The organism is Streptomyces sp. DH37 (assembly GCF_029813835.1).
GTDB lineage: Bacteria > Actinomycetota > Actinomycetes > Streptomycetales > Streptomycetaceae > Streptomyces.
In genome coordinates this window covers 1-85,901 of sequence record NZ_JARVKV010000020.1, presented here as the reverse complement: position 1 = coordinate 85,901, position 85,901 = coordinate 1, and the positions used below count along the sequence as shown (strand labels likewise).

Genomic DNA, 85,901 nt, shown 5'->3' with positions numbered 1-85,901 from the left:
GGGGGGGGGGGGGGGGGCGGGGGGGGGGGGGGGCGCGGGGGGGGGCGGGGGGGCGCGGGAACGGGGGAGGCGGCCCGGGCATCCGCCCCGGGCCGCCTCCCGTACCGCTCGCGCTCGCGCGTACAGCCGTCCGGCTCGCCGCTCAGAGGGGTCCGGCGACGGCCTTCTCCGCGTCCGCCCGGTATATGTCCGGCTCCAGGTAGATCACGCGGGCGATCGGGACCGCCTCGCGGATGCGGCCCTCGGCCTCGTCGATCGCCCGGGCGACCTCGGCGGCCGACTCGTGGCTCTCCACCGCGATCTTGGCGGCGACCAGCAGCTCCTCCGGGCCGAGGTGGAGCGTGCGCATGTGGATGATCCGGGTGACCCGCTCGCCGTCGACGACCGCCTCGCGGATCCTCGTGAGCGCCTCGGGGTCGGCCGACTCGCCCAGCAGCAGGGACTTGGTCTCCACGGCCAGGACGACCGCGATGACGACGAGCAGCACGCCGATGCAGATGGTGCCGATGCCGTCCCACACCGGGTCGCCGGTCAGGACCGCCAGCCCGACGCCGCCCAGGGCCAGGATGAGGCCGACCAGGGCGCCGAGGTCCTCCAGCAGCACGACCGGCAGCTCGGGCGCCTTGGCCCGCCGGACGAACGCCGTCCACGACTGCGTGCCGCGGATCTCGTTGGACTCCCTGATCGCGGTGCGGAAGGAGAAGATCTCGGCGATGATCGCGAAGACCAGGACGCCCACCGGCCAGTACCAGTGCGAGAGTTCGTGCGGGTGCTTGATCTTCTCGTAGCCCTCGTAGAGGGCGAAGAGGCCACCGACCGAGAACAGCACGATGGCCACGAGGAAGGAGTAGATGTAGCGCTCGCGCCCGTATCCGAAGGGGTGCTCCTCGCTCGCCTTCCTCTTCGCCTTCTTGTGGCCGAGCAGCAGCAGCGCCTGGTTGCCCGAGTCGGCGAGGGAGTGCACGCCCTCCGCGAGCATCGACGAGGATCCGCTGAAGGCGAACGCCACGAACTTGGCCGCGGCGATGGACAGGTTGGCGCCCAGTGCGGCGACGATCGCCTTGTTTCCGCCTGATGCACTCATGGAAGGCTGACTCTCCTGGGAAGACGGCGGGGCTGGTTCCGGTGTCCGGCTCGGGGCTCTTTCCCCCACCGGGCGCCGGTACTCACGGCGCGGTGGTGCGGCTGTGCGATCACACGGCCACGGTCGCGCGGAAGAGCGTACCGCCGCCGGAGATCGTCACGCGCTCACCCGCCCGCACGAAGGCCGACCGGCCGCCGGTGAGGACGAGTCGGCCGCCGTCGCCGTCTCCGCCGGCCGTCTCGCGCAGGGTGACCTCCCCCTCGGTGCACAGGAGGATCTGCGGTGCGCGGTCGTCCAGGCCGTGCGGCTCGGAGCCCGGCGCCAGGACGTACCGGGAGAGCCGGAACTCGTCGACGGGCGCCGCGTACACCTCCTCGCCGCCCGACGTGGTGCGCGGCCGCAGCACCTCCGGCTCGGCCGGCTCGAAGCGGACGACGCGCAGCAGTTCGGGGACGTCGACGTGCTTGGGGGTCAGACCGCAGCGCAGCACGTTGTCGGAGTTGGCCATCAGTTCCACGCCCAGACCGCCCAGGTAGGCGTGCGGGACGCCGGCGCCGAGGTAGAGGGCCTCGCCGGGCTCCAGGTGCACGACGTTGAGCAGCATCGCGGCCAGTACGCCCGGGTCGCCGGGGTAGTGGCCCGCGATGCCGGCGTAGGCGGCGCACTCCCGGGCGTACGGCCCGTCCCCGGCCGCGAGCCGGCGTGCCGCGGCGGCCGTCGCGTCCACGGTCTCGGCCACCGCCTCCCGGTCGGCGGAGAGGACGGCGGTCAGCACCTCGCTCAGCGCCTCGTCCTCGGGCCGGGCGCGCAGGATGTCCGCGTACGGCTTGAGCCCGCCGACGTCCAGGGCGTCCAGCAGGGCCGCGGTCCCGGCAGGGCGGCGGAAGCCGCACAGGCCGGTGAAGGGGGTGAGGGCGCAGATGAGTTCGGGCTTGTGGTTGGCGTCCTTGTAGTTGCGGTGCGGGGCGTCCACGGGGACGCCGCGCTCCTCCTCGTCGGCGAAGCCCTCCTTGGCCTGGACGAGGTCGGGGTGCACTTGGAGGGAGAGCGGCGAGGCGGCGGCCAGCACCTTGAGCAGGAACGGCAGCCGGGGTCCGAACGCCTCCACGACCGCCGGGCCCAGTTCGCCCTCGGGGTCGGCCGCGATCACCTCCGACAGGGGCGTCCCGCCTCCCCCGCGGTCGATCCGCGACGGCGCGCCGGGGTGGGCCCCCATCCACAGCTCGGCCTGCGGCTCGCCGGTGGGCTCGGTGCCGAGCAGTTCGGGGATGGCGGTGGTGGAGCCCCAGGCGTAGGGGCGCACGGTGTTCGCGAGCAGGTCCATGCGGGGTGGTGTCCTCGGATCCTTGTTTCCGGTCCCGAACCTCGTCGTTCGGGGTCGTTCGGGGTCGTTCGGGATTGTTCGGGGTCGCTCGGGTTCGCTCGGGTTCGTCCGGGGTCGCTCGGGCTCCGACTGCTCCGGGGCGCGGGATCCGGGTCCCGGGCCGGTGCTCCGGCGTCCCGGTCAGCGTCGGTCGCCGCCGGCGAGCGCGAGGTAGACGGCGGCGAAGTCCACGGTGGCCAGCAGTTCGGCGGCGGCCTCCAGGGGGGTGCTGCCCTCGGCCGGTTCCAGCTCGCTGACCGGGGTCCCGTTCCCGTACGCCAGGTCGCGGGCGGCGACGGCGGCGGAGTCGGCCGCCGGGGAGCCCTCGCGCAGCAGGACGATCCGGGCGCGCAGCGCCTCGGGCTCGTCCACCCGGTCCCGGAAGAAGTCCTCGGTGTCCTCGGCGCCCGCGAAGACGCCGGTCAGCAGGGCGCCGTGCGAGGTGAGCGCCTCGGGCAGGAGGGCGGCCAGCGCCGGACGGCCGGCGAGCGCGGTGAGGGTGGTGGCGAAGTGGCGGGCGGCGGCGGCCGCGACGGTGCCCTCGCTCCACAACAGCGGCAGCGCGCCGGAGAGTTCGGCGGCCAGGGTCTTGGCAGGGTTGCCGTAGGTGGCCACGGCGGGGCCGCAGCGCTCGGCGACCCGGTCGAGCCGGTCCGCGAGGGCGCCGAGCCCCTCGGGTTCGGCGGCGGCCAGGCCGAGCCGGCCGGCCAGGGCGAGGAGCGGGGTGAGCAGCGCCCACAGGACGCCGGGGGCGGCGGGCGGGGCCGGGGTCTGCCGCTCGTAGGCGTCGCGCGGGTCCGGTCCCTCGTAGCGCTCGCCGGGCGCCTCGGCGAGGGGGACGGCCAGGCCGCGGGCCTGGATGGTCGCCTCGGCCAGCGGGGCCGGGGCGGGACTGACGGAGACCACGGTGCAGCCGCGGCGGTACGCCTGCTCGACGAGTCCGGTCAGGCCTCCCTCGTGGCCGTCGGGGGTGGCCAGCAGCATCAGGTCCAGCGGCCCGGCCCAGCCCGGCAGCGTCCAGCGCAGCGCGCCGGGGGCGGCGAGGGGGCCGGTGGGGTGGAGCAGGGTGACGGGGACGGCGCCGTTGCCGAAGGCCGCGAGGAGGTCGGCGACGCAGGCGACGACGGGCCCGGTGCCCGCGACGAGGATGGAGCGGGGGCGGCCGTCGGGACGCAGGTCGGTCAGGCCCGCCTCGGTGGCGTGCCGCAGGGCCGTGCGGGCGCGGGCGCCGGATGCGGCGGCTCCGCGCAGCAGGCCGTGGGTGTCGGCGCCGGCCAGGGCGTCGGGGGCGTCGAGCAGGGTCTCGTCCAGCATGTGCGGCCTCTCCGGTCGCCGGGGGCGGTCTCGTGCTCAGGCGGGGCGGCGTGCCTCGTCGACGAGGAGGACGGGGATGCCGTCGCGGACGGGGTACGCGAGTCCGCACTCGCTGCCGCCGCAGACCAGTTCGCCGCCCTCCTCGCGGAGGGGGGAGTGGCACGCCGGGCAGGCGAGGATCTCCAGGAGACCGGCTTCGAGCGGCATGGGGTGTCGTCCCTTCGGGGGCGTGTGCGGTTGTGCGGTCAGCGTACCGCCGGGGGGCGGTGCGCCGTGGGCGGGTGCCGCGGAGCGGTGCCGGGCCCGGTGGCCGGGCCCGGCACCGCGGGAGGGCGTTCGCGGGGCCCGGCCGTCAGCCGCGGACGACGGCCAGCACCTCGTCGCGGACCCGGGCGGCCGTCTCCGCGTCGCGCGCCTCGACGTTCAGGCGCAGCAGCGGCTCGGTGTTGGAGGGGCGGAGGTTGAACCACCAGTCGGACGCCGTGACCGTCAGGCCGTCCAGCTCGTCCAGCGTCACGCCCTCGCGGCCCTCGTAGGCGGCCCGCACCGCGGCGGCCCGTCCGGCCTGGTCGTCGACGGTGCTGTTGATCTCGCCGGAGGCGGCGTAGCGGTCGTACTGGGCGACCAGTTCCGACAGGGTGCCCTCCTGGCCGCCGAGCGCGGCCAGGACGTGGAGGGCGGCGAGCATGCCGGTGTCGGCGTTCCAGAAGTCGCGGAAGTAGTAGTGCGCCGAGTGCTCGCCGCCGAAGATCGCGCCGGTGCGCGCCATCTCCTCCTTGATGAACGAGTGGCCCACCCGGGTGCGCACCGGGGTGCCGCCCGCCTCCCTGACGACCTCGGGGACGGACCAGGAGGTGATGCAGTTGTGGATGACGGTGGAGCCGGGGTGCTTGGCCAGTTCGCGGGCCGCGACCAGGGCGGTGATCGCCGACGGGGAGACGGGTTCGCCGCGCTCGTCGACCACGAAGCAGCGGTCGGCGTCGCCGTCGAAGGCGAGGCCGATGTCGGCGCCGGTCTCCCGCACGCGGGCCTGGAGGTCGACGATGTTGGCCGGATCCAGCGGGTTGGCCTCGTGGTTGGGGAAGGTGCCGTCGAGCTCGAAGTACATCGCGTCCAGCTCGACGGGCAGGCCCTCGAGGACGGTCGGGACGGTGTGGCCGCCCATGCCGTTGCCCGCGTCGACGACGACCTTCAGGGGGCGGATGGCGGTGAGGTCGACCAGCGAGCGCAGATGGGCGGCGTAGTCGGCCAGGACGTCCCGCCGGCCGATCGTCCCCTGCTTCTCCACGGGCTCGGGGGCGCCAGCCACGGCCCACTCCTCCACCAGGGCGCGGATGTCGGCCAGACCGGTGTCCCGGCCGACGGGGGCCGCGCCCGCCCGGCACATCTTGATGCCGTTGTACCGGGCGGGGTTGTGGCTGGCGGTGAACATCGCGCCGGGCAGGTCGAGCCGGCCGCTGGCGAAGTAGAGCTGGTCGGTGGAGCACAGGCCGATCTCGGTGACGTCGGCGCCGCGGGCGGCGGCTCCCCGGGCGAAGGCCCGCGACAGGCCCGGCGAGGAGGGGCGCATGTCGTGTCCGACCACGATCGCGCTCGCGCCCGTGACCGTCGCGAACGCCGCGCCGAACAGTTCGGCGAGGGACTCGTCCCACTGGTCGGGCACCACACCACGTACGTCGTACGCCTTCACGATGTGTGACAGGTCAGGCACGGTCCACCCCTTCTGGAGTATCTGGCGACGCCCCAAATGTAACGGGGGCGATCAGTTCTCGGGTGAACGCAGTACCCGCAGGTGGCCGCGTCGAGCCACCTCCATCAGATCCGTCTCGCGCACGCCGCCGGGCCCGGACTGCTCGACCGGGGCGGGCCGCTTGCGCGGGGGGGTGCGGGCGGCCTCGCGCACGGCGTTGGCCAGGGCTTCGAGGTCATCGCCGCTGGGGCGGGCGGGGCCGGGGTCCACGGCGAGGCGTACGACCTCCCAGCCGCGCGGGGCGGTCAGCCGCTCCGAGTGCTCCGAGCACAGGTCGTAGCAGTGGGGCTCGGCGTAGGTCGCGAGGGGGCCGAGGACGGCGGTCGAGTCCGCGTAGACGTACGTCAGCGTCGCCACGGCAGGGCGGCCGCACGCGGTGCGCGAACAGCGACGTACAGGGCTCACGACGTTGGACGGTACCGCACTCTTGAGCGGGCCGCGACGACTCTCCGGGAGGTCACCCTCCTGTGTCGTGCCGGTCCACCGGGACCGCGCGTCGCGGCGGCGGCCCGGCTGACCTGGCACGGGCCGGAAAAGTCCGGTTGGGAGCGGGGCGGAAGCCGGGCATACCGTCCATAGAGCCCGTTATCTCTTCGTTCGGATCCTGTCACCAGGGAGCGATCATCGATCAGGGAGTTGACCGAAACGACACCTGAGAAAAAGTAATCGATCAGTCTCAGACATTCGGTCGTGTGCGCCGTTCCGTGCGCGGGCGGCGCGCGGAACGGCGCGGGGCAGTGCCTCGCGTCACCCCCGCTCCCCGGCCTCCTCCGGACGGCTACTCTCAAGGTGATGAGCAACCCCGTACCGCCCCGCCGGCCCGATCCGCGACCGCGTCGCCGGGATCGTCATGGACGCGGCATGCGCGGACCCATCGCGCCGCCCCAGGTTCCGCTCGCCATGAGCCGCGCCGACGCCTTCGACGACCTGGTGCGCGACTCCGCGGACCGGCTGGAGAGGCAGTGGCCGCAGCTGGCCGGGGTGGAGTTCGTGGTGCAGGAGGTGCCGCCCGCCGGCCCTCCGGGGGGCGGGAGCGGACCCGACGGCTGGGTCGACGGCTGGCTCGACGGCCCGGACAGCGTGCCGCTGGGCCGGTACGCCGCCGCGCGGGACGGCCGCCCCGACCGCATCGTCGTCTACCGGCGCCCCATCGAGCTGCGCGCCAAGACGCGCGACGACCGGGCGCTGCTCGTCCACGAGGTGGTCGTCGAGCAGGTCGCCGAGCTCCTCGGACTGGCGCCGGAGTCGATCGACCCGCGTTACGGCCAGGACTGAGCCGGAGCTGGGCCGGAACCGGGGCGGGACCCCGGCCGGGGCGGGGTCAGGACGGGGCCGGGCCCGTCCGCGCCGTGGCCCCGTCCGCACGCCCGTCTCAGTCGACCAGCACGGACAGGTCCTGCTCGGCCCGCGGCACCGCCACCGTCCCCCGGTCGTCGGGGAGCGTCTGCACCGTGAACATCGGGATGCCGTCCTCCACCAGCGACAGCGTCCGGGCCGCGTACACCGTCCCGCCCGACAGCCGCTCGACGGTGAGCGCGTAGCGGCCCTCGGCGCCCTCCGGCCGCAGGTCGCCGACGGCCGTCGTGGTGCCCGCCTTCAGGTCGTACGTCCTGCTGACCGGCTCGCCGCCGCCGCTGCCCGCCGAGGCCGTCACCCGCACCTTCGCGGCCTTCTCCGGCGCCACCAGCGACAGGATCGTCCCGCCGTCCCTGCTGTTGGTCGCCGCGGCGTCGCTTCCGGCGGCGGAGGCCCGCTCCCGCACCGGCGCGGTGGCGGGGACGAACGCCGTCTCCTGCCGCCCCTCCTTGCCGCGCAGCACGCGCAGCGCGGCCACGACCCGGGCGCCGCGGCTCCCGTCGGCCGGGGAGAGCACCAGCGAGCCCGGCTCGCCCCTGGTCACGTCGCCGAGGTCCACGGCGACGGTCGTCCCGCTCTTGACGTGCAGGGTCTCCTGCCCGGCCGGGGTGATGGCGCCGGTGGGCGTGGCCAGCCGCACCTTCAGGTCGGCGTCCTCCTCGCCGGGCGCGAAGACGACCAGGCGCACGGCGGTGGCGTCGGCCGGGATGCCCGGCAGGACCAGGGAGCCGCGGGAGTCGGCGGAGGCGGGCAGCCAGTCGCCGCCGAGCCTGTCGTCGAGCGACTGCACCTGGGCCCCGATCCGGCCGCTGCGCGCCACCACGTGCAGGACCACGTTCTCCACCGGCTCGCGCGAGAGCGTGGAGAGCAGCACGGGGACCGTGGAGCGGCCGGGGACGTTGAGGCCCTCGCCGCTCTCGGTCTTCACCGAGCCGTCCTGGCCGTACAGCTCCAGGTCGACCACGGCCGGGGCGTCGTCGGGGTTGGTGAGGTGGATGTAGTCGTGGCGCGAGGCGGCGGTGCTCGCGCCGGGGAACCAGAACTCGGTGTCGGGCGCCGTGCAGGACACGCCCAGCAGCCCGCGGCCGGTGCCCGCCGTCACCAGGGTCGTCTGCTGGACCGTCCAGCCGGGGGCGAGGCTGCCGTCGGCCGAGCCGGTCAGCGCGGGCGAGCCGCTGCTGTCGGCCTCGGCGGAGACCGGGACGCCCGGCTGCTTCAGCGGTACGACGGGCTCGGGCCCGTCGGCCCTCCGCCCGTCCTCACCGCCCCGGCCGCCGCCCTCCAGGGTGCTCCCGGCCGGCAGCAGCCCGGCCCCGCTCCCGGCCCCCTCCCGCGCGGTGCCGCCCCTGGGCGTGTAGGCGGTGTACGTCGTCTCGCCCACCTCGGAGGAGGCGGGCTGCGGGCACACCAGCGTGGAGCGCTCCACGGGGAGCCGGGTCGCGGCCGCGGGGCCGGCGGCGGGCTCGCCGGACGGGGTGGTCAGGGTGGCGACCCCGGTGACGGCCGCCAGCGCGGCGGCCACGCCGATCAGGGAGTAGGCGGTGCGGTTCATGCGCGGTCGCTCCTGTCGCCGTACGTCGTGCCGTCCTGGGTGCCGTAGCCGCCACCGTGGCCGCTGTCGTAGCCGCCGCCGTAGCCACCGCCGCCGTGACCACCGCCGTAGCCGCCGTAGCCGCCGTACGGGGGCCGGGGCTGCCCGCCCTGGGCGTAGGGGTCGCCCTGGCCGGGGTACTGCTGTCCGTCCCAGTCCCCGTAGCCCTGCCGCGGGGGCGCGTACGAGGGCCCCGGCCCGGGCTCCGGCTGCCACCGGGGTTCGTCGGCTCCGGGCTCCGCGGCGGCCTCCGGCTGCGCAGCGCCCGCCGCCTCCTGCGCCGCGCGCAGCCTGCGGGCCCGGCGGCCCTCGCCCTCCACCGGCTGGGCCGGTACGGCCTCGGCCGCCTCGGGCAGGTCGTCGTCGATCTCGCGGCGTCGTCCCGGCAGCGCCATGACCAGCACCACCAGCACCAGGAAGCCCTGCGCCCACACCCACGCGGTGTGCGTGGCGGGGGCCTCGTGGACCAGGTCCAGCCGGCCGCCCTCCGCGGGCAGTTCGAAGCCCTGCGCCCAGCCGTCCACGGTGACGGGCTTGAGCGGGCGCCCGTCCAGCGTGGCCCGCCAGCCGGGGTCGGCCGCGTCGGCGATGCGCAGCACCCGTCCCGCGGGTCCCGCGGGCACGTCGGTGTGCGCCTCGACCGGTCCGGCCGCGACGGTCACCGGCTCGGCCGCGGCGCCGCCGCCCGCCGCACCGCCCTCCGCCTGCGGGGGGACGACGGTGATCCGGGCGACCTGGGCGTCCACCCGCCACAGCGCGCTGCCGTCCTCCTGGCTGAGCCGGGTCAGGCCCGGCGTCGCGTCCAGCACCCGGCTCATCTCGCGGGGGGCGCCGTCGCGCACCAGGACGTAGCGGACGGCATAGCCGCTCAACTGGTCGGCCTGGTCGGCGCCGGAGCCCGCGACCAGGTTGCCGACGACCTCGGCCAGCCGCCGGTCGCCTCCGGCCGCGCGGGCCACGTCGCCGTCGCCCAGCCGGGCGCCGGAGCCGCGGACGAGGGTGTACGAGACCCGGGCCGCGGCGGAGGACACGGTGTTCCCGGTGCCGGTGTCGCCGTCGAGGACGAGGGTGCGCGGCCGGTCCCGGGTGGCGCTCTCCTCGGCGACGAACGCCGGGACCTGCACCGGGCTGCGCCGCGACAGCGGCCCGTCCGCGCCGCCCGCCGTCCAGACGGCGGCGGCCACCAGCGGCGCCACGGCGGCCGCGAGCCCGATGAGCGCGGCGACCGGCTGCCGCCAGCCGAAGCTCTGGGCCGCGACCCGGCCGCGCGCGCCCTCGGCGCCGAGCACGGCCGCGGCCAGCAGGGCCAGGCCGTAGACGAGGGTGGCGGGGCCGGCCCAGCCGGAGTCGCCGGCGAGCGCGGCGAAGAGCAGGCCGGTCAGGGCGGTGGTCCAGGCGGCGAGGATCGCGGTCCGCCGCTCGGAGCGCAGCAGCGCGGCGAGCGCGGCGAGCACGACGCCGGCGAACAGCGGTCCGCCCACGGTCCCGGGCCCGCCCGGGTCGAGGGTCAGCAGGCCGGTGGCGGAGGCGGCGCCCTCGCCGTACGGCAGCCCGGCCTCGCGCAGGAAGGCCGAGGGGCTGGTGAGCAGTTCCAGCGACCACGGCGCCAGCAGCGCCATCGGGACCGTCAGCAGCACGGCGGCGCGGACCGCGTACGCCCCGGCGTGGTCGCGCCGCCGCACCCGCAGGCCCAGCACGGCCAGCGCGAGCACGGCGGTGACCGGCCAGACCACCGGGGTGAAGGCGGTGGTGAGGGTGAGCAGCAGCGCCAGCGCCCACACGGGCCGCCATCCGGGCTTCGCGCCGCCCGTCGGCCGCAGCCCGGAGGCGGCGACCGCGGCACGGGCCATCAGCGGCAGGACGACGGCGAGCACGGCGGTGCCGATCCGGCCGCCCGCCAGGGCGCCGGTGACGGCGGGCAGGAAGGCGTAGGCGACCGCGCCCCAGGCGCGCAGCAGCCGGGAGCCGACCAGCGGCCGGGAGGCGAAGTAGGCGGTGAGTCCGGCCAGCGGCACCGAGCAGACCAGCAGCAGGGTGAGGGTGAAGCCGGTGCTGCCGAGGAAGACGGTGGCCAGCGCGGCGAGGACCGCCAGGTACGGCGGCGCCGACCCGGCGGCGCCGGTGCCGACCGGCTGCCAGGCCTCCAGGTGGCGCGACCACAGGTCGGCGGCCTCGGCCGGTGCGGGCAGCAGGGCGCCGCCCGCCAGCGCGCCGCCGCCCAGCAGGTTGCGGCAGGCGACCAGGGAGGCGAGGAGGAGGACGGCGAAGAGCACGGGCGCCGGCTTGCGGGCGATCCGCTTCAGCCGGGCGAACTGCTCGACCTCCAGGAAGTCGGCGTCGTCGTCGCCGGGACCGGTCTCGACGGCGCCGTGCCGCCCCCCGGAGGAGAGGTCGGGGTCGGAGCGTCCGGCGAAGTTGCCCGCCACCTGCTCGACGGTGGCGCGCACGGTCGCGCCCGGGGGCGGGAAGAGGGGGCGCAGCTCGGAGGGGGCGACCGCGGGTCTGCCGCGTCTGCGCCGGGCGGCGAGGATGCGTTCGGGGCGCAGCAGGGTGCCCGCGAGCCCTCTGAACTCGTCGAGCGCCTGTCCGGGCGCCTTGCCGACCAGATAGGCGAGCATCCTCAGCAGGGTGCCGAGGACCAGGCGCAGCAGGACCCAGGGCAGCTTCCCGCCGGGGGTGTTGACGAGCAGCGTGTAGGCCGCGCCCGCCTTGTCCACGCGGTGCGGACTGGCGGTCGAGCGTCCCACGCAGTCGATGGGCCGCCTCTCGCGGGAGGACGCCTCGGCGTGCCGGACGACGGCCTCGGGCGCGACGAGCACCCGGTACCCGGCGGCCTGCACCCGCCAGCACAGGTCCACGTCGTCGCGCATCAGCGGCAGGTAGCGGTCGAAGCCGCCGAGCTGCTCGAAGACGTCGCGGCGGATCAGCATGCCCGCGGTGGAGACGGACAGCACCTGCCGTACCTGGTCGTACTGGCCCTGGTCCTGCTCGCGCCGGTCCAGGCCGGTCCAGCGGCGGCCGCTGTGGGCGATGGAGACGCCGACCTCCAGCAGCTGGCGGCGGTTGTACCAGCTGCGCAGCTTGGGGCCGACGACGGCGGCCGAGTCGCTGGAGTCGGCGACCCGCAGCAGCTCGGCGAGGGCGTCGGGCTCGGGCGCGCAGTCGTCGTGCAGCAGCCACAGCCACTGGACGGGTTCGCCGTGCGGCAGTTCGGGCATGTCGTACGCGTCGTCGCGCCAGGTCCGGGTGACCGGGTCCCAGCCGCTGGGCCGCCTGAGGTACGGCAGGTCGTCGGGGCCGAGGACGGGCGCGGTGCGGGCCGCCTCGTCGACGGCCGCGCCGAAGCCGGTGCGGCGGGCGAGGTGCAGTACGCGGTCGGGGCCGAGCGCCTCGGTGACCAGCCGCGCGGAGTCGTCGGCGCTGCCGGTGTCGGCGGCGACGACGTTCTGCACCGGCCGCTCCTGGCCGGTGATCCCGGCCAGGACGTCGGGCAGCCAGCGCTCGCCGTCGTGGGAGACGAGCACGGCGGTGACGACGTGCTTCGGGAACTCCGGCGGCCGGCTGGGGTCGGCCGCCGGCCGCGGGGAGGCGAACGCTGCTGTGGCCGCCTCGTACTGGGCCGCCGGGTGGCTGTGCACGGACATCGGGGTAGGGGCCCTCCGGCCGGGGTCCGGGGGTCGCCCCCCGGAAGGCTGCTGCGTCGGACTGCTGTGACTGGGCTGGACGCGGGTACCGCACGGTCGGCGGCCGCGTCGTGGACGGCCCCCCACACTAATGGCTGAACCCGTCCCGCCGTTCGGGGTCCCGGGGACCGCGGCCGCACAGCGGTCCGCCCCCCGCGCGGGGCGCGGGGGGCGGACCGGGTGCTGTGCGAGCCGTGCGGCGTCTTGTACCGCTTCGTCGGCCGGGCCGTCTGCCGCTTCGTCAGACGGCCGCGCGGCCGGAAGGCTGTGCGGGAGGCCGGGGGGCGGGCGGGGGCCGTTCCGTCAGACGGCGGCCTTCTTCAGGCGGCGGCGCTCACGCTCCGACAGGCCGCCCCAGATGCCGAAGCGTTCGTCGTTGGCGAGGGCGTACTCCAGGCACTCGGAGCGGACCTCGCAGGCGAGGCAGACCTTCTTGGCCTCTCTCGTGGAACCGCCCTTCTCGGGGAAGAAGGACTCGGGGTCGGTCTGGGCGCACAACGCGCGCTCCTGCCAGCCGAGCTCCTCATCCGCCTCTTCGACCAGCAGTTGTTCGAACAGCTCGGTCATGCGCGCGCCCCTCGTCTGTCTTTGCGTCCCCGTGATGCTGTCGTTATCGATCCCGGCCGAACGACACGAGTGAAATTACAAGTGTGTGCATCCACGCGAGTCAAGCCGAGATCTGCTATTGGGCCCGTTATTCACTCTGCGGAACCAAGGCCTTGCATTAAGTGTTTAAATCACCACAAACTACGACAGGCAGATCGGACATCCCGCCCACTCACCCCTCCCTGCCCAGAGGGACGCATCCGGGCCCGACCGCGTTGCCCCCCGCGCTCCGAAGCGATCTCGATCACAGTTGGATCACAGATCGACAACGGCGTTCGCGTGCGCGGATGTTGCGCCACATGTCCGCTCCCGGTGCGCATAAACCTTTCCCCTGCCCCGGCCACCGGATGCGGTGAAACACGCCCGCCAAACGGGCCATCCGGTTGACAGCGGTACGGGGTACCCGTTCTTCTTGGTGTCATGCCAGCGATTCGCGCGTTCAGCCCGGCCCGCCACCGCGGGGCCCTTCGCGCTGCCCGGATCAGCTGCCGCTGTTGCTGTTGTTGAGGCCCTGAGACCCCGAGGCTCTGAGATCACGGGGTGCCGGCCGGACCGTCGGGGCCGGCCGGGAACGCCGACGCGGGCGCCGAGGTGCTCCCTCCCGCTCCGTCTCGCTCCGTCCCGCCCCCTCGCCTCGCCCCCTCGTCTCCGCCTCGCCCTCCCCCGCCTCGTCCCCTCCCCTCCCGGGCTCCGCCCTTCCCTGCTCCACCCGCGCATCCAGAGGAACCCCTGAACGTGAACAGCGACGTCGAGATCGCCGGCGACCCGCTCGCCATCCCGCACCTCCTGCCGCCCGCCCCCGAACACCCCTCCACCGTCGCCGGTTTCGCCGGCCTGGCCCGTACGATCGCCGCGGACCGCTCCGGCTGGGCCCCGCTCGTCCGGTACGACGCCGCCACCCGCTGGTACCACCGCCTGCGCACCGGCCCCGGCTACGAGGTCTGGCTGCTGAGCTGGGTGCCCGGCCAGGGCAGCGGACCGCACGACCACGGCCCCTCCTCCGGGGTGCTCACCGTCCTCGACGGCGCGCTGACCGAGCGGACCGCGGGCGGGGACCGCGTGCTCGGCGCCGGGGCACAGCGGGTGTTCGCTCCCGGTTACGTCCACGAGGTCGTCAACGATGCCCTCGAACCGGCCGTCAGCCTGCACGTCTACTTCCCCGGCCTCACCGAGATGCCGATGCGCGCGCCGCACGCCGTCTCGTGCTCCCCGGCGGAGCGGACCGCGGACGCGCCCCTGGGCTCGCCTGTCGGCTGACGGCCCTCCCGTCGCCCGACCACCACCCCCAGAAGACGGCCTCCGGCCGACAGCCCACCCGTCGCCCGACCACCACCCCCAGAAGACGGCCTCCGGCCGACAGCCCACCCGTCGCCCGACCACCACCCCCGGAAGACGGCCTCCGGCTGAGAGACTGTCCGCATGCAGCGCATTGTGGTTCTGGCCGGGGGCATCGGTGGTGCCCGCTTTCTGCGTGGACTCAAGTCGGCCGCGCCCGACGCCGAGATCACGGTCGTCGGCAACACCGGCGACGACATCCACCTCTTCGGCCTCAAGGTCTGCCCGGACCTCGACACGGTGATGTACACCCTCGGGGGCGGCATCCACGAGGAGCAGGGCTGGGGCCGCGCGGACGAGACCTTCACGGTGAAGGAGGAGCTGGCGGCGTACGGCGTCGGACCGGAGTGGTTCGGCCTGGGCGACCGCGACTTCGCCACCCACATCGTCCGCACCCAGATGCTCGGCGCGGGCTACCCGCTCAGCGCCGTCACCGAGGCGCTGTGCGCCCGCTGGCAGCCGGGCGTGCGGCTCCTGCCGATGACCGACGACCGGGTCGAGACCCATGTGGTGATCGAGACCGAGGACGGCGGACGCAAGGCCGTGCACTTCCAGGAGTACTGGGTGCGGCTGCGGGCGTCGGTGCCCGCGCAGGCGGTGGCGCCGGTGGGCGCCGAGCAGGCCAAGCCGGCGCCGGGCGTGCTGGACGCCATCGCCGAGGCGGACACCGTGCTCTTCCCGCCGTCCAACCCGGTGGTCAGCATCGGCACGATCCTCGCCGTGCCCGGCATCCGCGAGGCGATCGCCGACGCCGGGGTGCCGGTGGTCGGCCTGTCCCCCGTCATCGGTGGCGCCCCGGTGCGCGGAATGGCCGACAAGGTGCTGGCCGCCGTCGGCGTGGAGACCACGGCCGCGGCGGTGGCGAAGCACTACGGGTCGGGCCTGCTGGACGGCTGGCTGGTGGACACCGCGGACTCCGGCGCGGTGGCGGAGGTCGAGGACGCGGGCATCCACTGCCGGGCCGTGCCCCTGCTGATGACGGACGTCGACGCCGCGGCGCGGATGGCGCGCGAGGCGCTCGCCCTCGCCGAGGAGGTGCGGGTGTGACCGGCGCGGACGGGACGCCGGCGTACCGGGTGTGGGCGCTGCCCGGGATACCCGAGGTGCGGCCCGGCGACGACCTGGTGAAGCTGATCGCGGACGCGGCCACCGCGCCGGGCCTGCCCGGTCTGGCCCACGGCGACGTGCTGGTGGTCACGTCGAAGATCGTCAGCAAGGCCGAGGGCCGGGTGGTCGAGGCCGCCGACCGGGAGGCCGCGATCGACGCCGAGACCGTACGGGTGGTCGCCCGCCGCGGGCCGGCGCGGATCGTGGAGAGCCGGCACGGCTTCGTGATGGCCGCGGCCGGGGTGGACGCCTCCAACACCCCCGCCGGGACGGTGCTGCTGCTGCCCGAGGACCCGGACGCCTCCGCGCGCCGGATCCGCGAGGGCCTGCGGGAGCTGCTGGGCGTGACGGTCGGGGTCGTCGTCACCGACACCTTCGGGCGGCCGTGGCGCGTGGGGCAGACCGACGTCGCGATCGGGGCCGCCGGGGTCCGGGTCCTGGAGGACCTGCGCGGCGGCACGGACATGTACGGCAACCCGCTGGGCGTGACGGTCACGGCCGTCGGCGACGAACTGGCCGGGGCCGGGGAGCTGGTGAAGGGCAAGGCCGACGGACTGCCGGTCGCGGTGGTGCGGGGCCTGCCCCAGCACGTGCTGTGGGACGCCCCCGAGGACACCGGTGGCGCACGCCCCGGTGAGGCCGGGGAGACCGGTGATGCCGGGGCGCGGGCGCTGGTCCGCGGGGCGGCCGACGACATGTTCCGCCTGGGCACCTCCGAGGCCGTGCGGGAGGCGGTGACGCTGCGGCGCACCGTACGGGAGTTCACGGACGAGCCGGTGGACGGCGCGGCGGTGCGGCGGGCGGTGGCCGCGGCGGTCACGGCCCCGGCGCCGCACCACACGACGCCGTGGCGCTTCGTCCTGCTGGAGTCGGCCGGATCGCGCGTCCGGCTGCTGGACGCCATGCGGGAGGCGTGGATCGCCGACCTGCGCGCGGACGGGAGGAGCGAGGAGAGCATCGCGCGGCGGATCCGGCGCGGGGACGTGCTGCGGAACGCGCCGTACCTGGTGGTGCCGTGCCTGGTGGCCGAGGGGGCGCACGACTATCCGGACGCGCGGCGTTCGGCCGCCGAGCGCGAGATGTTCGTGGTCGCGGCCGGGGCCGGGGTGCAGAACCTGCTGGTCGCCCTGGCCGGCGAGGGGCTGGGGTCGGCGTGGGTGTCGTCCACCATGTTCTGCCGCGACGTGGTGCGCGAGGTGCTGGACCTGCCCGGCGACTGGGACCCGATGGGCGCGGTGGCCGTGGGCCGGGCCGCGGCCCCGCCGAAGGCCCGTCCCCCCCGGTCGGCCGGGGACTTCACCGTCGTCCTCTGACGCGGGGCGGCGGGGCCCCGCCGCCCCGCGTCAGCGTCAGAGGCGTGCGATGTCGCCGCGCGGGAAGCGCGGCGCGCGGCGGGGCGGGGTGCGGCCGGTGGCCAGGATCAGCCGTGTGGCGCGGTGGCGCTGGCCCGCGTACGGGGCGAGCAGTTCCAGCATCCGCGCGTCGTCACCGCCGCGCGCGCCGGTGAGCGCGTAGACCACGATGCCCGGCAGGTGCAGGTCGCCGACCGTCACCGCGTCCGCCGCGCCGCTGACGCGCTGGAGCGTCTCGGCCGCCGTCCACGGGCCGATGCCCGGGATCGCCGTCAGGCGGGCCACCGCCGCGGCCGGGTCCATGCGCGCGGCCTCCTCCATGCGCCGGGCGCGCGAGACCGCGCGCAGGATCGTCGAGGAGCGCTTGTTGTCCACCCCGGCCCGGTGCCACTCCCAGGAGGGGATCAGGGCCCAGGTGCGCGGCTCGGGCATCACGTACATGTGCTCCGGCAGCAGGCCGGCCGGTCCGGGCGCGGGCTCGCCGTGGCGCCGCAGCAGCAGCCGCCAGGCGCGGTACGCCTCGTCGGTGGTGACCTTCTGCTCCAGGACGGAGGGGATCAGCGACTCCAGCACCAGCCCGGTGCGCACCAGCCGCAGCCCGGGGTGGCGGCGGTGCGCCTCGGCCACGAGCCGGTGGCGGGGGACGAGGGCCGACGGATCGTCGTCCGCGCCGAGCAGGGCGGGGAGGCGGTCGAGGACCCACTCGGCGCCCGGCCCCCAGGCCTCGGCCACCACCTCGCCCGCGCCCGCGTCCGGCGCCACGCGGAGCGTGGCCGGGCCGCAGGGGGTGCGGGTGGCGCGCCAGACCGCGCCGCCGGCCACCCGGTAGGCGGGGTCGTACGGGCCGCGCTGGAGCACGCGCAGGTTGCGGCGCAGGTCGTGCGGTCCGAACGGCTGCGGCGGGGTCCAGCGGCGGACGGCGGCGGCGGTGGTGGTCACGGGTCGGCGCTCCGGGTCAGCAGTCGGAGGAGAAGCGGACCGAGCCCGCCTCCAGCCGGGCGCCGCACCACACCCGGATGCCGTCGCGCAGCTCGTTGTCCTCGCCGACGACCGCACCGTCTCCGATGACCGCGCCCTCCAACACCGTACGCGCCCCTATGCGCGCGCCCGTGCCGACGAGCGAGTCGCGTACGACGGCGCCCGGTCCGACGACCGCGCCGCCCAGCACCGTGCTGCCGTGCACGCGCGCCCCCGCGCTGATCACCGCGCCCGCACCGACCGCCGTACCACCGGTCAGCTTGGCGTCGGGGGCGACCTCGGCGCCGTCCAGCACCAGCCGCTCGCCGCGGCGGCCGGGCACGGCCGGGGAGGGGGCGCGGCCGAGCACCAGGTCGGCCGAGCCGCGGACGAACGCCTGCGGGGTCCCCAGGTCGAGCCAGTAGGTGGAGTCGACCATGCCCTGGAGGTGGGCGCCGTCGGCGAGCAGCCCGGGGAAGGTCTCGCGCTCGACGGAGACCGGGCGGTCGTGCGGGATGGCGTCGATCACGGACCGGTCGAAGACGTACGCGCCCGCGTTGATCTGGTCGGTGACGATCTCCTCGGGGGTCTGCGGCTTCTCCAGGAAGGCCGTGACCCGGCCGCCGGCGTCGGTGGGCACCAGGCCGAAGGCGCGCGGGTCCGCCACCCGGGTCAGGTGGAGGGAGACGTCGGCGCCGGTGGAGGTGTGGGTCCGGAGCAGGGCGCGGATGTCCAGGCCGGTGAGGATGTCGCCGTTGAAGACCAGCACCGGGTCGCCGGGGGCGGAGTGGAGCCGGGAGGCGACGTTGCGGATGGCGCCGCCGGTGCCCAGCGGCTCCTCCTCGGTGACGTACTCCAGGTGGAGTCCCAGGTCCGCGCCGTCGCCGAAGTACGGCTCGAAGACCTCCGCGAGGTAGGAGGTGGCCAGGACGACGTGCTCGACGCCGGCCGCGCGGGCGCGGGCCAACTGGTGGGTCAGGAAGGGGACTCCTGCCGCCGGGACCATGGGCTTGGGCGTGTGGACCGTCAGCGGCCGCAGCCGTGTTCCCCTGCCCCCGACGAGGAGGATCGCTTCTGTCACCGGTTCTTCTCTGCTTTCCTGCTGGGTACCGTGCCGGGTGGCCGGGCCAGTGTAGGCGGCCCGGCCGGCACGGTCCCGGCGCGGCGGGGGTCCGGGGCCGCGCCGGGGCCGGTGCTACCTGCCCTGGAGCCGGGCCGCGGTGGACCGGATGGTGCCCAGCTTGGCGTAGAGCCGGTTGCCCGGGCAGCCGGTGACGTAGCCGTCCCGGTGCCCGGAGACGGTGCGGAGCCTGACCGTGGTGCCCTTGGGGTACTTGCCGCCGCCGGACGTCATGGCGGCGGTGCCGCGCGGGTCGACGCCGTGCAGGCCCAGCTTCCAGGCGACGAGCCGGGAGACGGCGTTCACCGCGGCCCCGGAGGGGTTGGTGCTGTCGTAGGAGCCGAGGACGGCGATGCCCGTGCTGTCGTGGTTGAAGCCGTAGGTGTGGGCGCCCATCACCGCCCTGGCCACTCCGCCGGCGCGGCCCTCGTAGATCTTTCCGCACTTGTCGACGAAGAAGTTGTAGCCGACGTCCCGCCAGCCGTTGCTCTGGACGTGGTAGCGGTAGATGCTCCGGATGATGGCGGCGGACTGGCCGCAGGCGTAGTCGTTGCTCATCGCCGTGTGGTGGACGAAGGCGACCTTGACCGTCCTGGTGTAGAGGAACGATCCGCGCAGCCGCTCGTCCGCTCCCCAGCCCCTACGGGTGACGATGGCCGGCCGGGGCCCGATGGGGGCGTTGGCCGGGGCCTTCAGCTGCTCGTCCTGTCCGGGGACGCGCACGGCCGCCAGGTCCTTGTGGGACGCCTGCCTGTCCAGGGCCGGGATCTCCAGGGCGTCGGCCGGGGCGAGGGCGGCGTTGGCCTCGCCGCTGGCGCGGTCCTGGGAGACGGGCGCGGCGGCGGGTTCGTCGGCGGGTTCATCGCCGGGTTCATCGCCGGGTTCATCGCCGGGGTGGACCAGGTCCAGGCGCAGGCCCTCCGGCAGGTGGTGGCCGCCGGAGCCGCCGGCCTCCTCCGGCAGGACGCGGGCCTGCACGCCGTCGGAGTCCCCGACCCACAGCGGCGCCGTGCCGCCGCGCACCGTGCCGCCGTGGGACTCGGCCGAACCGGGGTCGGGTCTGTCGGCGTGGGCCTCCAGTTCCTGCCAGGACGACCACTTGCCGGTGGACGCGGACTTGGTGCGTACCTGGATCCGGCCGTGCAGTTCCTCCTCGGGGTCGTCCCAGACCACGCCGAGCAGCGCGAAGGGCTCGACCTCGCGCGCCGGGAGGCCCAGGGGCACCGGGCCGGGCTGGCCGGGCGGAGTGGTCGTGGGTGGCGGGGCGAGGGGCACGAGCGGCAGCGACTGGGTGCTGCCCGGCAACCGGGGGGCCGCCACGGGGTTGGGAGCGGGCACGGGGGCTGCGGAGGCGCTGTTCGCCATGTCGCCGGGCACGGCCAGCGGCAGCACCGCGGCCGCCGCGCACGCGACGCCGATCGAGGACGCAATGAATGCACGCATGATTCCGATAGTGGACAAAGGGGATATTGCTGTCTAACGGGGAGCTGACGGCCGGTCGCCCCGGACCGTCCCCGCCGGGAGCCGCCGGCATCCCGCCGCGGCGCCCTCCGAAGCGGCGGCCCGCGTACCCTGGCGCCGATGAACACCACCGATCGCACCCCCGCCGACCTGCTGCGATCCGCGCTCGCCGCGGACGCCGCCCGCCCGCTGGTGACCTTCTACGACGACGCCACCGGCGAGCGCGTCGAACTCTCCGCCGCCACCCTCGCCAATTGGGTGGCGAAGACGGCCAACCTCCTGCAGGGCGAGCTGTCCGCCGAGCCCGGCGACCGCCTCGCGCTGCTGCTGCCCGCCCACTGGCAGACCGCGGTCTGGCTGCTGGCCTGCTCCGCCACCGGAGTCGTCGCCGAACTGCCCGCCGACCCCGCCGACTCCGGCTCGGCCGCGTCCGCCGCCTCCGCCGCCGACCTCGTCGTCAGCGGCCCGGACTCCCTGGAGGCGGCCCGCGCCTGCGGCGGCGAGCGCGTCGCGCTCAGCCTGCGCCCCCTGGGCGGCCGCTTCCCCCGGCCGCCGGAGGGCTTCACCGACTACGCCGTCGAGGTGCCGGGCCAGGGCGACCACTTCGCCCCGTACTCCCCCGTCGACCCGGACGCGCCCGCGCTGGTCGTCGGCGGCGAGGAGCTGACCGGGGCACAGGTCGTCGCGCGCGCCCGCGCCGACGCCGCCGCGCGCGGGCTCGGCCCCGGCTCGCGGCTGCTGTCGGGCCTGCCGTACGGCACCTGGGAGGGGGTCTCGGCCGGACTGCTCGCCCCGCTGGCCGCCGGCGGCTCGGTCGTGCTGTGCCGCCACCTCGACCGGCTGGGCGCGGCGGGGCTGGAGGAGCGGACGCGGAGCGAGCGCGTCACCCACACGGCCGACTGACGCGCCGTCGGGCGGGCCGCCTCCGCACCCGTGGACATCCCCCTCGATTCCGGGCGCATACCCCCGGCTTCCGGGCGAGCGGGCGGGTTTCCGCGCCGCCGGTACAACCACGGCCCCCTCTCGGGTGTCTGTATGGAAGACCGGCGACCGCACATCTGTGCGCGTACACGCCGCCGACCGCGTGAGGGATGAACGCAGACGTGACCGAACCCGAGAGTGCGCAGCGGACCGGCCTCCGGCCCCGCCGCCGCTGGCTGCGCTGGGCGGCGCTGGGCGCGTCGCTCGCCGTGCTCGCGGCGGGCGGGGCGGCCTGGGTCCTCTACACCAAGCTCGACGGCAACATCCGCACGGACGTCGACGCCGTCAACCAGCTGCGGCGCTTCGACGCGGAGCGCCCCGAGCAGGTCGTGCACGAGGCGAAGAACATCCTGCTCATCGGCTCCGACGACCGCAGCGGCGACAACGGGAAGTACGGGCGGGACAGCGGCACCCAGCGCTCGGACACCACGATCCTGCTCCACCTGTCCGCCGACCGCTCCAGCGCCACCGGGGTGTCGATACCGCGCGACCTGATGGTGGAGATACCCGAGTGCTCCCGGCCGGACGGCACGGCCACCAGCCCCCTGTTCGCGCAGTTCAACTGGGCCTACGAGTTCGGCGGGGCGGCCTGCACGATCCGCACGGTCGAGAGGCTGACCGGCATCCGCGTGGACCACCACCTGGTCGTGGACTTCACCGGGTTCGAGCGGCTGGTGGACGCGGTCGGCGGCGTCGAGGTGTGCCTGGCCGAGCCCGTGGACGACCCCGACGCGCACCTCGTCCTGGACGCCGGCCCCCAGACGCTCGACGGCGAGCAGGCGCTCGGCTACGTCCGCACCCGCAAGGGCATCGGCGACGGCAGCGACACCCAGCGCATGGCGCGGCAGCAGGAGTTCCTCACCGCGCTGCTGGACCAGGTGCGCGACGACGGGGTCCTGACCGACCCGGCCGAGCTGTACCGGGTGCTGGACGCGGTGACGTCGTCGCTCACGGCCGACCCCGGGCTGGACTCCCTCACCGAGCTGTACGACCTGGCGAGGAGCGTGCGCGACATGCCCGAGGAGCGGGTGCGGTTCATGACCGCGCCCCGGCAGCCGTACGTCCACGACCCCAACCGCGACGAGCTGGTGCAGCCGGACGCGGACCGGCTGTTCACGGCCCTGCGCGAGGACCGGCCGGTGCCCGAGCACGATCCGGGGGACGCCTCCGGATCCCCCTCCCCCGGCTCGTCGTCCGGCCCGGACTCCGGCCCGGACTCCGGCGCCTGGGAACCCGGGTCCGGAGTCCGGGCGTCGAGGACCGGGGTCACCGTGCCGGACGCCGGAGCCGCGACGCCGGAGCCGACCGGCTCGCCCACCGGTCCGCCGCCCGCGGGGGAGCCGGCGGACGACACGGCCGGAAGCCTGTGCGGGTGAGCGCGGACAGGAGAGAAACAGCACAGGGGCCGGCTTGAGGGATTGGAATGGAATGTCTGTTTGAGGAAGAAAGTAACCTGCTTGCAGGGGTGCTTGACACCGGGCTGCGGCAGATAGTGTGAGCAATCCGGTGCGTTCGCCCAGGACCGCTGCGCACCGCTGGATGACCGACCGAGCGCCTTGATGCCTGAACGGGAAGGCGCTGCGTGGCACGACGGAGGATTCAGGCAACCGTGGACGCGCAAAGCCGTGGGCGGGCGGGCGACATCGACCCCGCAGACCAGTGGGTGTTCGACCCCGAGACCGGCGACTACAAGCTGCTGCCGCCGTCTCCCACGACGCGGCCGTCCCCCTCCCCGCGTTCGTCCGCCCCGTCCGGCACTCCGGCGTCCCGTTCCGCGGGCCGCCGCGCCGCCTCTCCGCACGGCGAGGTGCCCCGGCAGCGCAGGCGGCGCACAGAGGACGGCGGCGCGGCGGAGGGCGGTGCCGCGAAAGGCGGCGCGGCGAAGGACGGTGCGGCCGACGGCGGGAAGCCGGCCGGCCGGGCCGCGGCACGCCAGGCCGCGGGAGCGGCGGGAGGACGCGCGGCGGCGCGGCAGGCCGCGGGCGGCCGGGCCGCGGCCCGGCGCAAGGCCAGGCCGAAGAAGTCCGTGAAGAAGAAGGTGCTGCTGTGGACCGGCGGTGTGACGGCCTTCGCCGTCACCGGCACCGCGATCGCCACCTACCTCGTCTACGAGCACTTCAACGGCAACATCGACACCGTCGACGTCGGCAGCGCGAGCGAGGGCGGCTTCGGCAGCGACGGTCCCCTCAACATCCTGCTGATCGGCACCGACAAGCGCACCGGCAAGGGCAACGAGGGCTACGGCGACAAGGACAGCCCCGGTCACGCCGACACCACGTTCCTCTTCCACGTCTCGGCGGACCGCACCAACGCGACCGTGATGAGCATCCCCCGGGACCTGAAGACCGACATCCCGGACTGCCCCACCAGGCAGGAGGACGGCTCCACCCGGGTCATCCCGGGTTCGCAGGACGTCCGCTTCAACACCAGCCTCGGCCAGGAGGGCCGCGACCCGGGCTGCACCATGCGCACCGTCAGCGAACTGACGGGGCTGGACATCCACCACTTCATGATGGCGGACTTCAACGCGGTCAAGACGCTGACCAGCGCGGTCGGCGGCGTCCCGGTCTGCCTGGAGAAACCGGTCGACGACCCCAAGTCCAAGCTGAAGCTCCCCGCCGGGGAGAGCATCGTCGAGGGCGAGCAGGCCCTGGCCTTCGTCCGCACCCGGCACGCCTTCGGGAACGAGAGCGATCTGGACCGCATCAAGGTCCAGCAGCAGTTCCTGAGTTCGATGATCCGCCAGTTCAAGTCGAACGACACCCTCACCGACCCCGGCAAGCTGTGGGACCTGGCGGAGGCCGCCACCAGCGCGCTCACCGTCGACACCGGGATAGGCACCATCAAGAAGCTGAGCGACCTGGGCAAGGAACTCAGCGGCATCAAGACCAAGAACATCTCCTTCCTGACGCTCCCGGTGATCGACAATCCCGCGGAGGAGGTCAAGGCCACGGTCGTGCCCGACCCGTCCAAGGCCCCCCAGCTCTTCGCGATGCTGCGGGAGGACGTCTCCCTCACCGAGGTGGAGAAGAAGGAGAAGGCCGCCAAGGACAAGGCCAAGAAGGAGCAGGAGGCCCTGCTCAAGGGCGAGCGGGCCGCGGCCTCCGACGTACGCGTGGAGGTCCTCAACGGCGGGGAGATCGCCGGGGCCGCGCAGACGACGCTCACCTGGTTGCAGAACACGCAGAACGTGCTGAAGTCCAGCAACGGCGGCAACGCGCCGCGCCGGCTCGCCAGGACGACCCTGGAGTACGCGCCCAACCAGGCCGACCAGGCCCGCAAGCTCGCGGACATCATGGGGCTGCCCGCCTCGGCCCTGAAGCCCGGCACCGAGGACGCCCAGGCCCTGGAGCCGATGGTCCTGACGCTCGGTGCCGACTTCGACGAGGCCGGCGTGCCCATCGCCGCTCCGTCGAAGGCGCCGGAGGACCTGGTCAAGGTCGAGGCAGACAAGAAGATATGCGCCAAGTGAGGTCGGCGCGCCGCGTCCGTGCGCGGGCCGAGTGACAGGGGAGGGCCCGTTGGGGCAGCGCACCGTACGGGGGGAAGGTGCACACGAACGCGCCCCTCGGGCAGGGGACTTCGGCTGGAACGACAGCCTGTACGAGGAAGGAGGGCCGCAGGGTCCCGGGAAGGACGGGGAGAGCGGGACGGGCGGCTCCGGCCGGAGGGCGCCCGCGTCCGGGGGAGGCCACCGGGCGGGCGGTCCGCGCCGCGGCGCACAGGGCGGCCCGGGCCGCGGCAGGAAGGCGCTGCGCTGGACCGCGCTCTCCCTTTCGGTGCTGATCCTCGGCACGGCCGGCGCCGGCTACCTCTACTACGAGCACCTCAACGGCAACCTCGCCAAGGAGCCCCTCACGCTCGGCGACAAACGGCTCAGCCACCGGCAGAACGCCCACGGCCAGACCCCGGTCAACATCCTGCTGATCGGCTCCGACAGCCGTAACTCGGCGCGGAACGTCGAACTCGGCGGCGCTCGGGACGAGGTCGGCCGCAAGCCGCTCGCCGACGTGCAGATGCTGCTGCACCTCTCCGCCGACCGCAGCAGCATGTCGGTGGTCAGCGTCCCCCGGGACACCAAGGTCACCATCCCCGAGTGCACCGACCCCGAGGACGGCACGGTCTACCAGCAGACCACCGGGAAGATCAACTCCAGTCTCCAGCGCGGCGGTCCGGGCTGTACGGTCGCCACCTGGATGGAGTTGACCGGCGTCCCGATCGACCACTTCATGATGATCGACTTCGCGGGTGTGGTGGACATGGCCGACGCCGTCGGCGGCGTCCCGGTCTGCGTGCGCGCCAACATCCACGACAAGAACTCCGGGCTGCGCCTGGAGGCGGGGGACAACATCGTCAGGGGCGAGCAGGCCCTGCAGTGGCTGCGCACCCGCTACGGCTTCGGCGACGGCACCGACATAGGCCGGGCCAAGGCCCAGCACATGTACATGACTTCGATGGTCCGGCAGCTCAAGGCGGGCACGAAGCTCACCGACCCGGGCAAGCTCCAGTCGCTGGCCGAGGCCGCGACCAGGGCGCTCACCGTCGACGAGGGCATCGGCACCGTCAAGGACCTCTACGACCTGGGCGACGAACTCAAGCAGGTGCCCACCCGGCGGATCACCATGGCCACCATGCCGTGGGAGTACTCCGACGGCGGCGCGTACGTGGTGCCCAAGCCGGGCGACGCCGAGAAGGTCTTCTCGCTCATCCGCGACGACGTGGCGCTCGACGGCAGGGACAAGCCGAAGAAGGACGCCGGGAAGAAGACCGCCGACCCGGCCGCGCCCAGCGACCGGATCACGGTGCGGGTGCGCAACGGCACCCGCACCGTCACCCTGGGCCCGGTCAACGGCCGCGCGGGGGCCGTCGCCGGTGAACTGAACCGGCTCGGCTTCGCCCTGGCCGCCGCCGACCCGACGGAGGCGCCGCAGGCCGACACCACCCTGGTCTACCCGCAGGAGGACCTGCACGGTGACGCCCTGGCCGTGGCCAAGGCCATCGGCCTGCCGGAGCGGGCCGTACGCCAGTCGGCCGGCGTCGAGGAGATCACCCTGGTGGTCGGCGCCGACTGGCGCGAGGGGAGCGCCTACCCGCAGCAGGCCGCGAACCGGGAGGACGAGAAGCTCGAGGCCCCCGAGAGCGCGGACGCGCTGGGCGGCGAGGAGAAGGACTGCATGAGCGTCAATCCCCGGTACACCTGGTGAGGCATCCGGTGGGCCGCCGGGAGCGGCGGTCCACCGGACGGGCGGCGGTCAGCCGCCGGCGGCCACCGGCTCCCGGCGGCTGGCCTTCACCTTCTCCGCGAGTCCGCGCGGGCTGGTCAGGAAGCCCCAGCCCCACGACATGTGCATGGTGGCCAGCGCCAGCGGGATCCGTACCCGCGCCCCCGGCGGGAGTCCCCGGCCCGCCGGGACCGAGCCCGCGGTGATCGCCGCCAGATAGCCGGCCGGGACGACCAGGGCCCACGGCGTGAGCAGCGCGCCCGCCACCAGGCCCGCCCCGATGGCCAGTACGGCGGCCGGCGGGGCCAGGTAGCGCAGGTTGATCGAGCCCGAGTGGTAGCGGGCCACCACGTGCCGCCAGCGCCCGTAGTTGCGGTACTGCTTGGCCAGCGCGCGGACGTTCGGCCGCGGGCGGTAGGAGACCAGCAGCTCCGGCGAGAACCAGATCAGCCCGCCCGCCTGGCGGATGCGGAAGTTCAGCTCCCAGTCCTGCGCCCGGATGAACTCCTCGTTGTAACCGCCCTGCTGCTCCAGCACCTCGCGGCGGAAGACGCCCAGGTAGACGGTCTCGGCCTCGCCCGCCTCGCCACCGGTGTGGAACGCCGCGTTCCCCACCCCGATCCTGGAGGTCATGGCGGCGGCGACCGCGCGCTCCCAGTCGTTCTCGCCCTCGGCGTGCATGATGCCGCCGACGTTGGCCGCGCCGGTCTCCTCCAGCAGCCGCACGGCGGTCGCGATGTAGTTCGGCGAGAGCATCCCGTGTCCGTCCACCCGTACCACGATCGGGTGGCGGGAGGCGGCGATGGCCGCGTTGAGTCCCGCGGGGGTGCGGCCGGTGGGGTTGGGCACGGTGCGCACCCGCGGGTCCTCGCGGACCAGCTCGGCGGCGATCTCGTCGGTGCGGTCCTCCGAGGGACCGAGCGCGATCACGACCTCCAGCTCGCCGGCGTAGTCCTGCTCCAGGATGTGCCGCACGGAGCTGCGCAGATACCGCTCCTCGTTGAGCACCGGCATGATCACGGAGACCGCGGGCGGCGCCGCGGCCGGGGAGGGGGGTTCGACAGGAGAGCTCACCGGGTCACGGTACCGCGATCGGGTGACCCGCTCACACGGCAGCCGGGTGGCCGCGGGCGGCGGGCGGCGTGGGACGCCCGGTCCGTAGATCGTATGGGCCTATGTTGGCCGCTTCCTGGCCCCCACCGCCACGGAGGTGCTTCTCCGATGCCCGCACGGTCCCGTCAGCGCGGTCGCCACGCCCGTCCCCGGCCGAAGCGCCGGGGTCTGTCCCGCTGGGGCACGCGGACGGCGACGGCCGTCTCGGCGATGGTGCTGGTGGCCAGCGGCATCGGCCACGCGGTGGTCTCCGGGCTGGACGGCCGGCTGGAACGGGTGGACCCCTTCCACGGGCTCAGCCACCGCCCTCAGAACGGCGACGGCACCAACTTCCTGGTCGTGGGCACCGACGACCGCGACACCGTCACCGAGGAGGAGCGGCAGCGGTACTCCCTCGGCGGCGCCCCCTGCAACTGCACCGACACGATCATGCTGGTGCACCTCTCCGCCGACCGCGACCGGGCCAGCGTGGTGAGCATCCCCCGCGACTCGTACACCGAGTTCCCCGAGCACACCGATCCCCTCACCGGCGAGCGCCGCACGGACCGCACCGGGAAGATCAACGCCGCCTACTCCCTGGGCGGTCCGCACCTGACCGTCCGCACCGTCGAGAAGATGACGGGGGTGCGCGTCGACCACTACCTGGAGGTCGACTTCACCAGCTTCATGCGGACCGTCGACGCCCTGGGCGGCGTCCCGGTGTGCACCACCCGGCCGCTCCGCGACAGCCGCAGCGGCCTCGACCTGCCCGCCGGCACCACCCGGCTCGACGGCGGCCGGGCCCTGCAGTACGTCCGCGCCCGGCACGTCGACGCCGAGGGCGACCTCGGCCGCATCAAGCGCCAGCAGCGCTTCCTGGCCTCCGTGATCGACGAGGTGACCGAGAGCGGGGCGCTGATGAACCCCGCCCGGCTCAGCCGGGTCGCCTCGGCGCTGCTCGGCTCGGTCCGCGCCGACCGGGACTTCGGCACCCACGAACTGCTCACCCTGGGGCGGGCGATGCGCGGATTCACGGCGGCCTCCTCGGAGTTCGCCTCGGTGCCCATCGACGACCCCGACCACAGCGTGCCCGGCGTCGGCTCGACCGTGACCTGGGACGAGGAGGGGGCCGGGAAGCTGTTCGGGGCGCTGCGCCAGGACCGGCCGCTGTCGCCCGGCACCGCGGCGGGCGCGGGGCACGGCGGGGGACACGACGGGAAGGACGGCGGGAAGGGCGGCGGGGAGCACGGTGGGGAGCACGGTGGGAAGAACCTGGACGAGGAGCCGGGCGCGGCGGAGCGGCGGCGCGGAGCCGGGCCGTCCGGTCCCCTGCCGGTCGAGGTGGCCCCGGGGAGGATCCGGGTGCAGGTCGAGAACGGCACACCGGTCGCCGCCCTCGGCGCGCGCGTGGACCGCGAGCTGCGCGCCACCGGCTTCGACACCACCGGCGCCCCGCGCGGATCGAAGCGCCAGGACGTACGGCGGACGGTCATCCGCCACGACCCCGAATGGGACCGCTCGGCGCGCGCCCTGGCCGCCGCGCTGCCCGGCGCGCGGCTGAAAGCCGTGAAGGGCCAGGGGCGGGTGATGGAGGTCGTCCTCGGCTCCGACCACCGCGAGGTGCTGCGGGTGCGTCACGCGCCCGAGCCCAGCCCGACGCCGGAGGCGGAGGAGTCCGGGAAGCCCGCGAAGCCCGAGGGGCCCGGGAGGTCCGAGGGGGCCGGGAAGCCCGGGAAGCCCGGGGAGGGGGTCCCGGGAGCGGTCACGGGCGACGAGGTCGCCTGCCCGTGACCGCGGGCCCGGAGCCGTACGCGGCGCCGGGCCCGCGGTCACCGGGCGGCGGGTCGTCAGTCGTCGGTCATGCCCTCGGCCGCCCGCCGGTCGCGCAGCTCCTTGATGGCGCGGCGCCGGGCGAGCCGGTGCGTGCGCCGGATCTGCGCCTCCTGCCAGCGGCGCTTGTCGCGCTCGGACTCGGGGACCACCTGCGGCACGGGCCGCGGCCGGCCGTTCTCGTCGACCGCCGTGAAGACCAGGTAGGCGGAGGCGACCTGGGTGGCGGGCGCGGACTCGTTCCAGCGCTCGGCCAGCACGCGCACGCCGACCTCCATCGACGACCGTCCGGTCCAGTTGACCTGGGCCTTCACATGGACCAGATCGCCCACCCGGACCGGCTCCAGGAAGACCATCTCGTCCATCGAGGCCGTGACCGCCGGCCCCTCCGAGTGCCGCCCGGCGACCGCGCCCGCCGCGTCGTCGACCAGTTTCATGATCACGCCGCCGTGGACGGTGCCGAGGAGGTTGGTGTCGTTCCCCGTCATGATGTGGGACAGGGTGGTGCGGGACGCAGCGGTGGGCTTGCCCGGCAGTTCGTGCTGGGGGGCCTGGGCCTGAGTGGTCATGCTTCCACCCTAAGCGGCCCGTCCCGGGCGGAACCGGGTGGCCCGGTGTGATCCTCCGCGGTACCGGCCGGGCCGCCCGCGGTCCGGCCGGTACCGCAATGCATCAGCTCTGCAACAGCCGCGCTCCTGTTTCGCCCCCCTGTCTATGGCGCACCCGCCCGGAGAAGGCACACTGCCTCCCATGACTGACTGGCCCAACAGCGGCGGCGTCGGCCCGCGCCCGGACCCCACCCGCGCCATGCCGACGCCCAGACGCGGTGACGACTACGGCGGCGGCGGATACGGCGGCGGCCACGCGAGCTACGACTCCGGCTACAACACGGGCCAGGTCTACGCCGGTTCCGGTTACGGAGGCGGCGGCCAGGGCGTCCCCGGCCACGCGGGGCCCGGCCCCGCCGGCGCGCGTCCCGCACCGGACTGGGGCCGCCGGGTCAAGGTGGGGCTCGTCACGCTGCTCGTCGTGCTCCTGGTGTGGTCGGTCGGCACGTACTTCTGGGCCGACTCCAAGCTGCGCCGGGAGGTCGACCTGAGCACGGTGATGGACCGCCCGGAGAAGGGCGAGGGCACCACGTACCTCATCGTCGGCTCCGACAGCCGGGAGGGCCTGTCGGAGGAGGACAGGAAGAACCTCCACACCGGCTCGGCGGAGGGCAAGCGCACCGACTCCATGATCCTGCTGCACGTGGGCCCCGAGGGGAACACGATGGTCTCCCTGCCCCGCGACTCCTGGGTCACCATCCCGGAGTTCAAGGGCTCCGAGAGCGGCAAGACCTTCCCCTCCCCCGGCGCGCGCAAGCTCAACGCGTCCTACTCCATGGACGGCGCCACGCTGCTGGTCCGCACCGTCGAGTACAACACCGGCCTGCGCATCGACCACTACGCGGAGATAGGCTTCGGCGGCTTCGCCGAGATCGTGGACGCGCTCGGCGGCGTGGAGATGGACATCCCGCGCGACATCAAGGACAAGAACTCCGGCGCCGACTTCAAGAAGGGCCGTCAGACCCTCGACGGCGCCCAGGCCCTGGCCTTCGTCCGCAACCGCTACGAGGCGGGCAGCGACCTGGAGCGGACCAAGAACCAGCAGAAGTTCCTCTCGGCCCTGGCCGACCAGGCCGCCACCCCCTCCACGATCATCAACCCCTTCACGCTCTACCCGACGCTGGGCGCGGGCCTGGACACCCTGATCGTGGACGAGGACATGGGCCTGTTCGACCTCGCCTCGATGTTCTGGGCGATGAAGGGCGTCTCGGGCGGCGAGGGCGTCTCGATGAACATGCCGATAGCGGGCTCCGCCCCGCAGGGCTCGCTCAGGTGGGACATGGCGAGGGTCAAGCAGCTCGTCGGTCAGCTGAAGAACGGCGAGAAGGTCACGGTCAGGGCCGACTGAATCCCGCCCCGCGGGGAAGGCCGACACCATGGCCATGTGACGCGGAGGCCCCGGACCCCCGGTCCGGGGCCTCCGTGCGTCCCCCGCGCGCCGTGCGTCCCCCGCGCGCCGGGAGGAGACGGGGCGGGGGGAAGCGGGACCGGGGGAATCGAGGCCGGGGAAGCGGCGAGCCGCGCGGGGGCGGAAAGGGCCGGGGGCACCCCGGAGGGTGCCCCTGGCTGCGGACGCGGTGCGGAAGGCGCCTTACGGCAGGTTGCGGGCCATGACGATCCGCTGGACCTGGTTGGTGCCCTCGTAGATCTGGGTGATCTTGGCGTCGCGCATCATGCGCTCGACCGGGTAGTCGCGGGTGTAGCCGTAGCCGCCCAGGAGCTGCACCGCGTCCGTGGTGATCTCCATGGCGGCGTCCGAGGCGTAGCACTTGGCGGCGGCGCCGTAGAAGGTGAGGTCCTCGGCCCGGCCGTCGGCGCCGAGGGTGACGCGCTCGGAGCGGGCGGCGGCGGCGTAGGTGAGCTGGCGGGCGGCCTCCAGCTTCATCGCCATGTCGGCGAGCATGAACTGCACGCCCTGGAAGTCGCCGATAGGCTTGCCGAACTGCTTGCGCTCGGCGACGTAGCCCTTGGCGTAGTCCAGCGCGCCCTGGGCGATGCCGAGCGCCTGGGCGGCGATGGTGATGCGGGTGTGGTCCAGGGTCTTCATCGCGGTGGCGAAGCCGGTGCCCTCCTCGCCGATCATGCGGTCGGCGGGGATGCGGACGTTGTCGAAGTAGACCTCGCGGGTCGGGGAGCCCTTGATGCCGAGCTTCTTCTCCGGGGCGCCGAAGGAGACGCCCTCGTCGCCCTTCTCCACGACGAAGGCGGAGATGCCCTTGGAGCGCTTCTCGGGGTCGGTGACGGCCATCACCGTGTAGTACTCGCTGACGCCGGCGTTGGTGATCCAGCGCTTGACGCCGTTGAGGACCCAGGAGTCGCCGTCGCGCACGGCGCGGGTCTTCATGCCCGCGGCGTCCGAGCCGGCGTCCGGCTCGGAGAGGCAGTAGGAGAACATCGCGTCGCCCTTGGCCAGGGGCGCGAGGTACTTCCGCTTCAGCTCCTCGGAGCCGGAGAGGACCACCGGGAGGGAGCCGAGCTTGTTGACGGCCGGGATCAGGGAGGACGAGGCGCAGACGCGGGCGACCTCCTCGATCACGATGACGGTCGCCAGCGCGTCGGCGCCCGCGCCGCCGTAGGACTCGGGCACGTGGATGGCGTGCAGGTCGTTGGCGACCAGCGCGTCCAGGGCCTCCTGGGGGAAGCGGCCCTGCTCGTCCACCTCGGCGGCGAAGGGCGCGATCTTCGCCTCGGCGAGCGAGCGCACCGATTCGCGGAGCATCTCGTGCTCCTCCGACGGCCGGTAGAGGTCGAAGTCGGTCGATCCCGCCACGGTGTCTCACTCCCTGGGTGCGCTGCTGCTAACTACCGTTAAGTAACACAATTCTAGTGGTCCGCCCTCGTCAGGGGTACATGAGTTTGCCGACACCTCCCGCGCACTGCCCCCGGTCAGCCCCGACGGCGGCCGGATATGCTCGCGGACAGCAGCTCGCCCGCATCCCAGGAGCAGTCCATGGCCCTCAGAATCACCGTGATCGGCACCGGCTACCTCGGCGCGACGCACGCCGCCGCCATGGCCGAGCTGGGGTTCGAGGTGCTGGGCCTGGACGTGGTGCCCGAGAAGGTCGAGACGCTGTCCGCCGGGCGGGTGCCGTTCTACGAGCCGGGTCTGGAGGAGCTGCTGCGCCGCCATGTCGCCGGGGTGGAGGGCTCGACGGGGCGGCTGCGCTTCACCACCTCCTGGGAGGAGGTGGGCGCGTTCGGCGACGTCCACTTCGTCTGCGTGAACACCCCCCAGAAGCAGGGCGAGTACGCGTGTGACATGTCCTACGTGGACAGCGCCGTCGACTCGCTGGCCCCGCACCTGGCCCGGCCCGCCCTGGTGGTGGGCAAGTCCACGGTGCCCGTGGGCAGCGCGGACCGGCTGGCCCGGCGGCTGGCGGAGCTGGCCCCGGCGGGCGGGGCCGCGGAGCTGGCGTGGAACCCGGAGTTCCTGCGCGAGGGCTTCGCCGTCGAGGACACCCTGCGCCCGGACCGCATCGTGGTGGGGGTGCGCTCCGAGCGCGCCGAGGAGCTGCTGCGCGAGGTGTACGCGAAGCCGGTGGCGGACGGCTCGCCGTTCGTCGTCACCGACTTCCCGACGGCCGAGCTGGTGAAGACCGCCGCCAACTCCTTCCTGGCCACCAAGATCTCGTTCATCAACGCCATGGCCGAGGTCTGCGAGGCGGCCGGCGGCGACGTGGTGAAGCTGGCGGAGGCGATCGGGCACGACGACCGGATCGGCCGGAAGTTCCTGCGCGCCGGGATCGGCTTCGGCGGCGGCTGCCTGCCCAAGGACATCCGCGCGTTCATGGCGCGGGCGGGCGAGCTGGGCGCCGACCAGGCGCTGACCTTCCTGCGCGAGGTGGACTCGATCAACATGCGCCGCCGCTCCCACATGGTGGAGCTGGCCCGCGAGACGGTCGGCGGCGCCTTCCTGGGACGGCGTGTGGCGGTGCTGGGCGCGACCTTCAAGCCGGACTCCGACGACGTACGGGACTCGCCGGCGCTGAACGTCGCCGGGCAGGTCCACCTCCAGGGCGGACAGGTCATGGTCTACGACCCCAAGGGGATGGAGAACGCCCGGCGCGTCTTCCCCACCCTGGGGTACGCCGGCAGCGCGCTGGAGGCGGTGCGCGGGGCGGACGTGGTGCTGCACCTGACGGAGTGGCGCGAGTTCCGGGAGCTGGATCCGGAGGTGCTGGGCGAGGCCGCCGCGCACAAGCGCATCCTGGACGGCCGCAACACCCTGGACCCGGCCCTGTGGCGCAAGGCGGGCTGGTCCTTCCGCGCGCTGGGCCGCCCGACGGCGTAGCCCCCGCCGGATCCCGGAGCCCGCCGGATCCCGGTCCTCCCGGCGCCGGGCCGCTTCCGGGCCGCTTCCAGGCCACTTCCGTGCCTGGGTCCCTCAGCTCGTGGACGACCGCCGTGCGCGGTACGTCCGCATCTTCGCCCGGCTGCCGCAGACGGCCATGGTGCACCAGCGCCTGCGGCCGGCCGGGCTCCTGTCGTAGTACGCCCAGCGGCAGTCGGGCGCCTCGCACACCTTGAGGCGGGGCCAGGTGCCGTCGGCCGCCGCGAGGGCGACGGCCGCGGCCACCCGGGCGGTGAGCGCGGCGGCGCCGGCGAGGTCCCCGGCCGGCCGGAGCGTCGCCGCCCCCTCCCCGTCGAGGACGAGGGCCAGGTGGGCGCGGCGCAGCAGCGCGGCCAGTCCGGCCGCCGTCTCCTCGGGCACCCGTGCGCCGGTGTTGTGCGCCAGGCAGACGGCGCGCAGGCCCTCGCGCAGCCCGATGACGTCCGGCAGGTCCTGTTTGGCGGGCACCGGTCCGGTCAACCCGTGGTCGTGCGCGAACGCGGCGAGACCGGCCGTGGTGGCGAGGGCGTCGGTGCCCTCCTCCACGTCCAGGGTGTTGATCAGATCCCGTACCAGGCGGAGTCCCGGCGGTGTGGGATCCCGCTCCTCGGGCTGTTCCACCTCTGCCACGTTACCGGTCTTGCCCCGTTACCGGCAGAGCGCCATGATGAGGTAACTCGTTACCGGTTGGAGCCCTTAACAGGTAACGAGCCGGGAAGGCACGGCACAGGGAGGAAGCACCATGGCCATCACCACGCTGCGGGACGTCGTCGTACTGGACTGCCCGGACGCCGGGAAGCTCGCCGACTTCTACGCGCGGATGCTGGGCGGGAAGGTCGAGGGCGAGGGCGAGTGGGTGGAGGTGACGTTCGAGTCGGGCGCCCTGAGCGGCCGGACCCTGGCCTTCCAGGAGGCCCCCGGGCACGTGCCGCCGGAGTGGCCGAGCGCCGAGCACTCGCAGCAGTTCCACCTCGACCTCTACGTGCCCCGCGAGGAGATGGACGCGGCCGGGCGCGAGGTGCTGGAACTGGGGGCGGAACTCCTCCGGGGCGACGAGGACGGAAGCGACTTCCGCGTCTACCGGGACCCGGCGGGACACCCCTTCTGCCTCTGCGCCGGCTGATCGGACCGCGCGGACACGGGGGAACAGCGGAAGAGACGGGCGGGGCAGGAGGTGTGTGAACACCCCTGCCCCGCCCGCCTCACGGCTGACGTCGGGCTCCGTCCGGCCCGCCGGCCGGACGGGAGACCCGGTCAGGTCCTCAGATGCTGACGCCGTGGGCCCGCAGGTAGGCCAGCGGGTCGATGTCCGAGCCGTAGCCGGGGGCGGTACGGATCTCGAAGTGCAGGTGCGGACCGGTGCTGTTGCCGGTGGAGCCGACGGCGCCGATCTGCTGGCCGGTGCTGACCTGCTGGCCGGCGCTGACCGACAGCGAGGACAGGTGGCCGTACTGGCTGTACCTGCCGTCCTCGTGGCGGATGACGACCTGGTTGCCGTACGCGCCGCCCCAGCCGGCGGAGACCACGGTGCCGTTGGTGACGGCCTTCACCGGGGTGCCGGAGGCGGCGGCGAAGTCCTCACCGGTGTGGCCGTTGGACCAGCGGGCGCCCGAGGCCTTGTAGGAGCCGGACGGGGAGGCGTTCACCGGAGCGGTGTAGCCGGTGACCGAGCCCCGGTCGCTGCGGTCGGCGCGCTCGGCCGACTGCTGCACGGTCTTCTCGGCCTTCGGAGCCGGCTTGGCCTCGGCCTTCGGGGCGGCCTCGGGCTTCGGGGCGGCCTCGGGCTTGGCGGCGGCCTTCTGCTGGGTGGCGGCGCCGCCCAGGGTGAGCTCCTGACCCGGGAAGATCAGGTTCGGGTTGCCGCCGATGACCTGGCGGTTGTCCTCGTAGACGCGCTCCCAGCCGCCCTCGACGCCCTGGGCGTCGGCGATCTTGAAGAGGGTGTCGCCGCTGACGACCTCGTAGGAGGTGGTCTTGCCGGCGGCGGGGCTCTGGGCGCGCTCACCGCGGTCCGCGCGCTGCGGCGCGGCCTTCGGCTCGCTCTTCTGCTGCTCCGGCTGGGCCTCGGCCTTCGGAGCGGCGGCCGGGGCCTGCTCCTTCTGCTCGGTCGGGTTGCTCGAGCCGTCGGGGGAGACGGCCGGGGCGGGACCGCCCTTGGTCAGGCCGGCCTTGACCGAGCACACCGGCCAGGCGCCCGGACCCTGCCCCGCCAGCACCTTCTCGGCGATGGCTATCTGCTGGTCCTTGGTGGCGAGGTCGGCACGCGGCGCGTACTCGGTGCCGCCGAAGGCGGCCCAGGTGCTCTGCGTGAACTGCAGGCCGCCGTAGAAGCCGTTACCGGTGTTGATGCTCCAGTTGCCCGTGCTCTCGCACTGGGCGACCTTGTCCCAGGTGTCGACGGAGGCGGCGTTGGCCCCGCCGGCGGCGACCAGGGGAAGGGCCATGCCGGCGCCGCCCACGGAGATGGCCAGCGACAGGCGGGTGAGGCGGCTGTTACGGATACGACGGTGACGTCCGCGTGCGGACATAGGTGTGCTCCTCTCCTACGCCTGCGAGGTGAGCTGTCGGGTTCGGGCTGGAGTTGCCCGGCCATGTGAGCCACGGCACTCGGCCGTGGCATGGCTTCACCCCAAGCCGTCCCGCGTGGATCCGGGACGGCGACTTACCTTGGGTCCCCCGCTCCTGCCATCGGGTGGTGTGGATGGTCCAGCCCGCCGCCGTTGACAGGATTCGGCGTTCGACAGCGGGCCGCCGCACGTTCGTGCGGCGCGACCAGAACGGTAGACATATCGTTTCCGCCGAAACAAGCCGATGGGTCACAGGACGCCCGTTTCGAAGGCTTTGATGATCGGCTGATTGTCACCGTCTGCTGCGTTCACCTCTCGAACAGTGGCGGATTCTCCCCCTGACGGCTGCTCAGTTCCGCCCGCTGCCAGGGGCGATGACGCAGAAGGCCCTCCGCCGGTACGGAGCGCGACGCACCGGGGAGGGCCGACTCGTGAGTTGTGTCACGAGGAGGTGAAGGAGGCTATCCGTCGAGCTGCTCGATGGTGGCGATGGACGGACCGCGCCGGGTCTGCTCGTGGCGGGCGACCGCCTCCGCGTCGCGGAGCACGCGCACCGCGTTCTTCCAGGTGAGCTTGGCGATGTCGGCCTCGGACCAGCGACGGTCGAGCAACTCGGCCACCAGGTTGGGATATCCGGACACATCGCTCAGATCGGACGGGGTGAAGGCCGTTCCGTCGAAGTCGCCGCCGATGCCGACGTGGTCGATGCCGGCGACCTCGCGCATGTGGTCCAGATGGTCGGCCACCGTCGCCGCCGTCGCCTCGGGGCGCGGGTTGGCCTCCTCGTACGCGCGCTGGACCGCCAGGCCCTTCTCGCTTCCGTCCAGGGGGTGAAGGCCGTGTGCACGCATGTTCTCGTCGGCGGCCTCGGTCCAGGCGACGGCGGCGGGCAGGACGAACTTCGGCACGAATGTGGCCATCGCCACACCGCCGTTGACCGGAAGCCGCTCCAGCACGTCGTCGGGGATGTTGCGCGGGTGGTCGCACACCGCGCGGGCGGAGGAGTGCGAGAAGACCACGGGCGCCGTCGTCACGCGCAGGGCGTCGCGCATGGTGGCGGGCGCCACATGGGAGAGGTCCACCAGCATCCCCAGCCGGTTCATCTCCCGTACGACCTCCTCGCCGAAGCGGGTCAGCCCGTCGTGGCGGGGGGCGTCGGTGGCCGAGTCCGCCCAGTCGATGGTGTCGTTGTGGGTGAGGGTCATGTAGCGCACGCCCAGGCGGTGGAGGGCCCGCAGGGTGGCGAGGGAGTTGTTGATGGAGTGGCCGCCCTCGGCGCCCATCAGCGAGGCGATGCGGCCCTCGGCGCGGGCGGCCTCCATGTCGTCGGCGGTGAAGGCGAGCCGGAGGTCGGCCGGGTGGCGGTCGGCCAGCCGCCGCACCACGTCGATCTGCTCCAGACAGGCGCTGACGGCGGCGTCGCCGGTCAGGTCGGTGCGCACGTAGACCGACCAGAACTGCGCGCCCACCCCGCCCGCGCGCAGCCGCGGGATGTCGGTGTGCAGATGGGCCGACTGGTCGCCGGCGATGTCGCGCCGGTCGATGTCGTACGCCACCTGCTCGCGCAGCGCCCACGGCAGGTCGTTGTGGCCGTCGGCGACGGGGTGGGTCTCCAGCAGCGCCCGGGCCCGCTCCAGCAGCTCGGCGGTGTGGCCCATCTCACCTTCCCCCGAAGCCGAAGCCCGCGCGGCCCGCGGCGACCTTCCCGCGCAGCCGCCGGCCCTTCTCCTGGGCCTGCTCCCTCAGCTCCGCCTGGAAGTGCTCCATGCGCTCCCGCAGCTCCTCGTCGTGGACCGCCAGGATCCGCACCGCCAGCAGCCCGGCGTTGCGCGCGCCGCCGACCGAGACGGTGGCGACCGGAACCCCGGCGGGCATCTGGACGATGGACAGCAGGGAGTCCATGCCGTCCAGGTGCCGCAGCGGCACGGGGACGCCGATCACCGGCAGCGGGGTGACGGAGGCGAGCATGCCCGGCAGGTGGGCCGCTCCCCCGGCGCCCGCGATGACCGCCTTCAGACCGCGTCCGGCCGCCTCGTCGCCGTAGGCGATCATCTCGTGCGGCATGCGGTGGGCGGAGACGACGTCGACCTCGTAGGGGACCTCGAACTCGTCCAGGGCCTCGGCCGCGGCCTCCATGACGGGCCAGTCGGAGTCGGAGCCCATCACGATGCCCACGGCGGGGCGGGAGCCCCCGGCGGGGGCGGCGGACTGGGGGGAGCTGCTCATTCGGTGATGGTCCCTCGCAGATAGCCGGCGGCGTGGGCGGCGCGCTCACGGACGTCCGCCAGGTCGTCGCCGTAGGTGTTGACGTGGCCGACCTTGCGGCCGGGCTTCACGTCCTTGCCGTACATGTGGATCTTCAGCCGCGGATCGCGGGCCATGCAGTGCAGGTAGCCCTGGTACATGTCGGGGTAGTCGCCGCCGAGCACGTTGGCCATCACCGTCCACGGCGCGCGCGGGCGCGGGTCGCCGAGCGGGAGGTCGAGCACGGCCCGCAGGTGGTTGGCGAACTGGGAGGTGACCGCGCCGTCCTGGGTCCAGTGGCCGCTGTTGTGGGGGCGCATGGCCAGCTCGTTGACCAGGACGCGGCCGTCGCGGGTCTCGAACAGCTCCACCGCCAGGTGCCCGACGACCCCGAGCTCCCCCGCGATCGTCAGCGCCATCTCCTGGGCGTGCGCCGACAGCTCCGGCGACAGGCCGGGCGCCGGGGCGATCACGGTGTCGCAGACGCCGTTCACCTGGATCGACTCCACCACCGGGTACGCCACGGCCTGGCCGTGCGGGGAGCGCACCACGTTGGCCGCCAGCTCGCGGACGTAGTCGACCTTCTCCTCGGCCAGCACCGGGACGCCCGCGCGGAAGGGGTCGGCGGCCTCGGCCTCGGAGGCCACGACCCACACGCCCTTGCCGTCGTAGCCGCCGCGGACGGTCTTGAGGACGACCGGCCAGCCGTCCCCCTCCCGTGCGGCTCCGTCCCGCGCCGCCCCTTCCCGCGCGAACCGGGTGACGTCCGCCGGATCCGTCACGATGCGGTGGCGGGGGCACGGCACGCCGATCTCGGTGAGACGCGCCCGCATCACCCCCTTGTCCTGTGCGTGCACCAGCGCGTCGGGGCCGGGCCGCACCGGGATGCCCTCCGCCTCCAGGACGCGCAGGTGCTCGGTGGGCACGTGCTCGTGGTCGAAGGTGATCACGTCGCACCCGCGGGCGAAGTCACGCAGGGTGTCCAGATCGCGGTAGTCGCCCACGACGACGTCGCGGACCACCTGGGCCGCCGAGTCCTGCGGGGTGTCACTGAGCAGCTTGAACCTGATGCCGAGGGGGATGCCCGCCTCGTGCGTCATCCGCGCGAGCTGACCCCCGCCCACCATGCCGATCACAGGAAATGTCACGTCCGTAGCCTATCGGCCGGACGGCGGGTACCCGGCGCGGTGCGGGGCCGTGGTTAGCATGGCGGACCAGGACGCGACGGCGGGCCCCGCGGGGCCGCGCGAGAGCCGAGAGAACGGGGCGAGTGGATCACTATGGGTGAACGGCACGCACTGCGCTCCCGGCTGCTGCGGCTGCGGCGCGAGCTGGCCAAGTTCGGGACGGTGGGCGCCTTCGGCTTCCTCGTCAACGTGGCCGTCTTCAACCTCTGCATCCACGGCCTGGGCCTGGCCCCGGTGCGGTCGGGGGTGATAGCCACCGCGGTCGCCATCGGGACCAACTACCTGGGCAACCGCTACTGGACCTACCGGCACACCGACAAGAGCCGGATGCACCGCGAGGCCGGCCTGTTCATGCTGTTCAGCGGCATCGGCCTGGTGATCGAGAACGGCGCCCTGGCGATCTCGCACTACGGGTTGGGCCTCGACTCGCCGCTGGCCGACAACATCGCCAAGAACGTCGTCGGCCTCGGTGCCGCCACCGTCTTCCGCTTCTGGGCGTACCGCACCTGGGTCTTCCGCGGGGAGGTGCGGGCGCGCGAGGGGGCCGGGACGCGCGCCGCCTCAATCCCCCGCCGCCGGCTCGTCGGCCTCGCGGCTGAGGAAGAGCGCGAAGACCGGCGGGCGCTGCTGAAGTAGCTCCAGCCGCCCCCCGTCGGCCTCCGCCAGGTCGCGGGCGACGGCCAGTCCCAGACCCGTGGAGTTGCGCCCGCTGACCGTGCGCTCGAAGACCCGCGCCCCCAGTTCCGGATCGACGCCCGGCCCCTCGTCCGTCACCTCGACCACGACCTGGTTCCCGGCGATGCGGGTGCGCAGGGCGACCGCGCCGTCACCGTGCATCAGGGCGTTCTCGATGAGCGTGGCCAGCACCTGCGCCACCGCGCCCGGAGTCCCCACCGCCCGCAGGCCCTGGCGGCCGGAGCGGACGATGGCCCGGCCCGCCTTGCGGTACGCCGGACGCCACTCCTCGATCTGCTGCTTGACCACCTCGTCCAGGTCGAAGCCCACGGCCGAGCCCGAACGCGGGTCGCGCGAGTTCGTCAGCAGCCGCTGCACCACGTCGGTCAGCCGCTCCACCTGCGCGAGCCCGATCAGCGCCTCCTCCCTGATGGTGGAGGCGGCGGTCCTGTCGGTGGCCGAGGAGGCGCCGGAGGCGCCGGCGGTGCCGGCCGAATCGGCGGGGTCGACGGAATCAGCCGCCGCGACGATCTCCTCCAGCCGCATGGACAGCGCGGTCAGCGGGGTGCGGAGCTGGTGGGAGGCGTCCGCGGCCAGCCGCCGCTCGGCGGTGAGCATCCGGGCGATCCGCTCGGCGCTGGCGTCCAGCACGTCCGCCACCCGGTCGAGCTCGGGCACTCCGTAGCGCCGGTGGCGGGGGCGCGGGTCGCCGGAGCCGAGCCGCTCGGCGGTCTCGGCGAGGTCGGTGAGAGGGGCCGCGACGCGGCGGGCCTGCCGCACGGCCAGGAGCACCGCCGCTATCACCGCCAGCAGCGCCACGGCCAGGATGATCGCCAGGGTCCGGCCCACCTCCTCGCGGACCCGGTCGTCGTCCTGCTGGACGGTGACGGCGACCTTGCCCGGCTCGCGCGCGCGTCCCTCGATGGCGCCCGCGCCGGGGCGCTCGCCCAGCTCGATGGGGGGCCGTCCGGGCAGCTCGATGCGGACGTAGCGGTCCTGCGGGACCTGGGAGCGCATGGACGCCGCGGTCACGCTCTCCTCCGCGACCAGGCGGCTCTCGACGACCGAGACCAGCCGTGCGGCGTCGGAGCGGACGCTCTCGTGGGCGCTCTCCTCGATGGTGCGGGTCTCGACGATGACCAGGGAGACCCCGAAGACCGCGATCACGACGAGGACCACGGCCAGCGTGGAGTTGATCAGACGTCTGCGCATGGCCGGCGCCAGCCCTTCGGGATCTCGCGGTGCTCGGTGCTTCGGTGCTCGGTGCTTCGGTGCTCGGTGCTTCGGTGCTTCCGTGCGGACCCGCGCGGGGCCCGCGGCCGTCAGTCCTTCTCGAAGCGGAAGCCGACGCCGCGGACCGTGGCGATGTAGCGGGGGTTGGCCGCGTCGTCGCCGAGCTTCTTGCGCAGCCAGGAGATGTGCATGTCGAGGGTCTTGGTCGACGACCACCAGGTGGTGTCCCAGACCTCGCGCATGAGCTGGTCGCGGGTGACGACGCGGCCGGCGTCGCGCACCAGCACCCGCAGCAGGTCGAACTCCTTCGCCGTGAGCTGGAGCTCCTCGTCCCCCATCCACGCCCGGTGGGACTCGACGTCGATGCGCACGCCGTGGGTGGCGGCGGGCTGGACGGGCTCGACGGCGCCGCGCCGCAGCAGGGCCCGCACCCGGGCGAGCAGCTCGGCCAGCCGGAACGGCTTGGTGACGTAGTCGTCGGCGCCCGCGTCCAGGCCGACGACCGTGTCCACCTCGTCGGCGCGCGCGGTCAGCACCAGGACGGGGAAGGTGTGCCCCTCGGTGCGCAGCCGGCGGCAGACCTCCAGTCCGTCCATGCCGGGCAGGCCGAGGTCGAGCACGACCAGGTCGATGTCCCCGTGCTGTCCGGCGTCGAGCGCGCTGGGGCCGTCCTCGCGCACCTCGACCTCGTACCCTTCGCGGCGCAGGGCTCGGGCCAGCGGCTCCGAGATGGAGGCGTCATCCTCGGCGAGCAGTACTCGGGTCATGGCCCGATGGTAGACCTCGCGGCGGCGGCCCCGGCGGTCCGCGCGGAACCGGAGCGAACCCCGCCGCGGTTCCCGGCGACCCGTGTGACATGCGCCTCTTCCCCCCTGTCGTCCGCCGGGAGCACGAGGTGCGGTGGCGTACCCTGACCGAGGCGTTGTCCGGAATCGGCGGCTCCGGGCGCAGTCGGGCGCCGGGGCCTCTTCGCCGAGGAGCCCCGTACGGAGGCTGTCCCGGAAGCCGGCCCGTCCGGCCCCACCCCGGGCCCGGACGTACGACGGCGCCGCAGGAACTGTCGGCCAGGACCGGGCACGCGCGGACGGGGGCGCGGAGCACGGAGCCGACCACCCGCCCGGGCGCGTACCCACCACATCGTGCGCGTCCCGACCGAGCAAGGAACCATCACCATGGCGTCCAGCCTGACGAAGGACTCCGTCGGCACCACCGACAAGACCTTCTTCGGCCACCCCCGCGGTCTGGCCACTCTCTTCATGACGGAGATGTGGGAGCGCTTCTCCTGGTACGGAATGCGCGCCATCCTCGTCCTCTACCTGATCGCGGGCGTCCTCGAGGGTCCCCTCGCGGGCCGTGAGGCCCTCGCCGCGGCGATCTACGGCGTCTACAACGCCGTCGTCTACATGGCCGCCATGCCCGGCGGCTGGGTCGCCGACCGCCTGTGGGGCGCCCGCAAGGCGGTCCTGGTCGGCGGCATCGTCATCGCCCTGGGCCACTACACGCTGGCGATCCCGTCCGACGTGGCGTTCTTCGTCGGCCTCGGCCTGATCGCGGTCGGCACCGGCCTGCTCAAGCCGAACATCTCGGCGATGGTCGGCGGCCTCTACGAGGGCCAGTCCGGCGCCCGCCGCGACGCCGGCTTCACGATCTTCTACATGTCGATCAACATCGGCGCCATGTTCGCGCCGCTGGTGGTCGGCTACCTGGGCGAGAACGTCAACTGGCACCTGGGCTTCGCCGTCGCCGGCGTCGGCATGACCATGGCCGTGATCCAGTACGTGCTGGGCGGCCGCTACCTCGGCGACGTCGGCCGCCACCCCGGCACCCCGGCCTCGCCGGAGGAGAAGCGCGCCGTGCTGCGCAAGGTCGGCCTGTGGACCGGCCTGGCCGTCGCCGCGCTGGCCCTGGACCTGGCGATGGGCACGTACGACATCGAGCACATCGTCAACTTCCTGGCCGTCCTCGGCGTCGTCGTCCCCGTCCTGTACTTCGCCTCGATGTACCGGAACCCGGAGCTGACCGAGGGGGACCGCCCCCGCGTCAAGGCGTTCGTGTGGTTCTTCGTCACCGCCGTGCTGTTCTGGATGATCTACGACCAGTCCGGCTCGCTGCTGACGATCTTCGCGAACAACGACACCGACCGCATGATCGGCGGCTGGGAGTTCCCGGCCTCGTGGTTCCAGTCGGTCAACCCGGTCATGATCATCGTCCTGGCGCCGCTCTTCGCGAGCCTGTGGGTGTGGCTGGCCAGGCGCAACAGCGAGCCCAGCGCCCCGATGAAGTTCGCCCTGGCCATGCTGCTCATCGGCGGTTCCTTCGGCCTGATGGGCCTGGCGGGCGCCGCCGCGGCGAACAGCGAGACCGGCAAGGTCACCGTCTTCTGGCTGCTGGGCGTGTACCTGCTGCAGACCCTCGGCGAGCTGTGCCTGTCCCCGGTCGGCCTGTCGCTGTCGACGAAGCTGGCCCCCAAGCAGTTCGTCGGCCAGATCATGGGCCTGTGGTTCCTCGCCACCGCCACCGGCAACGCCCTCAACGGCTGGGCGACCCAGCTCAACGAGCCGATGGGCGACGCCGCGTACTACACCATGTGGGGCGTGGTCGCCGTGGCCGCGGGCTTCGCCTTCATGACGGCCGGCAAGCGGATCCGCGCCCTGATGAGCGGCGTGAAGTAACGCTCCGGGCGTCAAGGCCCCACCGCACGGCGGGCCGGGCCCCGGTCCTGTCACAGGACCGGGGCCCGGCCCGTTCCGCCGCCGGATCCCGGTCCGCCGCGAAGCCGCCGACGCGGGCGGTGCCCGCCCGCCGCGGCGCCGTCACCCGGACCCGTCCCCGGGCGTACGAGCGGTGCCGTGCGCCCGTGCCGGGGCGGGGGCGGGGGCGGGAGGCGGGGGCCGGGATCGTCGCCGCCGAGCCGCACGGCGCCGGCTGACCTCGGCGGTGGGACCGTCGCCGGTGGCGCCCGGCGAGACCGGCCGACACCCGGCACCCGGTGCGGTCGGCGCGGTGCTCGACGAAGTCCCCGGACGGCGCCTCCGGCAGCGGGACGGAGATCCCGTACGCGCCGCCGTCGCCGGTCCGGGTGCCCACCGACGGCCGCCGCCTCCCCTGCACGTCCCGCCCCCGCCGTACCCGCTCCGGGCGCGGGCGCCCGGACACGAGTGCGCCGAGTCCCGAGGGGGACCCGGCGGTGGGGGTCGTACTCCTGGTGAGGAAGGGCGGCTCAGTCCGCGTCCGGTCCGGCCAGTTCGGCCCAGACCGTCTTCCCGGCCGTTCCGTCGGGGTGGCGCACCACGCCCCAGTCCAGGCAGAGCCGCTGGACGATGAACATGCCGTGCCCGCCCGGCCGCCCGGGACGGTGCGGGGTGCGGGGCGAGGGGAGGCCGGCGCCGCGGTCGGCCACCTCGATCCTCAGCAGTTTGGGACCGAAGCCTATGCGCACCTCTTCGGGACCGTCGGCGTGCAGGCAGGCGTTCGTCACCAGCTCGGAGACCACGAGCAGGGCGTCTTCGGCCGCGGCGCGCTGCTCGGGGCTGGCCGCGGGCAGCCAGCCCCAGTCGTGAAGCGCCTGGCGGGTGAAGTCACGGGCACGGGGCACGGCACCGCTCGCCCCCATGAGCCGCAGCCGCCGTACCTGGCGCATCTCGCGCACCTGACCGACCGGTGCGGCTGCGGTCGCGGCGGTGCCCTCCGGCTCCGGGCCGCGATCGCCCGCCGGTTGCGGCCGGGTGGTGCTCATCAGTGCTTCACCTCACCGGTTGACCAATTCGTCGGTCTTCGCTTGGTCTGCGGACAACTGAGTTTCGGAGGGATTTCAGGGAGTCTCCTGCCCTGCGCAGGCGGGAGAACACCCATCTCTTTCGCCGGAGTCGTGTTCCGGGCGTAACACTCTGGTCACGGGCCGGCTCACGACGGGCACGGAACCCTAGGACTGCGCGGTCTCCTTCAGCGCGTCGGCCAGGGTCTCGTGGAGGGCGAACACGCCGTCGGCGCCGGTGATCTCAAACACGCGCGCGACGACCGGACGCATTCCGGCCAGGTGGATCCCGCCTCCGGCCGCCTCCGCCTTCAGCCTGGCCCCCAGGAGGACGTTGAGCCCGGTGGAGTCGCAGAACTCCAGCTTCGAGCAGTCCACGACGAGCAGCTTCTCCCCGTCTTCCAGCGAGCGCTCCAGCGGTTCCCGCAGCAGATCGGCGGTGTGGTGGTCGAGTTCGCCGTCAGGCGTCACCACCAGACTTGCGCCGTGGCGCTGTACGTCGACCGTCAGTCGACCCCGGTGGCTGGTGCTGCCGGGCACCCCGCGGTCCATGTACACCCCTTCAACATTCCTAGTGGCCGATCACTGCTGTCCGGAGATGGACGTTCGAACCCTACGCCCTTACAGCCGCAACCGGTAGCCGCACAACCAGCACATTGGGTCATATTCGGACAACCAGCACTTGCCATCGCCCCGCAGGAGCAGGTAGGCGTAGGAGGAACCACTAAAACACGTCGGCTTGGAGGCGCCGCACCCCGTAGTGCAGGAACGGCTCCGGCAGCCATATGCCGAGAATGATGGAGGCACCATGTCACCCCGGCTCGACGCATCGCCCGCCGCGTCGTCGATCGTCTCGCCCGAGCAGCTCGGGAGCGGGTTCCCGGAGGTGGGCCCGGAGCAGGCCGAGGCCCTGTCCTGGCGGCTCGGGCTTCCCGAGATCCCGCCGTACGGCGAGGTGGGGCCGCTGGACGCGCGAGCCCTGTCCAAGACCCTCTTCGAGCGTCTGCAGACGCTGCGGGAGGGCACGCACGAGTACGCGTACGTCCGCAACACGCTGGTCGAGCTCAACCTCGCGCTGGTGAAGTTCGCCGCCGCCCGGTTCCGTTCCCGCAGCGAGCCCATGGAGGACATCGTCCAGGTCGGCACCATCGGCCTGATCAAGGCGATCGACCGGTTCGAGATCGGCCGCGGGGTCGAGTTCCCGACCTTCGCCATGCCGACGATCGTGGGCGAGATCAAGCGCTTCTTCCGCGACACCTCCTGGTCGGTGCGCGTACCCCGGCGTCTCCAGGAGCTCCGTCTGGACCTGGCCAAGGCCGGGGACGAGCTCGCCCAGCAGCTCGACCGCTCCCCGACCGTCGGCGAGCTGGCCGACCGCCTGGGTCTGAGCCGGGAGGAGGTGGTCGAGGGCATGGCCGCGAGCAACGCGTACACCGCCAGCTCCCTCGACGCCCAGCCCGAGGAGGACGAGACGGAGGGCGCGCTCGCCGACCGCATCGGCTACGAGGACCACGGGCTGGAGGGCATCGAGTACGTGGAGTCCCTCAAGCCGCTGATCGCCGAGCTCTCACCTCGTGATCGCAGAATTCTCTCCCTCCGCTTCGTGGCGAACATGACCCAGTCCGAGATCGGCGAGGAGCTGGGCATCTCGCAGATGCACGTCTCCCGGCTGCTCTCGCGGACGCTGGGCAGGCTCCGGAAGGGGCTGCTGGTCGAGGAGTGATCCACTCCCCCCTTCCGACCGGAGCGTGCCCCTTCTCGCTCCCGTCACTCCTGCGGCCCACGGAAATCACCCCTCTGGTCCCCTGACCTCCGTCTGACTTCCGTCCGGCCTTCGAGGGCGCCGAGGCCGCCCCGGCGAACCGCCGGGGCGGCCTCGGCCGTTCCCGGAACGGCCCGCGGCCCACAGCGGCCCACAGCGGCTCACAGCACGCGCGCACCGCGCTGCCAGACCGCCGCCACCAGCGGGACTCCGGGCCGGTAGGCCAGGTGGACGTGCGAGGGCGCGTCCAGGAGCACGAGGTCGGCGCGGGCGCCGGGGGTGATCCGGCCGATGTCGATGCGGCGCAGCGCGGCGGCGCCGCCCGCGGTGGCGGACCAGACGGCCTCGTCGGGCGTCATGCCCATCTCGCGGACGGCGACGGCCACGCAGAAGGGCATGGAGCTGGTGTACGACGAGCCCGGGTTGCAGTCGGTGGACAGCGCGACGGTGACGCCGGCGTCCAGCAGGCGGCGGGCGTCGGGGTAGGGCGAGCGGGTGGAGAACTCGCAGCCGGGCAGCAGCGTGGCGACGGTGCGGCTGTTCGCCAGGGCGTCGACGTCGGCGTCGGACAGATGGGTGCAGTGGTCGGCGGAGGCGGCGTCGAGCTCCACGGCGAGCCGCACGCCGGGGCCGGGGCCGAGCTGGTTCGCGTGGACGCGCGGGACCAGGCCGTGGGCGATCCCGGCGGTGAGGACGGCGCGGGCCTGGTCGCCGTCGAAGGCCCCCCGCTCGCAGAAGACGTCCACCCAGCGGGCGTAGCGGGCGCAGGCGGCGAGCATGGGGCCGGTGACGAGGTCGACGTAGCCGTCCGGGTCGCCGGCGTACTCGGGGGGCACGACGTGGGCGCCGAGGTAGGTGGCCTCGTCCACGTGGCTGTCGGCGATGCGCAGGGCGCGGGCCTCGTCCTCGACGGTGAGGCCGTAGCCGGACTTGGTCTCCAGGGTGGTGGTGCCCTGGCGCAGCGCCTCGCGGACGTGGCGCGCGAGGGTGGCGGCGAGCTGCTCGTCGGTGGCGGCGCGAGTGGCCTCCACGGTGGTGCGGATGCCGCCCGCGGAGTAGGGGCGGCCGGACATGCGCGCGCTGAACTCCTCGGTGCGGTCGCCGCCGAAGAGCAGGTGGGAGTGGGAGTCGACGAAGCCCGGCAGCAGCGCCCGGCCGCCCGCGTCGACGCGACCGTCGGTGGCAGGTGCTTCGCTTTCCGTGCCGACCCAGGCGATGCGGTCGCCCTCGATGACGACGGCCGCGTCCCGGACCAGGCCGAGGGGGGTGTCCTCGGCCGCCGCGCAGGAGTGGTGGTCGTTGGTGACCAGGGTAGCGATGCTGGTGACGAGGGTGCTGGTGGTGGGGGTGGTGCCGAGGGGGTTGATCGGGGTGCTCATCAGCGGGCTGCTCCTTGCTGGATGGCGTCCGCCAGGGCCGCGGGGACGTCCGGCACGCTCCGGTGTACCCCGTCGCGCACCACGTGGCGACCACCGACGACGGTGTGGCGCACGTCGGCGCCGGTCGCCGCGTACACGGCCGTCTCGGCCGCCAGCCGGGGCGGGGGCCCGGCGGTGCGCACCGTGTCCAGCGCGACGGTGGCGAAGTCGGCGAGCCAGCCGGCCTCCAGCCGCCCCGCCTCCGGCCAGCCGAGCGCCGCCTGGCCGAACTCGGTCGCGGAGCGCAGCAGTTGGGACGCCGTCCAGTGGCCGCGGGTACGGGTGCGCAGCCGCTCGTCCAGCTCCATGGCGCGGGCCTCCTCCAGCAGGTCGATCACCGCGTGGCTGTCGCTGCCCAGGCACAGCGGCGAGCCCGCGCGCATCAGCGCGGCGGCGGGGCCGATGCCGTCGGCGAGGTCGCGTTCGGTGGTGGGGCACATGCAGACCCGGGTGCCCGAGTCCCCGAGGAGGGCGATGTCGGCGTCGGTGAGGTGGGTGGCGTGGACGGCGGTGGTACGGCGGCCGAGCACGCCGTGGTCGGCCAGCAGCCGGGTGGGGGTGCGGTCGTGGACGGCCAGGCAGGCGTCGTTCTCGGCGGGTTGCTCGGAGAGGTGGACGTGCAGGGGCGCGTCCCGCTGCCGGGCCCAGTCGGCGACGGTGGCCAGCTCGGCGGCGGGCACGGCGCGCACCGAGTGGATCGCGGCGCCCACGCGGGCGTGGTCGCCCGACGGCCGCAGGGCGGCGGCCCGCTCGGCCCAGGCGTCGGCGCTGCCGTCGCTGAAGCGGAGCTGGTGGCGGTCGGGCGCCTTGCCGCGGCGCGCGCTGAGGATGCCGGAGGCCAGGTAGCAGGTGTCGAGGAGGGTGATGCGGATGCCGGCCTCGGCGGCGGCCGCGATCAGGGCGTGCCCCATGGCGTTGGGGTCGTCGTAGGGGGTGCCGCCGGGGGCGTGGTGGAGGTAGTGGAACTCGCCGACGCCGGTGATGCCGGCCAGCGCCATCTCGGCGTACACCGCCCGGGCCAGGGCGAAGTAGCTCTCGGGGGTGAGGCGGTCGGCGACGGAGTACATCACCCTGCGCCATGTCCAGAACGTGCCGGAGCCGACCTGGACGGTGCCGCGCAGGGCCCGGTGGAAGGCGTGCGAGTGGGCGTTGGCCAGCCCGGGGACGGTCAGGCCGCGCAGCGGCTCGGCGCCGGGCGGCGGGGCGGGCACCCCGGTGCGCACGGCGGTGATCCGGCCGCCGGCCGTCTCGATCACCGCGCCGGGCTCGACGGTGCCGCCGATCCAGGCGTGCTCGGCCCAGTACACGGCCTCGGGGGCCGCCGGACCGCCGGGGGCGGCGCGGGCGGCGGGGTCGTTCGGGGTCACGGGCACGCCAGGTCCTCCAGTACGTCGGCGAGTGCCCGCACCCCGGCGACGCAGTCGTCCTCCCGGGCCGACTCGGCGGGCGAGTGCGAGACGCCGGTGGGGTTGCGCACGAAGAGCATGGCGGTGGGGATCTCGGCGGAGAGGATGCCCGCGTCGTGCCCCGCGCCGGTGGGCAGCACGGGTGCGCCGCCGAGCCGGGCGGCGATGCGGTCGCGCAGGTCGTGGGCGAACTCCACCACGGGCGTGGCGGACTCCCGCACGACCGCCACCCGCACCCCGTCGCGGGCGCCGCGCTCGGTGGCCGAGCGTTCGATCTCGGCGACGACGGCGGCGAGGGTCTCCTCGTCGGGGGCGCGGGAGTCGAGCCAGCCGCGGACCAGGGAGGCGATGGCGTTGACGCCGTTCGGCTCCACGGCGACCTTGCCGAAGGTGGCCAGCGCCCCGGCCAGCCGGGCCTTCTTGCGGGCGGCCAGAACGGTGGTGGCGTACGTCAGCATCGGGTCGCGGCGGTCCTCCAGGCGGGTGGTCCCGGCGTGGTTGGCCTCGCCGTGGAAGTCGAACCGCCAGCGGCCGTGCGGCCAGATCGCGGAGGCGACGCCCACCGCGCGCCCGCCGGCGGTGGCGGGAGCGTCGGCGGCGCCGGTGGCGAGGTTGCGGCCCTGCTCGATGTGGAGTTCGACGAACGCGCCGACGCGGGCGAGCCGTTCGGGGTCGGGACCGATCGCGTCGGGGTCGTGCCCGGCGCGCTCCATGGCCCGGGCCAGCGAGGTCCCCTCGTCGTCGCGCAGCTCCCGGGCCTGCTCGGCCGTGAGCTGCCCGGCGGCCAGCCGGGAGCCGACGCAGGCGAGGCCGAAGCGGGCGCCCTCCTCGTCGGTGAAGTTGACCACGCCCAGCGGCCTGGCCGGGCGTACGCCCCGCCCGTGCAGCTCGTCGAGGGCGGCGAAGGCCGACACCACGCCCAGCGGGCCGTCGAAGGCGCCTCCGTCGGGCACGGAGTCCAGGTGCGAGCCGGTGACCACGGCGTCCCCGGCGGCGGCGTTCCGGAAGTCCCCCAGCCAGGCCCACTGGTTGCCGTTGCGGTCCACCTCGTACGCCAGTCCGCGCGCCTCGGCCTGCTCGCGGAACCACGCCCGGCAGTCGGCGTCCGCGCCGGTCCAGGCGTGGCGCCGGTAGCCGCCGGTGGCCGCCGACCGCCCGACGGGCAGCAGTTCCCGCCACATCGCGTGGAAGGACGCGCCCCGCCTCACGCGGCGCCTCCCCCGCCCGTGCCGCCTCCGTCCGCGCCGCCCCCGTCCGCGCCGCCCTCGCGCATCGGGACGCGCACCCCGCGCTCGGCGGCGACCTCCCCGGCCCGCTCGTACCCGGCGTCGACGTGGCGGATGACGCCCGTGCCCGGGTCGTTGGTGAGCACCCGGCGGATCTTCTCCCCGGCCAGCGGGGTGCCGTCGGCGACGGTGACCTGCCCGGCGTGGATCGAGCGGCCCATGCCGACGCCGCCGCCGTGGTGGATGGAGACCCAGGAGGCGCCGGAGGCCACGTTGACCATGGCGTTGAGCAGCGGCCAGTCGGCGATGGCGTCGGAGCCGTCGAGCATCGCCTCGGTCTCGCGGTACGGGGAGGCCACCGATCCGCAGTCCAGGTGGTCGCGGCCGATGGCCAGCGGGGCGGAGATCTCGCCGGAGGCCACCATGTCGTTGAAGCGCTCCCCGGCCCGGTCCCGCTCCCCGTAGCCGAGCCAGCAGATGCGGGCGGGCAGGCCCTGGAAGTGCACGCGCTCCCCGGCCATGCGGATCCAGCGGGCCAGGGACTCGTTCTCGGGGAAGAGGTCGAGGACGGCGCGGTCGGTGGCCGCGATGTCCTTCGGGTCGCCCGAGAGCGCGGCCCAGCGGAAGGGGCCCTTGCCCTCGCAGAACAGCGGCCGGATGTAGGCGGGTACGAAGCCGGGGAAGGCGAACGCCCGCTCGTAGCCGGCCAGCCGGGCCTCGCCGCGGATGGAGTTGCCGTAGTCGAAGACCTCGGCGCCGGCGTCCATGAAGCCGACCATGGCCTCCACGTGCCGGGCCATCGACTCCCGGGCCCGCGCGGTGAAGTCGGCGGGCTTCTCGGCGGCGTAGGAGGCCATGTCCGCGAGGTCGACGCCCAGCGGCAGGTACGCGAGGGGGTCGTGGGCGGAGGTCTGGTCGGTGACGATGTCGATCGGCGCGCCCATCTCCAGCAGGCGCGGCACCACGTCGGCGGCGTTGCCCAGCACGCCGATCGACAGCGGGCGCCGCGCGTCGCGGGCCTCGGTGGCCAGCGCCAGGGCGTGGTCGAGGGAGTCGGCGCGCACGTCGAGGTAGCGGTGCTCGATGCGGCGTTCGACGGCGCGGGGGTCGCAGTCGACGCAGAGGGCGACGCCGCCGTTCATGGTGACCGCCAGCGGCTGGGCGCCGCCCATCCCGCCGAGCCCGGCGGTGAGGGTGATCGTCCCGGCCAGCGAGCCACCGAAGCGCTTGGCGGCGACGGCGGCGAAGGTCTCGTAGGTGCCCTGGAGGATGCCCTGGGTGCCGATGTAGATCCACGAGCCGGCCGTCATCTGGCCGTACATGGTGAGGCCGAGGGCCTCCAGGCGGCGGAACTCCTCCCAGGTGGCCCAGTCGCCCACCAGGTTGGAGTTGGCGATCAGCACGCGCGGCGCCCACTCGTGGGTGGTCAGCACGCCGACCGGGCGGCCCGACTGCACGAGCATCGTCTCGTCCGGCCCCAGGGTGGTGAGGGTGCGGACCATGGCGTCGAAGGAGCGCCAGTCGCGGGCCGCCTTGCCGGTGCCGCCGTAGACGACGAGCTTCTCGGGGTGCTCGGCGACCTCGGGGTCGAGGTTGTTCCGGAGCATCCGCAGCGCGGCCTCCTGCTGCCAGCCCCGGGCGGTGAGCCCGGTGCCGCGCGGGGCCCGTACCGGTCGCGGACCCGAGGGCCCTGAGAGATCTGCCATGGTCCCCTGCCTCCGATTGAATCGGTTACTACAGACACTCTATGCAGTGAATAGAGCTAGTCAACGGGTGGTGTCGTCCGCGCGCGCCGGTCGTGTTTGTCTTGTGCACATGGTTGATACGCACCACGCCGCCGTACCGCCGGAGTCTCCCGGAGCCCCGCCGGCCGCGACCGCCGCCGACCGGTCCCCGGGCGCAGGCCGGTCCCCGGGCGCCGCCGCGGCCGTCGCCCGCCGCGAGGCCGCCGTACGGGCGGCCGTCGCCCGCGGGCTGCTGTCCGACGAGCACCCGGTCGCGGCCCTGCTGGACGTGGCGTCCGTGCGGGAGACGGCGGCGGCCCTGCACGCGGCCTTCGACGAGGTGACCGCCCCCGGCCGGCCCGTGCTGCACTCCTTCGCGGTCAAGGCGTCCTCCCTCGTCCCCGTGCTGCGGCTGCTCGCCGACTGCGGGCTGGGCTGCGAGGTCGCCAGCCCCGGCGAGCTGGCCCTGGCCCGGGCCGCCGGCGTCGGCCCGGAGCGCATCGTCCTGGACTCCCCCGCCAAGACCGTCGGCGAACTGCGCGAGGCCCTGGAGCTGGGCATCGCGCTCAACGCGGACAACCGCCAGGAGCTGGAGCGCCTGGACGCCCTGATGGCGCCCGGCGCCCTGCCCTCCCCCTCCGGCGGCCGGTCCGCCTCACCGGTCGGCCTGCGCGTCAACCCGCAGCTCGGGGGCGGCAGCATCGGCGCGATGAGCACCGCGACGGCCACCTCGAAGTTCGGGTTCGCGCTCCGGGACGAGGGGGCGCGCGAGTTTGTCGTACGCGCCTGTGTGGAGCGCCCCTGGATCACCCGGCTGCACTGCCACGTCGGCTCCCAGGGCATGGCGCTGGAGATGATGGCGGCGGGCGTGGCGGCCACCTACGAGCTGGCCGAGGAGATCAACCGGGCCGCCGGGGAGCGCCGGATCGACACCCTCGACATCGGCGGCGGCCTCCCGGTCAACTTCGGCTCCGACGAGACCGCCCCGACCTTCGCCGAGTACGCCCGGCTGCTGCGCCGGACCGTCCCCGGCCTGTTCGACGGCCGGTACGGGCTGGTCACCGAGTTCGGGCGGTCGGTGCTGGCCAAGTGCGGGCTGGTGCTGGCCCGGGTGGAGTACGCCAAGAGCTCCGGGGGCCGCCCGATAGCGGTCACCCACGCGGGCGCCCAGGTCGCCGTGCGGACGGTCTTCGCGCCGGAGGCGTGGCCGCTGCGGGTCGCCGCCTACGACGGCCTGGGCCGCCCCAAGCGGGGCCCCCGCGTGGTGCAGGACGTCGCCGGGCCCTGCTGCTTCGCCGGCGACCTCGTGGCGCGCGGCCGGGAGCTGCCGGAGCTGGAGGCCGGCGACCTGGTGGCGCTGCTGGACACGGGCGCGTACTACTTCTCCACCCCGTTCGACTACAACAGCCTGCCGAGGCCGGGCGTGTACGGCTTCACCGTCGCGGGGGACGGGGACGGCGGCGGCCGTACGGACGGCGCGGGCCCGGACGGCGTGCGCTTCGCGACCGTACGGCCGCCCCAGACGCTCGACGACCTCGTCGCCGCGTCCGGCGGGGCTCAGCGCGACGCGCTCACCGCGCCGCGGCCGTGACCCGCGCCCGGGGGCGGCGCTCCCGGACCCCGCCCGGCGCGGGGCGGCGGCGGGCGCCGCCCGGCGCGGCGTCCCCGGCCAGCGGGCCGGTGGTCATCCAGCCGCGCACGCCCCCGCGGGCCGGGCTGCGCCCGTCCGCCCACTCCGGGCGCACCCACAGCAGCTTCTCGTTGCGCCGCTCCCAGCGGCCCAGCCACACCGCCTTGGCCCACAGGCCCGCGCCGGTTCCGGCCAGCAGCATGCCGCCCGCGGCCGGCGCGGCCAGGGAGGAGGCCACCGCGGCCAGGAAGGCGGCGGCCAGCCACCAGCGGCGCCTGCGCAGCCAGGCGCGCACGGTCACCGCGCGGTCGTGGAGCACCACCCACTTGCCCGCCGCCGACGCCGACCCGGCCAGCCCGGTGCAGCGGCGGCGGCGCGCCAGGAAGGCGACGGCCGCGGCGACGAGGAAGAGCGCGGCCCCGCCCAGGAGCCCGACGCGCCGCCCGGTCAGCCCCGGTACGGCCAGGCCGGTGCCCGCGGCCACCACGCCGGTCCACCACAGCGCGGTGCCCGCCGTCCGCACGTACACCGCGACCCTCGCCAGTGCGTACGCTCCCCGTCCCACGGCAGTCCTCCTCTGTTCTCCGGTGTTCTCCGGTCTCCGTCTCCGTTCGGCTGCGTGCCGTGCGTGCCCGTGCGTGCCCGTGCGTGCCGTCACGGCGCCACGGCGTCACGGCTCGTCGGTGCGGAAGCGTAGTGAGGGAGGATGAGATTCTCCTGAGAGACCGGCGGGAACCGCCCGGACGGCCGCCCGGTCACTCGGCGAACAGGCCCCGCTCGGCGGCGCGCGTGTCGAACTCCTCCAAGCGGGCCTGCGCGTCGGGCAGTTCGTCGCACATCGCCTCCAGCAGCACCCGTCCCAGCATCATGGGCGCGCAGGCGGTGTCGAAGGACAGCGCGGTCCCGACGGCGGCCGGCAGCAGCAGGTCGCCGGGGCGGACGACGGGTGCGAAGGCGCTGTCGGCGACGGTGACGATCCGCAGCCCGGCCGCCCGCGCGCGCTCCAGCGCCGCCACCGCCTCGCGCGGATGGCGGGGCAGCGCGAAGCACAGCAGCGTGCTCGCCCCCGCCCGCACGGCGGCGTCGAGGCGGTCGTCCAGCATCGAGCCGCCCTCGTCCAGCAGCCGTACGTCCGGGTGCACCTTGGCGGCGAAGTACGCGAAGCCGCGGGCCTGCGCGGCGGCGGCCCTCAGACCCAGGACGGGCAGCGGCCGGGAGGCGGCCAGCAGGCGCCCGGCCTCGGCGACGGGGGCGGGGTCGGCGAGCTGCGCGGCGAGCCGGCGCAGGTTGTCGATCTCGGCCTGCACGGCCTGCTGGTACGCGTTGCGGCCCCCGTCGCCGTCCGCCGTGCCCGGCCCGGCGTCGGGGGTACCGTCCGCCGACGGCAGGGGGCGGGCCTCGCGCAGGTGCCTGCGCAGCGCCGGGTAGCCGTCGAAGCCCAGCGCCACGGCGAAGCGGGTCACCGACGGCTGGCTCACCCCGGCCAGCTCCGCCAGTTCCACGCTGGACAGGAACGGGGCGTCGTCCGCGCGCCGCACCATGCAGTGGGCGATCCGGCGCTGGGTGGGGGTCAGCCGGTGCCCCTCGAACAGCTTCAGCAGCCGCGCGCCCGCACCGCTCACCGTGCCCACCTGCCCCTCTTCAGCGCTCCCCTGCCCGCATGACCCTATTCAGTATCGGCGCGGACCGGCACGGCGCGCTCCCGGACCCCGCCTTCCGGACCGCTCCTTCCGGGCCCGCCCCGGCCCCCGCCGCCCCTGGAGGACCCCCCGGCGGATCCGGGGGCTAGCCCCACCGACCCGGCGCGTCCGCGCCCGTAGCGTGAGGTCCATGGATGCCCACGGCCCTGATCCCGAGTTGAGGAAAGAGCTCGACGCGACCCTGCAGACGCGCGGGGAGCTCGGGCCGGAGTACGAGTCGGAGCTGATCGACTCCTTCCTGGAGAAGGTCGACCGGCGCCTGGACTCCGTCATCGACCGCCGGGTGCGGCGCCGGATGGCCGAACGGCAGATGGCCGAGGCCCGCGACGCCCCGGCCTCCCCGGGCGGGTCCGCCCCGGAGGAGCCGGGCGCCACCTTCGGTCTCGCCGCGATCTCGCTGGTCCTGGCCATCCCGCTGTCGGCGATCGCCGTGGTGAACGCGGACCTGCCGGGGCTGCTGGTCTGCTGGGCCGGGATCGTCGGCGTCAACGCCGTGCACTCCTCGGGGCGCTTCCCGTGGTCCCGCTCCCGCCGCGAGGAGCGCCACCGGGCGGCCGGCGACTGGGACGACTGACCGGCCGGGACGACCGGCGACGGCCGCCCCCGCGGACCCGGGGCCCGCGGGGGCGGCGCGTACGGGGTCGCGCGCACGGGTGCCGTACGGGGGGCGCCGTGCGGGAGGAGGGGTTGCGCGGGGACCGCCGCACCCCGGTGCGGACACCAGGGGCGGGACGACGGCGGTCCCCGCGGGGACGCGTGGCCGGGTCGGGCCCGCGTCCAGGGCGCTCGAGGGAGTCCGGGAGCCGCTCCGGAGTTCCCCGCGCCGTTGGACACCACAGTGCCCGACGGTTGTTAACCGCGTTTTGCGGAGCCGTGACGGCTGGGTACTACTGCGCGCCGCCGTCCTTCGAGCCGGTGCCCCGGGCGAGGAACGCCAGCAGGTCCTGGCGGCTGACCACACCGGTCGGCTTCCCCTCGACCAGCACGATCGCCGCGTCGGCCCGCTCCAGCACCGTCATCAGGTCGGCGACCGGCTCGCCCGAGCCGACCTGCGGCAGCGGCGCGCTCATGTGCGGCTCCAGCGGGTCGTCCAGCTTCGCGCGCCCGGTGAACAGCGCGTCCAGCAGGTCGCGTTCGACGATCGAGCCGACGACCTCGGCCGCCATCACGTCCGGGTGCCCGGCGCCGGGCTTGACGACGGGCATCTGCGAGACGCCGTACTCGCGCAGCACCTCGACGGCCTCGCCGACCGTCTCCTCCGGGTGCATGTGCACCAGCGACGGCAGCCCGCCCTCCTTGCGGCGCAGCACGTCGCCGACGCGGGCCTGGGTGGGCTCGCCCTCCTCCAGGAAGCCGTAGTCCGCCATCCACTCGTCGTTGAAGATCTTCGAGAGGTAGCCGCGCCCGCCGTCCGGCAGCAGCACGACGACCGTGTCGTCCGGGCCGAGGCGCTCGGCCACGCGCAGCGCCGCGACCACCGCCATGCCGCAGGAGCCGCCCACCAGCAGGCCCTCCTCGCGCGCCAGCCGCCGCGTCATCTGGAAGGAGTCCTTGTCGGAGACGGCGATGATCTCGTCCGTCACCTCGCGGTCGTAGGCGCTGGGCCAGAAGTCCTCGCCGACGCCCTCCACCAGGTAGGGGCGCCCCGAGCCGCCGGAGTACACCGAGCCCTCCGGGTCGGCGCCGACGATCCGCACCGTCCCGCCGGAGACCTCCTTGAGGTAGCGGCCGGTGCCGGTGATCGTGCCGCCGGTGCCGATGCCGGCCACGAAGTGGGTGATCCCGCCGCCCGTCTGCTCCCACAGCTCGGGGCCGGTGGTCTCGTAGTGGGAGCGCGGGTTGTTCGGGTTGCTGTACTGGTCCGGCTTCCAGGCACCCGGCGTCTCGCGCACCAGCCGGTCGGAGACGTTGTAGTACGAGTCGGGGTGCTCGGGGTCGACCGCGGTGGGGCAGACCACGACCTCGGCCCCGTAGGCGCGCAGTACGTTGATCTTGTCCGTGGACACCTTGTCCGGGCAGACGAAGATGCAGCGGTAGCCCTTCTGCTGGGCCACGATCGCCAGCCCGACCCCGGTGTTGCCGGAGGTGGGCTCGACGATGACGCCGCCCGGCTTCAGTTCGCCGGAGCGCTCGGCGGCCTCGATCATCCGGATCGCGATCCGGTCCTTCACCGAACCGCCGGGGTTGAAGTACTCGACCTTCGCCAGGACGGTGGCCTGGATTCCCGCCGTCACGTTGTTCAGCCTGACCAGCGGGGTGTTGCCGACAAGCTCGATCATCGACTCGTGAAACTGCACCTGGTTCTCCGCATTCGGGGGCAGTCGCCGTCGCCTGCCCGTACAGCCAGCCTAGGGGGGCGCTGGAGGTCCGTTGACGCGCGTTGCGCGGCGGCCTGTACTGGGCAGGACACCGGTAGTGACGTGTGGGTGTCGCACGGGCCGCGTGCCGGGCGCGCGGGCCACGCGTACGGGGTGCGGAAGGGCTGCGGGGGCGCGGCGGATCGGAGGTCCCGGTGTCAAGGGTGTCCAGGGTGTCCAGAGGTGGATCCGGAACGGTGTCCACGGCGCGCGTGGCGCGCAGGATCGCGACCGCGGCGGCGTACGGGGGCGGGGGCGCGGGGCTGCTCGGCGGGGCCGCCGTGGGGCTGCTGCTGGCCGAGGCGCGGCTGGCCAGGCGCCGGGTGGGCGGCTCGGAGGACGTACCGCCGGCGGCGGACGGGGTGTACGGATCGGCTCTCGCCCACTGCGGCCCCGGGGCGCAGGCCACGCCGCTGCGGCTGGCGCTGCTCGGCGACTCCACCGCCGCCGGGCAGGGCGTCCACCGGCCGCGGCAGACCCCGGGCGCGCTGCTGGCCTCGGGGCTGGCGGCGGTGGCGGAGCGGCCGGTGCGGCTGCGCAACGTGGCGCTGTCGGGGGCGCGTTCGGACGACCTGGAACGCCAGGTGACGCGGTTGCTGGCGGAGGGCGGGGCCGACGGGGGCGGCGCCCCGGACGTGTGCGTGATCATGATCGGCGCGAACGACGTCACCCACCGCGTGCCGCCGGCCGTCTCGGTGCGGCTGCTGGGGGACGCGGTGGCGCGGCTCCGGGGAGCCGGGAGCGAGGTCGTGGTGGGCACCTGCCCGGACCTGGGGACGGTCGAGCCGGTCGCGCAGCCGCTGCGCTGGCTGGCCCGCCGGATGAGCCGCCGGCTCGCGGCGGCGCAGACGATCGCGGTGGTGGAACGGGGCGGCCGCACCGTCTCGCTGGGCGACCTGCTGGGCCCGGAGTTCGAGGCGAACCCCAGGGAGCTGTTCGGTCCCGACAACTACCACCCCTCGGCGGAGGGCTACGCGACCGCCGCCATGGCCTTCCTGCCCACGCTCTGCGCCGCGCTGGGCCTGTGGCCGGAGGACGAGCGCCCCGACGCCGCCCGCCGCGAGGGCATCCTCCCGGTCGAACGCGCCGCGGCCGTGGCGGCGGACGAGGCCGGTACGGAGGTCACGGCGGCGCGCGGCCCCCTGGCGCTGCTGAAGCACCGCCGCCGGCGGCGGCTGCCGGTGGCCGGGGTGATCGCGGTGGCCGAGAGACCGGGGGCGCCCGAGCCGGCGGGCGCCGTCGCTCCGGGCGCCCGCCCGCCCCGCTGAGGGCGCCGCGGGGGCCCGGGACGGCACGGGGATCCGGCGCGGACTGAGCAAGCGCTTAGAAAAGAGGCCCGGATCACACGTGGCGAGTCGTGACCGCCGCCTTACGGACCGGTAGTTTCCAAGCATCCACAGCCCTCCGCCCTCGTTCCCTGGAGCCGTGATGCCCGAAGCCGTGATCGTCTCAGCCGCCCGTTCGCCGATCGGACGCGCCTTCAAGGGCTCGCTCAAAGACGTCCGCCCGGACGACCTGACCGCCGGGATCGTCAGGGCCGCGCTCGACAAGGTGCCGCAGCTGGACCCGACCGAGATCGACGACCTGATGCTGGGCTGCGGTCTGCCCGGCGGCGAGCAGGGCCACAACCTCGGCCGGGTCGTCGCCGTGCAGCTGGGGATGGACCACCTGCCGGGCTGCACCGTCACCCGCTACTGCTCGTCCTCGCTGCAGACCACGCGCATGGCGCTGCACGCCATCAAGGCCGGCGAGGGCGACGTGTTCGTCTCGGCCGGCGTCGAGACGGTCTCCCGCTCGGTCAAGGGCACCTCCGACGGCATGCCCGACACCCACAACCCGATCTTCGCCGACGCCGAGGCCCGTACCGCCGCCCGCGCCGAGAAGGGCGGCGAGGGCTGGCACGACCCGCGCGAGGACGGCGAGCTGCCGGACGTCTACATCGCCATGGGCCAGACCGCCGAGAACCTCGCCCGCCTCAAGGGCGTGACCCGCCAGGACATGGACGAGTTCGGCGTGCGCTCGCAGAACCTCGCCGAGAAGGCCATCGCCTCCGGCTTCTGGGAGCGCGAGATCACCCCGGTCACCCTGCCCGACGGCACGGTGGTCTCCGCGGACGACGGCCCGCGCGCGGGCGTGACCCTGGAGGGCGTGCAGGGCCTCAAGCCCGTCTTCCGCCCCGACGGCATGGTCACCGCGGGCAACTGCTGCCCGCTCAACGACGGCGCCGCCGCGCTGGTGATCATGTCCGACACCAAGGCGCGCGAGCTGGGCATCACCCCGCTGGCCCGGATCGTCTCCACCGGCGTCTCCGGCCTGTCCCCCGAGATCATGGGTCTGGGCCCGGTCGAGGCGTCCAGGCGGGCGCTGAAGCTGGCCGGCCTGACCATCGACGACATCGACCTGGTGGAGATCAACGAGGCGTTCGCCGCCCAGGTGATCCCCTCCTACCGGGACCTGGGCATCGACCTGGACCGGCTCAACGTCAACGGCGGCGCCATCGCCGTCGGCCACCCCTTCGGCATGACCGGCGCCCGCATCACCACCACGCTGATCAACTCCCTCCAGTGGCACGACAAGCAGTTCGGCCTGGAGACGATGTGCGTCGGCGGCGGCCAGGGCATGGCCATGGTCATCGAGCGCCTGAGCTGATCCGGCCGCCCGGGTGTGATCTGACTCACCGTCGATACGCCGACGAGACCGAAGAGCCCCCAGGATGTGATCTATGTCCTGGGGGCTCGCCGTCTTCCCTGCTCACAGGGGTTCCGTTGGTCCGCACGGAGGTGCTCGCACGCCCTTTTGGGGGTGCCCGGCGCACCGTTCGACAGGAGATTCCCGGCGGGCTGCGGTAGGAATTCAGGGATCGGAGTTCCAATCGGGAGTACGTCAGTGAGCGCCATATCCCTCATCCTGCTGCTGGCCGCCGCCGTCGCCGCGGCTCTGGGCGGCGCCGCCCTGCACACCGCCCGGGGGCTGAGCCGCCGGCTCACCGAGCTGCGCGTGCAGCTCGCCGCGGCCGAGGCGCGCGGAGCCCTGGCCCGCGCCGCCGTCCCCCCGGCGCGTACGTCCCCGGACGTCGAGGAGATCCGGTCCGCCGTCGCCGACGCCCTCGCCGAGGAGCGCGAGCGCGAGCTGGCCGAGGCCCGCGCCTTCTGGGCGGCCCAGGAGGCGCGCGACGCGCGCGCCGAGAGCGTGCTGCCGGACGGGCGCGGTACGGAGTACGAGGGCGCCGCCCTGGACTCGGCGCTGCTCGACGCGCTGCTGGAGCACGCCCTGGGCGGCGGTACGCACGAGGGCGAGGCGTTCGTACCGCGCCAGACGGACCGGGAGGGCGCCGAGCCCGGGCCGAACGCCCTGCGGCCGCCCGCGCCCGCCTCCGAGGGCCGGGGCGAGGGGAGCGGGACCGGAACCGAGTCCGCGGAGCTGGCCGCCGCCCGCCGCCGCCACCCCTCGCACCCCGGCTACGACCTCGGCGGCGAACCCGTCGTCCCCGAACCCGCCGGCCCCTCCTCCGAGCACCTCTCCGACCACTCCTCGGACCACTCCTCGGACCACTCCTCGGACCACGAGGACACCCGCCGGCGGCTGGCGGACCTGGCCGGGCGCCGTACGCCGCTGACCGACGTGCGGCCCGGCCCGCTGGGCACGCTGGACGTCTACGTCTTCGCCGACGGCACCACCGTCTGCATGACGCCGGGTCACCGCGAGACCGCCGAGCGGCTCGCCGCCGCGCTGCGCGAGGGCGTCGCGCCGGTGCTGCTGGGCGGCTCGGGGGTCTCCGGCGCGTACGCCCTGACCTTCGCCTGCGGCGAGGAGAGCGTCTACGTCCTGGCGGACCGGGTCATCGCCTCGCTCTGAGCGCGGCGGACTCGGCGGCCTCCACCAGCGCCACGGCCTCGGCCAGCTCCCGCGTCCCGGCGCCGGCTCCCCCGCCGGCCGTGCGCAGCGCCTCCGCCAGGTCGTGCCCGGCCACCGCGAGCTGGTCGCCGACGGCGAAGAGGCCGGCGTCGGGCAGCCGGCGGGGGGTGCGGCCGGGGAACTCCAGGCGCTGGGCGCGGGCGGCCAGCTCCCCGGCCAGGGCCAGTCCCTCGGCCGCCGCGCCCCGGGCCAGGGCGCTCTGCGGCATGGCCCGCAGCCGGTCGGCGAAGCGGTCCACGGCGGTCAGCAGGGGGGTCACGTCGAGCACGGCGCAACCCTATGCGCCGTGCGCGCACCGCCGCCAACGGGCGGGCGCCGCGGGCCCCGGGGGCGCGGCGCGGACGCGGAGGGCGCGCGATGACCTGTGGACGGCACACGAACGGCAAGCGGACGGCGTACGGACGGCATACGGAGGGGCCCCGGGGCGGGATGCCCCGGGGCCCCTCACAGGTCCCTCCCGGTCCGGCCGGCGGCCGGGCCGCCGGGATCAGTCGCTGCTCTGCAGGATGGCGATCAGCCGCAGGAACTCCAGGTAGATCCAGACCAGGGTCAGGGTCAGACCGAAGGCGGCCAGCCAGGACTCCTCGCGGGGGGCGCCGTAGGCGACGCCGTCCTCGACCTGCTTGAAGTCCAGGGCGAGGAACGCGGCGCCGAGCACGATGCCGATGACGCCGAACAGGATGCCCAGGCCGCCGCTGCGGAAGCCGAGGCCGTCACCGCCGCCGAAGACGGCGAACAGCAGGTTGATCCCCATCAGCAGGACGAAGCCGATGGCGGCCGCCATCACGAAGCGGTAGAAGCGCCGTGTGACGCGGATGATGCGGGCCTTGTACATGAACAGCACGGCGGCGAAGACCGCCATGGTGCCCAGCACCGCCTGCATCGCCGCGCCGCTGGCGATCCGGCTGTCGACGAAGTTGCTGATGGCCCCGAGGAACAGGCCCTCGAAGGCGGCGTAGGCCAGGATCAGCGGGGGCGACGCCTTGCGCTTGAAGGACTGCACCAGGCCCAGGACCAGCGCGATCAGCATCGCGCCGAGGGCCAGGCCGAGCGACAGGTCGGTGACCCACGCCACGGTCGCCATGGCGACGACCAGGCCCACCGTCATGGCCGTACGGGCGACGACGTCGTCCATCGTCATCCGGCCGGCCTGCGGCGGGGCGGCCGGCGGGAAGCCCGGCCGCCCGTCCGTCTGGGGCTGCTGGGCGTACGGGTTGGTGGCGTAGGGGTTGGCGGACTGGGGGCCGGTCGCGTACGGGTTGGCGGCGTACGGGTTCCCGGCCTGCGGCTGCTGCGTGGCGTCGAAACCGGCGTAGCCGTTGTCTCGGCTGAATCCCCGTCGCGAGAAGACCGGGTTACTGCTCCTCATCTCACTCCTCCATGGCCGCACCGCGCGGCCCTTCCTCAAGAGTAATGCTTTAGCAAAGACCGCACGGTAGTGCACTGGCAAGAACGAAGGAAGGAGTCGTGATTGTTCCGGTACCCGGCGTCGCGCCGGTGATGCCCCGCGAGGGGGGCCGCGAGGGGGCCGCGGGGGTCCGGTGTGCCCGGAGCCGGATTCGAACCGGCACGGCCTGTAGGCCAACGAGGTTTAAGCTCGTCGTGTCTGCATTCCACCATCCGGGCACCGGCTCATGGACCGTACGGCTGGCTACGGCCCTCCCCTGGACGCTCAACGAGCCTATCTGTGGCACTCGCCCGGACAACGGGGCTTCGAACTCAGGTTGTCTGATTTTATTGGCAACTGATGGCGCATCAGCGGCGCGCGCCCCTCTTCACAGAGGATCACATACCTCCACGGCGTCTCCAGGAATGACGGAAAGTCGCTGCCCAGCCACAGGAAGGCGTCAGGGTGCCCTCTCCTCCTCAGGGATGACCCGGCCCTCCGCGGTCCCCCCGAAGACTCCCTCCGAGACCGGTTCGGGGACGGATGCGGGTGGCCGGTTTCGCACGGACGATGGAGGGGATCCGTCAAGCCGCTGTGACAGGAGTCCCTCCCCGTGACCACCAGCACCCCCTCCGACGCCCTCTCCGCGCCCCCCGCCCCCGCCGGCGCCGCGGCCGCCCGCGCCGTGGACCTGAGCAAGGTCTACGGCCAGGGCGAGACGAAGGTGGTGGCCCTGGACTCCGTCTCCGTGGAGTTCCGGCAGGGGCAGTTCACCGCGATCATGGGCCCGTCGGGCTCGGGCAAGTCCACGCTGATGCACTGCATGGCCGGCCTGGACTCGTTCTCCGGCGGCTCGGCCTGGATCGGCGGCACTGAGCTGTCCTCCCTCAAGGAGAAGAAGCTCACCCGGTTGCGCCGCGACAAGATCGGCTTCATCTTCCAGGCCTTCAACCTCCTCCCGACGCTCAACGCGCTGGAGAACATCACGCTCCCGCTGGACATCGCGGGCCGGAGGCCCGACCAGGGCTGGCTGGAGCGCGTCGTGGAGACCGTGGGCCTGTCCGGGCGGCTCAAGCACCGCCCCAACCAGCTCTCCGGCGGCCAGCAGCAGCGCGTCGCGGTGGCCCGCGCGCTCGTCTCCAAGCCCGACATCGTCTTCGGCGACGAGCCGACCGGCAACCTCGACTCGCGCTCCGGCGCCGAGGTGCTGGGCTTCCTGCGCAACTCGGTGCGGGAACTGGGCCAGACCGTCGTCATGGTGACCCACGACCCGGTGGCCGCCTCGTACGCGGACCGGGTGGTCTTCCTCGCCGACGGCCGGATCGTCGACGACATGGCCGACCCCACCGCCGAGAGCGTCCTCGACCGCATGAAGGCGTTCGACGCCCGGGGCCGCACCAGCTGACCCGCCCCGCCAGGCGCCTCCTCCCGCCGCGTTCCCGCGGCGCCCCCACGGCGTGTTCGCCGCGCCGAACCCCTATCCCAGGATCACGAGACCCCATGTTCCGTACCGCCCTGCGCAACGTGCTGGCGCACAAGGCCAGACTGCTGATGACCACGCTCGCCGTCATGCTCGGCGTGGCGTTCGTCGCCGGCACCCTGGTCTTCACCTCCACCCTCTCCGCCGCCTTCGAGAAGAGTTCCGCCAAGGGCTTCGAGGGCGTCGACGTGGTCGTCCGCCCCGGCTCCTCCGGCGACGGCCCCGACGCCGACCCCGGCGGCCCCTCCGACCTCCCCCGCGAACTGCTGGAGCGGACGCGGGAACTGCCGGGCGTCGAGCACGCCACCGGAGCCGTCTCCGGCTTCGCCGCCCTCGCCGGCAAGGACGGCGGGCTGGTCGGCCAGGGCTGGTCGACCCGGGGCGGCAACTACTACACCGGCCCGGACGGATCGGGCGAGGACCCCCGCTACGACCTGCGCGACGGCCGGGCCCCCCGCGGCTCCGGCGAGGTCGCGCTGGACTCCAGGACCGCCGAGCGCACCGGCTACGGAGTCGGCGACACGGTACGGCTGTCCGTCAGCGGCCCGGTCCGCGAGGAGAAGGTCACCGGCGTCTTCGACACCGACGACGGCGACGTCGCCGCCGGCGGCACCCTGGTGCTGTTCGACACCGCCACCGCGCAGGAGCTGTTCTCCCAGCCCGGCCGGTACAGCGAGATCGTCCTGACGGCCTCCGGCGGCGTGGACCAGCGGGAGCTGAAGAGGAGCGTCGAGGGGATCCTGCCCGAGCAGGCCGAGGCCGTCACCGGGCAGACGCTCGCCGACGACCAGGCGAGGATGATCGAGGCGGAGATGGAGGGCATGCGCACCGGGCTGCTGGTGTTCGCCGGGATCTCGCTCTTCGTCGGCGTCTTCATCATCGCCAACACCTTCACCATGCTGGTCGCCCAGCGCACCAGGGAGCTGGCGCTGCTGCGCGCGGTCGGCGCCGGCCGCCGCCAGGTGACCCGCTCGGTGCTGGTGGAGGCCCTGGTCGTCGGCGCGATCGCCGCGGGCATCGGCCTGCTGGCGGGCATCGGGATCGGCGCGGGGCTGCGCTCGATGATGGGGACCTTCGGCGCCACCGTGCCGGACGGCCCGCTGGTGGTCACCCCGGCCGCCGTCGCCGCCTCGCTGGTCGTGGGCGTCGTCGTCACCGTGCTCGCGGCCTGGCTGCCCGCCCGTCGCGCCGCGAAGGTGCCGCCGGTCGCCGCGATGGGCAGCGTGCACGCGCCCGCCACCGTCCGCGGCCTGGTCGTGCGCAACACCATCGGCGCGGTCCTGGCCGGCGCCGGGGCCGCGCTGGTGCTGGCCGCCACCGGCATGGACGACGGCAAGCTGCCGATGAGCGCGGGCGCCGGGCTGCTGGTGATCGGCGTGTTCGTGCTGACGCCGCTGCTGTCGCGCCCGGTGATCGCGCTGGCCTCGCCCGTGATGCGCGCGTTCGGCGTGTCGGGGAAGCTGGCGCGCCTCAACGCCGTGCGCAATCCGCGCCGCACCGCCGCCACCGCCGCCGCGCTGATGATCGGCCTCACCCTGATCACCGGCCTGACCGTGATAGCGAGCAGCGTCCAGAAGGGCATCGACAAGATGGCCACGGAGTCGCTCAGGGCCGACTACGTGGTCTCGATGGCCAACTACCTCCCCCTGTCGCCGGAGATCGAGCGGACGCTGGCCGAGCAGGACGGGGTCACGGCCGTCAGCCCGATGCGCCACTCCCCCTCCCGCGTCGGCGGCGACTACATGCCCCTGACCGGCGTCGACGGCGAGGACTTCGGCAAGCTGGTCGAACTCGACTTCGTCCAGGGCTCCTTCGCGGACCTGGGCGGCGAGAGCGTCATCGTGGACACCGGCACCGCGAAGGCGCACGGCTGGAGGACCGGCTCGGTCCTCGAGGTGCTCTACGAGGACGGCGAGCGCGGCGAGCTGACCGTCGGGGGCCTGTACCGGGACAACGAGATGATGACCGGCGTCATGCTCGACACCGCCGTCCTCGACCCGCACCTGGAGAAGGCCACCAGCATGCAGGTGATGGTGGCCACCGAGGGCGGGCCGAGCGAGTCGACGAAGTCCGCCCTGGAGGACGCCCTCGGCAACAACCCGGCCGTCCTCGTCCAGGACAAGGAGGACGTCTCCGAGTCCGTCGCCCAGATGATCACGCTGATGCTGAACATGCTCTACGGGCTGCTGGCCATGGCCGTGGTCGTCGCGGTGCTCGGGGTGGTCAACACCCTGGCCATGTCGGTCTTCGAGCGGTCGCAGGAGATAGGGATGCTGCGGGCGATCGGCCTGGACCGGCGCGGCACCAAGCGGATGATCCGCCTGGAGTCCCTGGTGATCTCCCTGTTCGGCGGAGTGCTCGGCGTCGGCCTGGGCGTCTTCTTCGGCTGGGCGGCCGGCGAACTGATCTCCGCGTCGCTGTCCACCTACGAACTGGTGCTGCCCTGGGGCCGGATGGGCGTCTTCCTCGCCCTGGCCGCGCTGGTGGGCGTGCTGGCGGCGCTGTGGCCGGCGCGGCGGGCCGCGAGGCTGAACATGCTGGAGGCGATCAAGACCGAGTGACCCGGCACGCCCCCGCGGGACGGGGCCCAGGCCGCCGAGCGGTCCGGGCCCCGTCCCGTCCCCGGGCGCGTCCGCTCAGCGCCAGTCGCGGGTGCGCAGCGGGAGCCCGGAGGCCCCGCTGTCCGGCGTGCGCACCGCCAGGACCTGGTTGACGCCGATGCGGTTGCGCTCGAAGGCCAGCGCGCTGGCCGCCATGTACAGCCGCCACACCCGGGCCCGTCCCGGCCCGGCCAGCCGGGCGGCCCGCGCGGGGTCGGCCTCCAGGTTGGCCACCCAGCGGCGCAGCGTCAGCGCGTAGTGCTCCCGGAGCGACTCCAGGTCGCGCACCTCGAACCCGGCCTCCTCCAGGATCGTGACGGTGCGGCCGACCGGGGCCAGCTCGCCGTCGGGGAAGACGTAGGCGTCGATGAAGGGGTCGGTCTCGTACGCCTCCTCGTCCGGCTCGGGGCGCCGGGCGATCTGGTGGTTGAGCAGCCGGCCGCCGGGCCGCAGCAGGGTGTACAGGGAGTCGGCGTACCGCCGGTAGCGCGCCGCGCCGACGTGCTCGGCCATGCCGACCGAGGCGATCGCGTCGTAGGGGCCGTCGTCGACGCGGCGGTAGTCCTGGACGCGGATGTCGATCCGGTCGGCGAGCCCGGCCTCGGCGACGCGCTTGCGGGCGTACGTGGCCTGCTCGCGCGAGAGCGTGACGCCGACCGCCCGGACCCCGTACTCGCGGGCCGCGTGCAGCACCAGCGAGCCCCAGCCGCAGCCGACGTCCAGCAGCCGCATGCCGGGCCGCAGCGCCAGCTTGCGGCAGACCAGGTCGAGTTTGGCCTCCTGGGCCTCCTCCAGGGTGGTGGTCGCGCCGCCGTCACCGTCGCTGCCGCCGCCGTCCCAGTAGGCGCACGAGTAGACCATGGACGGGCCCAGCACCAGGGCGTAGAAGTCGTTGCCGACGTCGTAGTGGTGGCTGATGGCGCGCCGGTCGCGGTGGAGGGTGTGGCGCAGCCCGGTGCGGCCGCGCACCTCCTCGCGCGGCGGGGGCGGCGGGGGCAGCGGGCCGGCCAGGGCGAGGAGTTCGCGGCCGAGCCGGAGCCGGTCGGCGAGGGCGGGGGCGGGGGTGTCGGCGTCCCGCTCCCACACCGGCCCGGCGAGCCGCTCCAGGGCCGCGTACAGGTCCCCCTCGATGTCGAGCTCCCCGGCCACCCAGGCGCGGGCCAGCCCCAGTTCGCCCGGCTTCCACAGCAGCCGCCGCAGCGCGCGCCGGTGGCGTACGACGACGGTGGGCGCCCCGGGCGGTCCGGCCTCGCTGCCGTCCCACGCCCGCACCCTCACGGGCAGGGGTGTTCCCAGTGCTCTCTCCACAGATCTGACGAGTCGTGCTGCGGCTTGTGCCATGGCGCCCGCCTTCCGCTGAGCCGATGGGCCGTCTGCTGTTCTCCGACACCAGAGCTACCCCCGTCCGCCCCGTCCGCCACACCCGTCGCGCCGCCGCGCCTCCGGCACGCCCCGCGCGGGACGGCGCACGGGGGGCCGCACGGGGCGGGAACGCCGAAGGGGCGCCCGCGACCGGCGTGCGGTCAGGAGGCCTTGGCCTTCGGCCTGGACTCCCCGGCCGCCGCCGCGACCGGAGCCGCCGCCTCGTAGAACTCCTCGCGGGGGTTCTCCACCGCGCCGAGCGAGACGACCTCGCGCTTGAGGAACATCGCGAGCGTCCAGTCCGCGAAGACCCGGATCTTGCGGTTCCAGGTCGGCACCGCCAGGCCGTGGTAGCCGCGGTGCATGTACCAGGCGAGCCGGCCCTTGAGCTTCAGCTTCACCTTCTTGCCGAGGACGATCATCGCGACGCCCTTGTGGAGGCCGAGGCCGGCGACGGCGCCCTTGTTGGCGTGCTTGTACTCGGACTGCGGGAAGCCCCGCATGCCCGACACCACGTTGTCGCCGAGCACCTTGGCCTGGCGCAGCGCGTGCTGGGCGTTCGGCGGGCACCAGGCGTTCTCGTTGCCCGCGGCGCGGCCGACGAGGTCCGGGACCTGGGCGTTGTCGCCCGCGGCCCAGACGTAGTCGGTGCCCTTGACCTGGAGCGTCGCCTCGGTGTCCACGTGGCCGCGGGGGCCCAGCGGCAGGCCGTAGCGGGCCAGCGCCGGGTTCGGCTTCACGCCGGCGGTCCACACGATGGTGTCGGAGTCCACCTCGAGGCCGTTCTTGAGCACCACGTGGCCGTCGACGCAGGAGTCCATCGACGTGGACAGGTAGACCTCCACGCCGCGCTTCTGGAGGTGTTCCAGACCCCACTTGCCGAGCTCGGGGCCGACCTCGGGGAGGATCTTGTCCGCGGCGTCGACGAGGATGAAGCGCATGTCCTCGCGGCGGACGTTGGAGTAGTACCTGGCCGCGTCGCGCGCCATGTCCTCGACCTCGCCGATGGTCTCGGCGCCGGCGAAGCCGCCGCCGACGAAGACGAAGGTGAGCGCCCGGCGGCGGACCTCCTCGTCGTTCGTGGAGTCGGCCTTGTCGAGCTGCTCCAGGACGTGGTTGCGCAGGCCGATGGCCTCCTCGACGCCCTTCATGCCGATGCCGTTCTCGGCCAGGCCGGGGATCGGGAAGGTCCTGGAGACGGCGCCGAGGGCGACGACTAGGTAGTCGAAGGGCAGCTCGTAGGCGTCGCCGACCAGCGGCGAGACCGTGGCGACCTTCCGATCCTGGTCGATGCCGGTGACGCGCCCGGTCAGTACCTCCGCCTTGGGCAGCACGCGTCGCAGCGGGACGACGACGTGGCGCGGGGAGATGGAGCCGGCGGCTGCTTCCGGCAGGAAGGGCTGGTACGTCATGTACGAGCGCGGGTCGACGACGGTGACGGTCGCCTCGCCGTACCGCATCTTCTTCAGGATGCGGCGCGCTGCGTACATACCGACGTACCCGCCACCCACTACGAGGATTCGCGGACGCTCCGTGGTGCTCATGCCATCGAGTATCCCCCGCCGTTCGGGTGGGGGCTCGTGAGGGTCTTCACAAGCACCTTACGGGTCTCTGCTACACTCCGCCGCCCCGTGATCGTCACCGCGTCCGGGATCGGGGACAGCCGCAGCTCACAGTGCGCTGCGCACCTGCTGTGAGCTGCGGCGTCGCTTCCCGGGGGCATCGGCCGGAAACACCGCGGACACGGCGGGGGGCGGCGCCCCGACACCCCCGAAACGGGCCCTTCCGGGCGGTGGAGCCCCGGAATCGCCGCTACTGACACGTAACATGGCCCTCTCTCGGGCTTTTCCTTGTGAAGAACTTCACGAACTTTTCCGGCGGGGTCCCGGCAGGGCCCCGGCGGAGCGCCTCGCCGCGGCTTCTGCGCCCGTTCGGCCGCTCTCCTGACGGCCCCGCCCGGACACCCCGCGGACGCGACTCACCGGCACCCGTGCGGACACGGCCGAGGGCGGCCCCACCGTGACGATGGCCGGACTGCCGGCGGACCTGTTCACGGAGCGGGGCGGCGACGCGGCGTGAAGTACGCCTTCCGGTTCACCCGGCGGCGCAGCGGCAGCTCCGGGCCGTCAGCCGACCCGACGCCATGCGCGTCCTGACCGCACTGACCGCACTGACCGCACCGACCGTGCCCGGGGACGACCCGTACCGCGAGGGCGCCGACGTCGGGAAGCTCGCCGCCCGCCGGGTCCCCACCGTCTCCGGGTCGGAAGCCACCGGGTCGCCTGCCGGATCGACGGCGGCGAACTCGTCGTCCCCGTCGTCGAGGTGGGCGGCCGGCGGAACGTCCACCGCACTCCGCAGCGCCCCGCCCCGGCGCCCCGCCACCGGCGCGCGTTCCCGGATCCGCCCGTCAGCGCGGGGCGGACACCACGCTCCAGGCGATCCCGCCGAGGATCGCGCACGAACGCGATTCCTCCTGAACACGCGTTGTGTACACGCAGGTGCGTACACTGGCTCCATGACTGAGAACACCGTGACCGTACGGGAAGCCCGCGCGCACCTCGCCGATCACATCAACCGGGCCGAGGAAGGTGTCCCGACCGTCATCACGCGCAACGGCGCCCCGGTGGCGGCCGTGGTCCCGATCGCAGACTTCGAAGCCCTGGAGGAAGCGGCCGACGTCATGCTGGCGCGCGAAGCCGAAGCGGTCCTGGCCGAGGGCGGCCCCACCGTGACGATGGCGGAACTGCTGGCGGACCTGTTCACCGAACAGAACGGCGACGCGGCGTGAAGTACGCCTTCCGGTTCACCACGGCGGCGCAGCGGCAGCTCCGGGCCGTCAGCCGACCCGACGCCATGCGCATCCTGACCGCGCTGACCGCGCTCGGCGACGACCCGTACCGCCAGGACGCCGACGTCAAGAAGCTCACCGGCCCGTCGGGCCTCTACCGGCTCCGGGTCGGAAGCTACAGAGTCGCCTATCAGATCAACGATGGTGAACTCGTCGTCCTCGTTGTCAAGGTGGGCGACCGGCGGGACGTCCACCGCAACCTCTGACGCCCCGCCCGGTGCCGGCATCGCCTGACAGTGCCCCTCAGCGCGCCTCAGCGCCCCTCAGCGGCGCAGCTGTGAGCGATCCCGTCCAGGATGTCGTGCTCGCTGACCACGACCTCCCGGGCCCCGGTGCGCTCCATGACCGCCTGGAGGACGAGGGCGCCCGCGCCGATCACGTCCACCCGGCCCGGGTGCATCACGGGGATCGCGGCCCGCTCGTCGTGGGTGGCGGCCAGCAGGCGCCCGGTGATCTCCGCGACCCGCTCGGCGGTGATCCGGGAGTGGTGGATGGCGGCCGAGTCGTACTCGGGCAGCCCCAGCGCGATGGCGCCGACGGTGGTGACCGAGCCCGCCAGGCCCACCAGCGTCCGCGCCTCGGACAGCGGGACGGTCTCCTCCGCGAGGTCCAGGGCGGCCTCGACGTCGGCCCTCATCGCGGCGACCTGCTCGGCGGCGGGGGGATCGGCGATGGCGCCGTCGCGCAGGAGGTGACGCTCGGTCAGGCGTACGCAGCCGATGTCCACGCTGCGGGCGGCCCGCACCCCGTCCTCGCCCACCACGAACTCCGTGGAGCCGCCGCCGATGTCCACCACCAGGTACGGCCCCGGCAGGTGCTCTCGCCCGGCCAGCTCCTTCGTGGCGCCGGTGAAGGAGAACGCCGCCTCCTGGTCGCCGGTGATCACCTCGGGCTCGACGCCCAGGATGTCCACGACCCCCCGCACGAAGTCGTCCCGGTTCTCGGCGTCGCGCGAGGCGGAGGTGGCGACGAAGCGGATGCGCTCGGGGGTGACGCCGTGCTCGCGGACGACGGCGGCGTACTCGCGGCAGGCCGCGAAGGTGCGCTCCAGCGCCTCGGGGGCCAGCCGCCCGGTGCGGTCCACGCCCTGGCCGAGGCGGACGATGGTCATGCGGCGGTCCAGGTCGGTCAGCTCGCCGGTGGCCGGGTCGAGGTCGGCGACGAGCAGCCGGATGGAGTTCGTCCCGCAGTCGATGGCGGCGACCCTGGTCATTCCGCGTCCCCCTCGCCGGCGCTCCCGGCGCCCTCGGCGCTCACGCACGCTCCCTTGCGCCACCACTCCGGCAGCATGGCGATCGCCTCGTCGCCCAGCGGGTTGACGCCGGGTCCGGCGGCCAGGGAGTGGGCCACCAGGACGTGCAGGCACTTCACGCGGTCGGGCATCCCGCCCGCGCTGGGGAAGCCCTCCAGCACCTCGATGGCGTCGCGGCGCGCGATGTAGTCCTCGTGCGCCCGGCGGTACGCGGCGGCCAGCTCCGGGTCGGTCCCCAGCCGCTCGGTCATCTCCCTCATCACGCCCTCGGCCTCCAGCGTGCCGATCGCGGAGGCCGCGCGGGGGCAGGTGAGGTAGTACGTGGTCGGGAAGGGCGTGCCGTCCTCCAGCCGCGGCGCCGTCTCCACCACGTCGGGCTGTCCGCAGGGGCAGCGGTGCGCGATGGCGCGCAGACCGCGCGGCGGGCGGCCGAGCTGCTGCCTGAAGGCCTCGACGTCGGCTTCGGTGGGTGCGGTGGGCTCGGTGCGGGGCGGGGGCGTTTCCATGGGCCCAGGATGCCTCAGGGGTGTCGGGGCCGGGCGCGGGGGCCCGGCGGGCGGTTCAGGGGCGCCGGCCGGCGGGGCCGGCGGCGTCCGCGGCGTCCACGCCGTCCCACAGGTGCCGGTACCAGGCCCGGTCGGCGGGGGCGGTGGTGCGCCGGGAGCGGGACGCGCCGTCGGCGGTCCGGTCGGCCGTGTCGGCCGTGCCGTCGGGGAGCGTGTAGCCGGTCTCGCCGGGGCGCACGTAGAGCAGGTGCTCGCGGATCATCCGCTCGACGTAGGCCGGGTCCTGCCAGCGGGCCTTCTGGTCGCGCCTGTCCTCGACACGGCCGCGCAGCTCCTCGACCAGGCGCCGCTGCTCGTCGATCTCCGCGCGCTGCGAGACGTACTGCCGCATCGGGTAGGCGAGGGCCACGACGAGGGAGCACAGCACCAGGACGAGCAGCGCGGCGCGGCCGGTCAGCCGGCTGCGGCGGGGAGCGCGCATCCGGCGGTTCTGGGCGCGGTAGACGCGCTCGGCCGCCTGTGTGCCCAGCGCCCTGAGCCTGGTCGCGGTGGAGAACCGGTCCCGGTCCGCGGCCACCTCGCCTCCCTGTCGCCCTGTCGTCACCCTGCCGGCGCCGTCATCACCGTCATCACCGTCGGCACCGCCGTGCGCCGCCGTCACCGCCGCCGTGCGCCGACGCGTCCCCGCCACCGTACGGGACGGCGACGGGGACGCGGGTACGGCGGGTGCCGGCGGGTCCGCCTCGGCGGCTCCGCCGGCACCCGCCGCGGAGCGGCTGTGCCTACTGGTCCGCGGAGCGGAAGCGCGGGAACGCCGAGCGGCCGGCGTACACCGCGGCGTCGTCGAGGATCTCCTCGATGCGCAGCAGCTGGTTGTACTTGGCGACGCGCTCGGAGCGGGCCGGGGCGCCGGTCTTGATCTGGCCGCAGTTGGTGGCGACGGCCAGGTCGGCGATGGTGACGTCCTCGGTCTCGCCGGAGCGGTGGGACATCATGCACTTGAAGCCGTTGCGCTGGGCCAGCTCGACGGCGTCCAGGGTCTCGGTCAGGGAGCCGATCTGGTTGACCTTGACCAGCAGGGCGTTGCCGGCGCCCTCCTCGATGCCGCGGGCCAGGCGCTCGGGGTTGGTGACGAACAGGTCGTCGCCGACGAGCTGGACCTTGTCGCCGAGGCGCTCGGTGATGGTCTTCCAGCCCTCCCAGTCGTCCTCGAACAGCGGGTCCTCGATGGAGACCAGCGGGTACGCCTCGACCAGCTCGGCGTAGTAGTCGGTCATCTGGGCGGCGGTGCGCTCCTGGCCCTCGAAGACGTAGCGGCCGTCCTTGTGGAACTCGGAGGCGGCGACGTCCAGGGCGAGGGCGATGTCCTGGCCGGGGGTGTAGCCGGCCTGCCTGATCGCCTCCAGGATGAGGTCGAGCGCCTCGCGGTTGGAGCCGAGGTTCGGGGCGAAGCCGCCCTCGTCGCCCAGACCGGTGGAGAGCTCGCGCTCCTTCAGCACCTTCTTGAGGGTGTGGTAGACCTCGGTGCCCCAGCGCAGGGCCTCGGAGAAGGACTCGGCGCCGATCGGCGCGATCATGAACTCCTGGATGTCCACGTTGGAGTCGGCGTGCGAGCCGCCGTTGAGGATGTTCATCATCGGGACCGGCAGCAGGTGCGCGTTCGGTCCGCCGAGGTAGCGGAAGAGCGGCAGGTCGGACGCCTCGGAGGCGGCGTGCGCGACGGCCAGCGAGACGCCGAGGATGGCGTTGGCGCCGAGGGAGGACTTGTCCGGGGTGGCGTCCAGGTCGAACATCGCCTGGTCGATCAGGCGCTGCTCGGTGGCGTCGTACCCGACCAGCTCCGGGCCGATCTGCTCGATGACGGCGAGGACGGCCTTCTCGACGCCCTTGCCGCCGTAGCGGCTCTTGTCTCCGTCACGCAGCTCAAGGGCCTCGAAGGCGCCGGTCGAGGCGCCGGACGGAACGGCCGCACGGCCGGTGCTGCCGTCGTCGAGGCCGACCTCGACCTCGACCGTGGGGTTGCCTCGCGAGTCGAGGATCTCGCGGGCCACTACGACGTCGATGGACGGCACGAGGGTCTCCTTCGTGTGTGTCGGGCGTGTGTGTCGGGTCTCAGTGCCCTGAGCCTATCCGGCCCGCGCACGCCACCTCGCCGAGAGCCCGTGCCATACGGCGGAACGGGTGGTGAAATCCCAGTTCAGAGGGGGCGGAAGCGGTTTGTTTCCAAATTGAATAAACCCGGTGCGGCGCGCCCTCCGCCGAGGGAGGTGACACACCGCACCGGGTCGGCGCCGCCGGGTGACGATCCGGGCGGGCCGGGACGGGCGCAGCGGGGGATCAGACCCTGAGCTGCTGGCCGGGGAAGATCAGGTTGGGGTCGTCGCCGATGACGTCCGCGTTGTCCTCGTAGACCTGCTGCCAGGTGGTGCCGTGGGCGGCGGCGATGGCGCGGAGCGTGTCGCCGGACTTGACGGTGTAGCCGGTCTCGGCGCCGTCCCGGCTGTCGCCGCCCTCCCGGCCGGAGACGTCCGGGGACGCCGACCGCCCCTGCGACTGGGCCTGGGACTGCTCCTGGGACTGCTCCTGGGACTGGGATCGGGGCTGGGACTGGGGCTGGGGGGAGTGCTTCCGCCCGGCGCCGGGGCCGGCGGTGGCGCCGGAGCCGCCGTCCGGGTCCACCTGCGCCGGGGGGCCGCCGGCGGTGAGGCCGCCCTCGTCCGCGCAGGCCCAGGCGCGCGGGCCCTGCATGGCCAGCAGGCGCTCGGCCACGGCGATCTGCTGCTCCCTGGTGGCGAGGTCGGCGCGCGGTGCGTACCGGGTGCCGCCGGCGGCCTCCCAGCTCGACTGCGAGAACTGCAGACCGCCGTAGTAGCCGTTGCCGGTGTTGATGGACCAGTCACCGCCGGACTCGCACCGGGCCACCCGCTCCCAGGTCTCCACGGAGGCGGCCGACGCGTCCGGCGCGCCCGCCACCGGAACGGCGATGGCGGCGCCCGCGGCGCCCGTCAGGGCGGCCGCGCGAACGGCTCTGGCGGTACGGCTGTCGTGACCCTTGCCGGTGAACAGCATGGACGTCCCTCTCACCGACGCCTGCGAGGTGAGCTGTCGGGTTCGGGCAGTGAGCAAGCCCGGCCGTCCGGGACTCGGAGTCCCGGGCGACTTCACCCCAAGCCGTTCCGGACCCTGCGGTCCGGAGCGGCGCCTACCTGGTTCCCCCGCTCCTGCCATCGGCGCTGGCGCGACGACTACCCACCGGCCGCCGGCAGGATTCGGCGCTGCGGTCGGTGGCACTCGCGGTCGCGAGCGACACGACGGTAAGCACACCAGGGCATACACCTCAAAGCATGTCAGAAACCGCCCATTCACCCTTCCTGACGCCTGGAAGGGTGGAACCGCCCAGGTCAGGCGAGTGGCGTTAGGCCGGATAGGAAGGACACGCCGCAGTAGCCCGGGAGGGTCATCCCGCAGAGCCGTCCGCACTCATCCGAGGGTGAGCTCCTGTCCCGGCAGGATCAGGTCCGGATCCTCGCCCACGACGTCCTTGTTGCTCTCGTACAACCCGCTCCAGCCGCCCCGCACCTCGTTCTCCCGGGCGATCGTCACGAGCGAGTCCCCGGGCCGCACGAGGTAGCCCTCGTCCGCCGCACGGACCCCCAGTCCGCTCACGGACCTCGCCAGCGCGGAGCGGCCGGCCCGGCCGGCACGGTCGGCGGCCTCCTCGGACCGCTCGCCGCCGACGGCTTCCTGACCCTCCGACGGCTGACCCCCCGTCCGCTCCTCCGGCGCCAGCTCGCGCGGGTCGCGCTCGCCGCGGTGCTTTCCGGTGCCCTCCGGCACCTCGGCGCCGGAGGCGTCGTCCCCGCCGTCCTCCGCGCGGACGTCCTCCCCGCGGGCGTCCTCCGAGGCCCTCTCCCCGCCGCCGGTCCCGGCCTTCGGGGCGGCGCCGGCGCCCGGTTCGGCGTCCGCGCCGCCGGCCTCCGCGTCGCCGCCGGTCCCGCCGTCCTTCCCCGCGGCCGGGGAGTCCCGGCCGTCGTCGTCCGGCACGTCGCCGGTCGGCGCGCCGTCGGTCGGCAGGAGGCCGTCCCCGACGCTCCGGTCGCCCTCGCCGCCCTGCGCGTCCTCCTCCGGCAGGAGGTTGTCCGGGTCGATGGCCGGGGCCTCGCCGGTGGTGTCGTGGCGCAGCCCGGCGTTGACGCCGCAGGAGGGCCAGGCGTCCGGCCCCTGGTCGGCGAGGATCTTCTCGGCTACCGCGATCTGCTGGCTGCGGCTGGCGAGGTCGGGGCGCTTGGCGTACGCCGTGCCGCCGTACCGCTCCCAGGTCTCCTGGGTGAGCTGGAGGCCGCCGTAGTAGCCGTTGCCGGTGTCGGCGCTCCACAGGCCGCCGCTCTCGCACTGCGCGACCCGGTCCCAGGTGTCGAGGTCGGCCGCCTGCGCGCCCGAGGCCCCGAGGAGGGGCATGGCGATTCCCGCACCGGTGACTCCGGCCGTGACGAAGATGGCGGGAGCCTGGCGGGGGCGGCGGTGTCTACCGTTCCCGGAGAGCATGTGTGGGGCCTCTCGTACGTGGAAAGCCAACAGGGTTGAGCGGTTGACGGCTGAACGTAGCGTCACCGGCCCGATCATCACAAGCCAGTGTCGCGTAGATCACGTGTAGATCACATAAGTGACTGTGTGTCACCCGCGTACCGGTTCGAACTCCACCGGGAGCTCCCGCAGTCCGCGCATGATGAGGCCGCCCCGCCAGCGCAAATCGGCAGGTTCCGCCGCGAGCCGCAGGTCAGGGAGGCGGCCCAGCAGGGTCTCCAGGGCGGTCCGCCCCTCCAGCCGGGCCAGCGGCGCTCCCAGGCAGTAGTGGATGCCGTGGCCGTAGCCGAGGTGCTGGTTGTCACTCCGCGTGAGGTCCAGTGTGTCCGGGTCGTCGAACCTCGAGGGATCGCGGTCGGCGGCGGCCAGCACCACCAGCACCGGGTCCCCGGTCCCGATCCGCTGCCCGCCGATCTCCAGCGGCTCGGTGGCGAACCGCCAGGTCGCCAGCTCCACCGGACCGTCGTAGCGCAGCAGTTCCTCCACCCCGGTCCGCAGCAGACCGGTGTCGCCCGCCGCCAGCGCGTCCTGGAGCAGCCGCCGCTGCCCGGGGTCGCGCAGCAGCGCGTACACGCCGTTGCCGATGAGGTTGACGGTGGTCTCGAAACCGGCGAACAGGAGGATGAACGCCATCGCCGCGGCCTCGTTCTCCGTCAGGTGCTCGCCGTGGTCGCTCGCCCGGATCAGTCCGGAGATCAGGTCGTCGCCCAGGTCGCCGCGCTTGCGGTGGATCAGCTCGGCCAGGTACGCGCGCATCCGCTTCACCGCCCGGCCCACCCCTCCCCTCGGGCCGCCGCCGTGGCGGATCATCATGCCCGCCCAGTCGCGGAAGTCGTCCTGGTCCTCGGCCGGGACGCCGAGCATGTCGCAGATGGCGTAGATGGGCAGCGGAAACGCGAACTCGTGGATGAGGTCGGCGCTCCCGCGCTCCGCGAAGCCGTCGATGAGCCGGTCGGCCAGCTCGCGCACACGCGGCTCGAAGGCCGCCACGCGGCGCGGCGTGAACGCCTTGGACACCAGCCGGCGCAGCCGGGTGTGGTCGGGCGGGTCGATGTTGAGCAGGTGCGTCATCAGGTTCGCGCTGCGCTCCCCCGGGATCCCCACCTTGCCCTTGCCGTGCGCGGCCTCGCTGTGGTGGACGGGGTTCTTGCTCAGCCGGGGGTCGGCCAGCGTCTCGCGCGCGTCGGCGTACCGCGTCACCAGCCACGCCTCGACCCCGCTGGGCAGCACGGTCCGGTGCACGGGCGCGTGCTCGCGCAGCCAGGCGTACGCCGGGTAGGGGTCGGTGGCGAATTCGTGGGTGAACAGGGCGGGCATGGGTGGGGGAGGCGCGGCGGGCATGGGTGGGGGAGACACAGCGGGCATGGGTGGGGGAGACACAGCGGGCATGGGTGGGGGAGACACAGCGGGCGCGGGTGGGCGAGACGCGGCGGGCGCGGGTGGGAGGGACCCGGCGGGCTGGGGCGGGGTGCGGTCGGCGTCGGCGTTCTCGTGGTCCACGCTCCCGACGCTAACGCGCCCGCCGGCCGCCCGTGGCGGGGGCCCGGGGAGCCCTGCGCGGCGGCCGGTGACGGCCGGTCCCGCACGGGCGGGGACCGCGGTCGCGCCTGCCCGGCGCTCACCGCCCGGCCGGTCCGCACAGGGTCCACCGGCTCCGTTCCGGCCCCGGCATGGGCCGTCGGCCGGAGGGGTACAGCGGAAGGACGTATACGGCCATACCTCCGGAAGGAGGGCAAAGTGCCTTCATACTCCTCTCCCCCTCCACAGGACTGGGGCTACCACGGGGACTACCACGGGGAGCCGGAGCCCGAACCGCCGCCTCCCGAGCCCCCCGCCGCGCGGCCCCGCGACGGGATGGGGGTCGCCGCCCTCGTGCTCGGGCTGATCGCCCTGGTGATGTTCTGGACCGCCCTCCTCGGCGTGATCGCGGGAGTGCTGGCGGTCGTGTTCGGCGTCGTCGGCTACCGCCGCGCCGGGCGGGGCGAGGCGACCAACGGCTGGATGGCCCTCACCGGGGCGATCACGGGCTTCGTCGGCCTGGTGCTCGCCGCCGCCGTCATCGCCGCGGGCGTGGCCTTCCTCAACTCCGACGAGGTGGACGACTTCCGCGCCTGCATGCGGAACGCGGACACCTCCTCCGAGCGCCAGGACTGCGTGGAGGACCTGCGCGACCGGTACTGGTGAGGCGGTACCGGTGAGGCGCCACCGGTGGCGGCGCGCCCCCGTGAACGGACCGGGCCCGCCGTCTCACCCGCCGCGGCGGCCCTCCCCCGGCAGCGTCAGCGCGATCAGCGGCAGGCAGCACGCCAGGACCGCCGCGCCGGTGCGGAAGGCCAGGGCGTAGCCCGGGGCGAGGGTGTCCGGGACGTCGCCGGCGATGCGGGAGGCGGCGACGGTGGAGAGCACCGCCAGGCCCAGGGAGCCGCCCATGGTGCGGGAGGTGTTCACCATCGCCGAGACCACGCCCGCGTCCCGGTGCGGGGCGCCGGAGGTGGCCAGGGAGGCCAGCGGGGTGGCCAGCAGGCCGGTGCCGAGCATCGTGACGACCCCGGGCCCCATGACCGTGGCCGCGTAGCCGCCGTCGGCGGACATCACGGCGCTGAACCAGAGGAACCCGCCCGTCGCCAGCGCCACGCCCGCCAGGGCGGTGTTCCTGGCCCCGGCCCGGTGCATCAGCCGGGGCGCGAACTTGGATCCGGCGACGACGCTGAGCGAGTGCGGCAGGAAGCCCAGGCCCGCCTGGAGGGGCGTGAGGAGCAGCACGTTCTGCATGTACAACGACATGAAGTACCAGGAGGAGACCAGCGCGGCGCCGCAGACGAACATCGCGGCGTTGGCGGCCGACACCGACGGCAGCCGGAACAGGCGCAGCGGCATCAGCGGCGCCCCGGCACGGGCCTCGACCGCGACGAAGGCCCCCAGCAGCGCCAGCCCGCCCAGCAGGGGCACGAGCGTGGCCGGCTCCGTCCAGCCGGCGGCCTCCGTCTGCACGATCCCGTACGCCACCGCGCCGAGCCCGCCCGTGACCAGCACCGCGCCGGGCACGTCGAGGCGGCTGCCGCCCCCGGCGGGGTGGTCGGGCGACAGCCGGAGGGCCACCGCGAGGAGGACGAGCACGCCGATCGGCACGTTGACCAGCAGCACCCAGCGCCAGGAGAGCGCGTCGGTGAGCACGCCGCCGACGAACCCGCCGGCCGCGCCGCCCCCGGCGCCCACCGCCGTCCAGGTGCCGACGGCCCGGGCGCGGGCCGGTCCCTCGGGGACGGAGGTGGTGAGCAGGGTGAGGGTGGACGGGGCGAGGACGGCGGCCCCCGTCCCCTGCACGGCCCGCGCGGCCAGCAGCTGCCAGGGCTCCTGGGCGAGGCCGCCCGCGAGGCTGGCGGCCGTGAACAGGCCGAGTCCGGCCAGGAACACGCGCTTGCGCCCGAAGAGGTCACCGGCCCGCCCGCCCAGCAGCATGAACCCGGCGAACGTCAGGGTGTAGGTGTTGACGACCCACTGCAGCCCCTCGGCGTCCATCTCCAGGCCGGCGCGTATGGACGGCAGCGCGACGTTGACGACGGAGACGTCGAGGACGACGAGGAACTGGCCCGCGCACGCGGCGAGCACGACCAGCCACGGCGACCGGGCCGGGCCCGCCGCGGATATCCCCTGGGTACCGGCTTCGGCCGGGCGCTTGGCCATGACGTCCATGCTAGGGAGCCGCGGCTCTCCGCCCGGCCGCCCGGCTCAGCCCGGTGGCCGGATTCCGGAGGCGGGCGTGCGGACGAGGTCCCCGACCGGCAGGCAGTCGCCCGCCAGGGAGATCTCCCCCGGCCCGCACGTCCGCGCCGGAAGGGGCGCGAGGGTCGGCAGGCCGGTGGGGAGCGGCGGCGGGTACGCCGGCCGCGACGGGTACGAGGGGGACGTCGGGTACGAGGGGTACGGCGGGTACGGGGTGAGCCGGGTGACCGGGGTGCCGGGGTAGGAGGGCCGCTCCGTCCCGTCGTCGCCGGTGAACATGCTCCACACGAACACCGTCGCGACCACCCCCAGGACGACCCTCGCCCCCACGTCGCCGGCCCGTCCCCCGGGCTCCGCGCCGCCGGGCCCGGCGGACGGGTCGGGCCCGCCGGGCGGCCGGGCCAGCGGGCCGGTGCGGTCCAGCGCCGCCGCCGTGTTGACGCCGCACAGGACGAGCCGGGCGCGCAGCAGCGGCACGGCGCCGGGGTCGGCCGCCGCCGCCCGTGCCAGCTCCACCGCCTCCCGGGCCTCGTCGTCGTAGGCGACCAGGGCGCTCGGCGCCGTCCAGCGCGGACTCCACCCCGCCCGCCCGGCGGCGGACAGCCCCTGGCCGGTCAGGGTCTCCAGCGCCTGCGCCGGCGATCCCGGCAGCCCCCACTGGGCCGTGCCCCAGTCCGCGTCGTGCAGCGCTCCGGCCAGCTCCTCGCCGCGCCCGGCCTCCAGCAGGTCCAGGACGGCGTCCAGGGTGGGGTCCGGCGGGCCGCCGAGCCGGGCGAGGGGGCCGCGCAGGTCCTCGACGGCCTGGACCATCTGCGCCTCGGCGGCGTCGTCCAGCCAGTCCTGCCACGGCTGCCCGAGCCTGCGGGGCCCGGAGGCCGGGAGGAGCGGACGCAGCAGGGAGCCCCAGACGCCCTCGGGAAGCCGGAGGTACGCCTCCACCGCCGTCCGTCCCCGGCCGGGGACGGACGGCGGGAATCCTGCCGGGGCGTCCGGGCGGCGGGCGAGGACGGCCAGGCGGCGGCTCAGCGGCGGGTGGGAGTCCAGGCGGGAGCGCGGCGGCTCCGGCATCCGCCGCCGCCACTCCTCCAGCGCCTCGGCGTAGTCGGGGTCGGCCAGCATCAGGGCGAAGGGGCGCAGCGGGTCGTCGGGCGTCCGGCCGCGTCCGACCATGGGGTCCAGCAGCCTGGTCCGGTAGTCGTCCCAGGCCGCGCCGACGGCGTGGACGGCGGTCAGGGCGGACGCCGTGGCCTCGCGCCCCGCGACGGCCGCCGCGGCGGCGTCCGCCTGGAACTCCTGGCGCCGCCGCACGCCGAAGGTGACGGCGTCGAACAGCCACGCGTACGCCCCCAGCAGCCGGGCCTGGAGCCCGGAGTAGAGCGCCACCATGACGTTGCGTCCCGCCGCCTCCGCGATGCCCGTCCGCGCCGCGCGCAGGGCGGCCGAGCCCCGGTGGGCGGTCGCCGCGAACCGGGTGTGCCGCCGCGCGTAGTGGCCCAGCTCGTGGCAGAGGACCGCCCGCAGCTCGTCCTCGCGCAGCCCCGCCAGCAGCGGGACGCCGATCTCCATGCGCCGCGCGGAGACCCCCAGTCCGAGGCGGGTCTCCTCGCTGACCGACGCGTTGGCCTCCAGCGTCAGCCGGATCTCGGTCGGCTCGGGCGCGCCCACCGCCCGGGCCAGGCCGGTGACCGCCTCCCACAGCTCCGGCGCCTGCCCGCGGGTGACCGCCCGGCCCCGGCGGTCGACCGGGGCGCGCCCGCCGGAGAACAGACCGCGCAGCACCGCCAGCACGGCCGGCAGGCCGAAGGCGATGGCGTACAGCGGCGCCGGCGTGGTCAGCCGCGTGCCGTCGACCACCACCACCCACACCACCCCGGCCGACAGGACGGCGTAGAGCAGCACGAGCGTCCACGACACCGCGTAGAAGCCGCCCACCAGGACCAGTGCGAGCGCGGTCCGCAGCAGGGCACCCAACGTCGCCGTCATCCCCTCCCCCTCCGGCACGGTCCTCCGCTGTCATCGTCCCCGGCGGCGGCGCGGCGGAAGCGGTTTTTCCACCACCGCGGGCGGAAGACGGCGGAGCGCGGGGTTCCGGGAAGGTTTTCGGTCACGTACGCCTCCGGCGGCCGGGGTCCCGTCCCCGCTCGCGGCGCATCGCCGCCGCCCGGCCGCGCGCCGACGCCGCGCGGGATTGTCCGGAACCGGTCCCCTGGATCGCCCCGCTCGGCGCACGCCGGAGGTGAGCGCCCGGCCGCCTCCGCCCCGGGGTGCTCCCCGTGCCCCGGGGCCGCGGGCGGGCCGTCCTGTGCGCCGCCGCGGGCGGGAGGGGGCGAGGCCGGCGCCGCGCGGGCCCGACCAGGGATCCGTTTGCGGTGGCCGTCGCCGGGAAGCCGGTCCTCGGATCAACACATTTTGCACACAAGGCTGTTGACACGTTCCCACATGAGCACAGGAGAGCGGGTTTCTCCACCGATGCCCCGTTCGGGCAGGGCGGTCGGAGGCCCGTGGCGGAACCGACGCGTTCGTCTCCCCGCTCATCCGACCGAAAGGACGCCGCAGTGGCTTCGTACTCCTCGCCGCAGGGCTACCCCGGCACCCCGGGGCCGGCCGGACGACCGCCCCGCAACGGGCTGGGCATCGCCGCCCTCGTGGTCGGTGTGATCGGCCTGCTGCTGTTCTGGACCGTCCTCGGCGGCATACTGCTGGGCATCGTGGCCGTCGTCCTGGGCATCATCGGCTTCCGCCGCGCGAAGAAGGGCGAGGCGACCAACGGCGCGATGGCGCTGATCGGCGCCATCGCGGGCGGTCTCGCGCTGGTGGCGTCCGTCGTCATCATCGCCGCCGGGGTCTCCCTGCTGAACTCCGAGGAGTTCGACAACCTCGAGGAGTGCCTGCGGAACGCCAACAGCACCGCCGAGGAGCAGCAGTGCGAGCGGGACTTCCGCGACGAGGTCGAGCAGCGCTGAGCCGGGCGCGCACGACGCGCGACGCGCACCGTGGCCCCTGCGGCGTCCGTGGACGCCGCAGGGGCCACGTACGTCCCGGACGCTCCGGCGCGGTCGGGCGGCCGGCCCGGACGGCCGTGAACGGAACGACGGCCAGGCCCCGGACGGGCACGGCGCCCGGCGGCACGGCAGCCCGTCGGCTCCTTCGACGCACTCGCCGCACTTGACGCAACTGCCGGCCTCACCGTCGCGGTGCGGCGGCGGACGCCGCCGC

70 protein-coding genes, 1 tRNA gene, 2 pseudogenes and 2 riboswitches are annotated in these 85,901 nt (G+C 74.3%); of the genes and pseudogenes, 28 read left to right on the top strand and 45 right to left on the bottom strand.

The features are described 5' to 3' along the window. Positions 1 to 142: 142 nt before the first annotated feature. From QC029_RS13180 to QC029_RS13155, 6 genes are all read right to left on the bottom strand, one after another. Positions 143 to 1,084, bottom strand: coding sequence for a cation diffusion facilitator family transporter (locus QC029_RS13180; RefSeq protein WP_279555813.1), 942 nt, complete (start codon positions 1,082 to 1,084; stop codon positions 143 to 145). Positions 1,085 to 1,193: 109 nt separating this feature from the next. After that, positions 1,194 to 2,408, bottom strand: a complete 1,215-nt coding sequence (gene manA / locus QC029_RS13175) for a mannose-6-phosphate isomerase, class I (RefSeq protein WP_279555812.1) — start codon at positions 2,406 to 2,408, stop codon at positions 1,194 to 1,196. A gap of 180 nt (positions 2,409 to 2,588) precedes the next feature. After that, entirely contained in the window at positions 2,589 to 3,761 is a 1,173-nt protein-coding gene (locus QC029_RS13170; RefSeq protein WP_279555811.1) for an SIS domain-containing protein, read from the bottom strand. Positions 3,762 to 3,797: 36 nt separating this feature from the next. After that, positions 3,798 to 3,968 carry a Trm112 family protein gene (locus QC029_RS13165; RefSeq protein ID WP_279555810.1) on the bottom strand — a complete coding sequence of 57 codons (171 nt, stop codon included), beginning with the start codon at positions 3,966 to 3,968 and terminating at the stop codon, positions 3,798 to 3,800. A 145-nt stretch (positions 3,969 to 4,113) separates the two neighbouring features. Next, positions 4,114 to 5,472, bottom strand: coding sequence for a phosphomannomutase/phosphoglucomutase (locus tag QC029_RS13160; RefSeq protein ID WP_279555809.1), 1,359 nt, complete (start codon positions 5,470 to 5,472; stop codon positions 4,114 to 4,116). Positions 5,473 to 5,523: 51 nt separating this feature from the next. Beyond that, a complete protein-coding gene (locus tag QC029_RS13155; RefSeq protein ID WP_279555808.1) occupies positions 5,524 to 5,916 on the bottom strand; it encodes a DUF3499 domain-containing protein in 393 nt (130 codons plus the stop codon). A 387-nt stretch (positions 5,917 to 6,303) separates the two neighbouring features. On the opposite strand from QC029_RS13155, the gene QC029_RS13150 reads away from it, so the two are divergent. Continuing rightward, positions 6,304 to 6,786 carry a metallopeptidase family protein gene (locus QC029_RS13150; protein WP_279555807.1) on the top strand — a complete coding sequence of 161 codons (483 nt, stop codon included), beginning with the start codon at positions 6,304 to 6,306 and terminating at the stop codon, positions 6,784 to 6,786. A gap of 97 nt (positions 6,787 to 6,883) precedes the next feature. Here the strand turns inward: QC029_RS13150 and QC029_RS13145 are convergent, their stop codons facing one another. The 3 genes from QC029_RS13145 to QC029_RS13135 form a co-directional block, all read right to left on the bottom strand. Then, a complete protein-coding gene (locus QC029_RS13145; protein WP_279555806.1) occupies positions 6,884 to 8,419 on the bottom strand; it encodes a DUF5719 family protein in 1,536 nt (511 codons plus the stop codon). Further along, a complete protein-coding gene (locus QC029_RS13140; RefSeq protein WP_279555805.1) occupies positions 8,416 to 12,102 on the bottom strand; it encodes a glycosyltransferase family 2 protein in 3,687 nt (1,228 codons plus the stop codon). The genes QC029_RS13145 and QC029_RS13140 overlap by 4 nt, the downstream gene beginning before the upstream one ends. Before the next feature lie 342 nt (positions 12,103 to 12,444). Next, complete coding sequence (locus QC029_RS13135) at positions 12,445 to 12,708, bottom strand: WhiB family transcriptional regulator (RefSeq protein WP_003950432.1); 264 nt, start codon at positions 12,706 to 12,708, stop codon at positions 12,445 to 12,447. 774 nt (positions 12,709 to 13,482) lie between these two features. Between QC029_RS13135 and QC029_RS13130 the strand changes: the two genes are divergently transcribed. From QC029_RS13130 to QC029_RS13120, 3 genes are all read left to right on the top strand, one after another. Further along, a complete protein-coding gene (locus QC029_RS13130) occupies positions 13,483 to 14,004 on the top strand; it encodes a cysteine dioxygenase family protein (protein ID WP_279555804.1) in 522 nt (173 codons plus the stop codon). Between the two features lie 162 nt (positions 14,005 to 14,166). Further along, positions 14,167 to 15,129 carry a 2-phospho-L-lactate transferase gene (gene cofD, locus QC029_RS13125; protein ID WP_279555803.1) on the top strand — a complete coding sequence of 321 codons (963 nt, stop codon included), beginning with the start codon at positions 14,167 to 14,169 and terminating at the stop codon, positions 15,127 to 15,129. Continuing rightward, positions 15,126 to 16,502 carry a coenzyme F420-0:L-glutamate ligase gene (locus QC029_RS13120; RefSeq protein WP_279555802.1) on the top strand — a complete coding sequence of 459 codons (1,377 nt, stop codon included), beginning with the start codon at positions 15,126 to 15,128 and terminating at the stop codon, positions 16,500 to 16,502. The genes cofD and QC029_RS13120 overlap by 4 nt, the downstream gene beginning before the upstream one ends. Before the next feature lie 36 nt (positions 16,503 to 16,538). Here QC029_RS13120 and QC029_RS13115 read toward each other — a convergent pair whose 3' ends face one another. The 3 genes from QC029_RS13115 to QC029_RS13105 form a co-directional block, all read right to left on the bottom strand. Further along, the gene (locus QC029_RS13115; protein WP_279555801.1) at positions 16,539 to 17,480 is read right to left on the bottom strand and encodes a DNA-3-methyladenine glycosylase; all 942 of its coding nucleotides are present in this window, start codon (positions 17,478 to 17,480) and stop codon (positions 16,539 to 16,541) included. A 16-nt stretch (positions 17,481 to 17,496) separates the two neighbouring features. After that, on the bottom strand, positions 17,497 to 18,579 hold the full coding sequence (locus QC029_RS13110; protein ID WP_279555800.1) for an NDP-sugar synthase: 1,083 nt from the start codon (positions 18,577 to 18,579) through the stop codon (positions 17,497 to 17,499). 114 nt (positions 18,580 to 18,693) lie between these two features. Beyond that, on the bottom strand, positions 18,694 to 20,061 hold the full coding sequence (locus tag QC029_RS13105) for a peptidoglycan recognition protein (RefSeq protein WP_279555799.1): 1,368 nt from the start codon (positions 20,059 to 20,061) through the stop codon (positions 18,694 to 18,696). Positions 20,062 to 20,199: 138 nt separating this feature from the next. Between QC029_RS13105 and QC029_RS13100 the strand changes: the two genes are divergently transcribed. The 4 genes from QC029_RS13100 (at position 20,200) to QC029_RS13085 (ending at position 26,264) form a co-directional block, all read left to right on the top strand. After that, positions 20,200 to 20,982 (top strand): TIGR03089 family protein, encoded by a 783-nt coding sequence (locus QC029_RS13100; RefSeq protein ID WP_279555798.1) that lies wholly within the window; start codon positions 20,200 to 20,202, stop codon positions 20,980 to 20,982. Between the two features lie 200 nt (positions 20,983 to 21,182). Next, complete coding sequence (locus tag QC029_RS13095) at positions 21,183 to 22,436, top strand: LCP family protein (RefSeq protein WP_279555797.1); 1,254 nt, start codon at positions 21,183 to 21,185, stop codon at positions 22,434 to 22,436. Between the two features lie 233 nt (positions 22,437 to 22,669). Next, positions 22,670 to 24,532 (top strand): LCP family protein, encoded by a 1,863-nt coding sequence (locus QC029_RS13090; protein WP_279555796.1) that lies wholly within the window; start codon positions 22,670 to 22,672, stop codon positions 24,530 to 24,532. 49 nt (positions 24,533 to 24,581) lie between these two features. Further along, a complete protein-coding gene (locus QC029_RS13085; RefSeq protein ID WP_279555795.1) occupies positions 24,582 to 26,264 on the top strand; it encodes an LCP family protein in 1,683 nt (560 codons plus the stop codon). A gap of 48 nt (positions 26,265 to 26,312) precedes the next feature. Here QC029_RS13085 and QC029_RS13080 read toward each other — a convergent pair whose 3' ends face one another. Next, entirely contained in the window at positions 26,313 to 27,356 is a 1,044-nt protein-coding gene (locus QC029_RS13080; RefSeq protein ID WP_279555794.1) for a glycosyltransferase family 2 protein, read from the bottom strand. A gap of 147 nt (positions 27,357 to 27,503) precedes the next feature. Between QC029_RS13080 and QC029_RS13075 the strand changes: the two genes are divergently transcribed. After that, entirely contained in the window at positions 27,504 to 29,165 is a 1,662-nt protein-coding gene (locus QC029_RS13075; RefSeq protein WP_279555793.1) for an LCP family protein, read from the top strand. A 56-nt stretch (positions 29,166 to 29,221) separates the two neighbouring features. Here QC029_RS13075 and QC029_RS13070 read toward each other — a convergent pair whose 3' ends face one another. Further along, the gene (locus QC029_RS13070) at positions 29,222 to 29,773 is read right to left on the bottom strand and encodes an acyl-CoA thioesterase (protein WP_279555792.1); all 552 of its coding nucleotides are present in this window, start codon (positions 29,771 to 29,773) and stop codon (positions 29,222 to 29,224) included. Between the two features lie 238 nt (positions 29,774 to 30,011). Between QC029_RS13070 and QC029_RS13065 the strand changes: the two genes are divergently transcribed. Further along, positions 30,012 to 31,160 (top strand): LCP family protein, encoded by a 1,149-nt coding sequence (locus QC029_RS13065; RefSeq protein WP_279555816.1) that lies wholly within the window; start codon positions 30,012 to 30,014, stop codon positions 31,158 to 31,160. A gap of 243 nt (positions 31,161 to 31,403) precedes the next feature. Here QC029_RS13065 and QC029_RS13060 read toward each other — a convergent pair whose 3' ends face one another. Continuing rightward, on the bottom strand, positions 31,404 to 32,582 hold the full coding sequence (locus tag QC029_RS13060) for an acyl-CoA dehydrogenase (RefSeq protein WP_279555791.1): 1,179 nt from the start codon (positions 32,580 to 32,582) through the stop codon (positions 31,404 to 31,406). A gap of 180 nt (positions 32,583 to 32,762) precedes the next feature. Between QC029_RS13060 and QC029_RS13055 the strand changes: the two genes are divergently transcribed. After that, entirely contained in the window at positions 32,763 to 34,103 is a 1,341-nt protein-coding gene (locus tag QC029_RS13055; protein ID WP_279555790.1) for a UDP-glucose/GDP-mannose dehydrogenase family protein, read from the top strand. Between the two features lie 93 nt (positions 34,104 to 34,196). Here the strand turns inward: QC029_RS13055 and QC029_RS13050 are convergent, their stop codons facing one another. Next, positions 34,197 to 34,763: a CGNR zinc finger domain-containing protein gene (locus QC029_RS13050; protein WP_279555789.1), complete on the bottom strand. Its 567-nt coding sequence runs from the start codon at positions 34,761 to 34,763 to the stop codon at positions 34,197 to 34,199. A 121-nt stretch (positions 34,764 to 34,884) separates the two neighbouring features. On the opposite strand from QC029_RS13050, the gene QC029_RS13045 reads away from it, so the two are divergent. After that, positions 34,885 to 35,265 carry a VOC family protein gene (locus QC029_RS13045; protein WP_279555788.1) on the top strand — a complete coding sequence of 127 codons (381 nt, stop codon included), beginning with the start codon at positions 34,885 to 34,887 and terminating at the stop codon, positions 35,263 to 35,265. Positions 35,266 to 35,404: 139 nt separating this feature from the next. On the opposite strand, the gene QC029_RS13040 is transcribed toward QC029_RS13045, so the two are convergent. From QC029_RS13040 to QC029_RS13025, 4 genes are all read right to left on the bottom strand, one after another. Beyond that, a complete protein-coding gene (locus QC029_RS13040; RefSeq protein ID WP_279555787.1) occupies positions 35,405 to 36,670 on the bottom strand; it encodes a transglycosylase family protein in 1,266 nt (421 codons plus the stop codon). Between the two features lie 3 nt (positions 36,671 to 36,673). Further along, positions 36,674 to 36,888, bottom strand: a riboswitch (cyclic di-AMP (ydaO/yuaA leader). Between the two features lie 282 nt (positions 36,889 to 37,170). Next, complete coding sequence (locus QC029_RS13035) at positions 37,171 to 38,367, bottom strand: dipeptidase (protein WP_279555786.1); 1,197 nt, start codon at positions 38,365 to 38,367, stop codon at positions 37,171 to 37,173. Between the two features lies 1 nt (position 38,368). After that, entirely contained in the window at positions 38,369 to 38,935 is a 567-nt protein-coding gene (gene purE, locus QC029_RS13030; RefSeq protein ID WP_279555785.1) for a 5-(carboxyamino)imidazole ribonucleotide mutase, read from the bottom strand. Next, positions 38,932 to 40,101, bottom strand: coding sequence for a 5-(carboxyamino)imidazole ribonucleotide synthase (locus tag QC029_RS13025; RefSeq protein WP_279555784.1), 1,170 nt, complete (start codon positions 40,099 to 40,101; stop codon positions 38,932 to 38,934). Before QC029_RS13025 ends, purE begins: the two co-directional genes overlap by 4 nt. 132 nt (positions 40,102 to 40,233) lie before the next feature. Here QC029_RS13025 and QC029_RS13020 point away from each other — a divergent pair, with 132 nt between their 5' ends. Next, entirely contained in the window at positions 40,234 to 40,776 is a 543-nt protein-coding gene (locus QC029_RS13020) for a GtrA family protein (protein WP_279555783.1), read from the top strand. Here QC029_RS13020 and QC029_RS13015 read toward each other — a convergent pair. Further along, positions 40,702 to 42,027, bottom strand: coding sequence for an ATP-binding protein (locus QC029_RS13015; protein WP_279555782.1), 1,326 nt, complete (start codon positions 42,025 to 42,027; stop codon positions 40,702 to 40,704). The two genes, QC029_RS13020 and QC029_RS13015, sit on opposite strands and share 75 nt — an antisense overlap. 110 nt (positions 42,028 to 42,137) lie before the next feature. Beyond that, on the bottom strand, positions 42,138 to 42,815 hold the full coding sequence (locus tag QC029_RS13010; protein ID WP_279555781.1) for a response regulator transcription factor: 678 nt from the start codon (positions 42,813 to 42,815) through the stop codon (positions 42,138 to 42,140). A 405-nt stretch (positions 42,816 to 43,220) separates the two neighbouring features. On the opposite strand from QC029_RS13010, the gene QC029_RS13005 reads away from it, so the two are divergent. Then, positions 43,221 to 44,720, top strand: coding sequence for a peptide MFS transporter (locus QC029_RS13005; RefSeq protein WP_279555780.1), 1,500 nt, complete (start codon positions 43,221 to 43,223; stop codon positions 44,718 to 44,720). Between the two features lie 548 nt (positions 44,721 to 45,268). Here QC029_RS13005 and QC029_RS13000 read toward each other — a convergent pair. After that, positions 45,269 to 45,784 (bottom strand): anti-sigma regulatory factor, encoded by a 516-nt coding sequence (locus QC029_RS13000; protein WP_279555779.1) that lies wholly within the window; start codon positions 45,782 to 45,784, stop codon positions 45,269 to 45,271. 186 nt (positions 45,785 to 45,970) lie between these two features. Further along, complete coding sequence (locus QC029_RS12995) at positions 45,971 to 46,354, bottom strand: STAS domain-containing protein (RefSeq protein WP_279555778.1); 384 nt, start codon at positions 46,352 to 46,354, stop codon at positions 45,971 to 45,973. A 256-nt stretch (positions 46,355 to 46,610) separates the two neighbouring features. Here QC029_RS12995 and QC029_RS12990 point away from each other — a divergent pair, with 256 nt between their 5' ends. Continuing rightward, a complete protein-coding gene (locus QC029_RS12990; RefSeq protein WP_279555777.1) occupies positions 46,611 to 47,525 on the top strand; it encodes an RNA polymerase sigma factor SigF in 915 nt (304 codons plus the stop codon). Between the two features lie 200 nt (positions 47,526 to 47,725). Here the strand turns inward: QC029_RS12990 and hutI are convergent, their stop codons facing one another. The 4 genes from hutI to hutU are packed head-to-tail and all read right to left on the bottom strand — an operon-like array spanning position 47,726 to position 53,320. Continuing rightward, complete coding sequence (gene hutI, locus QC029_RS12985; protein ID WP_279555776.1) at positions 47,726 to 48,943, bottom strand: imidazolonepropionase; 1,218 nt, start codon at positions 48,941 to 48,943, stop codon at positions 47,726 to 47,728. Next, positions 48,943 to 50,289 (bottom strand): formimidoylglutamate deiminase, encoded by a 1,347-nt coding sequence (locus QC029_RS12980; RefSeq protein ID WP_279555815.1) that lies wholly within the window; start codon positions 50,287 to 50,289, stop codon positions 48,943 to 48,945. The genes hutI and QC029_RS12980 overlap by 1 nt, the downstream gene beginning before the upstream one ends. A 56-nt stretch (positions 50,290 to 50,345) precedes the next feature. Continuing rightward, the gene (locus QC029_RS12975) at positions 50,346 to 51,569 is read right to left on the bottom strand and encodes an allantoate amidohydrolase (RefSeq protein ID WP_279555814.1); all 1,224 of its coding nucleotides are present in this window, start codon (positions 51,567 to 51,569) and stop codon (positions 50,346 to 50,348) included. 23 nt (positions 51,570 to 51,592) lie between these two features. Further along, on the bottom strand, positions 51,593 to 53,320 hold the full coding sequence (hutU, locus tag QC029_RS12970; RefSeq protein WP_279555775.1) for a urocanate hydratase: 1,728 nt from the start codon (positions 53,318 to 53,320) through the stop codon (positions 51,593 to 51,595). A gap of 109 nt (positions 53,321 to 53,429) precedes the next feature. On the opposite strand from hutU, the gene QC029_RS12965 reads away from it, so the two are divergent. Beyond that, a complete protein-coding gene (locus QC029_RS12965) occupies positions 53,430 to 54,929 on the top strand; it encodes a diaminopimelate decarboxylase (protein ID WP_279555774.1) in 1,500 nt (499 codons plus the stop codon). Here QC029_RS12965 and QC029_RS12960 read toward each other — a convergent pair. Next, complete coding sequence (locus QC029_RS12960; RefSeq protein ID WP_279555773.1) at positions 54,910 to 55,533, bottom strand: hypothetical protein; 624 nt, start codon at positions 55,531 to 55,533, stop codon at positions 54,910 to 54,912. The genes QC029_RS12965 and QC029_RS12960 overlap by 20 nt on opposite strands. A gap of 190 nt (positions 55,534 to 55,723) precedes the next feature. Next, positions 55,724 to 56,590, bottom strand: a complete 867-nt coding sequence (locus QC029_RS12955) for a MurR/RpiR family transcriptional regulator (protein WP_279555772.1) — start codon at positions 56,588 to 56,590, stop codon at positions 55,724 to 55,726. Positions 56,591 to 56,798: 208 nt separating this feature from the next. On the opposite strand from QC029_RS12955, the gene QC029_RS12950 reads away from it, so the two are divergent. Next, on the top strand, positions 56,799 to 57,242 hold the full coding sequence (locus tag QC029_RS12950) for a hypothetical protein (protein ID WP_279555771.1): 444 nt from the start codon (positions 56,799 to 56,801) through the stop codon (positions 57,240 to 57,242). Positions 57,243 to 57,555: 313 nt separating this feature from the next. On the opposite strand, the gene QC029_RS12945 is transcribed toward QC029_RS12950, so the two are convergent. Then, complete coding sequence (locus tag QC029_RS12945) at positions 57,556 to 58,965, bottom strand: cystathionine beta-synthase (protein ID WP_279555770.1); 1,410 nt, start codon at positions 58,963 to 58,965, stop codon at positions 57,556 to 57,558. A gap of 257 nt (positions 58,966 to 59,222) precedes the next feature. On the opposite strand from QC029_RS12945, the gene QC029_RS12940 reads away from it, so the two are divergent. From QC029_RS12940 to QC029_RS12930, 3 genes are all read left to right on the top strand, one after another. Beyond that, positions 59,223 to 60,293, top strand: coding sequence for an SGNH/GDSL hydrolase family protein (locus tag QC029_RS12940; protein ID WP_279555769.1), 1,071 nt, complete (start codon positions 59,223 to 59,225; stop codon positions 60,291 to 60,293). A gap of 160 nt (positions 60,294 to 60,453) precedes the next feature. Beyond that, on the top strand, positions 60,454 to 61,674 hold the full coding sequence (locus QC029_RS12935) for an acetyl-CoA C-acetyltransferase (protein WP_279555768.1): 1,221 nt from the start codon (positions 60,454 to 60,456) through the stop codon (positions 61,672 to 61,674). A 237-nt stretch (positions 61,675 to 61,911) separates the two neighbouring features. Further along, a complete protein-coding gene (locus QC029_RS12930; protein ID WP_279555767.1) occupies positions 61,912 to 62,880 on the top strand; it encodes a hypothetical protein in 969 nt (322 codons plus the stop codon). Here the strand turns inward: QC029_RS12930 and QC029_RS12925 are convergent. The 3 genes from QC029_RS12925 to QC029_RS12915 all read right to left on the bottom strand — a co-directional run bounded on the left by QC029_RS12925 (position 62,864) and on the right by QC029_RS12915 (position 64,566). Next, a complete protein-coding gene (locus QC029_RS12925; protein WP_279555766.1) occupies positions 62,864 to 63,208 on the bottom strand; it encodes a hypothetical protein in 345 nt (114 codons plus the stop codon). The two genes, QC029_RS12930 and QC029_RS12925, sit on opposite strands and share 17 nt — an antisense overlap. 219 nt (positions 63,209 to 63,427) lie before the next feature. Further along, positions 63,428 to 64,309, bottom strand: coding sequence for a Bax inhibitor-1/YccA family protein (locus QC029_RS12920; RefSeq protein WP_279555765.1), 882 nt, complete (start codon positions 64,307 to 64,309; stop codon positions 63,428 to 63,430). A 175-nt stretch (positions 64,310 to 64,484) separates the two neighbouring features. Continuing rightward, positions 64,485 to 64,566: transfer RNA gene (locus tag QC029_RS12915), tRNA-Leu, on the bottom strand. Between the two features lie 374 nt (positions 64,567 to 64,940). Between QC029_RS12915 and QC029_RS12910 the strand changes: the two genes are divergently transcribed. Continuing rightward, on the top strand, positions 64,941 to 65,732 hold the full coding sequence (locus QC029_RS12910; protein ID WP_279555764.1) for an ABC transporter ATP-binding protein: 792 nt from the start codon (positions 64,941 to 64,943) through the stop codon (positions 65,730 to 65,732). Between the two features lie 95 nt (positions 65,733 to 65,827). Beyond that, complete coding sequence (locus QC029_RS12905; protein WP_279555763.1) at positions 65,828 to 68,368, top strand: ABC transporter permease; 2,541 nt, start codon at positions 65,828 to 65,830, stop codon at positions 68,366 to 68,368. Between the two features lie 75 nt (positions 68,369 to 68,443). Here the strand turns inward: QC029_RS12905 and QC029_RS12900 are convergent, their stop codons facing one another. Beyond that, positions 68,444 to 69,748, bottom strand: a complete 1,305-nt coding sequence (locus tag QC029_RS12900; protein ID WP_279555762.1) for a cyclopropane-fatty-acyl-phospholipid synthase — start codon at positions 69,746 to 69,748, stop codon at positions 68,444 to 68,446. 182 nt (positions 69,749 to 69,930) lie between these two features. Next, positions 69,931 to 71,313, bottom strand: coding sequence for an NAD(P)/FAD-dependent oxidoreductase (locus QC029_RS12895; RefSeq protein ID WP_279555761.1), 1,383 nt, complete (start codon positions 71,311 to 71,313; stop codon positions 69,931 to 69,933). Positions 71,314 to 71,770: 457 nt separating this feature from the next. Here QC029_RS12895 and QC029_RS12890 point away from each other — a divergent pair. The 4 genes and pseudogenes from QC029_RS12890 to QC029_RS12875 form a co-directional block, all read left to right on the top strand. Beyond that, positions 71,771 to 71,848 (top strand): annotated as a pseudogene (locus QC029_RS12890) (prevent-host-death protein); the annotation flags it as partial. Continuing rightward, positions 71,845 to 72,121 (top strand): annotated as a pseudogene (locus QC029_RS12885) (type II toxin-antitoxin system RelE/ParE family toxin); the annotation flags it as partial. The pseudogenes QC029_RS12890 and QC029_RS12885, both read left to right, overlap by 4 nt. Before the next feature lie 166 nt (positions 72,122 to 72,287). Next, the gene (locus QC029_RS12880) at positions 72,288 to 72,560 is read left to right on the top strand and encodes a type II toxin-antitoxin system Phd/YefM family antitoxin (RefSeq protein ID WP_030739901.1); all 273 of its coding nucleotides are present in this window, start codon (positions 72,288 to 72,290) and stop codon (positions 72,558 to 72,560) included. Continuing rightward, positions 72,557 to 72,826 (top strand): type II toxin-antitoxin system RelE/ParE family toxin, encoded by a 270-nt coding sequence (locus QC029_RS12875; protein WP_279555760.1) that lies wholly within the window; start codon positions 72,557 to 72,559, stop codon positions 72,824 to 72,826. Before QC029_RS12880 ends, QC029_RS12875 begins: the two co-directional genes overlap by 4 nt. Before the next feature lie 47 nt (positions 72,827 to 72,873). Here QC029_RS12875 and QC029_RS12870 read toward each other — a convergent pair whose 3' ends face one another. The 7 genes from QC029_RS12870 to QC029_RS12840 form a co-directional block, all read right to left on the bottom strand. Then, positions 72,874 to 73,833: a Ppx/GppA phosphatase family protein gene (locus QC029_RS12870; RefSeq protein WP_279555759.1), complete on the bottom strand. Its 960-nt coding sequence runs from the start codon at positions 73,831 to 73,833 to the stop codon at positions 72,874 to 72,876. Then, on the bottom strand, positions 73,830 to 74,378 hold the full coding sequence (locus QC029_RS12865; protein ID WP_279555758.1) for a DUF501 domain-containing protein: 549 nt from the start codon (positions 74,376 to 74,378) through the stop codon (positions 73,830 to 73,832). Before QC029_RS12865 ends, QC029_RS12870 begins: the two co-directional genes overlap by 4 nt. 55 nt (positions 74,379 to 74,433) lie before the next feature. Further along, the gene (locus tag QC029_RS12860) at positions 74,434 to 74,955 is read right to left on the bottom strand and encodes a septum formation initiator family protein (RefSeq protein ID WP_279555757.1); all 522 of its coding nucleotides are present in this window, start codon (positions 74,953 to 74,955) and stop codon (positions 74,434 to 74,436) included. A 205-nt stretch (positions 74,956 to 75,160) separates the two neighbouring features. Beyond that, the gene (eno, locus tag QC029_RS12855; RefSeq protein WP_279555756.1) at positions 75,161 to 76,450 is read right to left on the bottom strand and encodes a phosphopyruvate hydratase; all 1,290 of its coding nucleotides are present in this window, start codon (positions 76,448 to 76,450) and stop codon (positions 75,161 to 75,163) included. A 265-nt stretch (positions 76,451 to 76,715) separates the two neighbouring features. Next, on the bottom strand, positions 76,716 to 77,447 hold the full coding sequence (locus QC029_RS12850; RefSeq protein WP_279555755.1) for a transglycosylase family protein: 732 nt from the start codon (positions 77,445 to 77,447) through the stop codon (positions 76,716 to 76,718). Between the two features lie 3 nt (positions 77,448 to 77,450). Next, positions 77,451 to 77,627: riboswitch (cyclic di-AMP (ydaO/yuaA leader) on the bottom strand. A gap of 231 nt (positions 77,628 to 77,858) precedes the next feature. Then, positions 77,859 to 78,836 carry a transglycosylase family protein gene (locus tag QC029_RS12845; RefSeq protein WP_279555754.1) on the bottom strand — a complete coding sequence of 326 codons (978 nt, stop codon included), beginning with the start codon at positions 78,834 to 78,836 and terminating at the stop codon, positions 77,859 to 77,861. Positions 78,837 to 79,052: 216 nt separating this feature from the next. Continuing rightward, positions 79,053 to 80,327, bottom strand: a complete 1,275-nt coding sequence (locus QC029_RS12840; RefSeq protein WP_279555753.1) for a cytochrome P450 — start codon at positions 80,325 to 80,327, stop codon at positions 79,053 to 79,055. 372 nt (positions 80,328 to 80,699) lie between these two features. Between QC029_RS12840 and QC029_RS12835 the strand changes: the two genes are divergently transcribed. Then, positions 80,700 to 81,146, top strand: a complete 447-nt coding sequence (locus QC029_RS12835) for a DUF4190 domain-containing protein (protein WP_279555752.1) — start codon at positions 80,700 to 80,702, stop codon at positions 81,144 to 81,146. Positions 81,147 to 81,209: 63 nt separating this feature from the next. Here QC029_RS12835 and QC029_RS12830 read toward each other — a convergent pair whose 3' ends face one another. Together QC029_RS12830 and QC029_RS12825 are read right to left on the bottom strand one after the other, a co-directional pair. Continuing rightward, entirely contained in the window at positions 81,210 to 82,655 is a 1,446-nt protein-coding gene (locus tag QC029_RS12830; RefSeq protein WP_279555751.1) for an MFS transporter, read from the bottom strand. A gap of 36 nt (positions 82,656 to 82,691) precedes the next feature. Beyond that, entirely contained in the window at positions 82,692 to 84,668 is a 1,977-nt protein-coding gene (locus QC029_RS12825; RefSeq protein ID WP_279555750.1) for a M48 family metallopeptidase, read from the bottom strand. Between the two features lie 572 nt (positions 84,669 to 85,240). On the opposite strand from QC029_RS12825, the gene QC029_RS12820 reads away from it, so the two are divergent. Then, the gene (locus tag QC029_RS12820) at positions 85,241 to 85,648 is read left to right on the top strand and encodes a DUF4190 domain-containing protein (RefSeq protein WP_279555749.1); all 408 of its coding nucleotides are present in this window, start codon (positions 85,241 to 85,243) and stop codon (positions 85,646 to 85,648) included. Positions 85,649 to 85,901 lie beyond the last annotated feature (253 nt).

Coding starts and splice junctions, on each gene's coding strand:
- QC029_RS13075 (WP_279555793.1), top strand. CDS start 27,504: ATGCCCGCACGGTCCCGTCAGCGCGGTCGCCACGCCCGTCCCCGGCCG.
- QC029_RS13165 (WP_279555810.1), bottom strand. CDS start 3,968: ATGCCGCTCGAAGCCGGTCTCCTGGAGATCCTCGCCTGCCCGGCGTGC.
- QC029_RS13015 (WP_279555782.1), bottom strand. CDS start 42,027: ATGCGCAGACGTCTGATCAACTCCACGCTGGCCGTGGTCCTCGTCGTG.
- QC029_RS13045 (WP_279555788.1), top strand. CDS start 34,885: ATGGCCATCACCACGCTGCGGGACGTCGTCGTACTGGACTGCCCGGAC.
- QC029_RS13105 (WP_279555799.1), bottom strand. CDS start 20,061: ATGCGTGCATTCATTGCGTCCTCGATCGGCGTCGCGTGCGCGGCGGCC.
- manA (WP_279555812.1), bottom strand. CDS start 2,408: ATGGACCTGCTCGCGAACACCGTGCGCCCCTACGCCTGGGGCTCCACC.
- QC029_RS13055 (WP_279555790.1), top strand. CDS start 32,763: ATGGCCCTCAGAATCACCGTGATCGGCACCGGCTACCTCGGCGCGACG.
- QC029_RS13170 (WP_279555811.1), bottom strand. CDS start 3,761: ATGCTGGACGAGACCCTGCTCGACGCCCCCGACGCCCTGGCCGGCGCC.
- QC029_RS13065 (WP_279555816.1), top strand. CDS start 30,012: ATGCCGACGCCCAGACGCGGTGACGACTACGGCGGCGGCGGATACGGC.
- QC029_RS13180 (WP_279555813.1), bottom strand. CDS start 1,084: ATGAGTGCATCAGGCGGAAACAAGGCGATCGTCGCCGCACTGGGCGCC.
- hutU (WP_279555775.1), bottom strand. CDS start 53,320: ATGGCAGATCTCTCAGGGCCCTCGGGTCCGCGACCGGTACGGGCCCCG.
- QC029_RS12900 (WP_279555762.1), bottom strand. CDS start 69,748: ATGGCACAAGCCGCAGCACGACTCGTCAGATCTGTGGAGAGAGCACTG.
- QC029_RS13000 (WP_279555779.1), bottom strand. CDS start 45,784: ATGAGCACCACCCGGCCGCAACCGGCGGGCGATCGCGGCCCGGAGCCG.
- QC029_RS12905 (WP_279555763.1), top strand. CDS start 65,828: ATGTTCCGTACCGCCCTGCGCAACGTGCTGGCGCACAAGGCCAGACTG.
- QC029_RS12995 (WP_279555778.1), bottom strand. CDS start 46,354: ATGGACCGCGGGGTGCCCGGCAGCACCAGCCACCGGGGTCGACTGACG.
- cofD (WP_279555803.1), top strand. CDS start 14,167: ATGCAGCGCATTGTGGTTCTGGCCGGGGGCATCGGTGGTGCCCGCTTT.
- QC029_RS12845 (WP_279555754.1), bottom strand. CDS start 78,836: ATGCCCCTCCTCGGGGCCTCGGGCGCGCAGGCGGCCGACCTCGACACC.
- purE (WP_279555785.1), bottom strand. CDS start 38,935: ATGAGCAGCTCCCCCCAGTCCGCCGCCCCCGCCGGGGGCTCCCGCCCC.
- QC029_RS12950 (WP_279555771.1), top strand. CDS start 56,799: ATGGATGCCCACGGCCCTGATCCCGAGTTGAGGAAAGAGCTCGACGCG.
- QC029_RS13140 (WP_279555805.1), bottom strand. CDS start 12,102: ATGTCCGTGCACAGCCACCCGGCGGCCCAGTACGAGGCGGCCACAGCA.
- QC029_RS13135 (WP_003950432.1), bottom strand. CDS start 12,708: ATGACCGAGCTGTTCGAACAACTGCTGGTCGAAGAGGCGGATGAGGAG.
- hutI (WP_279555776.1), bottom strand. CDS start 48,943: ATGAGCACCCCGATCAACCCCCTCGGCACCACCCCCACCACCAGCACC.
- QC029_RS12935 (WP_279555768.1), top strand. CDS start 60,454: ATGCCCGAAGCCGTGATCGTCTCAGCCGCCCGTTCGCCGATCGGACGC.
- QC029_RS12825 (WP_279555750.1), bottom strand. CDS start 84,668: ATGACGGCGACGTTGGGTGCCCTGCTGCGGACCGCGCTCGCACTGGTC.
- QC029_RS13040 (WP_279555787.1), bottom strand. CDS start 36,670: ATGTCCGCACGCGGACGTCACCGTCGTATCCGTAACAGCCGCCTCACC.
- QC029_RS12975 (WP_279555814.1), bottom strand. CDS start 51,569: ATGTGGCGGGAACTGCTGCCCGTCGGGCGGTCGGCGGCCACCGGCGGC.
- QC029_RS12840 (WP_279555753.1), bottom strand. CDS start 80,327: ATGCCCGCTGTGTCTCCCCCACCCATGCCCGCCGCGCCTCCCCCACCC.
- QC029_RS12870 (WP_279555759.1), bottom strand. CDS start 73,833: ATGACCAGGGTCGCCGCCATCGACTGCGGGACGAACTCCATCCGGCTG.
- QC029_RS13150 (WP_279555807.1), top strand. CDS start 6,304: ATGAGCAACCCCGTACCGCCCCGCCGGCCCGATCCGCGACCGCGTCGC.
- QC029_RS12895 (WP_279555761.1), bottom strand. CDS start 71,313: ATGAGCACCACGGAGCGTCCGCGAATCCTCGTAGTGGGTGGCGGGTAC.
- QC029_RS13145 (WP_279555806.1), bottom strand. CDS start 8,419: ATGAACCGCACCGCCTACTCCCTGATCGGCGTGGCCGCCGCGCTGGCG.
- QC029_RS12920 (WP_279555765.1), bottom strand. CDS start 64,309: ATGAGGAGCAGTAACCCGGTCTTCTCGCGACGGGGATTCAGCCGAGAC.
- QC029_RS13005 (WP_279555780.1), top strand. CDS start 43,221: ATGGCGTCCAGCCTGACGAAGGACTCCGTCGGCACCACCGACAAGACC.
- QC029_RS12865 (WP_279555758.1), bottom strand. CDS start 74,378: ATGGAAACGCCCCCGCCCCGCACCGAGCCCACCGCACCCACCGAAGCC.
- QC029_RS12850 (WP_279555755.1), bottom strand. CDS start 77,447: ATGCTGTTCACCGGCAAGGGTCACGACAGCCGTACCGCCAGAGCCGTT.
- QC029_RS13070 (WP_279555792.1), bottom strand. CDS start 29,773: ATGACCACTCAGGCCCAGGCCCCCCAGCACGAACTGCCGGGCAAGCCC.
- QC029_RS13035 (WP_279555786.1), bottom strand. CDS start 38,367: ATGGGCCACACCGCCGAGCTGCTGGAGCGGGCCCGGGCGCTGCTGGAG.
- QC029_RS13100 (WP_279555798.1), top strand. CDS start 20,200: ATGAACACCACCGATCGCACCCCCGCCGACCTGCTGCGATCCGCGCTC.
- QC029_RS12965 (WP_279555774.1), top strand. CDS start 53,430: ATGGTTGATACGCACCACGCCGCCGTACCGCCGGAGTCTCCCGGAGCC.
- QC029_RS13020 (WP_279555783.1), top strand. CDS start 40,234: ATGGGTGAACGGCACGCACTGCGCTCCCGGCTGCTGCGGCTGCGGCGC.
- QC029_RS12830 (WP_279555751.1), bottom strand. CDS start 82,655: ATGGACGTCATGGCCAAGCGCCCGGCCGAAGCCGGTACCCAGGGGATA.
- QC029_RS12880 (WP_030739901.1), top strand. CDS start 72,288: ATGACTGAGAACACCGTGACCGTACGGGAAGCCCGCGCGCACCTCGCC.
- QC029_RS12990 (WP_279555777.1), top strand. CDS start 46,611: ATGTCACCCCGGCTCGACGCATCGCCCGCCGCGTCGTCGATCGTCTCG.
- QC029_RS13010 (WP_279555781.1), bottom strand. CDS start 42,815: ATGACCCGAGTACTGCTCGCCGAGGATGACGCCTCCATCTCGGAGCCG.